The sequence below is a fragment of the Streptomyces sp. NPDC001668 genome (assembly GCF_042893155.1).
Classification (GTDB): Bacteria; Actinomycetota; Actinomycetes; order Streptomycetales; family Streptomycetaceae; genus Streptomyces.
The window spans coordinates 283,794-399,136 of the sequence record NZ_JBIAUQ010000002.1 but is presented as its reverse complement, the minus strand read 5'-3'; the positions used below and the strand labels follow the sequence as shown (position 1 = coordinate 399,136).

Here is a 115,343-nt window from a genome sequence, read left to right as displayed (position 1 = left end):
GCCAGGAGCGTGGCGGCCCTCACGAGGCGGCGCGGACCTTTGACGGTCATCCCGACCTCCTTGTCTGACATGACCATGTGGATGGGTTCCGTGAACGTTCACAGTAGAAGTCGATGTCGTGGCTGTAAATACATGCGGCGAACGCATTTCGTGGAGGTTGAAGAGGTGTGAACCAGGGGCAGTTGCTGTGTACGTACACAGTTCGAGGGCGGAGATACCCCGAGGGCAGAATGACCACCATGGTCAACGACCCGCGTACCCTCCACGACCGTCTCGTCGCACAACCCCGTCCGGCCGACCTGGTCCTCGCGCCCGACGGCACACGCCTGATCCTTTCGGTGGGGGCCCTCGACGATGAGGGGACCCGGTACGTGTCGGAGCTGTGGGAGGTGGATCCGACGGGCGAACGCGACCCCCGACCCGTGACCGGGTCCGTCCAGGGCGACTCCGCCCCCGTGTTCGCCGCCGACGGCACTTTGACGGTCCTGTCCACCCGTAGTACCGACGACCCGCCGGGAGCGGGGGTGTGGACGCTGTCCGCGAACGGCGAGGCCGAGAGGATCGCCCACCACCCGGGCGGGACAACCGCGTTCACCATCGCCGCTCGTTCGCGCACCCTCGCCTACACGGCCGGTCTGCTGCCAGGTGCCGCAGACGCTCGGACGCACGGCGACCTGCTCCAGCAGCGTCAGCGGTCCGGCGTCACCGCGATCCTCTACGAGGCGACTCCCACCCGCGCCGGCGGCGTGGACCTCGGCCCCGCCGAACCGCACACCTTCGTCCTTCGTGGCGACGCCCCGCCGGTCGACGCCGGTGGCCAAGGCCTCGCAGGCACCGGCGACATGGCCCTCTCACCGGACGGGACAGCGGTCGCCTACACACGGGCACCGACGAGCACCGCCCCGGACACGAACGTCGTGGTGATGGCCGACGCGGCGACCGGCGTGGAGCGCCGCACGTTCTCCCGCCCAGGTCACCAGTACTACCGCCCGGTCTTCACCGCCGACGGCACGCTTCTGATCTGCCAACGCCAACGGGAGGAGACGTATGACAGCGAGTGGCGGGTGACCCTCGTCGCCTTCGACGTCGAATCGGGCGAAGAGACGGACCTCCTGCCGGACTTCGACAACTGGCCCTGGCCGGGCCGGGCGATCCCCTCGCCGGTCGCCGGGGACGCCACGCTGTGGTTCACCGGCGACGAGCGGGGGCACTGCCCCGTCTTCCGCCGTGACCCGGACGGCACAGTCACCCGCCTCACCGCCTCCGGTGCCTACGCCTCCCTCTGCGTGACGCCCGACGGGTCCACCCTCTACGCGCTGCGCAGCACGCTCGACAGCCCACCGCAGGCGGTCCGCCTGGACGCCGGCGAGCCCGACCAGGACCCCACCCTCCTCAAGACGCCGGGCGACCTCGGCCCTCTCCCCAGCACGCTGACCGAGGTGCACACGACCGCGGACGACGGCTTCGCGCTGCGGGCCTGGCTGATCCTGCCCGAGGATGCGGCACCCGACGACCCGTCACCCCTCCTCGTCGAGGCGCACGGCGGACCCCAGTCCTCCTGGACCGGCTGGCCATGGCAGTGGAACCCCTGGCCCTTCGTGGCCCGCGGATACGCGGTACTCCTGCCCGATCCGGCCCTGTCCACCGGATACGGGCAACAGATGCAGGCACGCGGCCGCGGCCGGTACGGCGGCCGGCCTTACGGCGACGTCATCGCCCTGACCGACGCCGCACTGGCCCGAGCCGACCTCGACGCGAGCCGAACGGCCCTCGCCGGCTGGTCCTTCGGCGGCTACCTCGCGGGACGCACCGCGACCCTCACCGACCGCTTCAGAGCACTCGTCTCACACGCCGGGATGTGGAACCTGGAGTCCTTCCAGGGCGACACCGACATGCACACGTACTTCCGGAAGATCTACGGCGACCCGCGCACCCGGCGCGAACGGTACGAGGCGGACTCGCCGCACTTCGACGCGGCGAACCTGACGACACCGATGCTGATCGTGCACGGCGGGAAGGACTACCGGGTGCCGGTGGGCCAGTCGCTGGCACTCCACAACGACCTCCAACGGCAGGGGGTACCCGCCAAGTTCCTGTATTTCCCGGACGAGAACCACGGCATCGGAGCCCCCCACCACCTGTGCCTCGTGTACGAGACGGCGCTGAACTTCCTCGACCACCATGTCCTCGGCGAGGAGTGGAGGCGGCCGGGGCTCCTGTGACGTCAACCGGTCGGGACGACTGTGCCCCGGCTACCGCGCGTCGAGGGCCTTGTCGAGGGTGAGGGTCGCGTCGATGAGGGCCAGATGCGTGAACGCCTGCGGGAAGTTCCCCAGTTGGCGGCCCGTCAGATCGATCTCCTCCGAGTACAGGCCCAGGTGGTTGGCGTACCCCAGCATCTTCTCGAACACCAGCCGTGCCTGGTCCGTCCGCCCCGCACGGACGAGGGCGTCGACGTACATGAACGTGCACAGCGAGAAGGTGCCCTCCGTGCCGTGCAGGCCGTCGGGCGAGGCCTCCGGGTTGTAGCGGTAGACGAGGCTGTCGCTGACCAGTTCCCGCTCCATGGCGTCCAGGGTCGTTCCCCAGATCGGATCCTCGGCGTTGAGAAACCCGACCGTCCCCATCCGCAGCAGCGAGGAGTCCAGCACGTCACTGCCGTACTGCTGGACGAAGGCCTGCCGTTGCTCGTTCCACCCCTTCGCCATGACCTGTTCGTACACGGCGTCCCGCTCGGTCTCCCACCGTCCGGCCGCCGACGGCCAGCCCTTAGCCGCGGCCAGGCGCAGAGCCCGGTCGAACGCCACCCACGACATGACCCGGCCGTAGGTGAAGTTCTGCTTACCTCCGCGGGTCTCCCAGATGCCCTCCTCCGCCTGGTCCCAGTTGTCGGCCAGCCAGTCCAGGTTCGCCCGCATCGAGGTCCATCCCTCGTACCCGACCTGGAGTCCGTGCTGGTGCGCGAAGTAGATGCTGTCCAGCGCCTCGCCGTAGATGTCCAGTTGGAGTTGCGTCGCGGCGCCGTTGCCGATCCGTACGGGCCCGGAGCCCGCATAGCCCTCCCAGTGGCCGAGGGTCTGCTCTTCCAGGTCGGACGAGCCGTCGACCTTGTACATGATGTTGAGCGGGCCCGTGGTCCCGCCGCTGCCGGCCTGCTCCTTGACCCGGTCGCTCAGCCAGGCGGTGAACGCCCGGGCCTCCTCCGTGAAGCCCAGCCCCAAGAGGGCGTACACGGAGAAGGAGGCGTCACGGATCCAGGTGAAGCGGTAGTCCCAGTTGCGCACGCCGCCCAGTTCCTCCGGGAGGGCCGCCGTCGGGGCGGCCACGAGGGCGCCGGTGGGTGCGTACGTCATGAGCTTGAGGGTGATCGCGGAGCGCTCCACCATCTCGCGCCAGCGCCCGCGGTAGCGCGACTGTGCCAGCCAGGATCGCCAGAACGCCACCGTCTCGTCGAAGAGCCGCTCGTATGCGTCCTGGCGGACCTCGGCGGGTGGCCCGTCGGCGCCCATCTCCAGAACCAGCCCGCGCTGCTGACCGGCCTGCAGCGTCAGCGGCAGGTGCAGATCGCCATCCTGATCTTTGAGAACGTCGGCGAGCCGCTCGTCGTCCGGGTCACGGATGAGGTGCACGGTGAGGTTCGTGCCGTCCTCCGGGGCGAAGACTGCGCCGTGCTGGGTGAGGTGCAACTCGTGCTTCCTGCGCCCGTAGTCGAACCGCGGGGCGATCTCGATCTGGAACGTCATGCTGCCGCGCACGCAGCGGACCAGACGCACCAGCCGGTCGCGGTGGGTGAACCTCGTACCGGTCACTGGCATGAAGTCGACCACCTCGCCGGCGCCTGCCTCGGTCATGAACCGGGTCACCAGCACGGCCGTGCCGGGCAGGTACAACTGCTTGGTCGAGTGAGTTCCGTGCGTCGGCTGGATTGTGCAGTACCCGCCCTTCTCTTTGTCCAGCAGCGCTCCGAAGACACTCGGCGAGTCGAACCGCGGTGAGCAGAACCAGTCGACCGTGCCTTCGGTGGTGACCAGCGCCGCGGTCTGCAGATCGCCGATGAGACCGTGGTTCTCGATCAGTGGGTAGCCGTCCATCGGGGCGCCCCTTTCGTGTGCGCGCTGTGCGCTGGTCAGGTCTAATTCGTCTTCCACTTCGCATTGTCGGGGATCGTCTTTTCCGGCACTCGAACCTGGATGATGGAGGGGCCGCTCGAGTTGTCCAGCGCACCCGCCACGGCTTCCTTCAGTTCTCCGTACGTGCCGACTTCCCATCCACGGCAGCCGAAGACCTCGGCCAGTCTGCTGTAATTCCACCGGTGCAGCTCGCACGGCTTGTAGTACGGCTTGTCGGAATGGAATACCGAGGCGTCGGCGAGCCATTGCTCCACGGCGTAGACGCCGTTGTCGATGACGAAAATGACCGGATCGAGGCTGAACCGCGTCTGAGTCGACAGGCATTGGGCGGTCATCTGGAAGCCGCCGTCTCCCGAGAACACCACGACCTTCTGGTCGGGCCCCTTAGCCAGGCAGATACCCGTCGCGGCCGGCGCGCTGTAGCCGATCGACGAGTACGAGGACTGGACGATGAATCCGCCCGGCCGTGGCACGTCGAGCAGGAGACTCCCGAAGTAGTTCATGCTCGCGTCGGCCCCGACGATGGTGTCCGTGTCGATGTACTGCTGGACGTAGTTGTAGAACCCCTGGTAGGTGATGACATCGGCCTCGCCCACGGTCGGCGCGCTGCGCGCCGGCTTCTCCGGTGGTTTCCCCGCCCTGGGGGTGACGTTCTCCGCCAGGATGCCGTCCATCAGGTGCTCCAACGCCACCTGTCCGCCGAAGAAGGTTCCGAACTTGACCGCGTCGAACGACGCGAATGCGGTCTTGTCGTAGTCCGGGTCCCAGCCCAGCGAGTTGATGTCCGTCAGCCACACACCGAGGGCCAGGACGAAGTCGGACGTGCCGACGAGATCCGTCACGCCCGTCGACGAGGCCTGGCCGTCGAGCACGCCGGCGAACAGTGCGTCGTCTTCGGAGAGGACGGCCTTGCTGAGGAGTTCCGTGACGAACGGGACGTTCAGTTGCTGGATCAGGCGCATGGCCTTGTCCTGAAGGCCGAGCCGGTCGATCTCCACGCCGAGCCAGATGAGCGGATTCTCGGCGCTTTCGAGCCGCGCGCAGATCTGTGCGACCGACTGTTCCAGGCTCGTCTCGTCCGACAGGATCCTGGCCGGCTTCAGCAGACCCCTCGGCGGCTCGCACTCCAGATCGACCATGTCCTGGAGCAGCTCGATGTACACCGGTCGCCGATCACTGATGCACCTGGTCAGCGCGTAATCAATCAGCGTCGGCGCGAGGTCCGGATTTTCGATCCGTATGGCCGCGACCGTCAGGTGCTCGAACGACTGGAAGTCCGTTTCGCGCCCACTGATGAAGTGGTGGGCACTGAAGCCGGTCTGCTCGAAGGTGATGGTCCTCTTGATGCTCGGTGTGCCGTTGATCAGCACGAGCGGCACCTTCTCGACGTAGGCACCGGCGACAGCGTTCACGGCGCACAGCGCGCCTGCGGAGTAGGTGACGCAGAGGGCGCCGATGCCCTTCATTCTCGCGTATCCGTCCGCCGCGTAACCGGCGTTCACCTCGTTGACTTCTTCGACGATTTCAATTCCGCCCGGCGTAACATACCGATTCAACCACTCGATCGAGTAGTCGCCCGCGATGGCGAACAGGTGCGCCAACCCGAGTTGGCGGAGCCGGTCCACCAGGTACTGTCCTACAGTGCATCCCTCGTTCATGGCGGGAACACCTCCGTGCTCAGTAGTCGCTCGCGCCGCCGAACAGCCGGGGCATGTAGATGTCGAAGATTCCCGGGCACTTGCGTTCCGGGTACCGCTGCAGCATGAAATTCTTGAAGGCGTCACCCGTCAGCCCGTTGCCGATGGCCTGCCGAGCGGCGGAGAGGTATTCGATGTTGCGAGCGACTTCGTTCTTGTCGGCCGGCAGGCCGTGGCCCGGCATGAACAGCTCGTAGTCCGACACCAGCATGTCCTGCAGCACCCGGGTCCAGTGATCCATGTGTTTCGTCAGATACAGATGGGTGCCGCTGTAGACCAGGTCCTGAGTGAAATACACCCCTGTCTCAGGAAGCCTGATGGTGAGGTGGTAGTCGATCTCGGTGTCTGTCACCCGGTCAAAGACGTACCTCACCCCGTCGATTGTCTCCTCACCGGGACTGACGACCTGTTTGGGAACGACTGTGCGCTCCGGTGCGAGGTCACCGAGTTTCCAGTGGTCACTTAGCGAGTCTTCCCCGTGCTCCTGGACGAAGGTCAGGGTCTCCGACAACGCGTGGACGGTGACGTCGGTGAACGCGGTCCCCAGACCGAACCAGTGGTCAGGGTGCCGGTGTGAGACGTACAGCCTTTCGATCGGCTTGCCGAGGCTGTCCGCGTAGTCCCTGAAGGCCGTCGCATAGGGGGCGAGGAACTGTCCGTCGACGAGAACCAGTTGGTTCCTCGTTTCGATGATGTGCGTGGCGTTCGCGATATTGCTGTACGCGAAGGACGCGACGAAGGTGTGAATACGGACATCATCTGTCTGCTTCACGACCATGATGATGGGGTCTGACACCTGAGCCAGCATTCGAAGCCTCACCTATGTGATGTGGTCTGCTCTTGCAGTTCCTCCAACGCGGCCCTCGCGACGTCGTAGGCGCTGTCCGTGCCGGGCACCGGGTCGTCCTCACCTGGACGCCAGAAACGCCGGCGTGCCATGCGCATGGAGCTGTCGAACGGCGGGATCGCGTTGAACACTTCGATCAGGTAGGGCCCGGGATACACCGGCTCGATCTCGTTCGAGAGGATGTGCCACGGGATCCAGCTGTCCTTCACCGCGCCCCGGTCGGGTGCGGATATATGGACGTAGTAGAGCCGGTCCTGCGCCACCGCCCGCGCGACATTCTCCTTGAAGACCGACGGGCCCTGGCTCTCCATCACGACCTGCGCCGTGTCTATCGTCACGCCACCCTGCGCGTGCTCCAGGCCCTCGAGGAAGTCCAGCACCTCCGAGACCATGTTGGGTGGCGGCGTCTCCCAGCTCTTCACGGGCTCGACGGCAAGTCTCACCTCTCGCGCCGAGGCGTACTCCAACAGCTCTTCGAAGACGGAACGCGCCGCGTCGTAGCGCGGTTTCATCCAGTCCTGCAGGGCGTCGCTCCAGATCGGCTCGTCGGTGTCCGTGACAGGAAAAACCCCGTAGGGGTAGATGAACGGCCCGGACATGATGGAGTCGCCGCCCAGCACCCGGGTGATGTCGACGCGTGACTTCAGGTAGGACAGGGCCTGCCTGCGCTGGTCCTCGTACGGCGATGTCGGGTCGAAGGTCCGCGTGGTGCCGACGTTGGTGGTGAACTTCACCTCCCCCAGCCCTGCCTGCTCGAACGCCTTCTTGAGGCCGACATAGCAGTCGACTTCGAGCTTGTGGTCGACGGTCGTGGGCTGGGCGGCGACATGCACGTCGAACCCGTCGTAGCCCATGTCGGTCAGGGCCTTCAGATGATCGACGAGGATCCGTGTGTACCGTGCGTCCTGTGGCCGTAGATCGGCCGTGAACATGAAGAAGCTGAAGAACACGTCGCGTCCGACTGTCGCGTTCATCGTCACCACCCCAGGACATCGGCGAGATAGGCGCGGGCCTTCTTGGCGTACTCGAGCGGGACGGCCTTGTTCGGATCCTGCTCGGCCTCCACGACCAGCCACCCCTGGAAATGCGCGTCGGCCAGCGCTTCGAGAATGGGCCGGAAGTCGATCGCACCGTCTCCGGGCACGGTGAAGACGCCGAGCTGGATGCCCTCCTGGAACGACAGGCCTTCTTCACGGACCCGCCTCACGACCTCGGGCCGGACGCTCTTCATATGGACGTGGCCGATGCGGTCGGCGTGGGCCCGGGCCAGCTCCAGCGGATCGTCGCCGGCAAAGGCGATATGGCCGGTGTCGAGCAGCAGGTGGACCAGGTCCGGATCGGTCGACGCCATCAGCCGGTCGATGTCGGCCCCGGTCATGACGCCCGTGCCCATGTGGTGGTGGTAGCTGAGCTTCATCCCGGCGGAGGCGGCGATCCTGCCGAGCTCGTCCAGGCCCGATGTCAGGGCGTCCCACTGGGCGTCGGTGAAGTGCGGGCGGTTGGCGAACACGTCCACGGGAAGCAGGTGCGACGAAGCGCCGAACTCGGCCACGACCAGCTCGGTCCCGCCCAGCGCCCTGACATGGGTCAGCGTCTCCTCGAAGGCGGCGATCGTCTTCTGCCGCATCCCGCCGACCGTGAAGTACGTGCTCGTCCAGGGCTCCGACACCCGCAGGCCCCGCAGTTCGAGGGCGGTCTTGAGCTCGGCGGCGTCCGCAGGGTACTTGTGCCCGATGCTGCACCCCTGGAAGCCGGCGAGCGCCATCTCACTCACGGCCTGGCCGAACGGGATTCCGGCGTCGATGGTGGGGAAGTCGTCGTTCCACCACAGCGTGCAGCAGACGCCGAGCTGCACCTTGTCCGGGCTGAGGCGGTCAGCCAGTTCTGTCATCGTGTCGCCCCTTTCAGGTAGCGCTCCGCGATACGGGGTGGCTGAGCCCAGGAGCCGTATCCGGGTGCCTTGGCACCTGGAGGATTGGCTCCGATGGCCCGCCACAGCAGCCCCTCCTGGTAGGAGGCGGCGGTCACCGTGGACGTTCCCACCGCCGCATGAGCCCCGTAGCGATCGATCCACTCCGGCGGAAGCGCGTACCACATCCCGGCGTACCAGAGCTTGATCAGATTGCGGGCCACGGGGCCGAGCCGGTCGTCGCTGAAGATCCGGTGGCGCAGGGCCCGGTCGAACAGATCCCGGTCGAGCGGGCTTCGGGCATTGCTTGCGCGATCAACGGCTGCGTCGGCCCGGGCGGCCCGGTGGGCGTCCAGCAGGGCGTTGACGACCTCGTCGCCGCAGGCGGCCCGTACCTTGGCGAGATACTTGTGGCCCATGCCGGTGCCGAGCAGATCGGTCTCCTCGAAGGCGGTGAGGTCGACCGAGAGGAAGAGGAACCTCTCGAAGGACGGGGTGGTCATCGCGTCACCGCCCGGGCCGTCTCACCGGCACCCGGTGAGGTCTGCGATCCGGCGGTGGCCGGAATCTCGAAGGTGGGAGCGGCGTGCAGGCCACCGCTGCCCGGCAGGGGGTTGCACACCAGCCGGTTGAACCCGTCGCGCAGCCGGAACATGTCGCAGACGGCCTCCTGCAAGAGGCCAGGCTGCCCGTTGAACGCTCTGGTGAGCAGGGCGAGGAAGGCTCCGTAGTCGGCGTTGAAGTCCCGGGCGACCCGCGCCAGTTCCGATCCCGCCGGGTAATCGGCCAGCCGGGGACTCACCTTCACCGGGTACACATCGTCCCAGGAGATGCTCAGCGCGGGCCCCGACGGTGCGTCAGGGCGGTCGCCCACCTCGTAGTAGCGCCCGAGCTGCAGCTGCCGGAACCGGTAGTAGTGGGCCAGCTCCCCTTCCTCGTCGTACATGCCTGAGTCGAGGCCCTCGCCCTGGGCGGCGATGAAGCGCAGCGCCCGCTGGGCCGAGTCCAGGTCGGTGACGACGATCACCTCACCGCCTCCGGAGTAGAAGAACTCCCGCCCCACCTGCAGGGCCGGATCCCCGCAGAAGAGCGAGGGGTCGCCGGCCGACACCTCTTCGAGGCCTTCGATGATCTCGTCGTAGAACTCGCCGATGCTGTAGAAGCGCATCCCCTCGGCCGTGGGGCTGGACACCAGGAGCGGAGTCTGGCCCTCCGGAGTCTTCACCAGCCGCGCGTCGGCGCTCGGGGCACTGCCCGGCCGCTCGATCTTGCAGAACGTCTCCACCGCTTCTGGCGAGAAGGGCCGCAGATCGACGGTGAAGTCGTCCTCCCCGTCGGGCAGATAGGCCGGATAGGACGGCACGAAGCCGGGACGGGTCAGGTCGGGCTTTCCGCCGATGGCGTTCAGGACGTTGGCGACGAGTGTCAGGTGCAGCATCTCCTCCACCGCGGCCACCCGGATGATGTGAGCGGCGTCGGAGTTGGTGGTGGAGCGTATCGAGTAATACGCGGTCAGGTACGTGGGAATGGTCGCGTGTTCGAGCGCCAGAGCCGCGTCCAGGTAACTGATCAGGTCGTCACGCTTCTCGATGGTCGACGGGGTCACCGGGCCACCTCCCCTGAAGTCGACGCTGTGTCGCGCCGGTCCGAAGCAACGTTGATCGGTGCGGTCTCGGAGTCCAGCCGGGCCAGCATGTCCCGGACGCTGCGCAGGCACAGGGCGGCGACGGTGAGCGTCACGTTCGACGTGCCCACGGTGGGCATGCTCCCGCCGCCGACCATGTAGAGGTTCTCGTAGTCCCAGCACCTTTGGTCCACGTCGACCACCGAGGTCGCCGGGTCGCCGCCCATCACATGGGTGCCGGCGAGATGGTTGCCCCCGCGGAGCTCGTACCCCTCGCCGTCGTGAACGGCATAGCCCCAGAAATTCGGGTTGTACGCGGTGTGGTCCTCGGCCCCCAGGCGGGCGAAGATGCGCCTCGACAGCTGCCGGGCGTACGCCACTCCTCGCATCGTGTACTCGGGGACGTCGTAGGTGAGGACGGGCCTCATGTTCCCCAGCCTGTCGGTGAAGTCCGGACTCACGGTGACCCGGTTGCTCGGGTTGGCGGGGACCTCGACCATGAACGCCAGCTGCAGCTGGCGGGACACCCGGTCCACCAGGCCCTGGCGGAGGGACTCGCCGTAGCGGCCGGCCGAGTCCACCAGCTCCATCAGGTCGGTCATCGGCGCGCCCCGCGCCCAGCCCCAGCCGTCGTTGTGGATGTCGACGGTGAAGGCAGCCTGGCGACGGCGGAACCGGCCCCCGCGCAGGTCGGCAATGCCGCCCGTGCAGATCGTGCCCCGGAAGGTACCGGCCACCTCCGGCAGCAGACCCCACGCCAGCAAGTAGGCGTGGTCCATGAAGTTCCGCCCCATGAGTCCGCTCGAACCGCGCAGGCCGGAGGCCAGCATCAGCCGGGGGTTCTCCACCGCGTTGGCGGCCAGGACGAACAGCCGTCCGCGGGCCTTCGCGGTGGTGAAGCCGGGGCTGTCGGGCCGGTCGTAACGGCGGTACTCGATCTCGGTCACCCGGTGCGTGCGCTCGTCGATGTGCACCTTGTGGGCCACCGCCTGGGCCACCAGGTCGACCCGGCCGCTCCGCAGGGCCACGGCGAGGGTCTTGCCCGCGTTGTACTTGGCCTGCACCGGGCAGATGGGCACGCAGTTGTTGTTGCCCTGGCACCGCTCGCCGACCTCGACCTGGTAGGTGCTCACCGCCCCCTGGGGCACATAACCCTTCCCGCCGTCGTACGCCGGGTTCGGTATCCCGTTGCGCCCCTGCGGGAACGGCCGGACCCGCAACTCCCGCTGCTCACCGTCGAGTTCGACGGGCATCCCGTCGACGTCCCTGGCCACCATCCGGTCCAGGTAGGACAGGGGCAGTCCCTTCATGGGAAACACGTAGCCCTCGTCGAAGGTCATCCCGAGGTAGGCCTGGTCCTCCACGTCCGCCGAGACGCCGATCTCGCGTTCGGCCTCGTTGTAGAACGGGGCGAGATCCTCGTAGGTGAGCGGCCAGTCGGCCCCCTCGCCGTAAAGCGTGCGCATCCGGAAGTCCTCGGGCAGCATCCGCAGCGTCTTTCCCTCCCAGTGCATGGTGGTGCCGCCGAGGACCCGCGTGTACGTGGTGTCGGTGGCGAAGGGCCCGTTCTGGACGATGTACGCCGAGGCGTCCGGCGCACCCGGAGTGATGCGCCGGGCGTCGGTGCCGCGGGGCATCGGGGCGTTGGCGACGGCCGGGTAGGGGGCCTGGTTGTCCTTGCTGATGGCCGAGTAGAACCGGTTGAGGTAGCGCTCGTAGCCCCTCAGGCTGAGATTTTCGGCCGGTCCCGCCTCGAGTATCAGCACTCTCCTGCCGGCGGCGCTCAGCCGCGCGGCGATCAGGGCGCCGGATATCCCGCCACCGACGATGACGGCGTCGTAGAGGACCTCGGCCGCCGCCGCGGTGTCGGTGCGCTGCGGCGCTCCTTCGGGGAACTTCTCGTACATCGGGCAGTCACTCCTCTACTGCCAGGCTCTTTGAGCGGTCCTGCCGGTTCCGGCCGGAGGCCGGCTTCCTGGTCACGCGGATGGAAAGCTGTGGACCGGGTGCGTCCATGGGCTGTCGCCACGGGCACGTGGGATTCCGGCTCGAGCAAACCGGATCGATGGCGCAAGAGAGCGCAGAATGTTCATGGCGACTTCAAGCTGCGAGTCTGTACCGCCGGCGGTGAACGCCTGGCGCGCAGAGAACTGCCGCTTCACCCACCATACGCGGTAACCACCAGGACCGCCTGGCGGGCCGCCGGAGCGTGCCTGACATCGCGACCTGAAGGAGCATCAGAACGACCGGCAGCCGTGTTGCGGACTTCGTCACGAGTGTTTTCATGGAAACGAAGCAATGCTTCAAGCGGATATGCGCGAGCCAGGTGCCCTGGACGAGTGAGGCAGACGCCCTCGACGAGGAGCCGCGATATCCCCATCGATGTGCAGCGCGGAGGGAACGGACCTCATGCCGACCAAGGTCATCCGCCATCCCGAAGGCAAGGAACGGCCGCACAGCGCCCCCTGGTACACGTTGTATCCGAGACGGTGGTGGTCCCGGATCTCTGGTTCAACGGGCAGAAGATGGCGTTCGTTCAGGACTGAGAGGGAGGCGCGCAGGAGCATCGTTCCGAATCGCAGTTGGCGCCCCGGGAGGCTTTCCCTCGGCCCTCTGCTGCGCGCGTACGCCTTCCTCGGGACGGTTCTGCTGTTCACCTGGATCGGGCTGGCCGTTTATGACTTCTCGGAGAACAAGGAGTCAATGTTCCATGAGGTGCTCGACTCCCTGTGGTTCGACGCCGTCAACCACATCGTGGGCCCTGTCCTGACGGGCTCTCTGCTCCTGGCGTTCTTCCTTCTGTACTGGTACCACAAGACCAAGAAGCCGCTCGTCGACAAGGCGCGCACGAATCCACATGCTCTGGTACCCACGGCCGGAACCCTGGTGAACCGGATCGTCGGACGCCGCGAACTGTCCCAGGTGATGGCCCAGACGCTCCGCAACCGGAAAACCCGCAAGCCCTATCTGCTCGTGGGCGGCGTGGGCGTCGGCAAGACAGCCGTTCTGGTGGAACTCACTCGGATGCTGGCACAGCAGTCCGCCGTTCCCGTGCCCATAAATCTGCGGGACACGAAGGGCGACGGTGAGCTCGACTTCGAGGAAATGGCGCGGCGCCGCTTCGTGGACGAGGCGGACCAGGGAGTGCTCGCCGGCAGCAACATCGACAAGACGTGGCGGCAGCTGAGACTCGACGACAAGGCCGTGGTCATCGCGGACGGTCTGGAAGAGGCCCTCCTCGACGAGAAGTACCAGGAGGACCGCGACAACATCATCCGGCGGGCGATAGAGCGAGCGGATCGTCAAAAGCTCCCCCTGGTCATCGCCTCGCGCCCGCACGCACCGCTGGAGGGCACCCGGGCCGCTATCGCCGACATGGAGCCGTTGAGCGAGGAAGCGGCCCTGGAATACCTCCGGGAAACCGGCGACCTGGACGAGCGCCGTCTCGACTGGGTGGTGGAGACCGCCGAGGTCGTGGATTCGCCGATGTACCTGCGGATCGCCCGTCTGCTCCAGCAGCGCGGACTGCTGGAGTACCTGACCCTCCGGGACGACAGCGACCGCCTCGACACCCGGAGCAACGACTGTTCCACTCTCAGACTGGGCCTCCTGAACACCTACCGTCGGGCCATTGAAGAAGGCCGCATGTTCGACAAGCTGGCGATGGACCGCGGGGAACGGCGGGAGACCATGTGGGTCGTCTCGGCGCTGGCCTGCCTGGGACTGCTGCAGGACAGTATCGAGGTGACGTTCGACGACTTCGTCGGCGCACACATGGACGACCTTCTCAACCCCAAGCCGTCAGTGGGCGATCACGAAAAAACGCCGAGCGGTGCCCAACGGTACGGGTCGCGCCTCACCGTTTCCTCGACGCAGCGCAACGCGATATGGGGCGTACTCAGTCGAAAGGCCGGCAAGTCGGCGCCGTGGCTCAACACCCTGAAATACCCCAACGAGTGCAGAGTCGAGTTGGCGAGATACATAGCCAATGGACAGCTGCTGGGACTGGTGTACGGCTGCGAGAACAGGGTTCGGTTCCCGCACAGCATTCTCCAAGCGTATCTGGGATATCGCCTGTTGGCGGAGATGGGTGACGAAGAGATCATCTCGGTGGTCGAACCGGCGCTGCGCAGCCCGGGTCCGTCCCGGGAACTGCTCATCGCGCTGGTGATGCTCTCACGTCACCGGGCAGGCCCCACCGCTCAGTCGGCCACGGTGCCGCGCACCACTCCTCGTGCCCGGAGCAGGAACGGCACGCCGCCGAGACTGTCCGAGCTGCTCAGCAGAGCCGCGGAGAGTCGGCACGACGCAAAGTACTTCGACCTGTACGCCGCGGCCCTGGAGATGGACTGTGTCGATCCGCTGCCGATACAGGACAAGCTGGTCCAAGAGCTCGAAGAACAATGGCCCGAGCTCGACATCAGGGGAGATCAGCGGACCATCGAGGACGCGAAGCTGGGGTTGGTGCGGCGCTTCGGAGCCGCTCTGCGTGAACGGGACCGCCGCAGCAGGGTGAACCGTCCCGTCTCGGGAAAAGAGCCCGCGCGGCCCTGTCTGCCCTACAGGCGTCTCTTCGGGATCGGTACGCATGAGCCCTCCTATCCCGTCCGGATCGCGATCGCACATCAGATAGCCGCCGGTGGCGATGCGGCTTTCCAGGACCTGCGCCAGGAATTCGCCCTCGAGAACGACCCGACCGAACCTGCCGATCCCGTATCCCAGTACCTGAAGAAGATGCAGGACCGGACCGTCAAGGACTCCGAGCAGCTCCGCGCCCGATGGTGGCGCCACTTCGCCCTTCGGGCCTGGCTCGTTCCCATGCTCGTCGGGTCGGTGTCCGAAGAGTACCGGGATGAGGCCAAGGAGCATCTGAGCCTCTGGCTGAAGCACCTGACCACCACCACCAGCCCTCAGGACTCCGCCATGCCGCTCTCGTTGGAGAACGCTTTGGCCCAGGGCTTCAAGAACGCGGCCAACCGCAGGAAACGGCACCCGGACGCCTACAAGGAGACCCGGGCCTACCTGGTGAAGCAGGCAGAGAAGATGCTCACCTGCAGTCGCTACTGGTACGCGCAGCTGAGTCTGCTCCACGCACTGTGCCTGTGGGAGCTTCCCGACACCATCGGAGGCACCACCGAGTCCGGCGCGCGCAAACGGCGCCGTCCCCCGACACCGGCCGCCGACTTCACGGCGGACGGCGACGCGGCAACGAGCGGACCCATGGAGCCCATGAGGTCGGTCACCCGGTGGCTCGCCCTGGCGGGCAGCGCGCACGAGGCCCCCGCCCTCGGCGTCCCGTACGAACGCCAGGCCAAGAAGCTCCTCCACCCGTTCGTCGCCGAAGCCGGCGACCTGGTCACCCTTGCCCTGGAGACAGGACACCCCGAACGGTTCATCTGGATCGACGAGAACGGAGCCAGCGACAACGTCGGTTCCACCCCGGCTGATCCGGATCGCTACCGCAAGCACAACCTGTGGATCGCTCCGTCCGTCGGCTGGAGCATCCTGCACCCACGAGCGCAACGCCTCCTCGCCGACGTACTGGTCATGCTCCATCTCACCGAGGGCGACGGGAGCCCGGACGACATCGAGGAACGTCTGAAACTCGCGAACAAGGACAACCTCCCGCACTGTCTCACCCACGACCGCAGCCGGCTCCAACCGGAACGCAGCGTCGGCCGGGCCGACAGGGACGAGTCCCGTACCAACTGCGTGTCTCCATGCGAGTTCCGTCTGTGCCCCTATCCCCCCAGGGCAGGAACGACACAGGCGGAGATGGCGGAGCTGTTCTGCCGACAGCAACAGGCGCTCCTGCACAGTCGCTTCCGCTGGCGCCTGCCAGTCGTCAGCCGGCACACCGCGCCATGGGTGAGCATCCCCGTCCGGAGGTTGCATGCCTTCTGGGACGAGATGGCCAACCGGAACCGCAAGTCCACCGGCGACGACGAACACCTCCTCTGAGGGCCTTGGCGTGTCAGTCGTCCGACGCGGGCCGCAACCGCAGCGTGAGGATCTGGAACGGCCGTAGCGTCAACCGGACACCGTCCCGCAGCTGTTGGTGGCTGGACGAGTCGTCCGAGGGGCGCTCCAGCAGGTCGGTCACCACCGCGGAGGCCAGCGGGAACCCGGTGCTGAGGGTGGCCGCCGCGCGCGTCCCGCGGGACTCGTAGAGCCGTACGACGACGTCCCCGCTGCGGTCGTCGGCGAGCTTGACCGCCTCCACGATCACGCCCTCGTGGTCCACCGACACCAGCGGGGCGACCGTCGCGCTGCCCGGCACCACCCGTTCGGGCAGGTTGAAGCGGTACCCCTCGCGCCTCGCGTCGGTGACATCGGCGCCGATCACCAGCGCGTAGCCGAGCCGGTGGCTGCCCTGGTCCTGGTCGGGGTCGGGGAAGCGGGCGGCGCGCAGCAGGGAGAGGCGGACCGTGGTGGTCGTACCGCCGTCGGGGCGGACGTCCCGGGTGACGTCATGGCCGTAGGAGGAGTCGTTGACCAGGCCCGCTCCCCAGTCCGGCTCGCCGACGTGCAGGAAGCGGTGGGCGCACGTCTCGAACTTGGCCGCGTCCCAGCTGGTGTTGGTGTGCGTGGGCCGCTCCACGTGTCCGAAGGGGATCTCGGCCGTCGAGTGGGCGGCCCGCACGTCCAGCGGGAACGCCGCCTTGAGGAACTTCTCCCGTTCGTGCCAGTCGACGACCGTGTCGATCACCAGCCCGCGCGATCCGGCCGGCAGTCTCAGGGTCTGTTCGATCCGCGACTCGCCGAAGGCCCGGACCACGTGGACGCCGTCCTCGGTCGCCGTGACGGACTCGGCGTCGGTGAGGTCGCGCACGGTGTTGCGGTAGAAGACGTCGACGTCCCAGGCGTCCCACTGGTTGGGGAAGTCCTGGTGCAACTGGAGCAGGTTGCCGAGCGCCCCGGGAGCCAGCGCCTCCCGTCCCGCGGTGTGGTCGTAGGCGGAGGTGATCAGCCCTCGGGCGTCCACCACGACCCGGACAAGACCGTTGTCGAGGACGAACCCGTCCCCGTCCGGTACGGGTGTCACCGGCGCGTCGACGGCCTCGGTCCGGGGCGCCGCGCCGAGCGCCGGGACACCGCCCCGGGTGTGCGGCGCGGAGTTGAAGACGACCGTGCCCTCGGGCTCCCCGGCCAGCGCCCCCTGGGCCGCGCCGATCAGCTGCCCCAGCTCCCGGGCGACAGCCGCGTACGTCTCCTCCGCCTCCCGGTGCACCCAGGCGATCGACGTCCCGGGCAGGATGTCGTGGAACTGGTGCAGCAGCACGGTCTTCCACAGCCGGTCCAGGGCGTCGTACGGGTACGGGTGACGCTCCCGTACGGCCGCCGTCGCCGCCCACAACTCCGCCTCGCGCAGCAGGTGTTCGCTGCGACGGTTGCCCTGCTTGGTGGGGAGCTGGCTGGTCAGCGTGCCGCGGTGGAACTCCAGGTACAGCTCCCCGGCCCACACCGGCGCGCCGCCGTTCGCCTCGTACTCGTCGTGCGCCCGCCGGAAGAAGTCCGCGGGCCCCTCCAGCTCGACGCGCGCCGAACCCTCCAGGTCGCGCAGGCGGTCGGCCCGTGCCAGCATCTCGCGGGTGGGGCCGCCTCCGCCGTCGCCGTAGCCGAAGGGGATCAGGGAGTGGTTGGAGCCCGCCTTGTCCTGGAAGTTCCTCACACTGTGGGCGACTTCGGCGCCGGACAGTTCGCCGTTGTAGCTGTCGACCGGCGGGAAGTGGCTGAAGATCCGGGTGCCGTCGATGCCCTCCCACCAGAACGTGTGGTGCGGGAACTTGTTGGTGGTGTTCCAGGAGATCTTCTGGGTCAGGAACCACTTCACCCCGGCCAGCTTCATCAGCTGCGGCAGGGCAGCGTTGTAGCCGAAGGTGTCCGGCAGCCACATCTCCTCGGTCTCGACGCCGAACTCCTCCAGGAAGAACCGCTTTCCGTGGACGAACTGGCGTACCAGGGCCTCGCCGCCGCTGATGTTGGTGTCCGGTTCCACCCACAGGCTGCCCGCCAGAAGGAACTGCCCGGTCTTCGCCTTCTCCTGCGCCCGTGCGTACACCTCGGGCCGGTGCTCCTTCAGCCAGGCAAGCTGCTGTGCCTGGGACATCACGAACCTGAACTCCGGGTGGTCGTCCATGAGCTGGGTGACGTTGGATACCGTCCGGGCCACCTTGCGCACGGTCTCCCGCAGCGGCCACAGCCAGGCGGTGTCGATGTGCGCGTGTCCGACCGCCGAGACGCGGTGGGCGCTCGCGTGCGCGGGTGACGCCAGGACGGGGGCGAGGGCGGCCCGCGCGGCGGCCGCGCTGCCGCTGATGTTCTGCAGGTCGACCGCGTCCAGGGCGAGTTCGACCGCCCGGAGGATCTGCCAGCGGCGCGGGGAGTCCTGGGACAGTTCGGGCATCAGCTGCTGCAACACCTCCAGGTCCTGGACGAGTTCGTGGACCTCCCGGTCGAACACGGCGAGGTCCAGACGCCGCAGCCGGTAGAGGGTTTCGCCGGGATCCGCGGCCGGGTCGCCCAGCCAGGGGGCCCGGCCGCCCACCGACGTGGGCCCGAAGGCGAGCTCGCCGGGGGCGGTATGCATGACGACGGGGTTGGCGGCGGCCTCGATGTGGACGGTGAACTCCTCGCCGCCGACGGCCTGCTCGGTCACCGGCAGCCAGGTGTTGCGCGGGTTGAGGGCCTTCACCGCGGTGCCGTCCGGGCGGTAGACCAGTCCCTCGGCCGAGAAGCCCGCGGAGTGCGTGGCGAACCCGAGGTCCAGCACGGCCTCGACGGTCTGACCGGCCCAGTCCGCGGGGATGGTGCCGCTCACCTTGAACCAGCTCGTCGACCAGGCGGGCCCCCACCACGCGCCGACCCGGGTCGGCGTGTAGGCGGCGGCCAGGCCCTCGCGGACCGGTACCGGCTCGCCGGGGACGCTCCAGATCTCCACGTCGAGAGGGACGGCCCGGGCGTGTACGGCGGGCCGTATGCGCTCGTCGAGTACCCGGGCGAGCCGCTGTTCGGTGAGGTCGCGGTCGTTGTGCATCGAGTCTCCGTACAGGTGGGGGGTGTCAGCCCTTGAGGGCCCCGCCGAGCGCGAAGCCGCCGCCGAGCTTGCGGGCCAGCAGCAGGTAGAGCATCACGACGGGCAGCGAGTAGAGGAGCGAGAACGCCGACAACTGCCCGTACTGGGTCTGGTCGTGGGCGGACAGGAAGGTGAACACGCTGACGGACGCGGGGAGTTTCTCCGGGGACAGCAGCAGGATGAAGGGGACGAAGAAGTTCCCCCACATGCCGATGAACGTGAAGATGGTGACCACGACGACACCGGGTCGCATCAGCGGCAGCACCACCCGCCACAGCACCTGCATGGTGTTCGCGCCGTCGATGCGGGCGGCCTCCTCCAGGACGACCGGGACGCCGTCCATGAAGTTCTTCATCAGCCAGATCCCGAACGGCAGCGCCGACGCGGCCAGGAACAGGGTCGTGCCCGGCATCGAGTCGATCAGGTTCACCTGCACGAACATGCTGTACACGGGGATCATCACGGCGGTGATGGGAAGCCCGGTGGAGAACAGGATCGTGTACAGGAACGGCCGCCGCGCCCGGGACCGGTAGCGCGACAGCGGATAGGCGGCGAGGACCGACGCCACCACGGTGACCGCCGTGCCGAAGCCGCACAGCAGCAGGCTGTTGAGCATCGGACGGTAGGTGGTGTCCACGTTCAGGACCGCGTCGAAGTTGTCGAGCGTCAGCGACGAAGGCCACTTCAGGCGGAAGGAGTTGGTGTCGCTCACCGAGGCGAGCACCATCCACAGCAGCGGCAGGACGTACAGCACCGACACGGCGAGCAGGACGAGGTTGACCGTGACGAGCCCCGGACGGATCCGGCGCCCGCGCGGACGGCCGGCCACCACGGGGATCTTGCTGACGGTCTCGGGGGGAGTCGTGGCGACGGCGGCCATCAGTCGTCCTCCAGTTTCAGCAGCCGGATGTACACGACGGAGAACAGGGCGCCGACCACCAGCAGGACGAGCGCGATGGCGGTGCCGTAGCCGATCAGGCTGTTCTGGAAGGCCTGTTGGTACATGAAGATCGGCAGGGTCTCGCTCTTGTTGCCCGGTCCGCCGCGGGTCATGGTGTAGATCAGCCCGAAGACGGAGAGCGTCTGGAGCGTGATCAGCATCAGGTTCGTCAGGATCGACGGCCTGATCACCGGCAGGACGACCCGCCACAGCCGCTGCCAGGGGCCGGCCCCGTCCATCTCGGCGGCCTCCACCAGTTCTTGGGGCACGTCGTTGATGGCCGCGGTGAACACCATCAGGGAGAAGGCGGTCCCGCGCCACACGTTGGCCAGGCACACGGCGAGGATCGGCATCGTGTACAGCCAGTTCTGGTCCGGCAGATGCAGCGCGTCCAGAAGGGAGTTGAGCGATCCCTGGTTGTAGAAGAAGGCGTACATCAGATAGCCGGCGACCACCTCGGGCAGCACCCACGCGGCGATGACGACTCCGTTGACCAGCGTCCGTACCGGCTTGGTGGCCTTCTGCATCAGGACGGCCAGGGCGAGCCCGAGGGTGTTCTGGCCGACCACGGCCGAGCCGACCACGAAGACCAGGGTCAGCCACATCGCGTTGAGGAAGTCGGTGTCCTTCAGCGCCCTGGTGAAGTTGTCGACGCCGACGAAGTCCGTGCCGGAGGCGCCGGTGAGCTGCATGTCGGTGAACGCGTAGTACACGCAGTACGCGATCGGGCCGGCCAGGAACACCGCCAGCAGGACCACGGCCGGGACCGTCGGCAGACCGCGCAGCAGCGTGCGGACGGCGGGGGCGGTCCCGCGGGACCGGCGGGGGTGACCGCCGGTCCCGTGAGGCGCCGGAGCGAGGGCGGTCACGAAGTGCCCTCCACGGTCTTGTCGTCGCCCACCGCCGCCTTGACATCGTTATCGAAGGTCGAGGCGGCCTTGTCGACGGAGGCCTGGCCGGTCGTCACGGACTCCATCGCCTTCTGGATCGCGGTCGAGACCTGGTTGTACTCGGGCAGCCCGGGCCGGTAGTGGGTGTCGGCGACCAGCTCGGTGAAGAACTTGTTGGTCGGCACCGAGTTCAGGTACGCCGGGTCCGACGCGACGTCCGTGCGCACCGCGATGTTCGCGTTGGTCACGTTCCACTGCGCGGCGTTGGTCTTCGTCTGGAGCGTCGTCGACAGGAACTTCCAGGCCAGGTCGGGGTTCTTGGCCTTCGCCGGGACCGACCAGGCCCAGCCGCCCGACATGCTCGTACGGCCCGGTGCCTGGCCGTTCTGCGTCGGCATGGCCGCGGTGCCCATCACCGACTGCCACTCCTTCCACGGCTTGGCCGCCGCCGAACTCCAGTTGTTGGGCATCCAGGAGCCGTCGATGTCGATCGCCAGCTTGCCCTCGGGGATGAGCTCGGTGCCCACGGTGGTGCCGAAGTTGGCGCCCAGCGCCTGCTCCTTGGCCGGGCCGAGTCCCTGGCTGTAGACGGTGTGGACGAAGTCGAGGGCGTCCTTGAAGCCCTTGCTGCCCACGACCCACTTCTTCTGGGAGGCGTCGTACAGCGACTTGTCGCCGGCCGGGGTGCCGTACAGCAGCATCTCGAAGCCCTGCATCGAGGACGCCTCGCCGCCCGCCTGGCCGGTGTACAGGTTCAGCGGGGCGACGTCGGGCAGCTTCGCCTTGATCTTCCTGGCGGCCGCGATCACCTCGGCCCAGCTCTTCGGCTGCCAGGGCACGGGGATCCCGGCCTTCTGGAGGAGCTGCTTGTTGTACCAGATCCCGCGGGTGTCGGTGTCGTCCGGCACGGCGTAGACCTTGCCGTCGGAGGCACCGGTCACCGCGCCCTTGGCGGCCTTGGCGTACTGCGACCAGTCGGCCCACTTGGCGGTGTAGCTGTCCAGCGGCTTGAGATAGCCGCCCGCGATGTCGGAGTTGATCAGCGCGGTGTCCTCGTAGACCAGGTCGGGCGCGGTCGCGGGGGAGCGCATCATGAGCTGGAGCTTGGTGTAGTAGTCGTTCTCGGAGGCGACGACCGGGACGAGGGTCACCTTGGTGCCCGGGTTGGCCTTGGTGAACTCCTTCACCATCGAGGCGAGGAAGGTGGCCTGGAGCTTGTTGCTGCTGTCCAGGTTCTGCCAGTAGACGACCTTGATGGACTTGGCCGAGCTGCCTGACGAGCCCGAACCGCAGCCGGTGGCGGCCAGGGCGGTGGCGGCGGTGAAGGCCGCGGCGGTGACGATTCTCGAGCGCACAGTGGTTCCTCCGGAACGCGAAACCTGAGGGAAAGCCGCGAGTTCTCGGCCTGGAGGCCAGCCCGGACGACGCCCCTGTCTCTGCGCCACCCTGCGCTGATCGGCCCCAATGGCCGGATTTGATGGGCGTCAGCTAATTCCATTTGATGGATGAAGTCAATGCTTCCTGTATGTAAACTTTCGCCCTGTGACGATGCTCAGCGGGACGAACCTGCCGCGGGTCGGCGGCTACAACCAGGCCGTCGTCCTGGACGCCATCCGCACCACGGGCCAGGTGAGCCGCATCGAACTCGCCGCCCTCACCGGCCTGACCAACCAGACCGTCTCCAACGTCGTCCGCAAGCTCCTGGACGCCGGCCTCGTGGCGGAGTCCGGCCAGGCCCCTTCCAGCGGCGGCAAGCGGCGCACCCTGCTGACCATCCGGGCCGAGGGGGCCTGCGCGGTCGGCGTCCACCTCGACCCCGACGCCGCGGTCATCGTGGTCGTCGACCTGGCCGGCGAGGTGATCGGCAGCCGTCGGCTCAGGCTCACCGACCCGGGCGACCCGGCCGACGTCGTGGACCGCGTCGCCCGCACCACCGGGCGCCTCCTCGACCGCAGCGCAGTGGACCGCACCCGCCTGCTCGGCCTCGGCATCGCCGCGCCCGGCCCCCTCGACGGCACCACCGGCGCGGTGGTCTCCCCGCCCAACTTCCCCGGCTGGGGCCGCGTCCCCCTCGCGGACATGTTCGCCGAGGCCATCGGCCTGCCCGTCGCCCTCGACAACGACGCCACCGCCGCCGCCATCGGCGAACGCTGGATCGGCGGTGCCGACCGGGCGGGCAGCTTCCTTTTCCTCTACCTCGGCACCGGCGTCGGCGCCGGCATCGTCCTCAACAACACGGTCCTGCACGGCGATTCGGGCAACGCCGGGGAGTTCGGCCACATGGCCGTGGAGCCGGGCGACCGCGTCTGCCACTGCGGCGCCATGGACTGCCTCGGCCCGTACGTCAGTCCGGCCGCGATCATCGACGACCTGCTGCGCCTGCACGGCTCGGGCGCCGCCGACCGCATCGGCCTCACCGGTACGCCCGACTCCGTGCACCACGACTGGAAGGCCCTGCGCCGAGCCGCCCGCGCGGGCGACGCCGACGCCTGCGATGCCGTACGACGAGCCGCGCGCCGTATCGGCGAGGCCGCGCGCGGCGCCGCCAGCCTCCTCGATGTCAGCCGGGTCGTCCTCGGCGGCGAGGCACTGCGCGGCATCGAGCCGATCATCCGCGAGGAGGTCGAGGCCGCCGTCAACCGCACATCGGTCGCCCGTACGATCCGCCCGGTCTCCGTGGAGCAGAGCGTGATCGGGGAGACGGTGGGCGCGGTGGGGGCGGCGTCGCTGGTGCTGCACGGGAACTACGCGCCGGGCTGGCGGATGCTGACGGATGTGGCGGGCTGAAGCGGGGGCGGTGCGCGCCGAGTCGAGATGATCCGGGACCGCGACCTGGAGGGGGGGTGGCAGCGGTGGCGGCGTTCCCGCTGGTGGCGGGCGTACTGGGGCGCTCGGTGCAGAACCGTCGGGCCTACCTTGCCGCCATGGAGGAACGGGCCCTGCGGGCCGAGCAGAGCCGGGACAGCGAGGCGCGCCGGAGGGTGGCCGAGGAGCGGCTGCGCATCGCCCGGGAACTGCACGACCTGGTGGCCCATCAGATCACCCTGGCCAACGCGCAGGCCGTGGTCGCCGCCCACCTCTTCGACACCCGTCCCGAGCAGACCCGCAAGAGCCTCGACGAGCTGGTGGAGACCACCGCCTGGCGCAGACCACATGAGCCGGGGGGAGCTTCTCAGGTCAGGTTCAGGCCGCCGTCGAGGACGATGACCTCACCGGTCAGGTAGCCGCTGGCGATCACCGACGCCACCAGGTCGGCCACGTCGGCGGGTCGGGCCGGGCGGTGCATCGGCGCGCGGTCCCGCCACAGCTCGTGCGCCTGCGCCCAGTCCTTGGTCATCGGCGTGTCCACGAGACCCGGTGCCACCGCGTTCACCCGCACGTCGGGCCCGAGCGCTGCCGCGAGCAACCGGGTCACGTGGTTGAGCGCGGCCTTGCTCGCCGCGTACGGCACCGAGGACCCCTTGGGCCGTACGCCGGCGTGGCTGGTGATGTTGACGATGCTGCCGCCGCCGGGGGAGTGCCGGAGCGCCGGGAGGGCCGCGGTGCACAGCACCCAGGGCGCGATGAGGTTGACCTCCAGCAGTTGGCGCCAGTCCGCCGGGGTGGCCGCCGCGAGGTCGGCGTGCGGGATCGGCCGGCTGATGCCCGCGTTGTTCACCAGCACGTCCAGCCGCCCGAAGTGCTCCAGCGCCTTCCCGACCAGCCCCCGGGCCTCCTCCTCGACGCCGAGGTCCGCCTGGACGTAGGCGCCGCCCAGCTCTTCGGCCAGCGCCCGCCCGGCCTCCGCGCTGTGCCGCGAGTGCACGACGACCCGCGTCCCGTCCGCCGCGAGCCGCCGTACGACCGCTTCGCCGATGCCCGACGTGGACCCGGTGACCAGCGCGACGGGCCGGTCTCCCGCTTCGATGCTCATGACAGTGGATCTTGTCACGGGGCGGCTGTGACAGGTCCTGGGGGAGCCGTCAGGCCGACCGTCCGCGTCCCCAGGCGGCCAGCGGCTGGAGCGCGACATTGAGACGCTCGCCGTCCTCGGTCAGGGAGTACGAGACGCGGCGCACCACGCCGTCCGCCTCCATCTCCCGCAGGTGCGAGGCGAGCACCTTCTCGGTGACCCCCGGCAGCAGCCGGCGCCACTCCCCGAAGCGACGGCAGGGGTGCTCGTGGAGAGCCCACAGGATCAGCACCTTCCACTTGCCGCCGATCATCTCCCTCGCGGTGTCGATCCCGCAGATGTGTCCGTCCGGCGTGCCCGGCCGGTTCAGCCCCCGCCCGTGCCATGCCGTTTGCCGGCGAGGGAGCGAAGATCGCGGACATGGCCGGCCGGGACCTGGTCGACCTGACCACCACTACCCCCGCCCAGGCCCGGGAGCGCGCCGCATGGGCCCGCGAGCGCGGTGCCCGCTACCTGGACGGCGGGATCATGGCCGTCCCGCCGGTGATCGGTGTCGAGGAGGCCGGCGGCCATGTCCTCTGCAGCGGCTCGCGGGAGCTGTTCGAGCGGCACCGCCGGACGCCGGCCGTCCCCGCCGGCACCGTCTACGTCGGGCAGGACGCGGGCTTCGCGGCACTGCACGACGTGGCCCTGCTCAGCGCCATGTACGGGATGTTCGCCGGAGCCCCGCACGCCTTCGCCCTGATCCGGAGCGGCGACTACACCCAGGGTGTCGGATCCGGCCTGGCCACGCAGGTGGCCGGCACGCCGACCTTCCTGAGCACCGCCGAACAGCAGGGCGTCCGCCCCGAACTGCTCAGCCCGTACTTCGCGTTGATGCGCCGCCGACTGGACGGGGGCGGCGCGGAGAAGGACCTGACGGGCGTGATCGACCTCCTGGCGCGCTGACGACGGTGCGCCGCCCCCGCCGTGTCACGGCTTGATGCCCACCCCGGCCCACGCGCTGACCTCGGCGTCGGTGAGCTCCGGGTCCGGGCCCTGCGGGTCGTCCGGGCGCCAGCGGTGGGTCAGCGAGATACCCGGGTCGAGCAGGTCGAGGCCCTCGAAGAAGCGAGCGACCTCCGCCTGGCTGCGGACCTGGGCCCGGGTCCCGGCGGCGGCGTAGATGCCGACGAGCTTCTCCCACAGCTCCGGGGCGAAGTCGCCCGTGCAGTGGCTCACGGCCAGCGCGCTGCCGGACGGCAGGGCGTCCAGGAGGCGGGAGACGATGCCGTACGGGTCCCAGTCGTCCGGCACGAAGTGCAGGATGGCGTTGAGGGACAGGGCCACCGGCCGGTTCAGGTCGAGGGTCCTGGCCAGCTCCGGGGAGCTGAGGATGGCCTCGGGGTCGGTGAAGTCGCCCTGGACGTACGCCGTGCGGCCCTCGGGGGTGTTGCGCATCAGGCGCTCGGCGTACTTGAGGACCAGCGGGTCGTTGTCGGCGTAGACCACGCGCGCCTCGGGGGCCACGGACTGCGCGACCTGGTGCAGGTTGGGCTCGGTGGGGATGCCGGTGCCGATGTCCAGCCACTGGCGGACGCCGTACTCCTGGGCGAGGACACGGGTGGCCCGGTGCATGAAGGCGCGTATCTCACGGGCGCACGTGAAGATGCCGGGGTAGGTGGCCGCGACGGTCTCGGCCGCCTGCTTGTCGACGTCGAAGTGGTCCTTGCCGCCGAGGTAGTAGTCGTACATCCGGGCGGAGTGGGGCCGGCTGGTGTCGATCTCCCGCGCGGCGGGGGAGTTGGTCATCCTGTCCCTTTCAGGTGGTGTGCGTGGGGGTGTCGGGCAGGTCGCTGCCGGGGCAGGCCCGGCTCGGGTCGTGGGTCAGCCGGCCGTCAGATGGTCGGCGAGGCCCCGCTTGACGCCCGCGACGAACGCGGCGATCTCCTGCGGGGTGTAGATCAGCGCGGGGCCGGCCGGATCGGTCGACTGGCGCAGCGCCACCCGGCCGTCGGCCAGGAGCTTCGTCTGCACGCACTGGCCCCCGTTGGGTCCGCTCCACGGGGACTCCCAGCCCTGCTCGCCGAGGTCGGTGGCCGGCATCCCGTTGTAGACGTGGCAGTCGGTGCTGGTCATGAGTACTCCTTGCGCATGCGGTTCAGGAGCGCCCTGCTGTCCGCGTCCGAGGTCAGCAGGGACATGCGGTTGTGCGCCTCCAGATGCGCCGACACGTCGGAGCGCTGATCGAGGTACATCGCGCCGGAGAGGACCTCGGTGTAGACGATGTCCGGCAACTCCCGTTCCTCGAAGCGGAAGTAGGTGAACGGGGCGCACGCGCCCACGTGGGCACCGGCGGTGAACGGCACCACGTCGACGCTGACGTGCTCCAGCTCCGCGACCTCAAGCAGCCGTTCGATCTGCTCCCGCATGACCTCGGGGCCGCCGACCACCCGGTGCAGTACGGCCTCCTCCATCACCACCCACAGCGTGGGCGCGTCGGGTCTCTCCAGCAGGCTCTGGCGGCGCAACCGCAGGTCCACGCGGCGCGAGAGGTCCTCGTCGGCCTCGTTCGGGAAGCCGCCGCGCAGGACTCCGCGCGCGTACGCGTGGGTCTGGAGGAGCCCCGTGACGTAGTGGGGCTCGTAGGTGCGCAGCGTCCTGGCCCCGGCCTCCAGGCTGACGTAGGCGCTGAACCAGCCCGGCAGGACGTCCCGGTAGGTGTGCCACCAGCCGGGTTCGTTGGCCCGCTCGGCGAGGGCGACGAACTCGTCGATCTCCTGCCGGTCGGCGCCGTAGGTCTCCAGCAGCTTCTCCACATAGAGCGGCTTGAGGGCGACCTCGGCCTTCTCCAGGCGGCGGATGGTCAGGGACGTCACCCTGAGCGCCCTGGCCGCGTCCTCCAGCGAGGCCCCCGCGCCCTGCCGCCGCTCCTGCAGACGCCGGCCCAGGATCATGCGCAGCACGGTGGGAGCACTGGTGCCACCGGCGCCCGTACGGCCTTCGCTCACGTCCTGACCTCCTGAGGGGCTGTCATCGGCCCGAGTCTGACAGCGACTTGCTGATGCCACCAGGCGGATACCGGCTTGCTGAAATTATCAGGGAGCTGGTTGCAGGTTGAACTTGGGTGCGAGCATAGTTACTTCTGTGAACCGTGCCGCCGAACGCGCGCACGGCGACGTCAACCGCCCCTACCCTCCGGCGGGTTGGCATTCCCCCTGACCCCCGATGCGTCTCGCCCGGCCGCGCCGCCGCCCCCACGGAAGGCCAACACCGTGTCCCCCCACACGACCTCGTTCCCCCAGCTGTTAGACGCGGTGGACCAGGAACGAACCCACTGGATCGAACTTCCCGCGCACCGCTCCAGCGTCGGGGTCGCCCGTCGTTCCGTCGGCACCCGGCTCAAGGCCTGGAGCCTGCCGGGCGAGCTGTGCTCGGACGCGGTACTGCTGCTGTCCGAACTCGCCACCAACGCCGTGTGCCACACCTACAGCGCGCGCATCCTGTGCGGCATCGGGCTGGTCACCGACCGGGTCCTGCGGCTGGAGGTGCACGACCACGATCACTCCGGCCCCACCCTGCGCCGCTGCCGCGCGGGCCTGGACGACGAGGGCGGGCGCGGACTGTTCCTGGTGGAGGAACTCGCGGACACCTGGGGGGTGGACCGCTCCAGACTCACCGGCGGCAACGCCGTGTGGGCGAACCTGACGGCCTGAAACAGCCCTATCCGGGAGTCAGTTCGGCGAGCAGCAGCGTCCGGTCGTCCGTGCCGGCCGGGTCGGAGGGGGCGTGCAGCAGCCGTCGGCACAGGGCGGGCAGCGGGTCGTGGTCGACGGCCGCCGCGTCGAGGGTACGGGCGAGGCGGGTGATCTGGTGGTCTATGTCGGCGTCCCGGGACTCGACCAGGCCGTCGCTGTAGAGGACGAGCAGCGACGGGTCGTCGATGTGCAGCACCGTCGGCTCGTAGCTGCCCGCGCCGAGGCCCAGCGGCAGGCCCGCGCCGACCAGCGTGACCGGGGCGGTCCGGCCGTCCGGGCCGCGCAGCAACGGGGGAGGGTGACCGGCGCCCACGAGGGTGCAGGTGCGGCGCCGGGCGTCCCACTCGGCGTAGATGCAGGTCGCGAAGGAGGCGCCCGGGGTGTCGCTGGCGAGCGCGTCGAGCCGTCGTACGAGATCGGCCGGGGGGATGTCGAGACCGGCCAGCGTGCGGACGGCGGTGCGCAGTTGGATCATCGCGACGGCGGACTCCGGACCGTGCCCCATGGCGTCCCCGACGATCAGACTGACCCGGTCGTCCGGCCGTCTGAGCACGTCGAACCAGTCACCGCCGATGATCGAGCCCTGTCCGGCGGGCAGGGAGCCGTGGGCGATGCGGCAGCCCTCGACCTCCTGGATGGCGCCGGGCAGCAGGCTGTTGCGGATGGCCAGGGCGGTGCGGCGCTCGTGCTCGTAGCGCCGCGCGTTGTCCAGGGCGACCGCCGCCCGTGCGGCCAGTGACTCCACGGCGGCGACGTCCGCGGTCAGGAACGGGCCGCGGTCCGGTCCGCGCGAGCAGGCGACGAAACCGATCGCCCCGCCCCGCAGCCGCAGCGGCGCCACCAGGAAGGAACGTGTTTTTAGGAGCTCTCCGATCCGCGCGTCGTCACCGGCGGACGCGGCGAGCCGCTCGGCGGTGTGGTCGTCGACCGAGTCGAGCAACTGCGCGTGTCCGTCGACCAGGGCGCGGGCGTACGGGGTGTCGCGGGGAAAGACGAGCACCTCGCCGACCGGCAGGGTGCGCTCCCAGGACTCGGGCGCGTCCGTGCCCACGCGCAGCGCCAGCCTGCGGGCCTCGATCTGGGCGGGATCGGCGCCGGCGTACGTGGTCTCCTCGCGCCGCCACCGCTCCAGCAGATACAGGGACGCCGCGTCGCAGAAGCCGGGCGTCAGCGCGTGCACGACATGGCTCCCGGTCAGCCCCAGGTCGAGTTCCGAGCCGATGACGTCGGCCGCGGGGGAGAAGACCGAACGGCGGGGCGGGGGCTTGGCGGTCGGGGTGTCGTCGGAGCGGCGGTGCGGTTCGTTCCGCAGGGTCGTGGGGCCTTTCCGGGTGGGGGTCCGGGCGCCCGGCAGGGACAACTGATCGCCAGGCGTCGACGGCAACTATATGATGAGGCGTCAAGTACCTTGGTGGGAAAGGACGTTCTGGTGACCGACACGGATGCTCTGCCGCCAGGGACCGATCCGGACAGGGCGAGCGTAGCCCGGATGTACGACGCGATGCTCGGGGGAGAGCACAACTTCGCCATCGACCGGGAGGCGGTCGCGGCGGTCACGGCCATCGACCCCCAGGTGCGCACGCTGGCCCGGGCCAACCGCGCCTTCCTCGGCCGTGCCGTGCGCTTCCTGGCCGAGAGCGGTGTCCGGCAGTTCATCGACCTCGGCTCGGGGATCCCGACGCAGGGCAACGTCCACGAGGTGGCCCAGGCGGCGGACCCCGAGGCCCGGGTGGTCTACGTCGACAAGGACCCGGTCGCCGTCGCCCACAGCGCGACCCTGCTGCGCGACAACCCGCGCGCCGCCATCGTCGACGCCGACATCCGGCGGCCGGCCGACGTCCTGTCCTCGCCGCAGGTGCGCGAGCTGATCGACTTCGACCGGCCGGTCGCCGTGCTCATGGTCGCGATCCTGCACTTCGTCACGTCCGAGGAGGACCCGGCGGGCATCGTCGCCGCCTTCCGGGACGCCCTGCCCGAGGGCAGCTGGCTGGCCCTGTCCCACGCCACCAACCAGGACCGCCCGGACACGGCCGCCGCGGTGACCCGGCTGTACCGCTCCCGGGCCACCTCACCGGTCACCGTCCGCTCCCAGGACGAGATCCAGGGCCTCTTCGCCGGGTTCGACCTGACGGAACCCGGCCTGGTCCACGTCCCGCTGTGGCGCCCGGACAAGGGTGAGGACATCCCGGAGAATCCGTCCGAGTACTGGGTGTACGCGGGAGTCGGGCGCAAGCGCGGCTGACACCCGGCGCAGGCCTCGGCGTTCGGCGTTGAGCGCGTCCGCAGCCCCATCCGCGTCGCCGATCGTCGCGTAGTCGACCGCGATGAAGTTGACCGGACGGCCTACGTACTGACGGGCGTTGACCTTGCCCGCGTCCAGTCGGCTGCCACCGTTGTTGGTGATGAAGTGGTTGAGCAGGAACAGCCGTTTGCCGGTCCCGCCCCGGTGCGGCACACAGCTCATCCGGTCGGGACTGCGGAAGGCGAACGGCGTCTCCATGCCGTACCGGTAGAAGTTCCGGTACCACGCGGCGGGTCCGTCCGCCTGCTCGGCGAAGACGACGAGCCGACGGCCACTGTCGATCATGTCGCCCAGCGTCGGCCAGGCCTTGTCGGGATCCGGGTCCGGCGTGTGGACCAGGTCGGTCAGGCCGGCCTGCCGGAACGCCTCGGCGGTGTCCTCGGCGCGGCAGACGGCGTGACAGAGCCACAGTCCGTCGCGTGGCGGGTTGACCTTGTTGACGGCCGCGGCGATCAGGGTCCGCTGCTGGGGCGTGAAGTCGGAGCCGGACAGGCGGTCGGTGATCTGGCCGGGACTTTCCCAGCGGTAGGTGTCGATCTGGAGGCCGCGCGCACCGTCGCCATGTACCGGCGCACCGGCGACCGGGACTTCCTGACCACCGCCCGCAGGCTCGCCGACTTCGCGCTGCGGGCGCTCGGCCCGGACCACGTCCCGGTCTGGGACCACCGGGCGCCGCAGCAGCCGTACGACATCAAGGACGCGTCGGCCGGCGCGATCATGGCCTGCGGTCTGCTCGACCTGGCCGCGGCCACCGGCAGGACCTCCTACCGGGACGTGGCGCTGCGGCTGCTCACCGCGCTGGCCGAGACCTGTCTGACGAGGAACTCGGCGAGCGCGGAGGCGGTCGTGGCCCGCTGCACCCGCAACCGGCCCGCCGAGGACGGCATCGAGATCTCGCTGCCGTACGCGGACTGCTACCTGCTCGAAGGCAACCTGCGGGTGCTGCGACCGCACGACGTCGACCGGGCGATCGACCTGTCCACGACACCCTGACAACGGCCGTCACCCCGCGATGGAGTCCAGCTGTTCCGCCGCCGGACGCAGCGCCCACAGGCCGCCGCCCGGCGGCGCCTCAAGCCTCGGAACCGCCTCCCGCGCCCGCACGTCACCGGCGTCCGCGGCCGCGTGCACGACGTCGGTCGCCGCGTACCGGAGGAACTCCAGCTCCGGGTGGGGCCAGACGGCGGCCCCGGTGGCGGCGGGCAGCAGATAGTCCACCGCCTTGAACAGGCTCTGACCGTCCGGGCCCCGGTACGCCCACAGATCCACCCCGACGTGCCGGCCGATGGCCGCGAGCCGGGTGTAGGCGACCAGGTCGAAGGTCGAGTAGTGCCAGCTGCGGGTGCGGGTCAGCTCCTGGGGCTGGCTGCCGTCGGCCGCGATCTGCGGCGCGACACGCCTGCTCCGGGCGTCCAGGACCGTCCGGCGGGCCAGGTCCTTGTCCCCGGTCGCGTGGGCGAGACCGGCGAGCAGCAGGTCGTAGAAGGTGCCGTGGTTGTTGGCGGCGGCGCCTTCCTGCTTGCCGAAGTCGCTGTCCTTGAGCCAGCGGAGGAAGTCGGTGTTCCAACGGGCCATCCCCGTACGGTCCTTGCCGCTCCAGCCCGGTGCGCCGGTCTCCAGGAGGGCGAGCGCGTCGAGCACGCTGGTGTAGGACTGCGAGAAGTCGATGATGCCGATGGCCCGGCCGTCGTACTTGCAGGGGATGAACTGCGCGTGGTCCAGGTCGGGGTTCATCCGTGTGGCCGGGTCGAGGAACCAGGTGCGCAGCACCTGCCCTGCCTTGCGCGCGTACCGTTTCTCGCCGGTGTAGTACCAGGCGAGGGAGAGGTCGTACGCGGAGTCGAAGGTCTTCTCGACGTCCTGGCGGTCGGTGCCCGAGTCGACCTCGGGATTGCGCTCGCCGTCGCGCTGGACGTACGGGCAGCCCCAGGGGTTGTCGGCGGTGGGGGCCTGGGAGGGCCACCAGTACGGGGCCTGGCTGAGGTAGTCGTGGGCGTCGCCGCCGGGAGCGGGCCTGGGCTTGTCGACGACGGTCCAGGGGCCCTGGTCCAGCCACTTGTCGGCCCGGGCTGTCAACGCCCGCACCACGCGCCGCAGTTGCGGATCACCGTGATCGAGCCGGACCTTCGTCCGGTGCAGCCGGGCGCCGTCCAGGACCGTGGTGTGCGGGTCCGCGTTCTGTGCGGCCACCGGTGCGCAGAGCCCTGTGGCGAGGGCGGCAAGGGCCGTCAGGAGGACGAGGTACAGGCGGGACCGCGCGCTCATCGGACCACCCCGTTCAGCCGGCGCTGGGCCTCGTACAGGTTCCGCGGCCGCACCGCGTCCGAACGGCCGTACAGCTCAAGGCGCGTGTGGAGATCACCTGTGAAGTCGGGGACGTCGATCTGGTCGAACTCCCTGACCTCGTCGATGCCGACGGTCGCGGAGTACGGCGCCAGACCGTCGATCTTCACCAGTCCCGCGCGGCCGTTGGTGACGCGCACGTTCCAGTGCGTGAACCGGGCGCCGAAGAGGGGGCCCGCGCTCGCGTCACCGCCGTGACGGCCGTTGTTGTTCAGGGTGATGTCGGTGCGGACGTCGGCGAAGGGCAGGCCGCGATGGCTGTCGAAGGTGCCCATCCGCATGTCGCCGCGCGACCAGACGTTGTACGACGACAGCCCCTCGACATTGATGCCGTGCAGCTGGGTGCCCGCGGGCGCGGGGCTGGTGCGCTCCTCGATCGTGAAGTCCTCGACGAGGTTGTCGTGCGAGCCCTCGCGGCAGAAGTAGGGGTGATGGGAGCCGCGGCCCGCCACCCGCGTCCGGCGCAGGGTGCAGGCGGAGGCGGCCACCAGGCCGAACCCGTTGTCGACATGACGGACCGTCACGTCGTCCACCCAGCAGTCGTACGCGCACTGCAGCACCACGCCGTTGTGCCCCTTGTCCAGCAGATGGGGCTGCTGCGGGGTCTCGATCGCCTCCAGGGTCAGACCCTCGACCCCCGATCCGCTCAACTCCGGTACATGGGTGGTCAGTTGCGGGGACCACTCCGGGCGAAGATCGAGCGGGAGCGGGCGTTCGAGGGTGACCTTCCGGCCGTGGACGCGGGTGACGCGGACGGGCCACTCGTAGGGCACGTACGACGTCAGCTTCGTCTTGTCGTCCCAGAAGTAGGCCTCGGGACCGGGCCCGCCGCCGCACATGTGCTCCAGGAGGGTGTGGTCCGCGTCGTCCGCGAGCCGGAGGAGGACCAGTGCGCCGGGACGCAGCGCCGACGTGTCGGTCACCGTGATCGTCCAGGCGCCCTGCCGGGCCGGGGCGAGGGTGGTGAGCGTCCGCCATTCGTCGCGGCGGTTGCCGGTCCAGCCCTCGAAGGGCCATGCCTTGGCCCTGATCGCGGCGACGAGCGATTCCCAACGGGCCCGGGGGGCGAGCCAGATCAGGCCGCCCGCCCAGGACCAGGACGACTTGTCCCCTCCGTAGCGGGAGCCGTACGTCCCGATGAGCTCGGTGAGGTTCTTCGTCGCGTACAAGGTCGTACGGCCGCTGTCGGCGCCCTTGAGGACCACGTTCGAGCGGTCCACGCGGATCACGTCGTCGATGCGGAAGGTGCCCGGCGGGATGGTGACCGTGCCGCCGCCGGCCCGTCCGGCGGCGGCGATGGCACGGTTGATCGCGGGGGCGCAGTCGGTCGTCCCGCCCGCCCGGGCGCCGAAGTCGCGTACGTCGGCGACGACTCGGCGGCGCGGAAGGCGGGGCGCACCGCCGTGGCAGCCGGCGCGGCCGATGTACGGGATCTGCGGGTGGGTGAAGGGGGTGCGGCTGAACTCCCGCCACAGCGGCGCTGCTTCAGCCGCCGAGGCGGCCCCGGCGCCCAGGGCGACGGTGAGGGCGCTGCCCAGCAGCGATCGTCTGGTCATGCCCATGACATTGCGATGGCTCATGATGGATCGTCCTTTCCATGTCTTCATGGATGTGAACGACGTTCATAAGTGCGTTGACGGGTGAGGATGCCATGACGTCGTGCCGCGCGAAAGAGGTTGCGCACGGATTAATTGGTCATGTCCCTGAACCAGCGCACACACTGAGCCCCGTCGACAGGGTGGTTGTCGACGGGGCTCAGCGGGGGTGGAACTACCGTCGGCCGCTGCCGATGGCGATGAGGCCGGTGACCTTCGGTCCGGCCAGGTTGTCGTAGACGACCTCACCGCCGGACTTGTTCCAGATCCGGAGGCGGAAGGTGTCCGGGGCATCCGTGGCGGTGACGCGGAAGCCGTATCCGCTCTTGCCGTTGAGTGTGCCGGATCCCTGGTACACGGCTTGCGAGCCGGTGACCACGAGCCAGTCGGAGCCGGTGGAACGGAACTTCAGCCCGGCCCGGCCGAAGTCGAACGTGACCTCACCGACGGGTGCGGCGACTCCCGGCAGGTAGGCCGCGGCGAAGGAGAACGCGGCCTTGCCCGTCAGGCCCGGCTCGGCCGGGTAGGCCCCGGCCGGGGAGGTGAGGCCACCGGCGCCGAGCGCGGGACCGGCGGAGCGGTCGTACACGATCAACTCCGGAAGCGTCCTGCTGTCCGAGCCGCCGTCGTCGTCGGTGACGGTGATCACCGGGCGGCGGATGCCGGCCTTGGCGTACGTGTGCTCGGCCCGGCAGCCCGCCGCGGTCACCGTGCCGGACTGCGCCGCGCTCCCGTCCTTCCAGTCGATCACGCAGGTGTGGGTGTCACTCGTGCCCGGGTCGGTGAACTGGGCCGTGACGGCCGTGCGCCCGCCGACCTGCACCGGGGACTGCGGGCCCGAGGCCGAGACGACCACGGGTGCCGCGTTGGCGACCACGACCGTCGCCGTGTCCTTGCCGCGGCCGCCGGTCAGGGTGACCGTGTAGGTGCCGTCGTCGGTGCAGGTGACCGTCGTCGCGGCCGAGCCGGGGTCGGCGAAGGAGCAGGGCGCTCCCGCCTCGGCGGTCCACTTCGGGCTGCCCGCACCGGAGATCGTGCCGTGCAGTGCGATCGGGTCTCCTTCCGTCCCGCTGCCGTCCGCACCGGCGTGCACGACGGTCACCGGGTCGACGCCGGTCAGGGTGGGCACGACCTTCTTGATCAGGCCGTCGGCGTCGAACTCCAGCTTGTCGATGGTCGTTTCACGGTGCGTGCCGTCACCGCCGGGCATGGCGAACCGGTGATAGGCGATGTACCAGTCGTCGGTGTTCGGCACGTGGACGACCGAGTGGTGGCCGGGACCCTTGATGCCGAGCGAGAGGTCCTTCTCCAGGATCACGCCCCGCTTGGTCCACGGTCCGGTGGGGGAGGGGCCGGTGGCGTAGGCGACGCGGTAGTTCTCGTCGCGGGTGTCGTTCTCCGACCACATGAGGTAGTAGGTGCCGTTGCGCTTGATGACGAACGAGCCCTCGTTGTAGCCGCTGGGCGTGATGTCCTTCATCTTCGTGAGGTCGAGGGACGTCATGTCGGCGTTCAGCGGGGCCACGTAGGCGTGCCCGTTGCCCCAGTAGAGGTACGACTGTCCGTCGTCGTCGGTGAACACGGCCGGGTCGATCATCTGGCCGCTGAACTGGCCCGCCTTGAGCAGCGGTTGACCCAGCGCGTCCTTGAAGGGACCGGTCGGCGAGTCGGACACCGCGACGCCGATGTTGGCGTCGGCGCAGAAGTAGAAGTAGTACTTCCCGTCCTTCTCGGCGATCGTCGGCGCCCAGGCCCTGCTGTCCGCCCACGAGATGTCCGGACCGAGGTCGAGGATGACGCCGTGGTCCTTCCAGTGGACCAGGTCGGTGGAGGAGTACGCCTTGAACTGCGTGCCGCTCCAGCCCTCGAAGCCGTCGGTGGTCGGGTAGAGGTAGAAGGTGTCGCCGAAGCGCACGATGTTCGGGTCGGCGTTCAGGCCGGGCAGTACCGGGCTCTTCATGATGAGCGCCGAGACCGTCCAGGTGCGCTTCTTGCCGTCCGAGCCGGTCACTTCGTACGTCACCGGCTTGCTGAAGTCCTGCACGCTGCCGGAGGCGGGGCTGATCGCCGCGCCGTGCGCGAGGGTGAACTCCGGTGCCAGGGCGGTGAGGTCGGTGCCCTCCTTCATCGGCAGCGTCACCCTGCTGTCCGCGTTGTCGACGATGGCGTCGACCTTCAGCGCCGGGTGCGTCGCCTTGGCGATGCCCGCCGTGTTGCCGCTGAGCTCCATGACCTCCGCGGCGGACAGGGCCCGGTCGTAGACGCGGAAGTCGTCGACCTCGCCGCCGAAGGACGGATCGCCCGCGTACAGGGACCTGCCGATGTAGCCGCTGTAGTCCTTGTGCGCGTCGTACAGCTCGGACGGCTTGATGGTGGTGGTCGTACGGGCCGCCTCGACGCCGTCGACATAGAGGACCATCGTGCCGGTCGCCCCGTCGAGGGTGACCGTGACGTGCCGCCACTCGCCCGGCGTGAGCTGCGAGCCGGCGGTGAGCTTCGACTCCGCCGACCAACTCGCCTTCGTGATGGCCGAGTACAGGCTGTTGCCGCCGTTCGAGGGGGTGGCGAACAGGTACTTGTCGCTGTCCGGACCCAGCCCGAACAGCCACTGGAAGCTGCTGCCGCCCTTCCACTTGGCGTAGGTCGACACGGTCACGCTGCCGGCGTTCTTCAGCACACCGTTCGGGATCTTGACGTACGGCGACCCCGTCGCGTCTCCCGACATCCTGAAGGAGCCGTCCTGCACGCCGGTGCCGAAGGCCGGCGTACCGACGTAGGTGCCGTGATAGCCGTGGCCGCTGGAGTCGAGCGCGATGTTGCCGCCCGACTCGTCGAAGCCGTAGTGCAGCAGCAGGTCGGCCGGGACGTCGGGGCCCTCCTGCGAGACGGTGACCTCGGCCTGGACCGGGATCGCGGCCCCGTCGGGCAGGCTGCCGGTGACCGTGAAGGTGCCGGCCTGGGCGTACTTCGAGGCCGGGACGTCCTCCCAGGTGACGGCGACGGGACGCTTCACACCGTCGGCGTACGAGGCGACCACGGTGGCCGGCAGGACCGGGGCCTCACCGATCCGCGTCTTCACCTTGACGCCCTCGACACTCTCGACGAGCTGGTCCGGCTGGTAGGAGCGCAGCAGCCGGTCGTACTCGGCCTGGGTGACCGGCAGGACCGTGCCGTGGCGCGGCCTGGCCGGCAGGTCGTAGTCGGCGACCGGGGTCCAGTTGCCGGAGTCGAGGTCGGTCGTCTCGAAGGGCAGGTATCCGCGTCCGCCGAACTCGTCGAGGAAGGCGTACCACTTCTCCTCGGTGTTCGACTTGAAGACCAGCGGCCCTTCGGCCGCGCTCATCGCGCCCTTGCCGATGCCCTCGGCGACCGCGGTCCAGTTCGGGTTGAGGATCGAGTCGCTCTTCTCCTCGAAGATGAACTTGCTGTTGGGGGTCGAGGAGGTGTTGTTCCGCTCGTCCTTCGACAGCCGGTAGTAGGTCCCGTTGTCCTGGATCATCGTGGAGTCGATGACCGAGTACCCGCGGTCGATCCAGACCTTGGGCTCGCTGAAGGTGTAGAAGTCGCGGGTCGTCGCGTACATCATGCGGTTGTACGTGTCGCCGGAGTGCCCCGCGTTGTCGTACAGCTTCGACGCCCAGAAGACCACGTACTCGCCGAGCTTCGCGTCGTAGAACGCCTCCGGCGCCCAGGTGTTGCCCGCGCTGTCGGGGGAGACCTTGACCAGCCGCTGGTTCGTCCAGTGCACCAGGTCGGTGGACTCCCAGACCATGATGGACTTGCTGCCGGTGCGCTGGGAGGCGTCCCAGTCGCCGTTGCCGTAGATCCTCAGGTCGGTGGCGATCTGGTAGAACTTGTCGCCCTCGGGGGAGCGGATGATGAACGGGTCGCGCAGGCCCTTCTCGCCGAGCGTGGAGGTCAGGACCGGCTTGCCGTCGTTCAGCTCCCGCCACTTCATGGGGTCGTCGCCCTTGCTGAGCGCGGCGTACAGCTGCTCGCCGTCCGAGGTGCCCTCGCCGGTGAAGTAGCTGAACATGTAGCCCTTGAGGGCTTGTTTCGCGGGGAGTTCGGGGACCTTCGCGGTGTAGGTGCGGGTGGCCTTCGCCGCGCCCTTGGTGAGGGTGGCGGTCAGCACGGCGGTGGCGTCGCCTTCGCCGTGCGCGGGGCGGTGGACCACGCCGTCGTCCTCGACGACCTCCTGGTCGGCGGAGGACCACGAGACGGTGGTGCCGTAGTCGCCCGCTGCCGGGAGGGTGAGGTTGCCGCGCACGTCGTCGATGTTGTGCACGGTGAGGCTTTCGGCCGCGTGGTCCACGGCCGTCCGGTCGTCGAAGTCCGGCAGGACCGTGACGTCGAAGCTCTTGGTCGCGGTCACGGAAGCCTTCTTCAGGGTCGCCGTGAGCGTGGCGTGGCCGTCCGGTTCGCCCGCGGCGGGCCGGGTCACCTTGCCCGTGTCCGAGACGACGGCCGTGTTGTCACTGGCCCAGGTGATGGCGGACCCGCCGGCCGTGCCGTTCTTCGGCAGGTCCAGGTCGGCCGTGACGGCGCTGGTGTCGCCGAGGCTGAGCGCGGCCTTGTCGGCGGCGACGCCCTGGGTGGCGACGGGGAGGGAGAGCTGCTCAACCTCGGAGGCGGCGAGGGCACGGTCGTAGACCCGGAAGTCACGGATCCGGCCCTTGAAGAGCCGGTCGCCGGAGTAGACCGACTTGCCTATGTAGTTGGCGGTGGTGGTGCCGGAGCCGATGGCGCCGGGCGTGATGGTGACCGCCGTGTTGCGGCCGACCTCGACCCCGTCCTCGTACAGGACACCGGTGGTGCCGGTCTGGGTGTAGGTGAGCTGCTTCCACACCGCGCGGGTCAGGTTGTGCGAGTCGGTGGGCCTGGTGGTCTGCTCGGTCGACCAGTTGCCGGTCGCGATCGAGGTGCGCAGGGAGTTGCCGGTGGTGAACAGGTACCCGTCGCCGTTGCTGCCGCTGGAGTTGCCGAAGCCGTAGATGAAGTACGGCGTGCTCTGGGCGGAGTCGATCAGCACGTCGGTGGAGACGGTGATCGAGTCCATGCCCTTCATGACGTCGTCCGGCACCTTGACGAAGGTGTCGGAGCCGTTGAAGGCGAGTCCCTGCGCGGGGTCCGACCAGTCGGCGGTCCCGTTGACCGTGCCGTCGCGGCCGTGGCCGGAGGCGTCGGTGACGGTCTTGCCCGAGGCGCCGTCCAGCTTGTACCAGAGCGCCAGTCCATCGGTGACGTCCGCGGTGTCCGCCGCCTGGGCGGGGACCATGGGCGCGGCGAGGCCCAGGAGCAGTGACGCGGCGGTCAGACCGGCGAGGCGGTCCGCCCAGCGTCTCGCGCGGGTGCGCGGACGTGCGAGGTACGTCATGTGGGGTTCCCTGCTGAGGCGTGGCGGGGCCTCGGCCGTGGGCACCCTGCCGTTTCGGCTGTGTGACGTCGTGTTGCGAGAGTGTCAATCGGGTTGTACGGCAGCGTCAAGAGGTTTCGAACGATGTCCGACAGGCCGAACGCGCTGCCCCCACTCCTCAACAGTCGGCATGTTCCGACAAGTTGGGGGAAATCGAGTGGCACGGGGAGTCAATGACCTAGTCATCCGAAGGGATGGACACCCATGCTGGCCATCATCTCCGCGGTCCTGTTCTTCATCTCCTTTCTGATCAACGCTGCGGACATCTCGACGAACGACACGTTCTCCTCGACGAACATCATGCTGCTCGGCCTCATGGTGCTCGCGCTCCACGTGGCCGGCATCGGCAGCGGCTGGAACGTGCGCGGCCGCAGGTGATGAGTCCCGTCAGGTACGGGGCAGCCCCCAGCGCGGGGCGGCCTCGTTCGGGCGGACGGGCGCGACGGTGAGGTCTGGGCGGTCACCCCTGGCGGTGATGAGTGCCGACTTACCCTCGCGCACAGCGATACGGACAGTGCCGTCTCCGGCGTCCTCGTGACGCAGGGGGCGGCCTCGTCCGTCCCGCACCTCGATCGGCCCCGCGATCCCATGGCGTACGACACAGGGGGCACCCGCCTCGCTGACCAGCCGTACCCATCGGGTGGCGCCGCCCTCACGGACCGCGCTGAGCAGGAAGGCGCCCTGGGTGCGGAAGCCGTGCACCGCGAGGTCCTTCCAGGCTGCGGGCAGCGCCGGGAACACCCTGATGACACCGCCCCACGACTGGCACACCATGTCGTGCAGCGACTGCGCGGCCGACAGCGGTGTCTCGATGACCGGCCCGGACTCCTGGTACATGGTGTTGGGCCGGATGAACCGGGCCATCAGCTCGCCGAGATACCCGAGCGCGTCCTCGCCCTTGCCGAGCAGCGCCGACATGGAGGCCGCGCCGGTGAAGGTGTAGCCCTGCAACGCCCCCTCGAAGCCCACCCAGTGCGCCAACGACCGCTCGATCAGGGCGCGTTCCTCGGGCGTCCGGCCGGTGACCTCGTACAGCGGGTAGACCGCGAGCAGATGCGAGTAGTGGCGGTGCGACTTCGCGAAGGGGATGTCCGCGCCGATCATGAATCCGTTCGCGTCCGTCGGATACGGCACCCTCTTCGCCAGTACCTCGCGCCAGCGGGGCGCCAACGGGTCCTTGACACCGAGGAGTTCGGCGGAATCGAGAAGGGTCCGGCAGCCCCAGGTCAGAAGCATCAGGTCGTAGTTGCAGTCGCGCGAGTCGCCGCCGTACTCCGGGGAGAAGGTGGCGGGCAGATGCAGCCTGCCGTCCGGGCCGGGTTCGAGGAAGTGCAGGTAGTAGTTGACCGCCTTGCGCAGGAGGGGGAACAGGACCTCCCGGAGGACCGACGTGTCCATCGTGTGCCGGTAGCTGAGCCAGACGTTGTGCAACGCCCAGGTCAGATTGCCGACTTCGGGGGTGGGTGGGTCCTGGCCGGGGATGCCGACGCCGTACCCCATGAGGGTGCTGGCCGCGCCGTTGACCAGCTGGGGGTCGGTGGTGCGGGGGATGCCCAGGGAGTCGGTGCGGTACGGCGCCGGCGTCTCCTGCGTGAGGTTGTCCCGGAACTCGCTCAACGCCCGTGTGACGGCGTCGAGTTCGAGATGGTTGGAGCCGTGGACGAGCCAGTACTCCAGTTGGACGTTGAGGTTCCACCAGGTGTTGGGCCAGGGCGTGGGCTCCAGCCAGGGGCCGCTCGTCGCCATCACGGGGGCGTCGCGGCGGGCGGCGGAGGCGGCCTTGTACAGCTGGATCCAGTAGAAGCGCTGGATACGGGCGTCGGGCAGCGACAGGAAACTCTCGGGTAATAGGTGTGCCACCAGGCGCGGTGATCCACCGCCAGGGCGGAGTAGGGGAGTTGTTCCGCCCGGCGGACCTCCTTGAGGGCCCGGGCGAGCGCCGTGGTCCCGGGGTGCGAGTGGGCGACGTGCGCGTACAGCGTCCGTGTGCGGCCCCTGGTCCGCTCCCGCCACGCGGTGACATGCTGCCCGCCCGCAAGCAGCGGCTGCACGGCCGCGGTGATGCCGTCATGGTCCGCGAGCTGGGCGGGCGGATTGCCCCGGTAGCCGTCCGGCAGCGGCTTGAAGGCGGCCCGTGGGCTGATCGCGTCCGCCGGATGGAACACCCAGCGGAAACCGCGCTCGCCCTCGTCGGCGGTCACCTCCACGGCGAGCACCGAGCGGTCGTTGTGGACCAGGGCGCGCAGGCTCAGGGTGCCCTGGTCGGTGGTGAGTGTCCCGGTCAACTCGGCGTGGCGCAGGGACAGCCGCCAGTCGAGGCCGGTGATGGCGCCCACGGGCTCCAGTGTGAAGTATCCGATCGGCAACCGGGCGAGACCGAAGAGTGACCCGAACTCGGGGCGGTGGTCCTGTACTTCGGAGTGCTGGACGTTGAAACGCACCGCCGTCGAGGCGGCCCCGGGTTCGGCGTAGATCCCGGAGCCGAGGAAGCCGTTCCCGAGGAAGGGGCCTTCGTGCCAGGCCGTCGGCATCCGCTGCCAGACGAGGTCGGCGTCGTCGAGCACGGTGCGCCAGGGGTCGCCGGCCGGCGCTGCCTCGGGGTGGTCGGCCGCTGCCTCGGTGTGCTCCGCCGCTGCCGCGTGTGAGGTCGGGCCGGAGGCCAGCAGGGCGCCGCTGAGGGCGGTACCGGTGGCGAGGACGGTACGCCTGGACGGTTCGGGCGCGGCGGGAGAGGACACGGGGCCTCCAGACAGGCTCAGCTCTGCGGCAGCAGTCATCGGATCTATCCCGCGATGCAACTTAGAGTTGGGGTTGCTGCCCGTCAATGGAGCGGGATAGATCCGATGTCCCTCACCGCTGCTCCAGCCAAGCCCGGGTGCCGAAGGAGGCACACGCCCGTGAGGCCACGACGGCCGCCGCGCCCAGGGCCTCGCCGAAGCCGTCCGGGGTCAAGTGCCCCTGCGTGGCGAGGCGATGGGTGAGTGCCCCATGGAGGACGTCCCCCGCGCCCAGCGTGTCCACGACCCGGACAGCCGGCACGTCCACCGTGCCACCACCCTCGGGGCCGGCCCACTCGACGGGCCGCCCTCCGCGGCTCACCGCCGACCAGGCCACTCCGTGTTCCCGCAGGAACCGCAGCACGTCCGCCGGGGTGTTCGTGCCGGGCGGTCGGAAGTCGTCCGAGCACACGGCCACGTCGATCGACGGCAGCAACTCCTCCGTACCGGCCTTCCAGCTGCCCCCGTCGAAGACGGTCCGTCGCCCGGCGGCACGCGCGGCGCGGGCGGTCGCCGTCGCCAGCTCCATGTGGTGCCCGTCGAACTCGACGATGTCGCAGGCGGCCACCAGCACGTCGAGCCCGACCGGTGGCGCGAGCCGGTACCCGGCCGCGTTGGTCGACGCGACGGCACGGTCCCCGCTCGACGCGGTGACCAGGATGGACGACACGGCGGGCGGCGTCGCCGAATCGGCCGCAAGGTCGGACACATCGACCCCCAGCGTGCGCAGATCCGCCGCGACCGCGACTCCCAGCGGATGGGAGCCGATCCCCGTCAGCAGCCTGGCCGTGCCACCCAGGTGACTGAAGGCCACGGCCGCGTTCGCCGCCGGACCGCCCGCGGCCACCACCTGCTCACGGGCCGTCAGTTTCTCGTCGGATCCCGGGACATGATCCACGAGCTGGATGACGTCGAGCGTGCACAGGCCGACGAACAACCCCTCAGGACGTCGGCTGTCCGTCGGCTCCACCTTCCGGCACCCCTTCCTGCTCGCAGCCCCTCGGGTCTCAGCCCGCCGCCCTCTTCACGAGCTCGCCGATCCGCGCCTCGTCGGCGGCGGTCAGCCGCGTGAGCGCGAAGGCGGTCGGCCACATCGTGCCCTCGTCGAGGTCGGCCTTGTCGTTGAACCCGAAGGTGGCGTACCGCGCGTTGAACTTCTGCGCGCTCTGGAAGAAGCAGACGACCTTGCCGTCCTTGGCGTACGCGGGCATCCCGTACCAGAGCTTCGGTGCCAGGCCGGGCGCGCTCGCCTTGACGACGGCGTGGATCCGTTCGGCCATGACCCGGTCCGACTCCTGCATCTCGGCGATCTTCGCGACCACGGCGGCCTCCTCCTCCACCGCCTTGTCGGCGCGTGCGCCGCGCCGCGCCGACGCCTTCACCTCCTGGGCGCGCTCCTTCATCGCGGCGCGCTCCTCCTCGGTGAACGTCTCGGTCCTCTTGGCCGTCTTCCGTGTGCTCGTCATGACGTTTCCTCCTGGTTCAGGGGCGGTCGGGGACATCTTCGCGCCGAACCGGCGCCGGACCGCTCAGCCCCACGCGCCGGCGATCTGCCGGGTCGTGGCGTTGAGCCGGTTGAACAGGTTCGTCACGCCGATCATCAGGACGAGCGCGGCGAGCTGCTTCTCGTCGAAGTAGGTGGCGGCCGTGTCCCAGACCTCGTCGCTCACCGCGTCGGGGCGGTCCGCGAGTCGCGTCGCCGCCTCGGCCAGCGCGAGCGCCGCCCGCTCCTCCTCGGTGAAGTAGGGGGCCTCCCGCCAGGCGGCGACCGTGGCCAGCCGCTCGTCGCTCACTCCTGCCTTGCGGGCCGTCCTGGCACCGCCGTCGACGCACGCGCTGCATCCGTTGATCTGACTCACCCGCAGATGCACCAGCTCCAGGGTCTGGCCGTCGACGCCGCCGGAGTGCACGGCCTTGAGGAGGTGCTGGATGGGCTGCATGGCGTCGGACAGCACGGCGGCGGGGTTCTGCATCCGGGACTGCATCGGGATCGCTCCTCCGTTGGTTCGGGATCTGCCCCGCTGCGGCGGGGTGTGGTTCCATCTCAGCGAAGAGGGCTTGCCGGGACGACGGTCGTGGGACACCGTGGGACAGCCGGAACGGCCTTGAACAGGGCCGATCCGGGCCGGACGAGTTCTTCCGGGGCGGGACAGGGGGCGGGGAACAGTGGTGGACCACGGCGGCGCAGGGGGCGGCGATCCGCAGGAGGAGCTGGCCGCTCGGCTACGGCTGCTCCAGGAGCTGTCCAAGCGGGGCGTACGGGCCCTCGCCCGGGACGCCGGCCTCAGCTCGTCGTCCCTCTCCCGGTACCTCAGCGGCCGGACGGTCCCGCCCTGGCCCGCGGTGATCGCCCTGTGCCGGCTCGTCCAGCGCGATCCCCGCCCGTTGCGTCCGCTGTGGGAGCGGGCGTCCAGCCCGCTGCCCGCACCGCCGAGGACGAGCCGTCAGGTTCCTCCGCCGTCGCCGCCCGCCGGTGCCCCGCGCCCGCCCCGCAACGACCTCCCGCGTGACGTGCCCGACTTCACCGGCCGCGAGGCCCAGCTCACCGCCCTGCTCGACGGGGTGGCCGGCAGCCGGGTGATCGCCGTCGACGGCATGGCGGGCGTCGGCAAGACCTGCCTGGCCGTGCACGCGGCACACCGGCTCGCCGCCGACCACCCCGACGCCCAGCTCTACCTCGACCTGCACGGCTTCACCGAGGGCCGCAGACCGCTCGACCCCGACCGCGCCCTGCGGACGCTGCTCGCCGCCCTCGACGTGCCCTCCGAGAAGGTCCCCCAGGACGGCGGTGTCGAGGAGCTCGCCGCCTGCTGGCGCGCCGAACTGGCCCACCGGCGAGCCGTCGTGGTCCTCGACAACGCGGCCGACGCCGACCAGGTCCGCCCGCTGCTGCCCGGCGCCGGCCTCTCCGTCGCCCTCATCACCAGCCGCAACCGGCTGCTCGGCCTGGACGAGGTCCCCCCGGTCTCGCTGGACGTCCTGAGCGCCGAGGAGAGCGCCGAGCTGCTGGCCCGCGCCAGCGGCGAGACCGACGGCCGCGAGGGGCGCCTGGCCCGTGACCCCGAGTCCACGGCCGAGGTGCTGCGGCTGTGCGGCCGGCTGCCGCTGGCCCTGCGGCTGGCCGCGGCCCGGCTGCGGCACCGCCCGGGCTGGACGGTGGGCATCCTCGTCGAGCGGATGGCTGAGGGGGCCAGCGAGTTCGACACCGCGTTCGCCATGTCCGTACGGCAGTTGGACCGCCCCAAGGCCCGGCTGTTCCGGTTGCTGGGCCTGCTGCCGGGGTCGTCGTTCGACGCGCACGTGGCGGCGGCACTGGCCGACGTGCCGCTGCGCAGCGCCCGCGCGATGTTGGAGGACCTGCTGGACGCACACCTGGTCCAGCAGCCGGCGGCGGGCCGCTACCGCCTGCACGACCTGGTCCACCAGCACGCCCGCCGCGCCACCATGGAGCAGGACTCCCCGGCGGAACGCGACCGGGCCCTGACCCGGGTGCTCGACTACTACGTGCACGCGGCGGCCGCGGCCGACGCGGCGATGCCGTTCCTGTCGCTGAGCCGCGAGGCATCCGTGGACCGCCCGCCGGCCGAACTGCCGCACTTCCCCGACAAGATCGCGGCCCTCGTCTGGTTCGGCACGGAGTACCTGAACCTGCTGGCGGCCTTCGAGGCGGCCGAGGACGCGGGCGCCGACCGGCACCTGTGCGAACTGCCGCGCTTCATGCGGGCGTACTTCGCCCGCCGCTGCGGCACCACCATGCTCAACGGCCTCTTCGAACGGTCCCTGGCCGCCGCGCAGCGCCTCGGCGATCCCCTGCAACTGGCCGAGGCGCACAGCGACGTGGGCTTCGCCCGCTACAACGCGGGCCGTACGGCGGAGGCGGGCGCCGCGTACGAGGCGGCGGCAGCGCTGGTGCACCAGGCGGGGGACACCCGCGCGGAGGCCGAACTGACCATGCGGCGCGGCTACCTGAGGTGGGACGAGGGATACGTCGAGGAGCCGCTCGGCCTGTTCCGGCTGGCGGGCAAGCTGTACGCGGACGCCGGCTGCCCGATGGGCACGGCCCACGCCACCGCGTACGAGGCCTGGGCGCTGCTGCAACTGGGGCACCGCGACGAAGCGGCCCAACTCGCCCGTACGGCGCTGGAGATCCCGCACGCCGACGGAGCGTGGCCGCCCACGCTGACGGCCCTGATCACGCTCGGCGTGGCCACCGCCCACGAGGACCCCGAGGAGGCCACCGGGTACCTGCACCGGGCACTCGCGCTGGCCCGCGAGGACGGCCACAAGCACAACGAGGCCTGGTGCCTGAACTGCCTCGGCGTCGCCCTGCGGCAGATGGGCCGCCACGAGGAGGCCCTGGCGAGCCACGAGCAGGCGTTCGCGCTGCTGGACGAGCTGTTCGAGGACCACTGGAAGATCCACTTCCTGAGCGCCTACGGCGAGACCTGCCGCCGGGCGGGCCTGCCCGACCAGGCCCTGCGCCTGCACCACGAGGCCCTGCAACTGGCCCCGAAACTCGGCCACCGCCACGCGGAGGCCCTGGCCCACGAGGGCATCGCGGCGGTCCTCGACACGACGGACCCGACAGGGGCGGCGGAACACCGGGCGGCGGGGCGGGCGGTTCTGCCGGAGGCCGCACCAGGGGTCTGAGCCGGCTTTTCCGACCGGTTGCCGAGCGGCCGCCGCGTGCGTGCGGCACCGGGGGCCGAGGTGTCCGTGACCGTCGACGGTGAGGCCGGTCCGCCGGCCGCCGTGGCACGGACCGCGGAGTCGGCAGGGGAGGGCAACGACGCGTGCCGTCCGGTCAGTTGGCGTACCGCGGCCGAGGCGCGCGGCACGTCGTCGAGGCCGCGGCCTTCAGGGGTGCCGAGCGGGGCCGGCCAGTGGGCGGCGTCCACTCTTGCAAAAACGGAACCATGTTCCGTATCGTATGTGGAACCAGGTTCCGTTTCTCCGTGACGGCGGAACGGAACCCGGCACCCCAGCCATGCCCTGAGGGCACGGCACCCCCGCCCACGGAGGGAAACTCCCATGCAGTACCGCACATTGGGCCGCACCGGCGTCCAGGTCAGCTCTCTCGCGCTCGGCGCGATGAACTTCGGCCGGATCGGCCGCACCACCCAGGACGAGGCCACCGCGATCGTCGACGCCGCTCTGGAGGCCGGGATCAATGTGATCGACACCGCCGACATGTACGGCGACGGCGAGTCGGAGGAGATGGTCGGCAAGGCCATCGCCGGCCGCCGTGACGACATCGTGCTGGCCACCAAGGCCGGCATGCCCATCGGCGACGAACGCAACCACCGGGGCAGTTCACGCCGCTGGCTGGTCACCGAACTGGAAGCCAGCCTGCGCCGCCTCGGCGTCGACCACGTCGACCTGTACCAGATCCACCGCTGGGACCCGAACACCTCCGACGAGGAGACCCTGTCGGCCCTGACCGACCTGCAACGCGCCGGAAAGATCCGCTACTTCGGCTCCTCCACCTTCCCCGCCCACCGCATCGTGCAGGCCCAGTGGGCCGCCCGCGAGCACCACCTGAGCCGCTACGTCACCGAACAGCCCAGCTACTCCGTCCTCCAGCGCGGCATCGAGGCCCACGTCCTGCCCGTGACGCAGGAGTACGGCCTCGGCGTACTGGTGTGGAGCCCGCTGGCCTCGGGCTGGCTGTCGGGCGCGATCCGCGAGGGCCGCGACATCACCACCCACCGCTCGGCGTTCCTGCCCGAGCGCTTCGACACCACGATCCCCGCCAACCGCGCCAGGCTCGACGCGGTGGAGCGGCTCAGCACGGTCGCCGAAGAGGCGGGGCTCACGCTCATCCAGCTCGCACTCGGCTTCGCGACCGCCCATCCCGGCGTGACCAGTGCCCTCATCGGCCCCCGCACGGTCGACCACCTGCGCGCCCAACTCGCCGCCGCTGACACCGTCCTGACCTCCGACGTGCTGGACGCGATCGACGAGATCGTCGCGCCCGGCACCGATCTGGCCGCTCACGAGAAGTTCGACACCCCGCCCGCCCTCCTCGACCCGTCACTGCGCCGCCGCTGACCACCGGGGCAGACCCGCACTCGAAAGGGACCCACAGTCCATGCCGCACCAACCCCCGCCCAGCTTCGGCATCATGACCGCACCCATGCAGGTCGGCTACGACGACATCCTGCGCGTCTGGCGCGAGGCGGACACCATCCCCGCCATCGAGCACGCCTGGCTCTTCGACCACCTCATGCCGATCGGCGGCGATCCCGACGGACCGGCCCACGAGGGCTGGACCCTCCTCGCCGCGCTGGCCGCCCAGACCCGGCGCCTGCGGCTCGGCGTGATGGTGACCAGCAACCGCTTCCGGCCGCCCGCGATGCTGGCCAAGATCGCCACGACCGTCGACATCGTCTCCGGCGGCCGCCTCGACTTCGGCATCGGCGTCGGCTCCCGCCCCGACCATCCCCTCGCCCGACGCGAGTACGAAGCCCACGGCCTGCCCTTCCACGACTCCACGCGGGCCGTGGGCAGCCTCGCCGAGGCCTGCACCGTGATCAAGCGCCTGTGGACCGAGGAGAAACCCTTCGACCACCACGGCACCCACCACCACCTCACCGGCGCCTTCGGCAACCCCAGGCCGGTCCAGCGCCCCCACCCGCCGATCCTCATCGGCGGCCGCTCGTCGGCGACCCTGCGCATCGCCGCCGAGCACGCCGACCTGTGGAACATCCCCGGCGGCGACATCGCCGACGTCACCCGCCGCAGCGCTCTGCTGGACCGCTACAGCGCGGAGATCGGCCGCGACCCGGCCGAGATCACCCGCTCCATCCACCTGCCGGTCTCCTACGACCGTCCGGGTCACGTCCGCGAGGCGATCACCGAAGCGATCGAGGCCGGCTTCACCCACATCGTCCTCGGCCTGCCGTCGCCCTACCCCGCCCACGTCGCCCAGTGGGTCGCCGACGAACTCGTCGCCCCCTCGGCCGGACCGGTCACTTCCAGCCGTACGCGTACGCCGCCACCCAGGTGATGTCCAGCTGGGCACTGCTTCCCGGTGCCGCCCCCGGGCCCTCCAGGGCGCTCTCGTTCTGGAGCACCCAGGACAGGGGAAGGTCCGGCACGGCACGGGTGTCATGCCCCGTCAGACGGCCGTCGACGAAGAACCGGACATGGCCCGGAGTCCACTCGGTGGACACCGTGTGCCACCGCGTCCAGTCGTCGCTTCCCGGGAAATAACCCTGCTCACCGCCACCGCAGGGGTGGTGGAAGGAGCTGAGGGAGCCGGTCCACTCGCCTTCCGGGTGGTCCATCTCGCAGCCCCCGCCGTAGTGCAGCCACGCGGACTTGTAGCCGGGCGCCGGCTTCGTGACCTTGATGCGCGCGCTGTACTTGCCGTACTTCATCTGCATCACCGCACGCGGCACGACCGCCGCGGCATGTACGGGGCCGCCGTCGGCGGGCCGCCACATCCGGATCGACATCCGCCCGTCACCGTTGGCCGCGGGACCGACGCTCACGGTGTCCTCCGGGTGGTAGACGCCCACCACGTCCCGTCCCCGGTCGGCGGCCGTGTCGGGCCAACCCGTCGGGTACGCCCACCAGTTGTCGCGGTACTTCCCCTTCAGGCCCCCGCAGTGGGCGGCGGAGGTGTCGACGTCGTGCTCGCAGTCGCTGAACGAACCGAGCGGCACCCGGTCGCCGTTGAAGTCCTCGGCGAGGACCTGCCAGAAGGGCCCGCAGTCACCCCGGGGCAGGCGCGTGGCGGCGGTGTGGCAGGCGTCGGCCGGAGCGGGCGCCCCGTCGGCCCGGGGGAGGCCCAGGAGGCCGCCTCCCACGAGCAGGAGGCTCGCGGCCGTCACGAAGAGGCGCTTGTGGTGGTGCGGCGCTGCGTGTGAACCCATCCCGAGGCTCCTTCAGGCGGCCGACGCCGTCCGCCCCGGCCACGCGGAGGTCGTCGACCGCGGTGGGCGGACCGGGCTTTCGCGAAGGAACATCCTCGCCCGGCCCGCGCCAAGACGCCATCCCCCATGCAGGCCGCGAAACGGACGGCCCGCTCCGCCGCCCGCCTCAGAACTCGCTGTCGATACCGGTCACGACCGCCGGGCCCAACGGGGCGTCCTCCTCGGCCAGGCCACTGTCACGCAGAGCCCGGGAGACCAGCCGTACCGCCTCGGCCTCGGCCTCCGCGCGCCCCGCGGCCTCGACCTCGACCCGCGCGGCGAACATGCCGTCCTCCTCCACGCTCAGCAGACTCAGCTCCTCGCTCTCCCCGAGATCCGTGTTCCTGGGGTCCTGGGGCTGCAGCCGTCGCCCGATGTCCGAGCAGACGCTGTCGGGGACCCCTCGCAGGAACGTGCCGGGGACGGTGATGACGTAGGTGGTCACAGGGACTCCTTTCTGACGTCCTACCCGGTTCCCCCCGAGACCGATCGGAACCGAAAGCGCAGGGAAGGGCTCCGCATGTGGAGACGGGGTGCCTCCCGGGGTGATTTTCTGGAACGGTCCCGCGCATGCTCACGCCGATCGCGGGTAACCGCGCCCAGAACACCGGAATCTCGGGATGGGCGGACGATGACGACGTCGGTGACGACTGACACAGGTACGGCAGAGCCGGAGCCGGGGTACCCCGCACGGCGCGGCGGCGAGCCCAGGCATGCTCTCCGTGACGCCGACGGCCGCCTGCTCATCCGCCTCGGGGCGATGTGCCGTCCGTGACCATGGGCGGCTGGTGAAGATCGGATCGTCGTTCTGACTGTGTTCCAATCGTTGTCCTGGGCAGGGCCCGGCGGTAGACGACATGTATGGAGTGGGGAGGCCGGGGCGAGAGTGATCTCCGGGACTGGGGCTGCCGAGTTCGTGTCCACGACGGCAGCCGGTGCCGAGACGGCGTGGGAGCACTGGGAGCCGTCGGTTCTCCTCGTGGAGGACGACCCCGGCGACGCGATGCTCGTGGAGGAACTGGTCGTCGACGGCGCCGTGAAGATGCGGCTGCGGTGGGTGCGGTCGATGACCGAGGCCGCCGAGGTGCTCGCCACCGAGACACCCGACTGCGTCCTGCTCGACCTGCACCTGCCGGACGCCCACGGTCTCGAGGCGGTCTCCCTCATCCAGGGGCTGGCCGAACAGGTCGCCATCGTGGTCCTCACCGGACTCGCCGAGGAGCAGACCGGCCTCGCCGCGGTCGCGGCCGGCGCACAGGACTACCTGGTCAAGGGCCGGGTGGAGCCCGAACTGTTCGGGCGTGCGGTGCGCTACGCGATCCAGCGCAAGCAGACCGAGCAGGCGGCGGTGGCCCTCCAGGCCGGCGCGCTCCAGGCGCAGGAGAACGCCCGCCTGGAGCGCGGGCTCCTGCCCCGCCCGCTGCTGCGCGCCGAGGGCGTCCAGGTCGTCGCCCGCTACCGGCCCGGACGCGCGCAGACACTGCTGGGCGGCGACTTCTACGACATCGTCCAGAGCGCCGACGGCACCCTCCACGCGCTCATCGGGGACGTCTCCGGGCACGGCCCGGACGAAGCGGCCCTGGGAGTCGCCCTGCGGATCGCCTGGCGCACCCTTGTCCTGAGCGGCATCACGGGCGCGCAGCAGATGGCCCGCCTGGAGGAACTGCTGATGGCCGAACGGGCCCGCGACGAGGTCTTCGCGACCCTGGTGACGCTGGCCGCCGTCCCGGGGGAGCAGCACGCCCACATCGTACGAGCCGGTCATCACGGCTTGCTCCAGCGCACCGGGACGGACGTGGAGTGGGTGGAGGTGCCCGGCGGCCCGGCCCTGGGCATGGTCCCCGGCGGCGCGAGGTGGCCGACCGCCGAACTGCCGGTCCCGGCGGGCACGTCGGTGGTGCTCTTCACCGACGGCCTCTTCGAGGGGCATGTGAGCCGTGGCACGGAGCGCCTCGGCGAGGAGGGACTGCTGGCCCTCGCCCGGGAGGAAGCCGCACTGGAGCCCGAGGCCTTCGTGGACCGGCTCATCGAGAAGGCCGAAAGCCTCGCCGAGGCGCGGGGCGGACTGGCCGACGATGTGGCCGTCGTCCACCTGAACTGGAACTGAGTGAGTGGGAACGTGGAGTCGGAGCACACGGTGAGGCGATGGACGGGCGCGGCGTGGGACGGACGCCGGCTGACGGTGCAGGGCTGGTTCTCCCTGCTGCTGGCCGTCATGACGCTGCTGGTGGTGGTCGGCAGCGTGGTCGGCGCCGCACTGCTCGGCCGGACGGCGGAGGTCAGCGACCAGCTGCTGCGCCGCGTCCAGCCCGCCCAGACCGAGGCGTACCGGCTGCAGGCGGCGCTGGTCAACCAGGAGACGGGCATCCGCGGTTACGCGATCGCCGCCGACCGCCAGTTCCTCGACCCGTACACCCGGGGAAAGCAGGACGAGGCGGACTCGGCCGCCCGGCTGCACGAGTTCATAGGCGACCGGCCCGAACTCCTGGCCGACCTGAAGGCGATCGAGAGCCAGGCGGCCGACTGGCGCCGCAGCTACGCCGAGCCCCTCGCGGCCTCGGTCACGCCCGGACGCCCCAAGCCGCTGGACCAGCAGAAGGCCGACCAGGGCAAGAAGGAGTTCGACCGGCTGCGCACCCTGTGGGACCGGCAGAACACCGACCTGACGAAGGCGGTGGAGCAGGGCCGTTCCCATCTCGCCCATGAGCGTGCGGTGCGCAACTGGGTCCTGGCCGGCATGGTCCTGCTCTTCCTGCTGGCCTTCGCCGCCAGCGCCGTCCTGGTCCGCACCCTGGTGACACGGCCCCTGGAGGCGCTGGGCACGGCGTCGAAGCGGGTGTCGGGAGGCGACTTCGCCTACGTCATCACCGGCGGCGGTCCGGCCGACCTGACCGCGGTGGCCAACGCCGTCGAGGGCATGCGCTGGCACATCGTGGCCGAACTCGAGGCCTCCCGCGAACAACAGCGGGAACTGACCCGGCAGGCCGCCGACCTGGACGAGCAGGCCGTGGAACTGCGCCGCTCCAACGCCGAACTGGAGCAGTTCGCCTACGTCGCCTCCCACGATCTCCAGGAGCCGCTGCGCAAGATCGCGTCCTTCTGCCAGCTGCTGGAGAAGCGCTACGGCGACAAGCTCGACGACCGCGGCCGGCAGTACATCGACTTCGCCGTCGACGGGGCCCGGCGCATGCAGGTCCTCATCAACGACCTGCTGACCTTCTCCCGGGTGGGCCGCGTCAACGACGCCCGGGTGCCGGTCGGTCTCGACCAGGCGCTGGACAAGGCGCTGGCCAACCTCGGTACGGCCGTCGAGGAGTCCGACGCCCGCGTCGACCGCCCGGAGCACCTGCCCGAGGTCGTCGGGGACCCCACCCTGCTGGCCATGCTCTGGCAGAACCTGGTCGGCAACGCCCTGAAGTTCCGCCATCCCGACCGGACTCCGCGCGTGACCATCACCTGCGGAACGGACCCCGACGAGCCCGACAGCCTTCTGATGTCCGTCACGGACAACGGGATCGGCATCCCCGAGCAGTTCACGGACAAGGTGTTCATCATCTTCCAGCGGCTGCACGGCCGGGACGCCTACGGTGGTACAGGTATCGGTCTGGCACTGTGCAAGAAGATCGTGGAGCAGCATGGTGGCAGGATCTGGATCGACACCGCACACACGGACGGCACGCGCTTCTGCTTCACCCTTCCGTCCATCGCCGAGAGCCCGGAGGCGTCCGGTACCGGCACCGAGGAGAAGGTTCTTACATGACCACCCCAGCCGCCAGCCCGATCGACGTACTCCTCGTTGAGGACGACCCCGGCGACGAGCTGATGACCCGTGAGGCCTTCGAGGACAACAAGATAGGCAACACCCTCCATGTGGTCCGGGACGGCGAGGAGGCTCTGGACTTCCTCTACCGGCGCGGCGACCACACGGACGCACCGGAGCCCGATCTCATCCTGCTCGACCTCAACCTCCCCAAGTACGACGGCCGTCAGGTCCTGGAGAAGATCAAGTCCGACCCGGAGCTGTCCCACATCCCGGTCGTCGTCCTGACCACCTCGGCGGCCGAGGAGGACATCCTGCGCAGCTACAAGCTCCACGCCAACGCGTATGTCACCAAGCCGGTCGACCTGGACCAGTTCATCGCCGCGGTCCGCCAGATCGACGACTTCTTCGTCCAGGTCGTCCGTCTGCCCCGGCACTTCTGACGTCGCTCGGGACGTGAGGGGATCCGCCGGTCCCCGGTCTGCCGGTGGATCCCCCGCCGCGGCTTGCGCGGGTACGCCTCCACCTCCGCGGCCCCGGGCGGAGAGCCGGGCGTCCCAGTCGCTCAGCGCGCCCTCCAGAGGCTCCAGTCCGCCGGCCTGCCGTACCCGGCCGCCCCGCCTGAGCTGATGGGTCAGAGGGCGCGCCTCGAACTCATGTCTCCCTGAATGCCATTCGTTCGAACCTACGAAGTTCCCCCGCAGTGGGTTACCGATCGCGCCTCGCACTGGTAGGAAACGTTCCTAACAATCAGGTCTGGACCAAGTCTCCACCCCCCACCTCCACTTGGAGTCCCCGTGGAACCTGAAACAGTGCCCCCGGCCGCCCACGCCTCCCGCCGCACCCTCCTCGCTCTGATGGGAGCGGCGGCCTGCGTCGGCGTGATCGGTGCCCCGCGCGCCGCGGCACTCGCGGCCGCATCCGGCCTCGACGACCCCGCGAAGAAGGAGATCGCCATGAAGCTGGTGTCGAGCGCGGAGAACTCCTCGCTCGACTGGAAGGCGCAGTACAAGTACATCGAGGACATAGGTGACGGGCGCGGCTACACGGCCGGCATCATCGGCTTCTGCTCCGGCACCGGAGACATGCTCGACCTCGTCGAGCTGTACGCCGACCGCAAGCCCGGCAACGTCCTCGCCAGGTATCTGCCGGCCCTGCGCCGCGTCGACGGCAGCGACTCCCACGACGGCCTGGACCCGGACTTCCCCGACGACTGGCGCAAGGCCGCCCGGGACACGGTGTTCCAGCAGGCGCAGAACGACGAACGCGACCGCGTCTACTTCAACCCCGCTGTGCGGCAGGGCAAGGCGGACGGGCTGCGCGCGCTCGGTCAGTTCGCCTACTACGACGCCATCGTCATGCACGGCGACGGCGGCGACGCGACCAGCTTCAGCAGCATCCGCCGCCGTGCCCTGCGCCAGGCCAAGCCCCCGGCGCAGGGCGGCAGCGAGACGACGTACCTGAACGCCTTCCTCGACGCGCGCGTGTGGGCGATGAAACAGGAGGAGGCGCACAGCGACACCAGCCGGGTCGACACCGCCCAGCGCGTCTTCCTGCGCCAGGGCAACCTCGACCTGAACCCGCCGCTGGACTGGAAGGTCTACGGCGACAGCTACCACATCGGCTAACAGGCGGTCGGCGACGGCCCGGTGCGCCATCGCACCGGGCCGTGAAAACGCTCTCGGCAGAGCGTGTTTGCTGTCGAAGCGAGCGGTAACGCGATGTCCATGAGTGAATCGAACGAGCAGACGAACCGAGAATCCGGGACCGCCCAGGCCTCGGCGGCGAAGGCCCGGCGTACCACCGCCAAGGCCACGGCCCCGGCGACCAAGGCGGCGAACAAGGCCGCCGCCAAGACGGATGACGCCGCGTCAGCGAGCAAGCAGGTGACGGAGCGGACGGCCAAGGCGGCGAGCGGGGCCGCGCAGTCCGCGGCCAAGAGTGTCGAGGCCGGCCGGCAGACCGTCATCGCCGCCTCGGGGCAGGCCGCGGCCGTCGCCAAGACGGCCTGGACGGTGATCGCCCAGCGCAAGCTCATCGCCGCGGGCGTGGGTGCGGGCCTGACCGCGCTGACCGCGACGTCGTACGCGGCCGGCCGACGCGCCGGACGTCACACGCACGGCCCGATCACCCGCCTGACCGGCGGGCGGATCTGACGGGACCGGGGCGGGCCCGAAGGCATGCCTTCGCGGCGGGCGCGTACCGACCGCTTGTCACCGTTCCTGTGAGAGCAGGTCGCTCAGACGTGCGCCCGCCGCCCACCGCCGCAGAGCGGAACCGTCCAGCAGGCGGATCGTCCGCTCCCGGCGCGCCCACCGGACGTCGCGGTCGGTGAAGACCCCGCGGTGCACGACCAGACGCAGAGGTGACCCCCGGTCCCCGCCGTGCGGGTGGGGATGCGGCAGGTCCTCGTCGGGCAGGGGTTCCGCCACCGGCCGGAAGGCCACGTCGATCCGACGGCCGGCCGCGTCCCGTGCGCACAGGCGCGGCCGGTCGGGGGCGGGCATCAGCCGCACCCGCCAGCCGTCCCGGCGCAGCATCCGCGCCACCGCCAACGCCAGTTGCTGGGTGTCGAGTTCGTGCAGTTCGTCCGCGGTGTAGTAGCCCAGCCGGCGGCGAGCGCCGGGCCGCCCGTGCCGTACCGCGGCCGCGACGGCCAGGGCGAGCAGGGCGACACCGGCGACGGGGACGACGGCCCCGGCGACGCGGTACCCGGCGGAGAGCACGGCCGCCAGCGCGCACACGGCCGCCACGACCCCGGTGAAGGCGGGCAGCACATCACGGAGCCTCGGCCCGTAGCGCCCCTGGTCCCGCAGGGCGCGCACGACATGCCGCTTCCGTGATCGGCGCGACGGCAAGAGGCCGGACGTCCACGACAGCCGTGCCACAGCCCCAGCCCTCCCCATGCCGCCGGTCCGCACCCGTCACCTGACCGATACCCAGCCCGCGGCCAAGTGCCCTGAAAGCAGGGGGAATTCGGCCATGTGCGCCCCGCGCGCGGAAGCGTCAGGGGGCGCGCCGCAGGGCGCCCTCGCACCCGTCGGCGCACCCCTGCCGTGGCAGGGACGTGTCACCGCTCGCGTGCGGGATCCTTACGCTGACGCAGGCCGCTCCCCGCCGACCCGGTTGCGAGGACCCGCTCACAGGCGAGGCTGGATACATGCGTGCCGGGGCACACGGGAAGGACAGGGCGGCCGGGTGAAACGCGCCACCGACCGGTTCGGAGCGGCGGCCGACCAGCGAGGAGAGGACGACATGGCAGGGGTGGAGGACACGGGGGCCCTCGGGGGAGGCCCCCCGGCAGCACCCGCTGCGGGGCTCACCAGGGCGCTGGAGGCCATCGGCACCGCGGCGTACGTCGTGGACGAGGAGGGCCATGTCATCGCCGTGAACACCCACGCCGTGGAGCTGCTGGTCCGCCCCGCCGAGGCCTTCCTCGGGCGCGACGCGCACGACCTGCTGCACCGGGACGCCCACGGCGACCCCCTGCCGCGGAGCCGCTGCAGCATGCGGCAGGCCTTCCACGCCGGACGCACCACCCAGGCCGCGGGGGACCACTTCGAGTGCGGCGACGGCACCCTGCTGCCCGTCTCGTGGCTGATCACGCCGTACGACGTGGCCGGCCAGGGGGCCGGCACGCTCGTGCTCGTCCACGCCCACCATCCGCAGGGGACCGACGACCGCCCCGGGACGGGGGCCGAGTCGATGCCGGAACTGGAGCGGCTCGCCCTGCTGGCCGAGACCACCACCCGCCTGACGTCCACGCTCGACGTGGAGGAGGCGCTGGACCGGCTGGTGACGCTGGTGGTGCCCCGGCTCGCGGACTGGGTGGTCGTCGACCTGATCACCGAGCGCGACGAGGTGTGGCGGGCCGCGGTCGTCCACTCCGAAGGCGACGCCCTGGTCCGCCACGAGGACCTTCAGGGACCCATGCCGCCGGTCCCGGAGGAATCGCCGATGCCCCTGTCCAGGGCGCTGCGCGGGGTCGCCTCCACCCTGGCCGGCCCGCAGACCTACCGGCAGGAACCTGACTCGGGCATCGCGGTGGAACAGCGCCGCCTGTTCGAGGTCACCGGGATCCGCTCCGCCGCCATCGCCCCCATACGCAGCACCCGCGCCGTCCTGGGCGCCCTGACCCTGGGACGGGCCAAGGATCCGGTGGACTTCACCACCGTCGATCTCCCGCTGATCGAGGACATCGCCCGCCGGGCCGGCCTGGCCCTGGACAACGCGCGTCTCTACCAGCGTCAGCGCAAGGTCGCCGAGACCATGCAGAACCACCTGCTGCCGCAGATGCCACGGGTGCCCGGACTGCAGATGACCGCTCGCTACCTGCCCGCTCCCGACGCCTCACAGGTCGGCGGTGACTGGTACGACGCCTTCACCCTCGCCGACGGTGCCACCGCGCTTGCGGTCGGGGACGTCGTGGGCCACGATCTGGAGGCCGCGGCCGGCATGGCACAGCTGCGCAACATGCTGCGCGCCTACGCCTGGTCCCACCGGGAACCGCCGAGCCGCATCGTCGCCCGGCTCGACGAGGCGGTCATGCACATCACCGACGTCACCATGGCCACCATGATCTTCGCGCGGATCGAGGAACGGGACGACGGTCACTGGGAGGTGACCTGGACCAACGCGGGCCACCCGCCACCCCTCCTGATCAGCCACGACGGCCTGGCCGACTACCTCACCGAAGGGCACGGCATCCTCCTGGGCACCGGAGTGCGCACACCGCGCACCGACGCGAGCGCCCTGCTGCCGCCCGGCTCCACCCTGCTGCTGTACACCGACGGCCTGATCGAGGCGGTCGGCCGTTCCCTCGACGAGGGTCTGCAGCACCTGCGCCGGCACGCCGCCGCCCTCGCCCACCGTCCGCTGGCCTCCTTCACCGACCAGGTGCTGCGCCGGGTGAGACACGTCCGCAACGACGACGACGTCGCCCTGCTCGCCGTACGGGCACCCGCCAGAAAGTGATCCGGACGGCCGGCCCCGGCATCCGCACGGGACGCCCCGGGCGGCACCCCGCGCCACCCCGGCGACACACGACCGTGATAGACAACGCGCGTGAGCCCACGGGCCGTTTGCGCCCGCCACCCCGGCGACCGCCCGACAACAGGACTTGGTGCCAGTGATTCTGAAGACCTTTCGGTGGGCGTTCGCGGTCACCGCGCTCGGCCTGGCCGCAGGAGTGCTCTACGACGGCTGGGCCGCGTTCGGCATCGTGGCGATCCTGGCCGTGCTGGAGATCTCGCTGTCGTTCGACAACGCGGTGGTCAACGCCGGAATCCTGAAGAAGATGAACACCTTCTGGCAGAAGATCTTCCTCACCGTCGGCGTCCTGATCGCCGTGTTCGGCATGCGGCTGGTCTTCCCCGTCGTCATCGTCGCGATCACCGCGAAGCTCAATCCGTACGACGCCGTCCAGCTGGCCGTGACCGACAAGGACCGCTACGAGCAGCTGGTGACCGACGCGCATCCGGCGATCGCCGCGTTCGGTGGCATGTTCCTGCTGATGATCTTCCTGGACTTCATCTTCGAGGACCGCGACATCAAGTGGCTGGCCTGGCTGGAGCGGCCGCTGGCCAAGCTCGGCAAGGTCGACATGCTGTCGGTCTGCATCGCCCTGGTCGTCCTGCTGATCACCGCGTTCACCTTCGCCACCCACGCCCACCAGCACGGCGGCGCGCACGCCGACAAGGCGCAGACCGTCCTGATCTCCGGCATCGCGGGCCTGATCACCTACATGGTCGTCGGCGGCCTGTCGGGCTACTTCGAGAACAAACTCGAAGAGGAGGAGGAACGCGAGGAAGAAGCCGAACGCACCGGGAAGGCCGGCTCCCCGGTCAAACTGGCCGGCCAGGCCGCCTTCTTCATGTTCCTCTACCTCGAAGTCCTCGACGCCTCCTTCTCCTTCGACGGTGTGATCGGCGCCTTCGCCATCACCAACGACATCGTCCTGATGGCGCTGGGCCTCGGCATCGGCGCCATGTACGTCCGGTCGCTGACCGTGTACCTGGTCCGCCAGGGCACCCTGGACGACTACGTCTACCTGGAGCACGGCGCCCACTACGCGATCGGCGCCCTGGCCGTCATCCTCATGGTCACCATCCAGTACCAGATCAACGAGATCATCACCGGCCTCGTCGGCGTCGTCCTGATCGGCTGGTCCTTCTGGTCCTCCGTCCGCCGCAACAAGGCGATCGCGGCCGAGGAGGAGGCGACGGAGGCGGACTCGGTGGCGGTGCCGTAGGCCGGAACCGTCCTCCCCCGCCGCCGGGCGCCGCTGCCATGGCCACGGCGAACCGGGGCATCCGACGGGGTATGAAGGCCATGCCGAACCGGCGCCTCGCGCGCCTGATGGTGGTTCTGTCCCTGCTGCCCCTCGCCGGGGCGTGCGGCGGCGATCACGACGGGGCGTCCGACGGCCCGCAGACCCTGGGAGCACTGCGCACGGCGGGCTCCGGTGACCACGTGGTGATCGCCACCGACAACGGCCTGCGGCTGCGCCCGGCCGACGGCCGCGGCGTGAGCGTCGACGACCGCGTCGACGAGCACTGGTCCCATCACGGCGAGGTGTGGACCCTCGACCTGTCGTGCACCGACCGGGACCGGGGCGACGGGGACTGTCCCCGGATGCCGTACGTGGAGATCCCCGACGGCGTGAGCGTCACGGTCACCGCCCGCAACGCCGGCGTGGACGTCGCGGGCGTCACCTCGGCCCTGGACATCACCACCGTCAACGGGGACGTGACGGCGACCCGTTCCGGACGCGACGACGCCGACGTACGCCTGTCCACCCGCAACGGCTCGGTGCGCGCGACGAGCGTGGCGGCGCGGCGGGTGCACGCGGCGACCACCAACGGCGATGTCGTCATCGGATGTGCCGCCGTACCGTCGGGCGTCAGCGCCACGACCGTCAACGGCTCGGTCGACGTCACCGTGCCCCACGACAGCCCGTCCTACCGGGTCACCGCGTCCACGGACAACGGCCGCGCCCTGGTGGGCGTCCCGGAGCGCGACGCCGACAAGGACCACGCCATGACGCTGACCACGGTCAACGGCGACGTCGACGTCCGCCGGGACTGACGCGGCGCGACGGTGACGGAACGCCTCACGGAGGATCCGCAGCCGGCATCGTGCCTGGAGAACAGGTGAACGGAAGGCAGGTTTGCGCCCGCGCGGTCAGGGCAGACGGGCGGCAGGTGCTTGGGATCACAGGCCCACCGCGGAAGCGGCCGAATGCGGCTCTCCTTGGTGCGTGCCGCCGAGGCCTCTCCCGCGACAGTCCGAGTGACGCGGCGGACAGCACCGCCGGCACTCCCACTGCGCAGACGGAGGAGCGAATCATGCTCATGGCCCACCCCGCCCTTCTCACCGACCTGCTGGAGCGCTACGAGGCGCTGCACCTCCTGCACGCGGAGGAAGGCAGCGACGCGGCGCGCCAGCGCCTCGAGGACGTGTCCTACACCCTGTGCATCGCCACGGGCACCCGCGACATCGACTCCGCGCTGACCGCGGCCCGCCGTCAGCTGTCCGGCGCTCGCCCCGAGGACGACGCTCTGGTGGCCGGCGCATGACGTGAGTGGCGCGAGCCGATCGGGTACTCGGGCGGTCCGCCGAACACCGGCAGGCGGCCGCCCGCTGTGCCATGAGCCGCCGCCTGCCGAGACCCCCGAGAACCTGAGGAGCCCCTGATCATGACGGACGTGTCCGGTACCGGTCCCGCTCCGGCGGACGACCGCAAGGTGCTCACCAACCGCCAGGGCCACCCCGTCCACGACAACCAGAACCAGCGCACCGTCGGCGCCCGCGGGCCCGCCACGCTGGAGAACTACCAGTTCCTGGAGAAGATCAGCCATTTCGACCGGGAACGCATCCCCGAGCGCGTCGTCCACGCGCGCGGCGTGACCGCCTACGGCTACTTCGAGTCCTACGGCGCCTGGGGCGACGAGCCGATCAGCCGGTACACCCGGGCCAAGCTGTTCCAGGAGCGCGGCAAGCGCACCGACCTGGCCGTCCGCTTCTCCACCGTCATCGGCGGCCGCGACTCCTCCGAGGCCGCCCGTGACCCCCGCGGCTTCGCCGTGAAGTTCTACACCGAGGACGGCAACTGGGACCTGGTCGGCAACAACCTGGGCGTCTTCTTCATCCGGGACGCCATCAAGTTCCCGGACGTCATCCACGCCCTCAAGCCCGACCCGGTCACCTTCGAGCAGCAGCCGCGCCGCATCTTCGACTTCATGTCGCAGACCCCCGAGTCGATGCACATGCTGGTCAACCTGTTCAGCCCGCGGGGCATCCCCGCGGACTACCGCCACATGCAGGGCTTCGGCGTGAACACCTACAAGTGGGTCAACGCCGACGGAGAGACCAAGCTGGTCAAGTACCACTGGATGCCCAAGGCGGGCGTCCGCTCGATGACCGAGGAGGACGCCGCCAACGTGCAGGCCGACTCGCTCGGCCACGCCACCAAGGACCTGTACGAGGCGGTCGCCCGCGGTGAGTACCCCGAGTGGGAGCTGCTGGTCCAGATGATGGACGACCACGACCACCCCGAGCTGGACTTCGACCCGCTGGACGACACCAAGACCTGGCCCGAGCAGGAGTTCCCGCCGAAGCCGGTGGGCCGGATGGTGCTGGACCGGATGCCGGAGAACTTCTTCGCCGAGAACGAGCAGATCTCCTTCGGCACCGGCGTCCTCGTCGACGGACTGGACTTCTCCGACGACAAGATGCTGGTCGGCCGGACCTTCTCGTACAGCGACACCCAGCGCCACCGGGTCGGCCCGAACTACCTCCAGCTGCCGGTCAACCAGGCCAAGAACGCCGAGGTGCGCACCAACCAGCGCGACGGCCAGATGACGTACCACGTGGACGGCGGGGGAGAGAACCCGATCGTCAACTACGAGCCGTCCATCACCGGCGGCCTGCGCGAGGCGCAGTACCCGACCCACGACGAACAGGGCCCGGAGATCCATGGCCGGCTCACCCGCAAGCGCATCCCGCGCACCAACGACTACCTGCAGGCGGGCCAGCGGTACCTGCTCCTGGAGGAGTGGGAGCGCGACGACCTGGTCAAGAACCTCACCGGCCAGCTCGCCCAGTGCGACCGTCCCGTACAGGAACGCATGGTGTGGCACTTCCTGCTGGTCGAGAACGACCTCGGCCTGAGGGTCGGCGACGGGCTCGGCATCAGCCCGGAGGACGTCGCCGGTCTCGAGCCGCTGGCCGGTCAGGACCTCACCGACGAGGACCGCAAGCGGCTGTCGAACCTCGGCAAGAACCCGCCGCGTGACGTCGAGGGCCTGACCATGACCCACTGCGTGCCGGACGAGCGGCATGTCGTGACCCGCTGAACAACAGCAAACCAGGGCGGCACCGACAGCGAGGGCATGAGATCGTTGGGCCACCGATCCGTGAGAGGCGACCCGGACGATGAACGAGGTGGAGCCGGACGGCTCCGGCACCGCGGTGCGGACGCTGGCCCGGCTGGCGCTGCTCTGCCTGGCAGGAGTGGTCGCGGCGGTCGTGGCCGCGGGCCAGTGGCTGCTCCCGCTGCTCGGCCTGGTGGGACTCGGCCTGGCGGCCGCGGGCATCTGGTGGGCCCTCGCCCACCGGGGCCTGGCCCGGCTGTGCGGCGCCCTCCTGGCCGTGGCCGCGCCCGTCGCCGTCCTGGTCCTGTACGCCGTGTCGGGGATGTGGCCGTACGCGGCGGCCGCCATGGGCCTGTGGGTGGCGGCACTGGCCTGCGCCAGAAGCGCGCTGCGCCGGCTGCGCGCACCCCGTGGCGTGCACTCGCGCCCGGTCCGGCCGCCCCGCAGACCGGTGCTGATCATGAACCCGCGGTCGGGCGGCGGCAAGGTCGGTGAGCACGGCCTGGTGGAGCGCGCCGAGGCGCTGGGCGCCCGGGTCGTCCTGCTCGACGTGGACACCAGACCCGACCCCGCGGCGCTGGCCCGTCAGGCCGTCGCCGAGGGCGCGGATCTGCTCGGGGTGGCAGGCGGAGACGGCACCCAGGCCCTGGTGGCGGGCGTGGCCGCCGAACACGATGTGCCGTTCGTGGTCCTCGCCGCCGGGACCCGCAACCACTTCGCGATGGACCTGGGCCTGGACCGCGACGATCCGGCGGCCGGTCTCGACGCCCTCACGCACGGCGTGGAGATCCGTGTCGACCTGGGCGACGTGGCGGGCCGGCCCTTCGTGAACACGGTCTCCTTCGGGACGTACGCGGAGATCGTGCAGAGCCCGGACTACCGCGACGCGAAGACGTCCACCACCCTCGACCTGCTGCCGGACCTGCTGGTCGGCGGGGCCGGCGCACAGCTGACCGCCACGGCGGACGGACAGCAGCTCGAGGCCCCGCACGCACTGCTGGTGAGCAACAACCCCTACGCGCAGGTCGGCCCGCTGGGGGTCGGACGACGAGCACGCCTCGACGAGGGCCGACTCGGTGTGATCAGTCTGCGGATCGAGGGCGCGGCACAGGCAGCCGAGATCGCGCTGCTGGGCGAGCGCGCCAGCGGGATCACCTCGTCGACCTCGCGCCGGGTGACCGTCGAGGCCGACGCGGAGACGATCCCGGTGGCGGTGGACGGCGAAGCGCTGCTCCTGCCCCAGCCGGTCGTGTGCACCATACGACCCAGAGCCCTGCGGGTGCGGGTGCCGAGAAACCGTCCCGGCGCGCCGTACACTGCCCCGTCCGTCGACTGGCGTCGTGTCGTGCGGCTCGCCTTCGCGCGGACTCCCCTTCCGGCCGTCAAGAACCAGGAGCAGAGCGATGCTTGACCGACCGCAGCGCGAACAGCGGACCTCCCGAGAGCTGTTGCGGGATCTCGCGGCCCTCGACCAGGCGCTGTACGAGGCCGTCACGGTCACGAAGACACCGGCTCTCGACCACGCCCTGCGGCGGCTGTCGGCCGCGGCGGACCACTCCAAGATCTCGTTCACCATCGCCGGACTGCTCGCCCTCTCCCCGGGCCGCCCCCGGCGCGCGGCCGCCCTCGGAGTCGCGGCCATCGGGGTCGCCTCGGCGAGCGCGAACATGCTCGGCAAGCGCCTGGTGCGGCGGCCGCGCCCGCACCGGGCCGTGGACTCGCCGTTCCCGGGGCGCCACGTGCCGATGCCGGAGTCCGCGTCCTTCCCCTCGGGGCACACGGCGTCCGCGGTCGCCTTCGCGGCGGCCGTCGGACCCGCGCTGCCCGTCGCCACGGTGCCGCTGGGCCTGCTGGCCTGCGCGGTGGGCTACTCGCGGATCCACACCGGCGTGCACTACCCCGGCGACGTGGTCGCCGGCGCCGTCCTCGGCACCGGAGCGGCGGCCGCGGTCCTCGCGGCCGCCGGCCGGCAGGCACGGAACGGCGGTTTCCGTCTGCCACGGTCGGCGAGGCCCGTCGGCTGAACGAGCCTCGGCGCGGCGCCCGTCAGTCCTCCCGCGCGGAGCTGTCCTCGCGGGGCGCTGCCGGTTCGCCCGCGTCGGGTGTCGTGTAGAAGACCGAGGAACCCTGCTTGGTGCGCTGGGCCTGGTTCCTGGCCACGAGGCCCTCGAGTGTGGTGCGTACGACGGTGGTCTTGATCGTGCGCTCGGGGTGCTGACCGCCGAGCGCGGTGGAGATCTCGGCCGCCGAGCGGGGTTCGCGCTGTTGGGCCAGATGCTCCCGGACGAGCTCGACGAGGGTGGGCCCCGGCTGCGCGGTGGAGGTCTTGGCGGCCGCCTTCTTGCCCGTCTGCTTTCCGGCCGGTGCGGTCGATTTCCGGCTGCCCGCCCGCTTGTCGGCGGCAGGAGACTTCTTGCGGGGAGCGGGCACCGCCGCGTCGGACGCGGGAGCGGGCGAAGCGGCGGTGGGTGCGGCGCCCAGCACTTGCCGGATGTTCAGCAGGACGCTGTGGTCGTGCTGCAGGGCGGCCAACTGGGCTTGCAGCGCCTCGATTTCACCGGTGAGGCGCTCTTGTTCCTTCAGGTTGCGTTCCAGATCGCCGGCCACCTGGGTGCTGTACTGCGAGGTCAACTCGGTGGTGCCGGGAGCGGTTTCGGACATGGGCTCGCACCTCTTCCTGGGGCCGTGGCCCGCAGTGGGCGTGCCCGCGGCCTCTGCGAATTCCAATGGGCGTGCTGTCTCGCCTGCGATACTACGCAGGACACGTGTCTTGTTCTGTGCTTGTGCCGTACTGGACGGCTGCTGCAAGGCGGCACGAACTCACGCCCGTTGGACCGCCATGATCGGGGTACACGGGTCGGCATGACACACACTGACGACCCCACGGTGACGCGCGCCGCGAGGCAACTGCGCCGCATACGGGCCTTCTACGCGGCCGGCGCCGCCCTGTGGACGGCCTCGTCGGCCTGGACGCTGTGGGATTCCCCCGGCAGCCGGCCCATGTGGACCTCCCTGCTGCTCCTGGCCGTCTTCACGGGCCTGCTGGTCATGGCCTCCCGGTGGCTGCGCCATCTCGAACCCACCGGTTCTGCCCGGCCCGCCCGCCACATGGCGTTCTCCGGACGGACCGGCCGGCACGCGCTGTCCAAGTCCTGATCGCGGGTCGGGCCGGCCCTCTCCAGCGCGCTGTTCGTGTGTGCAAGGGCGGCACCGTGTTCGTCCTGTTCGCGGGCGCCGTCGACGCACTCCGTCTCACTGGACGAGGCGCCGCGGGCGTACGACATGGTCAAGCAGAAGTCGGACGGCTGCGTGCGCGCGGTCATCCCTCCGGGCGGCTGAGCCCTCGACCTCGTTTGCCGCACGTGCAGCGGGAGACCCGGCTGCCCATGAGCGCGCGACGACGTCATCCACGTACACGAGAGAACCCGGTCCTGCGGCTGCTCGACCGCCTGGAGCGGGATCCGCGGCCGGACCCGGTGATCGACGCCCTCGGAGCGGGGATACGGTCCCTGCCGCTGGGGCGCGGCCGGGACGTGCTGCACGGCACGTGGCTGGGGCATCCCGTCCACCCGCTGCTGGTGCAGGTGCCGATCGGCAGCTGGCTGTCCGCCGCCGTCCTGGACCTGCGGGGGGACCGCTCCCGAGAGGCGGGCCTGCTGGTGGGCGTCGGCGTGGCCGCGGCCGTCCCCGCGGCCCTGACGGGTGCCGTGGACTGGGCGGAACTGCAGCGCCCGCAGATGCGCGTCGGACTGGTGCACGCGCTGTCCAATACGGCGGCCCTCGGCCTGTACACCGCCTCCCTCGCCTGCCGCGCCACCGGCCGCACGCGCGCGGGCCGGACCCTGGGCTTCCTGGGGCTCATGGCCGCGGGAGCGGGCGGCATGCTGGGCGGCCACCTGGCCTACCGGCAGGCCGCCGGCGCCAACCACGCCGAGGCCGTGCCCCACCTCGTCACCCCGGGCTGGCACCGGATCGGCGCGCTGGACGACTTCCCGCCCGGGCTGCCGGTGCGGCGCAGTGTGGACGACGTGCCGGTGATGGTGCTGCGCCGGACCGACGGGGCGATCCACGCGCTGGCCGACCGGTGCAGCCACCTGGCGGGACCGCTGTCGGAGGGGACGGTGTCCGACGGATGCGTGCGATGTCCCTGGCACGGCAGCGTCTTCCGGCTCTCGGACGGACTGAACGTCAGCGGCCCGGCCATCGCGCCCCAGCCGGCGTTCGAGGTGCGGGTCACCGACGAGCAGGTCGAGGTGCGCCTGCGCGGCCAGGAAGGAACGGGTGCGGACGCCGGGGAGCGGGAGCCGGACCTGAACCTGAGCGAGGCAGGCCATGAGCACAGCCGCTGACATCCGCCTCGGCCACCGGGCGCAGGCGTTCCTGCGGCGCACCGGCCGCACCTACGCGGGCTCGCACGAGCGGCCCCTGCGCGGCTATCTCGCGGCCATGGCCGCGTTCGGCACCTACACGGCGGGCTGGGCCACGGCGGTACGGCTGCGCGGGCGCCCCCTGCCGGACCGGCCGCAGTCCTGGGACGTGCTGCTGACCTCGGTGGCCACGTTCCGGCTCAGCCGGCTGATCAGCAAGGCGGCCGTGACCAGCCCGATGACCTGCCCGTTCTGCATGAGTGTGTGGGTGGCGTCGACCCTGACCGCCGGCCGGCTGCCGTGGCCGCGCGCGACGCGCACCGCGATGGGCGCGCCGGCCGCGCTGGCGGGGGCGGACGCGCTGCAGCTGGCCTACGGTGCACTGGTCGACAAAACCACTGAAAAGTTATGAGCTGCGCGATAATACCCGCTCATCTGATGGCTGTCTTCTTCAAACGGGCGTGTGGCCGCGCTTATTTGTCGATCTCCTGGGCACTTGGGGGGCACCCCTGACACAGCCGGGACCTCGGCAGCACCTCAAGGAGCGAATGTGGCCATGCGCATTGGTGTAGAGGAGGAGTTCCACATCCTGGAAGTGGAAAGCGGTCTGCTCGTGCCGCGTGCCGACGCGGTCCTGCGGCGGCTTCCCCGGCGCACCTTCACCACGGAACTGCACCAGTCCACCGTGGAGTCGAACAGCGGGGTGCACGCGTCCCTGGCAGGCCTGTACTCCGACCTCTCCAGAACCAGACGGCGGCTCGACGCGGCCGCCTCCTCGCTGGGGCTCGCGGTGGTGGCCGCGGGCACGGCACCACTGGCCCCGGCCGCCTCCGGACACCCCACCGGTGGCGCACGCTACCGCCGCATGGTCGAGGAGTACCGCCAGGTGGCCGATGAGCAGCTCATCTGCGGCGCCCAGGTCCACGTGGACATACCCGACCGGGACACAGCCGTGGGGGTGATGTGCGCGATCTCGCCCTGGCTGCCCGCGCTGCTGGCGCTGTCCGCCAGTTCCCCCTTCTGGCAGGGGGCCGACACCGGCTATGCCAGCTGGCGCACTCTGCTCTGGCAGCGCTGGCCGACCGCGGGTCCCGTCGGCTGCTTCCGGAACGCGGCCGACTACGACGCCGCGGTGCAAGACCTCGTCCGGGCCGGGGTCATCAGCGACCCCGGAATGATCTACTACGACGTCCGCCCCTCCGCGCATCTTCGGACACTGGAACTGCGCATCTGCGACGCCTGCCCGCGGGTGGAGACCGTCGTGCTCGTCGCCGGCCTGTTCCGTGCCCTGGTGACCGAGGCCCTCGAGCTCCACGCGGCCGGGGCGACGGTGTGCGACGGCCGCCACGAATGGCTCCGCGGCGCCTCCTGGCGGGCCGCCCGGTCGGGCCTGGAGGGCGCCCTCGTCGATCCCCGGACCCACCGGGAGGCGCCCGCCGCCGACGTCGTACGCGCCCTGCTGGCCCGGTTGCGTCCCGCGCTCGAGGCCCACGGCGACTGGCAGACCGTCAGGGACCTGACCGAGGGCGCCCTGGCGCAGGGCAGCGCCGCCGCGCGCATCCGCCGCAAGGCCCGCGAAGAGGACCTGCTGGCCTGCACCGACCTGCTGATCGCCGAGACCCGCGGCGAGCGCCGACACCGCAGGCACCCCTTCGCCGCCCGCAGGAAGGGTCCGCGCTTCGCCGCGGGCCGGGCAGGGTCCGGGGCCCCGGAGGTCCTGGGCAGCTGACCCGCGCGCGGCGCGCCCGGCTGCCCCGGCCGCCCGCCCTTCACCCGACAACCCCGAGGAGAGGTTTCGTCCATGTCCAGCAATTCCGCCCTGGCCGCGACCGGCAGGCGCGACCCGGGGTCCCCGTCCCGGCTCGTGACCGACGGCTCCTGGGAAGGGGGCGGCGCCTCATGTGCGGCCTGAGCGGCGAGATCCGCTTCGACGGCAGGCGGCCCGACCTGGCGGCCGTGGAGCGCATGAGCGACCGGCTCGCCGCCCGCGGACCCGACGGCCACGGCATCTGGACACAGGGCGCGGTGGCGCTGGGACACCGGCGGCTGAAGATCATCGACCTGTCCGACCTCGGCGCCCAGCCGATGACCGACGCCGACGGCGAGATCACCGGCGTCTTCAACGGCTGCGTCTACAACTACCAGGAACTGCGCGAGGAGCTGGGCCGCCTCGGGCACCGCTTCACATCCACGTCCGACACGGAGGTCGTGCTCCACGCCTACCGGCAGTGGGGAACCGCCTGTGTGGAGCGCTTCTACGGCATGTTCGCCTTCGCGCTCGTCGAGCACCGCACCGGCCGGGTCGTGCTGGGCCGCGACCGGCTGGGGATCAAACCGCTGTATCTGGCACCCGCACCGGGCCGCCTGCGGTTCGCCTCCTCGCTGCCCGCCCTCCTCGCCGCCGGGGACGTCGACACCTCCGTCGATCCGGTGGCCGTCCACCAGTACCTGAGCTGGCACGCCACGGTCGCCCCGCCGCACACCGTCCTGAACGGCGTTCGCAAGCTGCCGCCCGCCACCGTACGGGTCGTCGAACCCGACGGCGGCCACCACGACCACCGCTACTGGCAGCCGTCCTACACGCGGCGCGCCGAACTCGCTCAGATGGGGCCCGACGAGTGGCGTGACGCGGTGCTGGAGGCCTTGCGCACGGCCGTACGCCGCCGGATGGTCTCCGACGTCCCGGTCGGCGTGCTGCTCTCCGGCGGCCTGGACTCCAGCCTGATCGTCGCGCTGCTCGCCGACGAGGGCCAGCGCGACCTGAAGACGTTCAGCGTGGGCTTCGAGTCCGAGGGCGGTGAGGAGGGCGACGAGTTCCGCTGGTCCGACCTGGTCGCCCGGGAGTTCGGCACCGACCACCGACGGATGATGGTGCCCTCGGACCGGGTCTCGACCGCCCTGGACGACGCCGTCGCCGCGATGAGCGAGCCGATGATCAGCCACGACGTGGTCGCCTTCCACCTGCTGTCCGAGCAGGTCTCCAAGGAGGTGAAGGTCGTCCAGAGCGGTCAGGGCGCCGACGAGGTGTTCGCCGGCTACCACTGGTATCCGGAGCTGGCCGCGGTCGCGCGCGAGGAGGAGCCGCAGCGGTACGCCGAGACCTACTTCGACCGCCCCCACGCCGACCTCGCGCGGATCCTCCAGCCGCACATGCTTCCCGAGGACGACGTCTCGGGCCGCTTCGTCAGGGAGCACATGGCGCGTCCCGGCGCGCAGACCGCCCTGGACGCGGCACTGCGACTGGACACGCACGTCATGCTCGTCGACGACCCGGTCAAGCGGGTCGACAACATGACCATGGCCTGGGGACTTGAGGCCCGCGTGCCCTTCCTCGACCACGAACTGGTCGAGCTGGCCGCGGCCTGTCCGCCCGAGCTCAAACTCGCCGACGGCGGCAAGGGCGTACTGAAGGAGGCGGGCCGCAAGCTGCTGCCGCTGGAGGTCGTCGACCGGCCCAAGGGCTACTTCCCGGTCCCGGCCATCCGGCACATGGCCGGCCCCGTCCTGGAGCGGGTGCGCGAGACGCTCGCGGCACCCGAGGCGAAGAAGCGGGGCATCTTCCAGGAGTCGTACGTGGACGAACTCCTGGCGGCACCCGACGATCACCGGACCAAGCGCGGGGCCAACGCCCTGTGGCAGGTGGCGCTGCTGGAGATATGGCTGCAGACGCACGGAATTTCGTGACCGGCGAGCACGGCACCCGGACCGGGCCCGCACCGGTACCCGTACCGGTGCGGGAACCTGCCCGCGCCACGGCCCCCGCCCCGGTGCCGCTGCCCGAGGCGGAAGGCCCGCGGGACGCGGTGACCCGGCTGCACGCGCACGCCTGCTGGTACCCCTCCGCCGATCCCGACGGCACCCGGGCGGCGTTCATCTGCGACCGGGGCGGCGTCCCCCAGCTGTGGGCCGGTCCCGTGGACGGGGACGGGATCCGGCTGCTCGACGCCTCCCCGGATCCGGTGAAGGAGGTGTCCTGGTCACCCGACGGCCGCTGGATCGCCTACACCACCGCCCCGGGCGGCGGCGAGCACTCACGCGTGCTGTGCGTGCGCCCCGACGGCACCGGCCGACGCCTGCTGGCCGGTGCCGACCCGGCCACGTCCGCCTACCTCGGCTGCTGGGCCCACGACGGCTCGGCCGTCGCCGTCACCCTCGCCGCGCCGGCCGGCAGCCGCGCCGAGGGGGACGGCCTGTGGCAGCCGTCGGACGCCGTCCCGGCCCACTGGACGGCCCGCGACGGCCGGGCGACCCTCCTCGGCACCACCGCCTACGCCGTCGGCCCGGACGGGACACCGGCGACCAGGGCGGGCGGGGGCCTGTCCGCCTACCTGATCGATCCCGAGGGTCTGGCGTCCCCCGTGCTGCTCGCCACGGAACCGGACGCCCCCACGCTCCGCGTGTGCGACCTCAGCCACGACGGCCGGCTCGCACTGCTGCGCCGGGGCCCGCGAGGCAGGCGGGAGGCGTTCGTACGGCGGGTCTCCGACGGGGCGACGACCTTCACGATGCCGGTCGCGGACGGTGACCAGTGGATCGGCCGGTTCTCCCTCGACGGACGGACCCTGTGGCTGCGCAGCGACGCCGACCGGGAGTACGCGGCACTGTTCGCCGTCGCTCTCGGCCCCGACGGCACCCCGCACGGCAGGACCGTCGTCGCCGAACGCGAGGACTGCGACCTCGAACTGCTGGCGATGGCGCACGACGGCCGGACGGCGGTGCTCGCGTGGAACGTGCGGGGAGCCAGCGAACTCGACGTCGTCGAGACCTCCCCGGGGCACGGCCTCGCGGACACCACCGGACCCGCGCGGCCGGTGCCGCTGCCCCACGAGGTCGTCACGAGGGTCGCGGCGGCGGGGACCGGGCGGCTGCTGCTGGCGCTGTCCGGTTCGCAACGCCGTCCCGGCGTGTGGTGGGCCCGCGAAGGCGTGTCCCTGCTGCGCACCCCGTGGTCCTCCCGCGACGAGGACGCCGTCCCGCCGGGCCGCCCGCCCGTACGCCCGGTCCTCTCCCGCCTCACCGCCCGGGACGGCCTGCCCCTCAGCGGCTGGTACTACCGCGCTCCGGGACGTGCCCCGGGCGAGCCGGCGCCCTGCGTGATCCACCTGCACGGCGGGCCCGAGGACCAGGAACGCCCGGTGTTCGACCCGCTGTACCACGAGCTGCTCGGGCGCGGTCTTGACGTCTTCGCCCCCGATGTCCGCGGCTCGGGTGGACACGGCCGCACCTTCGTCGACGCCGACCTGGGCCCCGGCCGCTTCGCCGCACTCGACGACGTCGCCGACTGCGCGGCACACGCGGTCACGGCGGGCCCCGCGGACCCCACCCGGCTGGCGGTGATGGGCCGCTCGTACGGCGGTTACCTGACCTTCGCCTCCCTCGTGTGGCACCCGGACCTGTTCCGCACCGGTGTCGCCGTGTGCGGCATGTCCGACCTGCTGACGTTCTTCGCGGGCACCGAGCCCTGGATCGCGGAATCGGCGGCGCACAAGTACGGGCACCCGGAGCGGGACCGCGAACTGCTGCGCGCCCTGTCACCGATGAGCCGTATCGACGCGTTGCGGGCCCCGCTGCTCGCCGTCCACGGCGAGCACGACACCAACGTGCCGCCGGGGGAGTCGGAACAGTTCGTGCGGGCCGCACGGGAGCGCGGCGTACCCGCCGAGCTGCTCGTGCTGCGCGACGAGGGACACGACTTCCTGCGCGCGGACAACCGGCGGTTGTTCCGCCGCACGGCGGCGGACTGGATGGAGCGCCACCTGCACCCCTCCTGAGCTTCCCCGGCGACCGTACCGGGCGTTTCAGGAAGGCGTCCGCGGTCAACTCGGTGTCCGGACCGAGCGGACCGTTCGCTTCGACACCTGGACGGGGCGGGACGGACGTGGGAGGAACCATGGATCACTCGCGCGTGCCCGTGCTGGAGGCGCTGGAGGAGTTCCGCCGCCGCGGGGACATGGTCTTCGGCCCGCCCGGCCACAAGCAGGGCCGCGGCGTGGACCCGCGGGTCGCGGAGATCGTCGGGCTCGACGTGTTCCGCTCGGACGTGCTCTCCCTCAACGGCCTGGACGATCGCCGGCAGTCCCAGGGCGTGCTCGGCCAGGCACAGGAATTGATGGCCGACGCCGTCGGCGCCGAGCAGGCGTTCTTCTCCACCTGCGGCAGCTCCCTGTCCATCAAGACCGCGATGCTCGCCGTGGCCGGTCCCGGCGAGAAGCTGCTGGTGTCGCGCAACGCGCACAAGTCAGTGATCTCCGGCGTCGTCGTCAATGGTGTCGAACCCATCTGGGTCCACCCCAAGTTCGATCGCGAACGGCACATCGCCCACCCGCCGGAGCCCGACGACGTACGCCGCCGCCTCCAGGAGCACCCGGACGCCAAGGGCATGCTGCTGATCACCCCCACCGACTGGGGAACCTGCGCCGACGTCCGGGGCGTGGCCCGGGTGTGCCACGAGTTCGACGTCCCCCTCATCCTCGACGAGGCCTGGGGCGCCCACCTGCCGTTCCACCCCGGACTGCCCGCCTGGGGCATGGACGCCGAGGCGGACCTGGTGGTCACCAGCGTCCACAAGATGGGCGGGGCGATCGAGCAGAGCTCCGTCTTCCACCTCCAGTACGACCGGGTCTCGCCGGAGGCACTCAAGCAGCGGGAGGACCTGCTCGGCACCACCAGCGCCTCGTCCCTGGTGTACTTGGCCCTGGACGGCTGGCGGCGCCAGATGGTCGAACACGGCCACGACCTCCTGGAGACCGCGCTGCGCCGCGCGGAACGGATCCGGCTCGCGGCCGGGGACATGCCAGGCCTGCGGCCCATGGGGCAGGAGATCGTGGACGAGGGGCTCGCCGCCGAGTTCGACCCCCTGAAGATCGTGATCGACGTGCGCGAGCTCGGGATCAGCGGCATGCAGGCCGCCGAGTGGCTGCGCGCCGAGCTGCACGTGGACGTGGGCGGCTCCGACACCTGCCGGATCAGCGCGTCGATCACGCACGCCGACGACGACGAGACGGAGAAGACGCTGCTGGACGCCCTGCGGGCCCTCACGGAGGGCGCCGAGTCCATCGAACCCAGGCCGCCGGTACGCCTGCCCGAGCCCTCGGCCCTGGAACTGGAGCAGGCCATGCTGCCGCGCGAGGCGTTCTTCGCCGAGGTCGATCACGTCCCCGCCGAGCGTGCGGCGGGCCGTGTCTCCGCGGAGATGATCAGCCCGTACCCGCCGGGTGTGCCGGTGATCGCCCCCGGTGAGGTCATCACCGACGAGGTCCTCGACTACCTGCGCAGCGGCGTCGAGCACGGCGTCCTGATCCCGGACGCCGCCGACCCCTCCGTCAAGACCTTGCGGGTGGTGGCGCGGCGCTGAGGAGGTCCTTGCCGGCGATCGCGGTCAGCGACAGCGTCCGGTACCCCATGGACTCGAACAGCACGGTGACGCGGTCGCCCTCCTCGCTCATCACCGTGCCCTCGCCCCACTCCGTGTGCCGCACGCGCGTGCCTGCCGCGTAGGGGGCGGCCGCCGGTGACGAGGGCTCCTCGCTCGTGCCGCCCACCCCGTCGACGACACTGCCCTCGGACTCGGACTCGGACTCGTGGGTGGCGCACATGTCGCAGGTCCCGCACGGGGCGTCGTACGGCTCACCGAAGTAGCCGAGCAGGAAGCGGCGTCGGCAGCCGGTGGTCTCGGCGTATCCCAGCATCATGGCCAGCCTCGACTGCTCCAGCCGTCTGCGTGACTCCGCCTCCTCGGCCGCACGCGCGGCGGCTTTCTCGGCCGTCGTCCCGGCGACGGCGCGCACCCGCCCGTCGTCGTCGGTGTGCACGGTCCCCGCCTGTTCCAGGAGGTTGACGGCCGCCGTCACGCGTCGCCGCGTGAGCCCCGTGTCCTTCGCGATGTCGTCCGGCGCGGCGGCGTCGCGCTCGTGAATGCGCTCCGCAACCGCGCTGAGGGTGTCCTCGTCCGGGGCGCGGGTGGCGAACAGGCGCTGGAGGCCGCTGTCCTCCGTCCGGTAGTGGAGGACGGCGACCGCGGGCCCGCCGTCCCGGCCCGCCCGTCCGATCTCCTGGTAGTAGGCGTCGAGCGAGCCGGGCACGGACGCGTGCAGTACGAACCGTACGTCCTCCTTGTCGATGCCCATGCCGAAGGCGGAGGTCGCGACCACGACGTCGGTCTCGCCGGCCAGGAAGGCGTCGTGCACCCGGGAGCGCTCACCGGCCGTCAGCCCGGCGTGGTAGGCCGCCGCCGACAGGCCCAGCGCGGCGAGATCGTCCGCGTACGCCTCGGCGTCCCGGCGGGTGGCGGTGTAGACGAGGCCCGGCTTGGGCTCCCCGGCGGCCCGCTCCACGACCACCCGGCGCTTGTCCGTGTCGTCCAGGAAGCGGTGCACCTCCAGCGCGATGTTCGGGCGGTCGAAGCCGGCCACGACCAGCGCCGGGTCCGCCATGCAGAGCCGCTCCACGATCTCCTCGCGCACCGGTGGGGCGGCCGTGGCGGTCAGGGCGAGCACCGGGGGCCTGCCCACCCGCTGCACCGCCTGGGCCAGCCGCAGGTAGTCGGGCCGGAAGTCGTGGCCCCAGGCGGTGACGCACTGCGCCTCGTCGACGACGAACAGCGAGGGCGCGACCTCGGCCAGGCGCTCGACCACCTCGTCCTTGGCGAGCTGCTCGGGGGAGAGGAACAGGAACTCGGCGGCACCGTGCCGCACCGCCTCCCAGGCGGCCTCCACCTCACCGGCCGCCTGCGCGGAGTTGACCGCGACGGCCTCCGGGGCACCGTCATGGCTGAGCAGGCCGGCGATCTGGTCCCGCTGGAGCGCGATGAGCGGGGAGACCACGACCGTGGGCCCCGAAAGCAGCAGTCCCGGCACCTGGTACACGGCCGACTTCCCGGCACCCGTGGGCATGACGGCCAGCGTGTCCCGGCCCCGCATGACCGCTTCCATCGCGGCAAGCTGCCCCGGCCGCAGTTCGCTCCAGCCGAACACCTCGGCGGCGGTCCGCACCAGCCGCTGCGAGCCGCCGGAACTCTTCCTGTCGGCCATGCGGCCACCCTTCACGGTCGGGGATCGGTGCGGTGCCGTTTCGGGCGGGCGTCGCCCCCACAGGCGACGTGCGGGAACCTTGACGCGTGGCATGACGTCTCCCCGCCGGTTCGGAGCAACCGCGTTCCCCGTATGCGCGGACACAAGCCCCGGCGCCGGCCGTGCCTCAGGCCACGCGGATGCCCACGATGCAGGTGTCGTCGTCCGTGTCGGACCTGCTGTGGGTGAGCAGCCGGTCCAACTGCTGGTCCAGCGTGGGCGGAACCGCGCGCGCGACCGTCAGGAACTGCGCCAGGGACTCCTCCACGGACCGGTCCCGGCGTTCGATCAGACCGTCCGTGTACATCAGCAGGGTGTCGTCGACGGCGAGCTGGACCTCGTGCTCCTGGTACGTGGCCTCCGGTACGGCGCCCAGCAGCAGCCCCGTGACCAGCGGCAGCGGTGCCGCCTCCGAGCCGCGCACCAGGACCGGCGGCAGATGCCCGGCCCGCGCCCAGCGCAGGGTGTGGGTCTCGGGGTCGTACAGGCCGCAGACCGCCGTCGCGGTGACGGCGCCGGTCAGATGGTGGGCCACCATGTTGAGCCAGGACAGCAGCTGGCCCGGCCCGGCGCCGGTCACGGCGAGCCCGCGCAGCGCGTTGCGCAGGACGACCATGCTGGTGGCCGCCTCGATGCCGTGCCCGGCGACATCGCCCACGCACAGCAGCACCAGCCGGGACGGCAGCACGACCGCGTCGTACCAGTCACCGCCGACCAGGTGCTGGGTCTCCGCGGGCCGGTAGCGCACCGCCACGTCCAGTCCCGGAACCTCCAGCGGCGCCTGCGTCGGCGGCATGATGGCGTGCTGCAACTGCAGGGTCAGCCGGTCGCGTTCGCTGGCCTGCTGCTCGGAGTGGGCGAGCTGGTCCCGGGTGGCGGCGAGGGCGACCTCGGTCCAGTGGTGGGCGGAGATGTCCTGATAGGCGCCGCGCAGCATGTAGAGCTGACCGGAAGAGTCCAGGACCGGCTCCGCCACGACCCGGATGTGGCGGGTGACCCCGTCCGGGCGTTGCAGCCGGAACGCGGTGGACGCGGGACGGCGCTGGTGGAGCACGGTGCGCAGGAACCGTCCGATGGCCACGGAGTCGTCCGGGTGGGCGTGCGCGGGCAGCTCCTCCAGCGGCACGGGGGAGTCGGAGACCGGCTTGCCGTAGAGGTGGAAGAGCTGGCCGTTCCAGGTGATCTCGCCGGTCAGCAGGTTCTCCTCGAAACCGCCGATGCGGCCCAGGCGCTGGGCGTGCTGGAGCAGGCTCGCCAGACGGGCCGTCTCGTCCTCGATGCGCCAGATCAGCAGGACGCTGCCGCCGTGCCGGCTGATGTTGATGTCGGCGACCGCCGCGAGCTGCACGTCGTCCACCAGGGCGGTGAGCCGCATGCGGGGGGCGCGGTAGGGCTCACCGGTGGCATAGACGCTTTCTATCCGTTCGAACAGCTCGCTCTGGCCCGCGGCCATCGGGTACGCCTCCAGCAGCATCGCCCCGTTCACCGCGCCCCGGGGCCGGCCGGCGGGGTCGAGGAAGCGGCTGTTGACGTGGTGGATGCGGAAGTCGACCAGACGTCCGTCGGAGCCCAGGTGCGGCACCAGCACCAGCGCCGGATCGTGGAGCCCGTCGGCCAGGTCCATCAGCTCGGAGACGTCCGGCAGCACGCGCGGGCCCGAGGCGCCCTCGGGGTGCTGGAGCGTGTACGTCTGCAGGGTGTGCGCGCACAGCTCGGCCAGCGCCTCGACCTGGCGGACGATCGCGGGGGGAGGGGACTCCAGCGGCGTGGGCCAGGCGATCTCCAGTACCCCGTGGATGCGTCCGCCCGCCTCGGCCGGTACGGCGACCCGGCCGCCGTCGGGGTGGGCGTGCTGGCCGATGGAGGGCAGGCCGGTCTCGGACAGGCTGCGGATCCATTCCCCCGACCGCTCGGTGAGCCCGCGGCGCGCCACGGTCGTCACCCCCGGCGGCACGTGGCGCCAGCGGCCGGCCTCGGCCGAGGAGAACCCGGCGCTGCCCGCCAACGTGAGGGATCCGTCGGCCCCCAGGGCCCAGATGGCCACCGCCTCCGCGCCCAGCGGTGTGAGCGCGTGCTCCAGCAGCGAGTCGGCGACGGCCTGGGTGTCGTCGGCGGCCAGCGCACCGCTCTCGGCGGTGCGCAGCCGTACGGCGGAGGAGTGCCCTTCGGGCGGATCGGCGCTGGCGGTGGCCGCGAGGAAGGCGCTGGTCACCTCCGACAGCCGGTCGCGCGAGGCCTGGTTGATCACCTCGACGGCGAACTCCAGAGGAGTCACGCCCGCCTGCGCGGTGAGCTCGGCGAGCTGCCGCGAGGCCTGCGCGGGACCGCAGCCCAGCCTTTCGACCAGGATGCCCTTGGCCAGTTCGATCAGGGCCCGCCCGTCCGCCTCGGCCTGCGCCGCCCGCACCTCCTGGCGCAGCCGCTCCACGGTCGCCGCCAGCCTTCCGACCGGAGACGACTGTCCGTCACCCTCGTCGCCGTTCACGGCACGCTGTTCGGGGACGGGGGCACTGTGTTGCTCGGACGGCTGGCGGAGATCACTCACGGTGGGCCTGTTCCTCGGCTGGGACGTCACACGGTCGGCTGGCGGGCTCGGCGTGCGCTCACCCCGGCAGCCACTGCCGGACCCGGGCGATCAGGTCGCCGGTGTCGACGGGCTTGGTGACGTAGTCGTTGGCCCCCGACGCGAGGCTCTTCTCCTGGTCGCCCGGCATGGCCTTCGCGGTGACCGCGATGATGGGCAGCTCCGCGTACTGCGGCATCGAACGGATCTCCGCGGTGGCGGCGTACCCGTCCATCTCCGGCATCATCACGTCCATCAGGACCAGCGAGATGTCCGGGTGGGCGAGCAGCATCTCGATGCCCTTGCGGCCGTTGTCGGCGTGCAGGACCTGGAAGCCGTGCAGCTCCAGCACTCCGCTGAGCGCGAAGAGGTTGCGCGCGTCGTCGTCGACCACGAGGACCGTACGGCCGAGGAAGGAGTCGTCCACCATCTGGGCGGCGGGGCGCTGCGGTTCCTCGGGGCGTACCAGCGACAGCACGTCTCCGGGCTGCTCGGCGGACAGGTGCAGGGTGATCCGCTCGCGCAGGTCGTCCAGGCTGGACAGGAAGTCCAGCGGCCGGTCGCCCGCCAGGGCCCGCAGGCCCTGCTCCTGGGCGAGGTCCACCCGGTGCCCGGTGTGGATCAGGACCGGAACGCTCGCCAGTGCCGAGTCGCCGCCCATGGCCGCCAGGAAGTCGGCGCCCTCGTCGTGCGGCATGCCCAGTTCGAGGACGACGCAGTGGCAGGGGTCGGCGGCCAGCGTGCTCGCCGCCTCCTGCGCGCCCACGGCCGTGATGATGTCGATCGCCCCGTGCGGATCGCCGGAGTCGTGCGCGAGGTCCGCGACGGCCCGCTCGGCGACCAGCGTGAGCAGACCGCGCGGGCGCTCCTCGATGACCAGCAGCCGGCGCCTGCGCTGCTCGGGGGCGGGCGGGGAGGCGATGAGCTGCCGGGGCTCGGCCGACGCCTCGGAGACGGAGTTGTCGTACGACGGTTCCGCCGGACGTCCGCCGCCCTCCATCAGTTCCTCGAAGTCGGCGCGCGCCACGGGCAGGTACAGCGTGAACGTGCTGCCCTGGCCGGGCACGCTGTCGACCGTGACCGCGCCGCCCAGCAGGTGGGCGATCTCCCGGGTGATGGACAGACCGAGCCCGGTGCCGCCGTACTTGCGGCTGGTCGTGCCGTCGGCCTGCTGGAACGCCCCGAAGATCGTCTCCAGTTGCTGCTGCGGGATGCCGATACCGGTGTCCTTGACGCGGAACGCCACCACGGGACCGCCCCGGTGCACGCCCGGCGGCACCTCCTGGTCGGCGGCCGGTTCGATCCGCAGCTCCACACCGCCCTGCTCGGTGAACTTCACCGCGTTCGACAGCAGGTTGCGCAGGATCTGCCGCAGCCGGGAGTCGTCGGTGAGCAGGTCCGCCGGGGTGCCGGCGGCCGTGGCCACGGTGAACTCCAGGCTCTTCTGGGTCGTCATCGGCCGGAACGTCGCCTCGACGTACTCCAGGAGCTGGCGCAGCGGGACCCGCTCGGGGGCCACGTCCATCTTGCCCGCCTCGACCTTGGACAGGTCGAGGATGTCGTTGATCAGCTGGAGCAGGTCCGAGCCCGCCGAGTGGATGATGCCCGCGTACTCGACCTGCTTCGGCGTGAGGTTGCGCGAGGGGTTCTGCGCCAGCAACTGGGCCAGGATCAGCAGGCTGTTGAGCGGGGTGCGCAGCTCGTGGCTCATGTTGGCCAGGAACTCCGACTTGTACTTGGAGGCCAGCGACAACTGCTGCGCGCGGGTCTCCAGTTCCTGCCGGGCCTGCTCGATCTGGAGGTTCTTGGCCTCGATGTCGCGGTTCTGCGAGGCGAGCAGGGAGGCCTTCTCCTCCAGCTCGGCGTTGGAGCGCTGGAGTTCGTCCTGCTGGACCTGCAACTCCTCGGAGCGGGCCTGGAGTTCGGCGGTCAGGCGCTGGGACTCGTCAAGGAGCTCGTCGGTGCGGACGTTGGCGACGATGGTGTTGAGGTTGACGCCGATGGTCGGCATCAGCTGGGCCAGGAAGTCCTGGTGGATCTGGGTGAAGCGGCTGACGGAGGCCAGCTCGATCACCCCGAGGACCTGCTCCTCGACCACGATCGGCAGCACCACCAGAGCGGCGGGCACGGCATGCCCGAGGCCCGAGGAGATGGTGACGTAGCCCTCCGGCAGCTCCTCCACGGTGACCATACGGCGGTTGCGCGCGGCCTGCCCGACCAGCGAGCGTCCGACCGGGATCCGGGTGGGCCGCTCGTCGTCGTCCGGGTAGCCGTACGAGCCCACCAGCCGCAGCTCGTGCCCGCGCTCGGTGTCCTCGGCCAGGTAGAAGGCGCCGAACTGCGCGGAGACCAGGGGGGTGAGCTCGTCCATGATGAGCTCGGCGACCACCGGCAGGTCACGGTGGCCCTGCATCAGGCTGGAGATGCGGGCCAGGTTGGTCTTGAGCCAGTCCTGCTCCTGGTTGGCCCGGGTGGTCTCGCGCAGGGACTCCACCATGGAGTTGATGTTGTCCTTGAGCTCGGCGACCTCACCGGAGGCCTCCACCCTGATCGACCGTGTCAGGTCGCCCTCGGCGACGGCGCTGGCGACCTCGGCGATCGCGCGGACCTGCCGGGTGAGGTTGCCGGCCAGTTCGTTGACGTTCTCCGTGAGCCGCTTCCAGGTGCCCTCGACGCCCTCCACCTCGGCCTGTCCGCCGAGCCGTCCCTCGCTGCCGACCTCGCGGGCGACCCGGGTGACCTCGGCGGCGAACGACGACAGCTGGTCGACCATCGTGTTGATCGTGGTCTTCAGCTCCAGGATCTCGCCCCGGGCGTCGACGTCGATCTTCTTCGACAGGTCACCGTTGGCCACCGCGGTCGTCACCAGGGCGATGTTGCGCACCTGCCCGGTGAGGTTGTTGGCCATCGAGTTGACGTTGTCGGTGAGGTCCTTCCAGGTGCCGGCCACGTTCGGCACCTGCGCCTGTCCGCCGAGGCGGCCCTCGGTGCCGACCTCGCGGGCCACGCGGGTGACCTCGTTGGCGAACGCGGACAGCGTGTCGACCATCGTGTTGATGACGTCCGCCAGGGCGGCGACCTCGCCCTTGGCCTCGACGGTGATCTTCTGCGAGAGGTCACCTCGGGCGACGGCGGTGGCGACCTGGGCGATCGAGCGGACCTGCCCGGTCAGGTTCGACGCCATCACGTTGACGTTGTCGGTCAGGTCCTTCCAGGTCCCGGACACGCCCCGCACGATCGCCTGGCCGCCGAGGTTGCCCTCGGTGCCGACTTCCCGGGCGACGCGGGTGACCTCGTCGGCGAAGGCGGAGAGCTGGTCGACCATCGTGTTGATGGTGTTCTTGAGTTCGAGGATCTCGCCGCGGGCGTCGACGGTGATCTTCTGGGAGAGGTCGCCCTGCGCCACCGCCGTCGCCACCTGGGCGATGTTGCGGACCTGTGCGGTGAGGTTGCCGCCCATGAAGTTCACGGAGTCGGTGAGGTCGCGCCAGGTGCCCTTGACACCCTTGACGTCGGCCTGACCGCCCAGCCGGCCCTCGGTGCCGACTTCTCGGGCGACGCGGGTGACCTCGTCGGCGAAGGCGGAGAGCTGGTCGACCATCGTGTTGATGGTGTTCTTGAGTTCGAGGATCTCGCCGCGGGCGTCGACGGTGATCTTCTGGGAGAGGTCGCCCTGCGCCACCGCCGTCGTCACCTGGGCGATGTTGCGGACCTGGGACGTGAGGTTTCCGGCCATGAAGTTGACCGAATCGGTGAGGTCGCGCCAGACGCCGCCCACGCCGGGCACCTGCGCCTGCCCGCCGAGACGGCCCTCGCTGCCGACCTCGCGGGCGACGCGGGTGACTTCGTCGGCGAAGGCGGACAGCTGGTCGACCATCGTGTTGACGGTCTCCTTCAGCTGAAGGATCTCCCCGCGCGCGGGCACGTCGATCTTCTGGGACAGGTCGCCCTTGGCCACCGCCGTCGCCACCTGGGCGATGTCACGGACCTGGGTGGTCAGGTTGCCCGCCATGGCGTTGACCGAGTCGGTCAGGTCCGCCCAGGTGCCGGAGACCCCCGGGACCTCCGCCTGGCCGCCCAGCGTGCCCTCGGTACCCACCTCGCGGGCCACCCGGGTGACCTCCGACGTGAACACGGACAGCTGGTCGACCATGCCGTTGAAGACCGTGGCGATGTCGCCCAGCAGCCCCTCGCCGTCGGACGGCAGCCGCGTGCCGAAGTCGCCGTCGCGCACGGCGGTCAGCCCGGCCAGCAACTGCCGTAGCTCCTGCTCGCCCGGAGCCTTCTCCGGGGCCTCCGTCGACGTGCTGGTCATGCGCACCCTCGTTCCGCTCCCCAAGAGTCCCCGCACCGAGGACTCGGAACCGTGCCGGGCTCGTCAAGGGCCCGCTCACCAGCGGCAATCCCGCACCCCACGGAGCTGCCCGATGAGAAATCCGTCGAAGATTAACCCAGGTGCGGAGCAGCGACAAAAGGCTGGTGGGAGCTTTGTGACAGGCCGAACAAAGAGCCAGGAAAGGTGGCATGAGGGGGGCGGCCCCGGGTACTCGTCTCGATTTTCACGCGTTCGGCCGCGTCGGCGCGAGGGCCTCCTCCAGGGTCGAGTGGAAGGGGACGACGGTGTCGAGGCCCACGAGCTGCAAGGTGCGCAGCACCGCGCCCCGCACCACCACCAGCCGCACCCATCCCCCCGCGGCCTCGGCGGCCTGGAAGGCTGCGATCAGGGCGTTGACACCGCTGGAGTCCATGAACGTGACCCGGCTCAGATCGATGACCACCCGGTGACCCGCGGAGGCGTCCACCGCGGCGAGGGCCCGCGTCAGACCGCCCACGCTCTGGTGGTCGATCTCTCCGTCGAGGCCGAGGACGGTGATGCCGTCGGCGTCGGTCCGGACCACGTCCAATCTGCCGTGACCCGCTGCTTCCCGGTTGTCTGTCACTTGCGTCCTCTGCGCACTCGATGGGGGACTTCACGTTCTTGGTGCCACCGTTGCCCAGGAAGGCCGGGTGCGATGCATGAGACCGCCCTCGAGTTCGTCGGCAGCACAAGAACAGCGCGGCACAGGAGTAAGGGACGGAACACGGGGTAGCCGCGCGCTCATGAACGGGGTACTGGAGATGGTCGGCAGGGTGCGGGTCCTGCCTGAGGAGTGTTCGCGGATGCCGGAAGCCGCACCTGCCGAGGTGACCGTGGCCCTGGACGGAGCGGACGGCTGTATCGCCGACGCGCGGGCCCAGACGTCGAAGTTCCTGGCGCGGGTGCAGGGGGAGTACGGGCTGCCGGTGTCGGCCCGTGCCATGGACCTGGGGCAGCTGGTGGTGAGCGAACTGGTCACCAACGCGCTGAAATACGCGCCCGGCCCGGTGCTGCTGCAGCTGCGCATCGCCGACGCCATGCTGGAGATCGACGTGTGGGACACCGATCCCACCCTTCCGCTGGCACGCGCCGCCGACGCGGGGCGGGTGGGCCAGCACGGTCTGGAGATCGTGATGGCGGTCGTCCAGGGCATCGAGGTGCGCCGGGAGCCCGTCGGCAAGCGCGTCACGGCCCGCCTCACGTTGTTCGACGATCCGATGTAGGGCCTTCCCGCAGCGGGTGGGCGAGCGGCCGTTCTCCCGGTCTACGGCGCGGCCGCCTGACGCCTGTCTCAGAGGGCCTTGTCGGGCCAGTCGAGCAGCCGGGCGCCGATCACCGCGGTCTGGAGCATGTAACGGTGGTTCGTGTCGGCCGGGTCCGCGCCGGTGAGCTGGTGGATGCGTTCGAGGCGGTAGGTGAACGCCCGCACGCTCAGCGAGAGCCGGCGGGCCGCTTCGGCGGCGACGCAGCCGGAGTCGAAATAGGCGACGAGGGTCTCCATCAGCACCCGGGGGCCGCCGCGCGCCGCGGTGAGCGGGCCGAGGGCGCTCGTCACCAGGTCGGCCATGGCCTGCCGGTCACGGGTGAGGACCGGGTAGACGAGCAGGTCGGCCGCGTACAGGACCGGCGCCTCCAGTTCCAGGCGGTCGGCGAGGCCGAGGGTGTTCAGGGCCTCCTCGTACGACTGCACCACCCCGCCCGGTCCGGGCTGGGGGCGGCCGATGGCGACCCGGCCGCCGTCCGTGGCCGCGTACGCCTGCTTGGCGAAGTAGGCCAGCACCTCGTCCTGGTCGCCCGGTGCGACGCACAGCAGACGGCCGTCCTTCGTGGTGAGCAGGATGCTGCGGTCGCCGAAGCGGGCGATCAGGGCCTGTTCGACCTGGCGGGGGACCGGGTCGGCCTCGTCGTAGGCGGCCGGGCCCTGGGCGACGGCGACCGCGTGCGCGTGCGAGAGACGCAGCCCGAAGCGTTCGGCGCGTTCGGCGAGGCGGCCCAGATCGCTGCGGCCGTGGAGGAGGTCGTCGATGAACTCCCGGCGCCTGGCCTCCTCCTGGCGGACGGCGAGCCGCTGGGCGCGCTCGTAGCCCTCGGCGAAGGCGTCGACGACCTGCTGCACGGCGGCGAGCACGCGGTCGGCCGAGGCGGGGGCGGCGGGCCAGGCGGCGCGGGTGGCGGCGAGGTGGGCGCCCACCAGGGAGCGCAGGCCGAATCCGGCGTCGGCGGCCCGTTCTCCGAGCACGCGGCGTGATTCGAGTTCGTCGCGGGTCAGCCGGCGGCCGGTGACGGAGACGTCGGCCAGGATCCGGGCGTACCCGTCGAGATAGTCCCCGGGTATCGCGTGCTCCGCCATGTCATCCCCCGTGTCCTGACGCCCTGCTGACGCCTTCTTGGCGGCAGTCTGGCATGGAGAACCCGGTGAAGACTGCCGGGATCCGGCAATGCGGAGCCGGAACGTGCGGGGGCAGGATGTCCGCGGGGGAGCACACAGGATGATCCCGGTGCCGGATCCCGGCAGTTTTCCGGCACCGGGACCCGGCCCCCGCCGTGGCCGCCGCGGACGGCGGACGGAGCCGGTGACGAGACGGACGGGGAGGGGTGAGGGCGTGCGGACCTTTTTCGAGGTCGCCTCGGGATTTCCGACCATCCTGTTCACGGCCGCCCTGGTCGTGGTCGTGTGCTTCTGGCTGCTCGTCGCCGTCGGCGCGGCGGACCACCACGGCTTCGACACGGACGCCCACGTCGACGCCTGGGGGATGGGCGGCGTACCCGTCACGGTCGTCTTCTCGCTGTTGACGGCGTTCGGCTGGTTCACCAGCCTCTCCGCCACCGTCCTGCTGGATCCGCTCACCGCCCCGGGCCTGCCCCGCGCCCTGGTCCGGCTCGCCGTCCTGGTCGTGGCGCTGCTGGTCGCATGGGGCGTCACCCGGGTGCTCGTACGGCCGCTGCACCGCCTCCTGCGCGACGAACCCGGCCCGTCCCGGCAGGACTTCGTCGGACTGACCTGCACGATCCGCACCGGCCGGGTGGACGCGCGCTTCGGCCAGGCCGAGGTCACCGCGCCGGACGGCTCCACGGCCGTGGTCCAGGTCCGTCAGAGCGGCGGCGAAGACCTCACGAGCGGCAGCACGGGGCTGCTCTACGCCTACGACGAGGCCGGCGAGTTCTTCTGGGTCGCCTGCTACGACAGCGCGCTCGACCCGGGTGGCCACGCCGGCTGACCGCAGCACCACACCTTGCCGCACCTCACCTTCCGTATGTCTCAAGGACGTATCCCATGGATGCCATTTCCCTGGGCATCGGCGTGCTCGTCGCCGTTGTCCTCCTCATCGCGGTCACCCTGCTCCTGGTGGTCAGCCGGCTGTTCCGCAAGGTCGAGCAGGGCCGGGCCCTGATCATCTCCAAGACGAAGAAGGTGGACGTCACCTTCACCGGCGCGGTCGTGCTGCCCGTCCTGCACAAGGCCGAGTACATGGACATCTCGGTGAAGACCATCGAGATCCGGCGCACCGGCCGCGAGGGCCTGATCTGCCAGGACAACATCCGCGCCGACATCCACATCAGCTTCTTCGTCCGGGTCAACAAGACCGTCGAGGACGTCATCAAGGTCGCCCAGGCGATCGGCACCCAGACCGCCAGCGACCCCGCGGCCATCCAGAACTTCTTCGCCGCGAAGTTCTCCGAGGCCCTCAAGACGGTCGGCAAGCAGCTCGACTTCGTCGACCTGTACACCAAGCGGGAGGAGTTCCGCGACCGGATCATCCAGGTCATCGGCACCGACCTGAACGGCTACCACCTCGACGACGCGGCGATCGACTTCCTCGAGCAGACGCCGATGACCCAGCTCGACAGCCAGAACATCCTGGACGCCCAGGGCATCCGGAAGATCACCGAGCTGACGACGGTCGAGCACGTGCGCACCAACGAGTTCCAGCGCACCGAGGAGAAGGAGATCACCCGCCAGGACGTCGACGCCCGGGAGACCATCCTGGAACTGCAGCGCCGGCAGGCCGAGGCGGAGATCAGGCAGCGGCGCGAGGTCGAGACACTGCGCGCCAAGGAGGAGGCCGCGACCGCCAAGGTGCAGGAGGAGGAACGGCTCGGCGCGCAGGGCGCGTTCATCCGCACCGAGGAGCAGCTCGGCGTCCAGCGCGAGAACCAGGCCCGCGAGATCGCCGTCGCCCAGAAGAACCGCGAGCGGGTCATCGCCGTGGAGAACGAGCGGATCGAGAAGGACCGGCAACTGGAGGTCATCGGGCGGGAGCGGGAGACCCAGCTGACCCGGATCGCGGCCGAGAAGGAGGTCGAGGCCGAGAAGCGGGAGATCGCCGAGGTCGTCCGGGAGCGGGTGGCGGTGGACCGTACGGTCGCCGAGCAGGAGGAGTCCATCAAGAAGCTGCGGGCCGTGGAGGAGGCGGAACGGGAGCGGCAGGCCGTCGTCATCGCCGCCGAGGCCCAGGCGCAGGAGAAGCTGGTCAAGGACATCAAGGCCGCGGAGGCCGCCGAACAGGCCGCCACCCACCGCGCGGCCGAGGAACTCACCCTGGCGGACGCCCGGTTGAAGTGCGCCGACCTCGACGCGCGGGCCAAACTGCGCCTCGCCGAAGGCGTCCAGGCAGAGGTGGCCGCAGAGGGCCTCGCCGCCGTTCAGGTCCGCGGCAAGGAGGCCGAGGTCACCGAGAAGGCCGGCCGCGCCGAGGCCGCCGCCACCGAGGCCCGGATGCGCGCGGAGGCGGAGGGCGCACGCGAGAAGGCCCTCGCCGAGGCCACCGGCATCGGCGAGAAGCTCAAGGCGGAGGCGGCGGGCCTGACCGAGAAGGCCGCGGCGATGGCGGCCCTCGACGACGCCTCCCGCGGACACGAGGAGTACCGGCTGCGGCTGCAGGCGGAGAAGGAGATCCGGCTGGCCGGGCTCGACGTCCAGCGGCAGGTCGCCGAGGCGCAGGCGACCGTACTGGCGACCGGCCTGGAGAACGCCGACATCGACATCGTCGGCGGGGACTCCGTCTTCTTCGACCGGCTCGTCTCCTCCATCGCGCTCGGCAAGGGCGTGGACGGCTTCATCGAGCACTCCCGGACCGCGCAGGCGCTGTCCCGGCCCTGGCTGGACGGCACATCGAGCTTCACGGACGACCTCAGCCGCGTCCTCGGCTCGGTGTCGACGGCCGACGTGCAGAACGTGACCGTCTCCGCGCTGCTGATGAAGCTGATGAACGCCGGCGGAACCAACTCCGGGCAGTACCGGCAACTGCTCGACAAGGCAGACGAGTTGGGCCTTGCGGACGCATCGCTTGCCGCTCTCGACGGCAGCGCCGCCAGGGCCTGACCCGTCCACCCGTCCGGAGCCGCCGCACAGGGGACGGCGGCTCCGGACGCGTCTCCGACTTCCTGGAAGGGATGCCATGACCACCGGCCCGGACACCGGTAAGCACGACCGCCACGAGGGTGTCGACGCCGGTGCCTACGAGGTGCTGCGCGACCGGCTCGCCGCGCAGGCCGCGGAGCTCGGCCGCCGAGCCGAGGCGCTCAACGCCCGCCGCGGCGAGGAGTTCGGCTCGACACGTCTGGAGCTGACCGGCACCGAACGCCTGCGCACCGAGCACAGTGCGGTACCCCGGGACATCGTCGCCCTCGGTGACGTCCTCCTCTTCGGCCACAACGCCCCCCTCGGCTCCACACGGGAGGCGACGGCCGGCGACGTGTTCGCCCTGTACGACCGCGACCTCGCCCGGCTGCCCGAGGACGCGGTCCCGGGACTGCTCGACGACCCCGCTTTCGTACGGGAGTTCACGGCCCTGTACCGCTACTACCGCCAGGCCCGTCTGCTGCGCCTCCGGCACGTCGGCGGCAGACTGCTGGCCGTCTTCCGGACCGGCGAGACCACGGACGACATCCGCGTCCTGCGCTGGACGGTCTCCGACGACGGACGCCAGGCCGCCTTCCTCGACGCCCGGGGTGAGCGCGACCACGTCCTGCCGCCCTCCCACGACTTCGAGTGGACCGCGGCGACCCGTGAGGACCAGGTCCTCGGCCGCCACCCGCACGTGTCGATCACCGGCGAGGTCTTCGTCGCCACGGTCGGCGGCTTCCTCACGGTCAAGGCCGAGGACGACACCGAGACCGGGGAGGGGCTCTACGCCGAGCCGGTCGACGAGCCGCTCCAGTCGCTGGCCGACGCGGACATCGCCCATGCGCGCGTGGGCGCCCTGATCCTGCTGCGGATCCTCCCCTACAAGGAGGACACCCACCGTCACCTGGTCTTCAACACCCTCACCAAGACCGTCGTACGCCTGGACGGCATCGGACAGGCGTGCCGCCGGCTGCCCGACGGCCAGGGCATCGTCTTCCCCGGCGGCTACTGCCTGGCGACCGGCGCGCACAAGACCTTCGACGGCATCGGCACCAGCGACCTGGAGTACGAGCAGGTCACCCGCTCGCCCAACGGGGAGGACGTCCTCTTCGCGTTCCGCGCGCAGACGGAAGGCCGCAGCCTGCTCCTGCCGTACAACATGATCCGTAAGGAGATCGCCACCCCGCTGTCCTGCCGGGGCTGGGCGCTCTTCGAGGACGGCACGCTCATGGCGCTGCGCGGGACCCCCGGGGGAAGCTCCGCCGAGCCGGCCCGCGTCCACCCGCTTCAGGTGTGGCGCTCGCCGTACGTCTCGGACACCCGCGCCGCCGCCCGCGGAACCGGCACCGGCCCGCTCGCCCGCGTCGGCAACGCCGACCTCGTGCGCGGCATCTCCGACTGTCTGTCGATCACGGCCGCCGTGGCCGAGACGACGACCCCGACGACCAAGGTGTACGAGGCGCTGGCCGCCGCCTGTGTCCGGGCGACGGACGCGTACCACTGGCTGGCCGACCCCGAACTCGGAGACCTGAACGGGCCGTTGGAGCAGGTGCGGGGCACGGCCGAGCAGGTGCTGACCGAATTCGGGACCGTCCAGACCCTCACCCGCCAGGCCGCCGACGCGCTGGACGCGGCCGCCGTGCGGATCGCGGCCGTCGTACGCCGGCTGCGCGGCGAGGCCCCGCGCGAGGCCGCCGCCTGGGTCGCCGGGCTGAGCGAACTCCGCCGCGCCCAGGGCCATCTGCTGACGCTCAAGGAGATGCGGTACGCGGACACCGCCCGTATCGACGAGCTGGCGGCGCGGACCGCTCAGGACCTGACCTCGTTCGGCCGGCGTGCGGTCACCTTCCTGGCCCGTGAGGACGCCTTCGCGGCCCAGCACCGACAGGTCGAACAACTCGTCGCGGATGCCGGGGAGGTCGCCACGGTCGCCGAGTGCGCCCCCGTGGCGGCCCGCGTCGACGAGCTGGCGGACGGACTGCGCACGGTCACCGAGGTCGTCGCCGCACTCGACGTCGGGGACGCCACGGTGCGTACCTCGGTCCTGGAGCGCATCGCCGAGGTACTGGGCGCGACCAACCGCGTCCGCGCCACGCTCGACGGCCGTCGCCGCACACTTCTCGACCGGGAGGGGCGGGCGGAGTTCGCCGCCGAGGTGGCGCTGCTGGGCCAGGCGGTCACGGGCGCGCTGGCGGTGACGGACACCCCGGTGGCCTGCGACGACCAACTGGCGCTGCTCCTGGTGCGGTTGGAGAACCTGGAATCCCGCTTCACGGACTTCGACGACTTCCTGGACCAGCTTGCGGACAAGCGCACCGAGGTCCAGGAGGCGTTCGCCGCCCGCAAGCAGAACCTCGCCGACGCCCGCGCCCGCCGCGCGGAACGGCTCGCCGCCTCCGCGGGGCGGGTCCTGGAGACCGTCGCCCGCCGTTCGGCCCAGGCCGCCGACACCGAGGCGGTCGCCACGTACTTCGCGTCGGACCCGATGGTGTCCAGACTCCGCAGCATCGTCGGCGACCTGCGCGAACTCGGTGACCAGGCAAGGGCGGAGGAGCTGGAGGGCAGACTGAAGGCCGCTCGACAGGAGGCGTCCCGCGCCCTGCGCGACCGCACCGACCTGTACGGCGACAACGGCCGCACCCTCCGCCTGGGCCGCCACCGATTCGCGGTGCACACCCAGCCCCCCGACCTCACTCTGGTCCCGCACGGCGACACCCTCGCCTTCGCACTCACCGGCACCGACTACCGCGCACCGGTCACCGACCCCGCCTTCGCGGCCACCCGCCCGTACTGGGACCGCACGCTGCCGTCCGAGTCACCGGAGGTCTACCGGGCCGAACACCTGGCCGCCCGCCTGCTGGAGGAACACGGCCCGGCAGTTCTCGCCGAGTCGGACCTGCCCGAACTCGTGCGCCGGGCGGCCGAGGAGGCGTACGACGAGGGTTACGAGCGTGGCGTGCACGACCACGACACCACCGCGATCCTCACGGCGCTGCTGCGCCTTGAGCAGGGCGCAGGTCCGCTGCGGCACGAGCCCTCCGCCCGCGCCGCAGCCCAGCTCTTCTGGGCCCACGAGCTGTCCCCCGAGGCCCGCGCGGTCCTCGCCCGCCGCGCGGTGTCACTCGCCCGCGCCCGCGACACCTTCGGCCTCACCCCCGCGATCGCCGACTTCCGGACCGAGCTCGCGGCACACGTGGGTGAGGCGGCCGCCCGGTACCTCTTCGAGGAACTGACCACAGGCCCCGACGGCTTCGTCGTCACCGCGGCCACCCGCACGCTCCTCGACAAGTTCCGCCGCACGGTCGGCACGCCGGCCTACGACGACGATCTCGCCGCCGTCCAGGACCTGGACGCGCGCCGCCAGCTGGCCGAGGCGTGGCTGTCCTCGTACGCCGCCTCCACCGGCACCCCCGGTGACCTGGACGAAGCGGTCGCCGTGGAGCTCTGCCCCGGCCTGCCGCGCTACGACAGTGACGCGCCGCTGACCGGGACGGTCGAGGGCCTGCTGGGCACGCACCCGCGCATCACCGACGGGCGCCTGACGCTGCGGATCGATGAATTCCTGTCCCGTACACGGAGGTTCGGGCAGCAGGACGCCCCCGCCTTCCGCGCCTACCAGCGCCGGCGCAGCACGCTCGCCGCCGCCGAACGCTCCCGACTGCGCCTGGACGAGCACCGCCCGCGGGTGATGTCCGCGTTCGTCCGCAACCGCCTCATCGACGAGGTGTACCTGCCGCTGATCGGCGACAACCTCGCCAAGCAGCTCGGCACGACCGGTGCGGACAAGCGCACCGACACCGGCGGCCTGCTCCTGCTCATCTCCCCGCCCGGCTACGGCAAGACGACCCTCGTGGAGTACGTCGCCGACCGGCTCGGCCTCCTCCTGGTCAAGGTCAGCGGCCCCGCGCTCGGTTCCGCGGTCACCTCGCTGGATCCTGCCGAGGCCCCGAACGCCACTGCCCGCCAGGAGGTCGAGAAGATCAACTTCGCGCTGGCAGCGGGCAACAACGCTCTCCTGTACCTGGACGACATCCAGCACACCTCACCGGAACTGCTGCAGAGGTTCATCCCGCTGTGCGACGCCACGCGCCGCGTCGAGGGCGTGTGGGACGGCGAGCCGCGCACCTACGACCTGCGCGGCAAGCGCTTCGCCGTCTGCATGGCGGGCAACCCCTACACCGAGTCCGGCGGCCGGTTCCGCCTGCCCGACATGCTGGCCAACCGCGCCGACGTCTGGAACCTCGGCGACGTCCTGACCGGCAAGGAGGACGCCTTCGCCCTCAGCTTCGTCGAGAACGCGCTCACGGCGAACCCGGTCCTGGCCCCGCTGGCCGGCCGCGAACGCACCGACCTGGACCTGCTGCTCCGGCTCGCCGCGGGTGACCCGGCGGCCCACGCCGACCGGCTCACCCACCCCTACCCGTCCGCCGAGCTGGAGCGGATCCTCGCTGTCCTGCGCCACCTGGTCACGGCCCGCGACACAGTGCTCGCCGTGAACGCGGCGTACCTCGCCTCCGCGGCCCAGGCGGACGCCACCCGCACCGAGCCGCCCTTCCGGCTCCAGGGCTCCTACCGCAACCTGAACAAGATCGCCCAACGGATCCAGCCCGTCATGAACGACGCCGAGCTCGCCGCCGTCATCGACGACCACTACACGGCCGAGGCCCAGACCCTGACGTCGGGCGCGGAGGCGTGCCTGCTCAAGCTCGCCGAACTGCGCGGCACCCTCACGCCCGAACAGGGCACCCGCTGGGCCGAGTTGAAAGCCGCTCACGTCCGCGCCCAGACCCTCGGCGGCCCGGACGCCGACCCCCTCGTACGGGCCGTCGCCGCGCTCGGCCTCCTCGCCGAGCGAGTCGCCGCGGTGGAGTCCGCGATCATGCGCGCCGCCGATCCGGGACACGCCTCCGCCCGACCCACGGAACGGAGTGAGGTGCGACCGGTCGAACGGTGACCACCACGCACGACCGCGCAGGGCGCTCCGGTCCATGTCCGATAGCGTCCGTTCCATGATCGACCTCGACACGCTCGTCCGTCTCTGCCCGCCGCCCGCCACTCCGCCACCCGCGGTGGACTGGGCGCGGGCCGAGCGCGCCCTCGGGGCGGCTCTGCCCGCCGACTACAAGCAGCTCGTCGAGACGTACGGCGGTGGCCTCTTCGACGAGACGATCTGGCTGCTCGCCCCCGACTCCGCCCACCCCGACTGCGATCTGCACGCGCAGGCGAGGGAGCGGGACGAGATCCTGGCCGACCTGTGGGAGTTCGAGGAGAAGCCCGCCGCCCTGCTGGAACCGGGGGCGAGGGTCCTGCCGTGGGCCTACGAGGAAGGATCGGGCGCTTTCCTGTACTGGCTGGCGCGGCCCGGTCAGCACCCCGACGAGTGGACCGTGCTCTACAACGAGGGGCGCGGCCCCCTGTGGGAGCGGCACGACATGGGCTGCGTCGCCTTCCTGCTGGCGGTGCTCACCGGAACAGCGGAAACGGCGTACTTCGGTCACCTCTACGAGGTGCTCAAGCCGACGGAGCACGGGTTCACGGCGGCCGACCGGATCCTTGGAGAGGCCGGGCCGTGACCACGCGATGCGGGTGGCCCTCGTATTCTCATGGCCGGCCCCGGGAAGCGTCAGCCGGCCGCGATCGCCTTCTCGGCGGCCGTCTTGATCCGGGTGCCGAAGTCGGGGGCGTCCTTGCGGGCGGCGGCCAGCGCCAGGCCGACCAGGAGCTTGCCCAGGCCGTGACCTTCCAGGACGTTGAAGATCTGGACCCGGGTCCGGCCGTCGGCCAGGGCCTCCAGGTCGTAGCCGCCTTCACGTACCGTCACGCTGTTCTTGGACACCTCGGTCCAGCGGATCCTCACCGGTGCTTCGAGCTCGGTGATGCGGAACTCCCGCGCGGTCTTCATACCGGCGTCCTTGACGGTGCTCCGGAAGACCGTGCCGACAGCGGTCGGGGTCTCCGGAATCCTCTCGATCCTGAGGACCCGCGGGCTGAACTGAGGGTCGTTGCGCCCGTCGGCGAGGTAGGCGAACACCTCCCGCACCGGACGGTCGACCTCCACCACGGCTTTGAACTCTCCGGACATGGGCACTCCTCATCGGTCGGGCCGTAACGGGGACGCGCCTTTCCTCGCCGGACGGGTGACGGACCCCGCGGTGGCTCGCACACGTCCGCGGCCTGGCCGGCGTACGGCCCGGGCCGTGGGGCCCCTCTGCCATGGAGCCACCGTGACCCTACGGGAGGACCGGACAGCACGCGAGACGAACGGTGACCGCGGCGGCGTCCCGACCGGGAGGGCCGGGCCGGAACGTGCATCCGGCCAGGGGAACACGGCGGAAGTTCTTCGGCCGGGGGATCACGGCGGAAGTTCTTCGTACACACAGTCCTGGAGGTATCCGTGGCCCGTCGCCATCGTCTGATCCGAGTCAGTCCGAGTGCCGTGTGGGATGTCCTCGCCGACGGGCACCGCTACGCGGAGTGGGTCGTGGGCACCTCGCACTCCGAGCCGGTCCGCGGCCAGTGGCCGCACAAGGACGCGGCGATCCGTTTCCAGGTCCGGCTCGGCCCGCTGCACCTGTCCAACGAGACGGTCGTACGCCACTGCGAGGAAGGCGTCGGCCTGGAGCTGGAGGCCCACGCCGGGGTGCTGGGCACGGCCCGTATCGCCATCGAGCTGCGGCCGTGGGGCGAGCACTGCCTGGTCATCGTGGACGAACACCCGCTCCAGGGGGCCGGGGGCCGACTCCACAACGTCGGCTTCGACGCACTGATCCAGCTGCGTCACCGCACCATGCTCGCCCGCCTGGCCAAGCTGTGCGAGAGCCCGGCCCGGGACGTCCGCGACACCCCGCACCCGGCCCCGGCCCCGGTCGGCTCGGCGGCACCGGGCGTCGAGCGAGCCGGCCATGCCTGACGCCGTGGTGATCGGCGCGGGCCCCAACGGCCTGGTCGCCGCGAACCTCCTGGCGGACGCCGGATGGAGCGTCGAGGTACTGGAGGAACAGCCCGAGCCCGGCGGCGCGGTGCGCCACGACCGGGGCGTCGATCCCGCCTTCGTCAATGATCTCTTCAGCGCCTTCTACCCCCTCGCGGCCGCCTCCCCGATCCTGGCCGCACTGCGCCTGGAGGACCACGGACTGCGATGGGGCCACGCTCCGAGCGTGCTCGCCCACCCCCTCACCGACGGCAGCTGCGCCCTCCTGGACCGCGACCTCGACACCACGGCCGCGTCCCTCGACGCCTTCGCGCCGGGCGACGGCGACGCCTGGCGGCGGCTGCACGGCGTCTGGGAGTCCCTGCGCCCCGACCTCGTGGACGCCCTGTTCACCCCCTTCCCACCGGTCCGCGCGGCGGCCCGGCTGGTGCGGCGGCTGCGGGTCGCGGGCGGACTGCGCCTGGCCCGGACCCTGGTCCTTCCGGTACGGCGGCTGGGGGAGGAGGAGTTCGGCGGACAGGGCGGCCGTCTCCTGCTGGCCGGCAACGCCCTGCACGCCGACCTCGCCCCCGAGTCCGCGGGCAGCGGCGGCTTCGGCTGGCTGATGGCCATGCTGGGGCAGTCGTACGGCTTCCCCGTCCCCGTCGGCGGCTCCGGCGCCCTGACCCAGGCCCTGGCCCGCCGGCTCGAGAGCCGGGGCGGGCGCATCCGCTGCGGGCAGCGCGTCGAGGAGGTCGTGGTCCGCGGCGGCCGGGCCGTCGGCGTGCGGACGGCGGCGGGCGACGCCGTACCGGCCCGCCGGGCGGTGCTGGCGAACGTGTCGGTGCCCGCGCTGTACGGCCGTCTCCTGGACCCCGAGCACCTGCCCGCGCAGCTCCTGGAGGACCTGCGCCGGTTCCAGTGGGACTTCGCCACCTTCAAGGTTGACTGGGCGCTCGACGGCCCGGTGCCCTGGCGGGCCGAGCAGGCGTCCCGGGCGGGCACCGTCCATCTGGCCGACGGCGTCGACGAGCTCACGCGCTTCGCGGCGCAGCTCGCCATGCGGCAGGTCCCGGACCGGCCCTTCCTGCTGTTCGGGCAGATGACCACCGCCGACGCCACCCGCTCCCCGCAGGGCACGGAGTCGGCCTGGGCCTACACCCACGTCCCCCACCAGATCGGCGCGGACGCCGCCGACGAGGGCATCACCGGCCAGTGGGACACCAAGGACCAGGAACTCATGGCCGACCGGGTCGAACGCCAGGTGGAGCGGTTCGCGCCCGGCTTCCGGGCCCTGATCCGCGCCCGCCGCATCCTGGCGCCCCCGACCCTCCAGGCCATGGACGCCAACCTGAGCGGCGGTGCCATCAACGGCGGCACGACCGCCCTCCACCAGCAGCTCGTCTTCCGCCCCGTGCCCGGCACCGGACGCCCCGAGACCCCGGTCCCCGGGCTCTTCCTGGCCTCCTCCGGCGCCCACCCGGGCGGCGGCGTGCACGGCGCACCGGGCGCCAACGCGGCACGCGCCGCCCTGCACCGCCACCGGCCCCCCGGTCTCGCCCGCGCCCAACGACTCCTGACGCGCCGCGACCGCACCGGAAGCAGGCGCTGAACCGTGGCGCCGCCCGCCGGGGCGGCCGTACCCGTCGACTTCGCCCCAGGTCCGTGTGTGACCGGTTCCTGGGGCGAAACTGCCGGATGCCTCACCGCACGGCGGTGCCGGCTGTGGTGTCGGTCAGGAGCGCCGGGTGCGGCGGGCGGCGAAGAGGGCGCCGGCCCCGAGGGCGATCACCAAGGCCGCGCCGCCCGCTATGGGGCCGACTGGCGCGCTGGAACCGGTCTCGGCCAGCGGCGGGGTGCTGTCGCTCGGCGAGGGAGCGGGAGCGGTCGGAGGCGTCGACTCCAGCGGAGGGACGTCCGGGGTGGTGGGCGGAGTGCTGGAGGCCGGCGGCGGGGTCGTGGACGTGGCCGGCGGAGTCGACTCGTCCGCGGGCGGCGGGCTGCTCGGGCTGCTCGGGCTGTCCGGAGTGGACGGGGAGGGCGGGGGAGTGGGGGAGTTCGGCTGCTCGGGGGTGCACGGCTTGTCGCCGCCGTTCCACGCGGCGATCAGGTGGTAGGGCGTGACGACGTTGTCGGGCTGGTAGGGCGCGGGCCCGTGGCCGTCTCCCGATCCGCCGTCGTAGATGACGTCGTCGCCGTACAGGTCGATCTGCCCGTAGCAGTCCGGCGTCTTCACCGTGAGCTTCTGCCAGGTCCGCTGGGCGTCGTCGCCGTCGGGGAGGTCCGCGGCGCCGAGGTAGACCGTGGCGTGGTCCACGAGGGTCTGGAGGCCGGAGGTGTACCAGTTCGGTCCCTCGGTCGTGTACTCGGCCAGCGAGACCGGGTACGTGCAGCCCTCACCGACCTTCTGACCCGGAGCCAGCCGCACCTCGACGGTGCCGGGGGCGGCGGACAACTGGTGGAAGCCGCCCTGTGAGGTCCAGTCGGCATCCGGCTTTCCGGCGGCGTCGACTAGGCGGTACTGGACCGTGGCCGCCTGGCAGCCGCCCGCGGGCGTCGCGCCGGCGGTGGTGGCCCCGAACAGGGGAGTCGCGATGGCGAGGAAGGCGGTCGCGGCGACGGCGGCCGACGTTCTGGAGCGTGAAAGGCGCGTCAAGATATGCCCTAGCGGAAGAGAGTGTGTGGGAGGTGGCAGGACGCGAGCGGCCGCGGTGGGCGGAATGTGGAAATGCGAGCCGTGGCGGAGCCACTCACGTCACTTCGCTCGCTTCGCTTACAGCGAGCGAGCCGCATTCTTGTCTCTCTTCACAACTCCCGTCAATCCTTCACGAGTTCAGCACGCGAAGGCGTCCTGGCTTGCGTGTTCTGCCCCGTTTTCGCAGGTCCGGCGGAGGACGGCGACCCGTCAGGCCGTTTCCGGCGGGGGTGGCGGCGGCCAGCCGATGTCGCCCTCGATCATGCGTCGGGCGAAGTCCTGGGCCTCTGCGATGAACTCGGCGTGGCGGGTGGCGCGTTCGGTGCGGAAATCGCGATCGGCGCGTTCTTTGTCCAATTCGGCGGCGCTGTCGGAATCGGTGTCGGAGCCGCCCCGGTCGTCGTCGAGTTCCTCCGTGTCGATGTGGGTGAGGAATGCGGCCAATGCGGGCGGAGTCGTACGGGCGGACGCGAGTTCCTGCCGGACGTCGGCGGGGAGTCCGCTGGTGTACCGCGCGCCGTGGTACTCGTCGACGATGCCGAGGTGGACGGCGTCGAGACTGGGGAACGACTCCTGGTCCAGCAATCGCGCCGGCAGGGGTGTCGCGTGTCCGCGTGCGCGGGCGTTCCAGCAGTCCTGTTCCAGGTCGAGTTCGAGCAGGCGCGGGACCGCCCCGGACGAGGCCAGTGCGTCCAGTCCTTCGTCGGTCAGGAGGTTGTCATGCAGGTCCAGTTCCCACAGCTGCGGCAGCACGGGCCAGGAGGCGAGCGCTCTCGCGCCGCGTGAGCCGACGCTGTTGTAGGCCAGGGACACGCTGTGGAGACAGGGGGCCGAGACGGTGGCCGCGAGGGCTTCGACGTCCTCGTCGCCGAGTCCGCAGTCGGCGGCGTCGACCGTGCGCAGGGTGCGCCAGAGCGGGGCGTCGCGCAGGTGCGCGGGCCAGCCGCCGACCGGATTGCAGGCCAGGCCGAGGCTGTCCAGCCGGTGCAGCGCCTCGGACGTCAGCAACGCGGTGAGCCCGTCCACGCTCAGTCCGGTGGCCGCCATGTTCAGGTGGGCCAGCGTGCCGGCAGTGGGCGACGAGGCCCAGGCCGCGGCGCCCGCGTCGCCGACCGGTTGGACATCGGGCCGCCCGTAATACGGCGACCCGCTTTTCCGGCCGCTCAGATCGAGGTGTTCCAGGACGGGCATCCGGACGTCGGCGGCCAGCTGCTGGGCCCCCTTCGCGCCGAGGCGGTTACGGCTCAGATCGAGGTGACGCAGGCGCGGGAAGGCGCCGACACCGGCGAAGGCCGCAGCCGTGATGTCCGTGGCGACGAGATCGGCGAGCTTCAGCTTCTCCACGCGGTCGGGATCGAGGCTTTCGAGGACGCCCGCGATGACCGCGTCGCCGACCGGCAGCAGTTCGAGGGTCAGCTCGGTCAGCTGCCGAAGCACACCGCTGCCGATCACGGCGTCGATACCGCGGGCACCGAGTCCCTCCCGGCCGAGTCCCATTGCCGTGCCCCGCACGGTCAGACCGCGCAGGCTCGCCAGGTCGGCGCGCGCGAAGAACGCCTCGCACGCCTCGTCGTCCTGATCGATGACGTTGCCGAAGTACGGCTTCCACAGCGGCTGGCGTCCGTTCTTGCCACAGCGGAAGCCGATCGCCAGCCGTTCGAGCCCGGCGAGTTCCGCACAGCCCGCGAGGTCCTTCGCCTCGTCGAGATCGCACACGAGGACGTCCGCGGACCGCAGGTGTGGCACAAGCCCGGAGCGCATCAGATGGACCAGGTCGGGCGCCCGCAGCCCCGCGTGCCGCAAGCGCCACGGCTGCTGCTCGCCGTGCGGGCGGAACGGCGGCTTCTCGAAATGCCACATGTCCTCGCGGACGTCGACCAGGTCCAGCGACTCGAACCGCGCGAGAGAGCCATGGCCGGCGAGTCTCGTCAGCAACTCGCCGTCCCTGTCGGTGAGACCGGCGACCTGGATCGACCTCAGCGCCTCCCAGTGCTCCATCGTCTCGACCAGAGCGGCGAGTTGGTCCCTCGCGAACCAGCCGAGTCCGAGGTGGGTGACACCGCCCACTTCGGACCGGGACCGCGGATCGGGGAGAACGGGATCGACGATGCCGATGCGCGGCGACCGCAACGCCAGGGACCGTACGAGCTCCCAAGTCGGCTTGGTGTGACCGGCCTCCAGTGCGGCGAGCCAGGACGACGGCGCCTCCCGCACCCGATCCGGCCACGAGGCCAGCCGCTCGTCGCACAGGGAGACGAGCCGCTCGGGGCAGCCCGCACGGACGAGTGCGGCACACAGAGCGCGAAACGCGAGCTTGCCCGGCGGTCCGTCGAGGATGCGTTGGATCTCGGAGTCGTAGTCGATCACCGGCATAACGTACGACAACTCGGCGCGGCGTCCGTGCCGTCCCCTCCGTTCGTCAGCGTCGAGCAGGGGGTTCTCGGTGATGTGGCGGACCAGGGCGGCGAACTCGGCCGGTCGCCGAGGCGTGCGGGGTGCGGGACCGGCTCAGCGAGGGAGTCGCGGGTCAGCGGATGGCGGACCGGCAGGCTGGGCGAGTTCCCGGGCGGCGGGGAGGGCGAGGGCGGCCACCCCGCCCTTGGACGCGGGGTAGGCGGCCTGGCCGATCCGGCCGTAGTAGGCGGCGACCGAAGAGGTGGCGACGAGGACCCCGCGCTCGCCGTCCACGGGCCAGGACTCGGCGATGCGCCGGGCGGCGAGCCGGAGGACGGTGAAGGTGCCGACGAGGTTGACCTGGACCACGCGGGCGAAGGCGTCCAGGTTCAGGGGACCGCTGCGGGAGAGCATGCGGCCGGGTGTCCCCACGCCCGCGCAGCTGACCGCGACGCGCAGGGGGCCCAGCTCGCTCGCCGCGTCCACCGCGGCCTGCGCGGTGTCGGGGTCGGTGACGTCGCAGGGAACGAAGCGGACGCGGGGGCCGGTGCCCGAGAGCTCCCTGGCGACGACGGCTCCCGGTGAGGAGGACAGGTCGGCGATGACCGCATGGGCGCCCGCGTCCCGCAGCGTGGTGGCGGTGGCGCGGCCGAGCCCGCCGGCACCGCCGGTGACCAGGGCGGCGGATCCGGTGAGTTTCATGCCTGGGGATCCTCGATCGCGGTACGCAGGACGTGGTGGGAGGGTTGGGCGCGGCCGCGGACCAGGTCGCGGCTGATGACGAGGCGCTGGATCTGGTTGGTGCCCTCGAAGATCTGCATGACCTTGGCCTCACGCATGTAGCGCTCGACGGGGAAGTCCCGGGTGTAGCCCGCGCCGCCGAAGACCTGGACGGCGTCGGTGGTGACCCGCATCGCCGCCTCGGTGGCGACGAGTTTGGCGATGCTGGCCTGTCGGCCGTACGGCAGTCCGGCGTCCTTGCGCCGGGCCGCCGCCAGCATGGTGGCCCGGGCGGAGTCCACGGCGGCCTCCATGTCGGCGAGCAGGAACGCGACTCCCTGGTGACCGGCGATCGGCTGCCCGAAGGTCTCCCGCTGTTTCGCGTACGCGAGCGCGTCGCTGAGGGCGCCCTGGGCCAGGCCGACGGCGACGGCCGCGATGCCGAGCCGCCCCGCGTCCAGCCCGGCGAGGGCGATCGGCAGGCCCTGCCCCTCGTCACCGAGACGCCGGTCCTCGGGGACCCGCACGTCGTCGAACCGCACGGTCGCCGTGGCCGATCCGGTCAGCCCCATCTTGCGCTCGGACGGGTCGGCGGACAGACCGGGCGAGGCGCCGGGGACGAGGAAACAGGAGACACCACGGCTGCGGTCGTCGGAGGTGCGGGCCATCACCTGGTAGAAGTCCGCGTGGCCGCCGTGGGTCGTCCACGCCTTCTCGCCCCGCAGGACGTAGGCGTCGCCGTCCCGCCGGGCACGGGTGCGCATCGCGGCCGGGTCGGAGCCGGCGTGCGACTCCGACAGGCAGTAGGCGCCGAGCAGTTCACCGCCGAGCAGGTCGGGCAGCCACTTCTCGCGCTGCTCCTCGGTGCCGTACTCGGCCAAGGCGAAACAGGACAGCGTGTGCACGCTCAGCCCGACGCCCACGCTCGCCCAGCGGGCCGAGATCTCCTCGACGACCTGGAGGTAGACCTCGTACGGCTGGGCGCTGCCCCCGTACTGCTCGGGAAAGGGGAGGCTGAGCAGCCCGGCCCGGCCGAGGGTGCGGAAGACGTCCCGCGGGAAGCGTTCGGCCCGCTCGTCGGCGGAGGCCCGGGGCGCGAGGGCGCCGTCGGCGATCTCCCGGGTCAGGTCGAGGAGTTCGGCCGCCTCCTGGGTGGGCAGCAGGCGGGACACTTGCGCGGTCATGAGCTCGTCTCTCGGGTCGGGGCGTCCGGCGTCCGGCCGGTGGTCTGCGCGCGCTGCCGGCGCAGCAGGAAGCGCTGTGTCTTCCCGCTGGGCGTCTTGGGCAGCTGGTCGGTGAAGTGCACCGCCCGCGGGTAGGCGTGCGCGGCGAACCTCCGCTTGACGAGTTGCTGAAGCTCCGTCACCAGGTCGTCGCCGGCCGGTGTCCCGGGGCGCAGCACGACGAACGCCTCCAGCACCTCGCCGCGCAGGGCGTCGGGGACGCCGATGACGGCCGCCTCCAGCACGCTGTCGTGTTGGACGAGCACGCTCTCGACGTCGAAGGGGCCTATGCGGTACCCGGCCATGATGATCACGTCGTCGTCGCGGGAGGAGAAGAAGAAGCAGCCGTTCTCGTCCCTGAGCCCGGCGTCCCCGGTGAGGTACCAGCGGCCGTCGGCGGTGAACCGCTCGGCGGTCTTCTCCGGCGCTCCCGCGTAGCCGGTGAACCACAGCAGCGGGCTGTCCGGCACGCTGAGGGCCACCCGGCCGAGGGTGCCGGGCGGGGCGGGTTCGTCCCGCTCCTCGTACAGCACCTCGGCGGACCAGCCGGGCAGCGGCCGGCCCATGGAGCCTGGCGGCACCGGTGTCCGGACGGCGTCGGCCCAGCCGGCGGCGACGACCATGCCGTGCTCGGTCTGCCCGTAGTGGTCGCGTACGGCCACGCCGAGGGCCTGCTCCGACCAGGCCACGACCTCCGGGGTGAGCGGCTCTCCGGCGGAGGAGGCCCGCCGCAGCCGCAGCCCGTCGGGGACCGGGTCGGACGCGGCCCGCAGGCTGCGGTAGACGGTCGGCGCGGCCGTGAAGTTGGTGACCCCGAAAGCGGCCATGACCTGCCAGGTCAGCGCGGGACTGAAACCGGCGTGCAGCAGCAGGCTGCGGCGTCCGGCCGCGAGCGGTCCGAGGATCGCGTAGTAGAGGCCGTACGCCCATCCGGGGTCGGCGGCGTTCCAGAACACGTCGTCCTCGCGCACGTCGAGGCCGAACTCCAGGTACGCCTGGAACGACGCCAGCGCCCGGACCGGCACCGGGACGCCCTTGGGGGCGCCGGTGGTGCCCGAGGTGAACAGCAGGACCAGTGGAGCGTCCGGGCCCGTGGCGACCGGGCGGCCCTGCGGCTCGTCACCGGAGTATCGGGAGAGCACGTCGCCGAAGGACAGTTCCGCGGCCTCGGGGGCACCCCCGGCGATTACGGTCACCCAGGACCGCTCGGCGGGCATGTCCTCGCCGGGCGCCAGCTTGCCCCGCTGGTCCGCGTCGACCACGACGGCCTTCGCCCCGCTCGCGCCGAGCCGCAGGGCCACGGCGGACGGCGCGAAGGCGGTGAACAGCGGTACGTGCACGGCTCCGCGGCGCCAGATGCCAAGCAGGGCCACCACCAGGTCGGCGGACTTGGCCATCAGGGTGGCGACCGCGTCGCCGGGCCCGATCCCCAGGTCGGCGAGGGCGGCGGCGAAACGGGCCGAGTCGCGTCGCAGGTCCCCGTACGTGAGATGCGTGGCCGTCAGGTCCTTCTCGACCACCGTGAAGGCCACCGCGTCCGCGGGATGCCGGTCGCAGAGCAGCTGAGCGGCACAGGCGTCGGGGGCACCGAACAGGCCGAGCAACTCCCGCACCCGGTCTTCCGACGGCCCGCCGACGGTCGCGGTCACCACCGAAGCCGATGGATCGTTCATGGTCACGGCATCCCCTCTTCGATTCCGCCGCTGCTCTATGGCGGGAGTGTTACGGCGGTTTATGCTCCGCATCACGATGACGGCGGACTACCCCCGGAAAGGGGTACGGGTGATGCACTCCCCTCCCGACGCCCTTCTGCGGCCCGATGACGGCGACGCGCTCCGGCAGGTGCTCCGCCAGGCCCACGACCGCTTCGGCATTCCCGTCCTGTTCGGCGGGCAGGTGGAGAACGCACAGCTCAACCTGTCGCAGTACGTCGGCGTGCGGACGGCGGGCCTGCGCGGTCTCAGGGTGCGTGCCGAGGCCGGTCTCGGCGGCCGGGTCCTCACCACCGGGCGGCCGGCCGGGGTGACCGACTACAGGTCGGCCCGCTCGATCACGCACGACTACGACCGCCCCGTGCTGACGGAGGGCATCCGCTCCGTCGTCGCCGTGCCCGTCGTGGTGGCGGGTACGGTGCGCGCGGTGCTCTACGGCGCCAGCCGCGGCCCCGCCCCGCTCGGGGACCGGGCGGCCGACGCGGTCGCCGACGCCTCCCGGCGACTGGCCGCCGAGCTGGCCATCCGCGACGAGGTCGACAACCGCCTGCGCCTGCTGGACGCCGCGCAGAGCCGCGCCGACGGCGGGCGGGCGGGAGTGCCGTTGGAGGAAGTCCGCGAGGTGCACGCCGAGTTGCGGCGGCTTGCCCAGCAGGTGCCCGACGGTGACCTGCGCGGCCGGCTGCTCGACGTGGCCGGCCGGCTCGCCCAGCCGTCCGCGGCCCCCGCGGAGCCGGGCCCGGGCCTGGCGCCCCGGGAGCTCGACGTGCTGGCGCAGGTGGCGCTGGGGTGCAGCAACGCCGAAGCCGGTCGCAGGTTGTCGCTGCTGCCCGAAACGGTCAAGGCGTATCTGCGCAGCGCGATGCGCAAGCTGGGAGCGAGCACCCGCTTCGAGGCGGTGGTCGCCGCACGGCGACAGGGTCTGCTGCCCTAGGTTCCGCCCCCATCCCCGGGCAACCGACCGCCACGGCGTCGGGCGGTCTCGCACGCCTGCCCACTTGCCGCCTGGAAACCGATCGGTATACGGTGGTGAAAACCGATCGGTTTCCATCTTGGAGTCGGACCATGACCACGCACACCACCTCGTCCATCTTCGTCATCGGCGGCACAGGGGCCCAGGGAATGCCCGTCGTCCGCGCTCTTGTCGAGGACAAGAAGTACTCCGTCAAAGTCCTCACCCGGGACGCGACTTCACCCCGGGCGCAGGAACTCCTCGCGCTCGGCAACGTCACCCTTCTCGAAGGATCCTTCGCCGACGAGGACGTACTGCGTGAGGGATTCCGCGACTGCGACGGGGCCTTCGTCAATATCGACGGGTTCAACACGGGTGAGAAGACGGAGACCTACTGGGCCATCCGCACCTATGAGCTGGCGATCGAAGCGGGGATCAAGTTCTTCGTCTACGGAAACCTCGACTACGCCCTCAAGAAGGCGGGCTACGACTCCCGTTTCCGTACCGGCCATTACGACGGCAAGGGCCGCATGGCTGAATGGGTGCTGTTCCAGAACGAGAAGAACAGCGACCGGATGGGAGCGGCGGTCTTCACCTCGGGCCCCTACATCGAGATGGTGATCTCACCGCTCACACCCATGACGCCCGCCATCGAGGACGGTGTCGTCACCTGGCGCGTCCCGCTCGGCGAGGGAGCCGTCCCGCACGTGGCCCTCGAAGACTGCGGATTCTATGTGCGCTGGCTCTTCGACCACCCGGAACGGGCCAACGGCATGGACCTCGAAGTCGCCATCGAGCACATGACCTACGCCGACATGGCCGCGGCCTTCGAGAAGGTCACCGGGCATCCGGCGCGGTACATCGACACCGATCCGGACGTGTACTGGAGCCATCCGGACCTGGCGGGGATCGCCGATCACCCCGCCGGATACAACGCCGACCCCGACGACAAGAGCACCATGAGCTTCCGTGACAACTTCACCGGCTTCTGGAACGTGTGGAAGCACGGGATCATCACCAGGGACTACGCCCTGCTCGACGAGATTCACCCCCACCGGATCCGAAGCGCCGAGGAGTGGTTCCGCCGGGAGGACCAGTTGGGCAGGGAACTCGGAAAGGGAAGCCTCTGGGAAAGGGTCCAGCCGGAGAACTGGACCGTGGACTCCGCGGTGCTCAAGAGCAGCGCGGACTTCAGGACGGGCAAGTTGTAGGAACCCATGCCTGCGAGCACCACGGCACCGGATCCCCTTCCAGCAGGAGCTTCCCGACGGCTGGGTGGTCCCCACTGGCGGTTCGCCGCCGGCGGCAGGATCACCGAGATCTACCACGTCGAAGAGCTGCTCAAGCTCACCCGGCAGATCAGCGGTGACGCGAAGTCGGAGTGACGACCGAGTTCACCTCTGCCGCGCGGCCCGCGAGGCGAGGCCGCCCGTCTCGTCGTCGTACTCAAGGAGTTCATGACGGTCCGGGAACGCGGCCGGGTGCGGCACCGGCTACGTCGTCTCGCGCTCGATGATCGTCAGAATGTCACCCGCGTCGGGCCCGCTCGGCGCCGCCGGGGCCGGAGCGCCGACCGCCGCGAGGATGCCGGTGGTGAGATTGGCGGCCGCGGCGGTGAGGTCCATCCCGATGGTGGTCAGGGCCGGTACGGCGAGCGAGCTCACCGGGAGGTCGTCGACGCCGATGAGCGCCAGGTCGTCCGGGATGCCGATGTGCTGCGTGCGGCAGCTCGCCAGCACGGCGAGAGCGGCCAGATCGTTGAATGCGGCGACGGCCGTGACCGGGGTGGCGCCCTGCGTCCACTCCACGACGGCGGCCCGGGCGCTGTCCCGCGAGTAGCGCATGCCGACCACCCGCGGCGCCGGCAGCCCCAGATCACGGCAGGCCCGGGTGGCTCCCTCCACGCGGGGCAGACAGAAGGGCCGCTCCCGGGGGTCGTCCAGCGCGGCGTAACCGATGTGCCGGTGGCCTCGGGCCGCGAGGTGCTCGATCTGCAGCCGGCCGATGTCCTCCTGGTCCAGCCCGGTCAGACCACTGCCGTCCGGGGTGAACACGCCGTCGAGCAGCGGGATCTCCGCCTGGTGCAGTGACCGCGCGTCGGCGGCCGGGAGGCTGCCGAACGCGACGACCACCGCCGGCTGGACGTGCTGCCACAGCTCGGCCAGGGGAGTGGCCGTGCCGGCGTGATGCAGGTAGACGCAGGTGTAACCGGCCTCGCCCAGCGACCGGCCGAGGGCCAGTTTGAACTGCTCCATGGCCTCGGCGACGGGGAAGTCCGGAACCACGCAGAGTACGACGTTGCTCCGGCCCTTGCGCAGTGCGCGCCCGGCCCCCGACGGCACGTAGCCGAGGCGCTTCGCCGTCTCCAGCACCCGTTGCCGGGTCTCGGCGGAGAGTCCGTGCTCGTCCCTGCCGTTGAGCACGAAGCTCACGGTGGTCTGCGAGACCCCGGCCTCCCGCGCCACGTCCTTGCTGGTGACCCTCGGCAATGCCCCTCCCCGACCTCTTGTTTCCCGACCTCTTGCCACGCCTTCCCGCACAGGCTACGGTACGGCGATCAGCGACCTAATACGTATTAGATGATCGGTTGGGTCGCCGCATCGGTTGCCGCAATGGCCCGCCGGGGGACGCCCCGCACCCGTTTTGCCTGAGCCGCCCACCCCGGCCCGTCACCGTCCTCCGGCGTGCCCCACGGGGTGGATCCACACGAAGAGAGATCTGTCATGGACGACACGATCCCCGTCACGACCGACACGACCTCCGGCCGCGTTCTCGCCGCCGCCGATCCGGTCCGCCTGGGCCGCCTGCTCGCCTACCTCTTCCCGGCGACCACCGCGTTGTACGCCCTGTTCAACGGGATCGGGGTGATCCTGCTCCCCGCACAGGTGGCCCAGCTCGCCCCGGGTTCCAAGGTCGGCGTCCTGGCGCTGCTGACGACCCTGGGCGCGGTGGCCTCGATGCTCGCCCTTCCCGCCGGGGGAGCCCTCTCGGACCGTACGCGGTCCCGATTCGGGCGGCGCACGCCCTGGCTGGTGGTCATGGCCGGCGTGTCCGCGCTTCTGACGATCGCCATGGGTCTGAGCACCGGGCTGGTCGCCCTCGCGATCCTGGTCCCGATCCTGTGGTTCACCTCGAACTTCTACGGCGGAGCGATGTCGGCGATCCTGCCCGACCGGGTGCCCGTGGCCAGACGTGGCATCGCCTCCGCGGTCATCGGCCTCGGCACGCCCGTGGGCATCCTCTTCGGCGTCAACCTGGCGAGCCGGGCCAGCCAGGTCTGGGCGTACACGGCGCTCGCGCTGGTGCTGTTCGTCACGACGCTCGCACTCGTGGCCGGTGCCCGCGAACCGTCCTCGCTCGACCTGGCGACGAAGAAGCCGAAGGAACGCGGCAGCGTGCTTGCGGCCGCCCGGGCGTTCTTCCGCGCCTTCGGCCACCGTGACTTCGCCCTGGCCTTCGCCAGCCGATTCGGCCTGTTCCTGGCGTACTTCACGGTCTCCGGCTATCTCTTCTTCGCGGTGCAGGACTATGTCGGTGCCAAGAACGTCCCCGGCGGCGATGTCGCCGTCGCGGTGAGCACCCTCTCGACCGTCTCGTTCGGCACGTGGATCGCCGTCGCGACGCTCTGCGGCTGGCTCGCCGACAAGCTCGACCGGCGCAAGCTGTTCATCGCGATCAGCGCCCTGGGCCTCGGCCTGTCCCAGGTCATACCGATCGTCAGCCACAGCTGGGGCGCGATGCTCGCGTACTCCGCGGTCTCGGGCGCCTCGCTGGGCACCTATTTCGCGGTCGACCTCGCCGTCATGTCGCTGGTCCTGCCGGACAAGGAGAGCGAGGGACGGGACTTCGCGATCCTCAACGTCGCCACCGGCCTGCCCCAGCTCGCGGCGCCGGCCATCGCCGGCTCCCTCATCGGACTCGGCGGGTACGGCTCACTGTTCCTCGTCAGCGGCGCGTCCGCCCTGGTCGCCGGTGCGCTGGCCATGGCCATCCGCTCGATCCGATAACCGTACGGAGCCTTCCATGCCCCTGGTCACCACCCCCATCGGGGTGTCGCTCACCTACGACACCTTCGGCGATCCCGGTCACCCACCGCTGCTGCTCATCCAGGGCCTCGGGGCCCACATGCTCGGCTGGCGCGCCGACTTCTGCCGGCAACTCGCCGAGACGGGCTTCCACGTCCTGCGCTTCGACAACCGGGACGTCGGCCTGTCGCAGAAGTTCCCGCAGGGCGGCTACACCCTGGCCGACATGGCGGACGACACCGCGGGCCTCCTCACCGCCCTCGGCATCCCCGCGGCGCACATCGTCGGACAGTCGATGGGCGGCATGGTCGCCCAGCAGCTCGCCCTCGACCACCCCACGCGGGTCCTGACCCTCGCCCTGATCTACACCGCGCCGAGCACGGACTTCATCGCCGGACGCGACCTGGTCGACGAGCGGACACAGCGCCCCCGGGCCCGCAACCGCGACGAGGCGATCGCCCTGTACCTGGAGAACGAAGCGGTGTGCGCCTCACCCGGCTACGTCCAGGACATCGCCTGGCTGCGCGAGCTCGGCGGCCAGATGTACGACCGCGACCACGACCCCGACGGCATCGAGCGGCAGCTGGCATCGCTCGACAAGTCCCCCGACCGCACGCCGCACCTGCACCACATCACCGCACCCACCACCATCCTGCACGGCGACGGCGACCGCTTGATCGGCCCCGAGGGATCCAAGGTCATGCACGAGCTGATCGCGGACTCGAAGCTCACGATCCACCCCGGCATGGGTCATGAGCTTCCCCAGCCGCTCTGGCCACAGATCATCACCGAGATCCGGGACAACGCGGCACGAAGGAGTGCGTGAGATGACAGCAGCACTGGTGCAAGGCCACGTCTCCAGCGGCTTCGAACCGGTCGCCGACGCCTTCGCCGACAACTTCCGGCTCCGCGGCGACACAGCGGCCTCCTGCGTGGTGTACGCCCAGGGAGCCCCGGTCGTGGACATCTGGGCCGGCCGGACCGCGCGTGGCGCCTGGACGCCCGACACCCGCACCGTCGTGTTCTCGGTCAGCAAGGGGGTCACCACCGTCTGCCTGCTGATGGCCGCCGAGCGCGGCCTGATCGACCTCGACGCCCCGGTGGCGAAGTACTGGCCGGAGTTCGCCGAGCACGGCAAGGAGACGACGACGGTACGGCACCTTCTCGCGCACCGGGCCGGCCTGCCGGCGCCCGAGGCGGATCTGACGCTGGAGGATCTGCGTGCCTGGGACCCGGTGGCGGAAGCGCTCGCCCGGCAGGCACCGGCGTGGACCCCCGGGACGGCGTACGCCTATCACGCGCTCACCTTCGGCTGGCTGGCCGGCGAGGTGCTGCGCCGGGCCACGGGACTGCGTCCAGGCCAGTGGCTGAGCCAGTATGTGGCTGATCCACTGAGCCTGACGATGACGTTCGGCGCCGACCCCGAGGCCGCCGGCTTCCACCCTCTGGCGGACCCGCTGCCCAGCACCGACCCCGAGGCCGTCGCCATGATGGCCGAGGCCCTTGCCACCCCCCTGGTCGAACGCTCCATCAGCCTCGGCGGTCTCTACGACGCCACCCGCATCGCCCAGGTCGCCAACACGCAGGCGTGGCTGTCGGCCGAGATACCGGCGGGCAATCTCGTGACCGACGCCCGCAGCCTGGCGCGGCTGTACGCGGCCACGGTCGGCGAGGTCGACGGAGTCAGGCTGCTGGGCCCGGACATCGTCGGCGACGCCCTTGTGGTGCGCTCCGCGGGACGCCCCTTCGTGGGCCCCGACGTGAACAGCGGCTGGGGCACCGGGTTCATGACCAGTTCCGCCCACCGGCCGATGATCGGTCCCGGCAGCTTCGGCCACGACGGCCTGGGCGGCTGTCTCGGCTTCGCGCACCTCGAGTCCGAGGTGGCCTTCGCCTACCAGACAGCACAGCCCGGCGGCCTCCCCGACGACAGAGCCGACGCCCTCAGCCAGGCGCTGCGCGACTGTCTGTGAAGCCCGGCCCTGGCACGTCACGTCCCGAACCCGTCCACCGAGGAACCAGAGATCAGGCCATGACCACGACACTTCCACGTCCCACCGCTCTGACGTCCCCCAAAGCGGCCACCCGCGCGGCGAACCGGCTCCTGACGCGCCTGATGCGGCTGCCGGGCACCCGGCACGGCTACCGGGTCGAGCGGAACATCCCGGCCCCGGCGCGCGACGGCGCCGTCCTGATGACGGACCACTACGCACCCGTCACCGACCGGCCGAAGGGCACGGTCCTCGTGCGTACACCGTACGGGCGTGGCTTCCCGCACGACCTGGAGGCGCGGGTCTACGCGGACCGTGGGTATCACGTCGTGCTGCAGAGCTGCCGTGGCACGTTCGGCTCCACGGGGGACTTCTACCCGATGGCGAACGAGGCCGACGACGCCCAGGACGCGGTGGCCTGGCTGCGTACCCAGCCGTGGTTCGACGGGCGGCTCGCGACCTCCGGCGGGTCGTATGTGGGCTGGACCCAGTGGGCGCTGCTGATGGATCCGCCACCTGAGCTGCGTACCTGCCTGATCGCCGTGGCCCCGCACGACATGCACACCGCGACCTACGGCGGCGGAGCGTTCCACCTGGGTGACTTCCTGGCCTGGTCGGAGATGGTCGTCCATCAGGAGAGGTCCACCGCGCTGCGGGCTGTGGCCCGGACGCTGACCCTTGACCGGCGGCTGGCCCCGGCCTTCGGCGCCCTCCCGTTGGCCGACGCGGCGGACGAGGTGACCGGGCACCGCGCGCCGTGGTTCCGTGCATGGCTGACCACTCCGGAGAGCGGCGATGCCGTGTGGGACCGGCTCAAACTCGGCGACGCCCTGGAGCGGGCGAACGTCCCGGTGCGACTCACCGCCGGCTGGCAGGACCTCTTCCTCGACCAGACCCTGCACCAGTACCAGTCGCTGCGCACGCGCGGGGTCGCCGTCTCGCTCACCGTCGGCCCGTGGACCCACCAGGAACTGGCCCAAAGGGGAATGGGGGCTCTGCTCCGCGGCAATCTCGAATGGCTGGAGACTCACCTCGCCGACGAAGCGCCGGCACACCCACGGCCCGAACCTCCCGTCGAGGTGTACGTCACCGGGCAGGGCTCCTGGCGACACCTGGCCGAATGGCCACCGCAGGGCGGTGAAACCGTGCGCCACCTGCAGCCCGGCGGCAGGCTCACGGCCGACGAACCGAGCGGCGGCGCGCCGTCCACGTTCCGCTACGACCCGGCAAACCCCACGCCCACCCTCGGCGGCCCACTGGTCACCCCCGACGGCGGAAGCAAGGACAACGCCAAACTCGAGAGCCGCCCCGACGTGCTCACCTTCACCACCGCCCCGCTGACCGCCCCGCTGGAGATCATGGGAGCACCCGTCGTCGAACTGGCGCACACCAGGAGCAACCCGCACGCCGATGTCTTCGTACGGCTCTGCGACGTCGACCTCGAAGGCGTGTCCCGCAACTTCGCCGAAGGACTCCTCCGCCTGGACCCCACCTCGCCCCTGGACCAGGTGCAGACGGTGCGCGTGCGGCTGGACTCCTGCGCGCACCAGGTGAAGGCCGGACACCAGCTACGCCTGGTGATCGCCGGGGGCTCCCACCCACGGTACGCACGCAACGAGGGCACCGGTGAACTGCCGGGCACCGGAACCGAGTTGCGGCCCTGCACGCACTCCGTCCACCACGGCAGCGGCGCGGTGTCCCGCGTGATCCTGCCGACACCGTCCGGGTGAGCATCGGGGGCCCGCTCCGAGTCGACCGGCAGGGGCGTCCCTCACCCGGGTGCGCCCTGCCCCGAACTCAGCCCGTCCAGCAGGAGGTCTCCGAGCTCGGAGAAGGCGTCGCCGGCGGTCAGGCCGGTGCTCTCCAGCAGGGCCCCCGACTGGACGGCGTCGATGGTCACGGCCACGACCTGGGCGGCGAAGTGCCCGTTGAGAGCGCGGAAGACGCCGGCCTCCACGCCTTCCTCGATCATCTGGTGGACCCGGTGCGCCGCGGCGGCGGAGTTCTTGCGGTAGATCTGCGCCGTCGGCTCGTAGCCGACCATGTCGTCGTAGAAGGCGCGCTGCCTGGGGTCGGGCTCGGCCTGGACCGCCTGCTCGATCTCGGCGGTCGCCTCGCGGAAGAAGGTTGCGGGTGACCGCCAGTACCAGCTGTTCCTTGGTGGAGGCCAGGCTGTACAGCGTCGCCTTGGAGCACCCCAGCCGCTGGGCGAGCTCGTCCATGGTGACCGAGGTGAAGCCCTCGGCCAGGATGATCGCCTCGGCCTGGCGCAGCAGTCTCCGAGGCCGATCCTGACGAAGGGGTACCAAGGTACCGCCTGACGTACCTGGACGGACGACGTCACCGACCTCTTCAGCTGCGTCTCGAGGGCATCGATGTCCCTGTCGGAGATCGATGTCGGCCCAGCCACTGGCCCACGGGCGGGGTGTCACGCCGAGGAGCTTCTGGGCGGAGCGCTCGGCCGTGATCGAGTGGTCCGGCTGCGTGCCGAGGGCCCGGTACATGTCCGCGACGTCGGCGGCGGCCTGCTCGCCCAGCATGGGCGCGAGCGGCGCGAAGAAGGCGTGAGGGGCGGTCGACTCATAGGTCACGGGGTGGCGGCATCGGCGATGTCCCGCGAGGTGCCGCCGACGCCCGCCACCGTCACCGAGGCGGAGTTCCACGCACTCCACCCCGTGACGCTGCCGATGCCCGTGCCGCCGCTGCCGGGCGAGGAGAGCTGCGGATCCGCCGTGATCTTCCCCGGGACGGACGGCTCACTGGCCGCCTGGTAGCCGCACCGGACCCGGAT

At 71.0% G+C, this 115,343-nt stretch carries 87 protein-coding genes and 4 pseudogenes (1 of these 91 only partly in view); 47 read left to right on the top strand and 44 right to left on the bottom strand.

Annotated features, from left to right (window positions below):
* A protein-coding gene (locus tag ACFYZ8_RS07255) for an arabinogalactan endo-beta-1,4-galactanase (protein ID WP_388531580.1) crosses the window boundary here: on the bottom strand, positions 1-50 show its 5' end (the start). The gene continues 1,072 nt to the left of window position 1, outside the view; the window shows 50 of its 1,122 coding nt (coding positions 1-50); it begins with the start codon at positions 48-50; the stop codon falls past the left edge of the window.
* A gap of 189 nt (positions 51-239) precedes the next feature.
* On the opposite strand from ACFYZ8_RS07255, the gene ACFYZ8_RS07250 reads away from it, so the two are divergent.
* Entirely contained in the window at positions 240-2,222 is a 1,983-nt protein-coding gene (locus ACFYZ8_RS07250; protein ID WP_388531582.1) for a prolyl oligopeptidase family serine peptidase, read from the top strand.
* A gap of 30 nt (positions 2,223-2,252) precedes the next feature.
* Here the strand turns inward: ACFYZ8_RS07250 and ACFYZ8_RS07245 are convergent, their stop codons facing one another.
* Genes ACFYZ8_RS07245 through ACFYZ8_RS07210 form a run of 8 tightly spaced genes read right to left on the bottom strand, consistent with a single transcriptional unit; the run spans position 2,253 to position 12,114 of the window.
* Positions 2,253-4,091: a glycoside hydrolase family 15 protein gene (locus ACFYZ8_RS07245; RefSeq protein WP_388531583.1), complete on the bottom strand. Its 1,839-nt coding sequence runs from the start codon at positions 4,089-4,091 to the stop codon at positions 2,253-2,255.
* Positions 4,092-4,132: 41 nt separating this feature from the next.
* Entirely contained in the window at positions 4,133-5,788 is a 1,656-nt protein-coding gene (locus tag ACFYZ8_RS07240) for an alpha-keto acid decarboxylase family protein (RefSeq protein ID WP_388531584.1), read from the bottom strand.
* A gap of 19 nt (positions 5,789-5,807) precedes the next feature.
* Entirely contained in the window at positions 5,808-6,599 is a 792-nt protein-coding gene (locus ACFYZ8_RS07235; RefSeq protein WP_388531586.1) for an MBL fold metallo-hydrolase, read from the bottom strand.
* A 44-nt stretch (positions 6,600-6,643) separates the two neighbouring features.
* Positions 6,644-7,648 carry a TIM barrel protein gene (locus tag ACFYZ8_RS07230; protein ID WP_388531587.1) on the bottom strand — a complete coding sequence of 335 codons (1,005 nt, stop codon included), beginning with the start codon at positions 7,646-7,648 and terminating at the stop codon, positions 6,644-6,646.
* Between the two features lie 2 nt (positions 7,649-7,650).
* Positions 7,651-8,565 carry a myo-inosose-2 dehydratase gene (gene iolE / locus ACFYZ8_RS07225; RefSeq protein WP_359034608.1) on the bottom strand — a complete coding sequence of 305 codons (915 nt, stop codon included), beginning with the start codon at positions 8,563-8,565 and terminating at the stop codon, positions 7,651-7,653.
* Positions 8,562-9,086: a hypothetical protein gene (locus ACFYZ8_RS07220; protein WP_388531589.1), complete on the bottom strand. Its 525-nt coding sequence runs from the start codon at positions 9,084-9,086 to the stop codon at positions 8,562-8,564. Before ACFYZ8_RS07220 ends, iolE begins: the two co-directional genes overlap by 4 nt.
* The gene (locus tag ACFYZ8_RS07215; RefSeq protein WP_388531591.1) at positions 9,083-10,189 is read right to left on the bottom strand and encodes a ferritin-like protein; all 1,107 of its coding nucleotides are present in this window, start codon (positions 10,187-10,189) and stop codon (positions 9,083-9,085) included. Before ACFYZ8_RS07215 ends, ACFYZ8_RS07220 begins: the two co-directional genes overlap by 4 nt.
* Positions 10,186-12,114: a GMC family oxidoreductase gene (locus ACFYZ8_RS07210; RefSeq protein ID WP_359034614.1), complete on the bottom strand. Its 1,929-nt coding sequence runs from the start codon at positions 12,112-12,114 to the stop codon at positions 10,186-10,188. Before ACFYZ8_RS07210 ends, ACFYZ8_RS07215 begins: the two co-directional genes overlap by 4 nt.
* A 502-nt stretch (positions 12,115-12,616) precedes the next feature.
* On the opposite strand from ACFYZ8_RS07210, the gene ACFYZ8_RS07205 reads away from it, so the two are divergent.
* A complete protein-coding gene (locus ACFYZ8_RS07205) occupies positions 12,617-16,168 on the top strand; it encodes an ATP-binding protein (protein WP_388531593.1) in 3,552 nt (1,183 codons plus the stop codon).
* Positions 16,169-16,181: 13 nt separating this feature from the next.
* On the opposite strand, the gene ACFYZ8_RS07200 is transcribed toward ACFYZ8_RS07205, so the two are convergent.
* From ACFYZ8_RS07200 to ACFYZ8_RS07185, 4 genes are read right to left on the bottom strand one after another with little or no spacing between them, the layout of a single operon-like run.
* Complete coding sequence (locus tag ACFYZ8_RS07200; protein WP_388531595.1) at positions 16,182-19,244, bottom strand: alpha-mannosidase; 3,063 nt, start codon at positions 19,242-19,244, stop codon at positions 16,182-16,184.
* Between the two features lie 25 nt (positions 19,245-19,269).
* Entirely contained in the window at positions 19,270-20,163 is an 894-nt protein-coding gene (locus ACFYZ8_RS07195) for a carbohydrate ABC transporter permease (protein WP_359034620.1), read from the bottom strand.
* Positions 20,163-21,092, bottom strand: coding sequence for a carbohydrate ABC transporter permease (locus ACFYZ8_RS07190; protein WP_388531597.1), 930 nt, complete (start codon positions 21,090-21,092; stop codon positions 20,163-20,165). The genes ACFYZ8_RS07195 and ACFYZ8_RS07190 overlap by 1 nt, the downstream gene beginning before the upstream one ends.
* Entirely contained in the window at positions 21,089-22,468 is a 1,380-nt protein-coding gene (locus ACFYZ8_RS07185) for an extracellular solute-binding protein (protein WP_388531599.1), read from the bottom strand. Before ACFYZ8_RS07185 ends, ACFYZ8_RS07190 begins: the two co-directional genes overlap by 4 nt.
* Before the next feature lie 193 nt (positions 22,469-22,661).
* Here ACFYZ8_RS07185 and ACFYZ8_RS07180 point away from each other — a divergent pair, with 193 nt between their 5' ends.
* Positions 22,662-23,900, top strand: coding sequence for an ROK family protein (locus tag ACFYZ8_RS07180; RefSeq protein ID WP_388532126.1), 1,239 nt, complete (start codon positions 22,662-22,664; stop codon positions 23,898-23,900).
* A gap of 59 nt (positions 23,901-23,959) precedes the next feature.
* Positions 23,960-24,253, top strand: a pseudogene (locus tag ACFYZ8_RS07175) (histidine kinase); the annotation flags it as partial.
* A 32-nt stretch (positions 24,254-24,285) separates the two neighbouring features.
* Here the strand turns inward: ACFYZ8_RS07175 and ACFYZ8_RS07170 are convergent.
* Together ACFYZ8_RS07170 and ACFYZ8_RS07165 are read right to left on the bottom strand one after the other, a co-directional pair.
* Positions 24,286-25,026: an SDR family NAD(P)-dependent oxidoreductase gene (locus ACFYZ8_RS07170; protein ID WP_388531600.1), complete on the bottom strand. Its 741-nt coding sequence runs from the start codon at positions 25,024-25,026 to the stop codon at positions 24,286-24,288.
* Between the two features lie 49 nt (positions 25,027-25,075).
* Positions 25,076-25,318 carry a winged helix-turn-helix transcriptional regulator gene (locus ACFYZ8_RS07165; protein WP_388531601.1) on the bottom strand — a complete coding sequence of 81 codons (243 nt, stop codon included), beginning with the start codon at positions 25,316-25,318 and terminating at the stop codon, positions 25,076-25,078.
* A 101-nt stretch (positions 25,319-25,419) separates the two neighbouring features.
* Here ACFYZ8_RS07165 and ACFYZ8_RS07160 point away from each other — a divergent pair.
* Positions 25,420-25,953 (top strand): annotated as a pseudogene (locus ACFYZ8_RS07160) (NAD(P)-dependent oxidoreductase); the annotation flags it as partial.
* Between the two features lie 24 nt (positions 25,954-25,977).
* On the opposite strand, the gene ACFYZ8_RS07155 reads toward ACFYZ8_RS07160, so the two are convergent.
* The 3 genes from ACFYZ8_RS07155 to ACFYZ8_RS07145 form a co-directional block, all read right to left on the bottom strand.
* Positions 25,978-26,796, bottom strand: a complete 819-nt coding sequence (locus tag ACFYZ8_RS07155; protein ID WP_388531603.1) for an SAM-dependent methyltransferase — start codon at positions 26,794-26,796, stop codon at positions 25,978-25,980.
* 75 nt (positions 26,797-26,871) lie between these two features.
* Positions 26,872-27,123, bottom strand: coding sequence for a DUF397 domain-containing protein (locus ACFYZ8_RS07150; protein WP_007379642.1), 252 nt, complete (start codon positions 27,121-27,123; stop codon positions 26,872-26,874).
* Entirely contained in the window at positions 27,120-27,995 is an 876-nt protein-coding gene (locus ACFYZ8_RS07145) for a helix-turn-helix transcriptional regulator (protein ID WP_359034627.1), read from the bottom strand. The genes ACFYZ8_RS07150 and ACFYZ8_RS07145 overlap by 4 nt, the downstream gene beginning before the upstream one ends.
* A 306-nt stretch (positions 27,996-28,301) precedes the next feature.
* On the opposite strand from ACFYZ8_RS07145, the gene ACFYZ8_RS07140 reads away from it, so the two are divergent.
* Positions 28,302-28,700 (top strand): ATP-binding protein, encoded by a 399-nt coding sequence (locus tag ACFYZ8_RS07140; protein WP_388531605.1) that lies wholly within the window; start codon positions 28,302-28,304, stop codon positions 28,698-28,700.
* A 7-nt stretch (positions 28,701-28,707) separates the two neighbouring features.
* Here the strand turns inward: ACFYZ8_RS07140 and ACFYZ8_RS07135 are convergent, their stop codons facing one another.
* Positions 28,708-30,126 carry a PP2C family protein-serine/threonine phosphatase gene (locus tag ACFYZ8_RS07135; protein ID WP_388531606.1) on the bottom strand — a complete coding sequence of 473 codons (1,419 nt, stop codon included), beginning with the start codon at positions 30,124-30,126 and terminating at the stop codon, positions 28,708-28,710.
* 45 nt (positions 30,127-30,171) lie between these two features.
* Here ACFYZ8_RS07135 and ACFYZ8_RS07130 point away from each other — a divergent pair, with 45 nt between their 5' ends.
* A complete protein-coding gene (locus tag ACFYZ8_RS07130; RefSeq protein ID WP_388531608.1) occupies positions 30,172-30,984 on the top strand; it encodes an SAM-dependent methyltransferase in 813 nt (270 codons plus the stop codon).
* An 18-nt stretch (positions 30,985-31,002) separates the two neighbouring features.
* Here the strand turns inward: ACFYZ8_RS07130 and ACFYZ8_RS07125 are convergent.
* Positions 31,003-31,599 (bottom strand): annotated as a pseudogene (locus tag ACFYZ8_RS07125) (hypothetical protein); the annotation flags it as partial.
* Between the two features lie 6 nt (positions 31,600-31,605).
* Here ACFYZ8_RS07125 and ACFYZ8_RS07120 point away from each other — a divergent pair.
* A complete protein-coding gene (locus ACFYZ8_RS07120; RefSeq protein ID WP_388531609.1) occupies positions 31,606-32,037 on the top strand; it encodes a hypothetical protein in 432 nt (143 codons plus the stop codon).
* Positions 32,038-32,046: 9 nt separating this feature from the next.
* Here the strand turns inward: ACFYZ8_RS07120 and ACFYZ8_RS07115 are convergent, their stop codons facing one another.
* The 3 genes from ACFYZ8_RS07115 to ACFYZ8_RS07105 all read right to left on the bottom strand — a co-directional run bounded on the left by ACFYZ8_RS07115 (position 32,047) and on the right by ACFYZ8_RS07105 (position 40,359).
* Entirely contained in the window at positions 32,047-33,309 is a 1,263-nt protein-coding gene (locus tag ACFYZ8_RS07115; protein ID WP_388531611.1) for an alginate lyase family protein, read from the bottom strand.
* Positions 33,306-34,967: a glycosyl hydrolase family 28-related protein gene (locus tag ACFYZ8_RS07110; RefSeq protein WP_388531613.1), complete on the bottom strand. Its 1,662-nt coding sequence runs from the start codon at positions 34,965-34,967 to the stop codon at positions 33,306-33,308. Before ACFYZ8_RS07110 ends, ACFYZ8_RS07115 begins: the two co-directional genes overlap by 4 nt.
* A 190-nt stretch (positions 34,968-35,157) precedes the next feature.
* A complete protein-coding gene (locus tag ACFYZ8_RS07105; RefSeq protein ID WP_388531614.1) occupies positions 35,158-40,359 on the bottom strand; it encodes a family 43 glycosylhydrolase in 5,202 nt (1,733 codons plus the stop codon).
* Positions 40,360-40,602: 243 nt separating this feature from the next.
* Here ACFYZ8_RS07105 and ACFYZ8_RS07100 point away from each other — a divergent pair, with 243 nt between their 5' ends.
* Positions 40,603-40,776 (top strand): hypothetical protein, encoded by a 174-nt coding sequence (locus tag ACFYZ8_RS07100; protein ID WP_359034643.1) that lies wholly within the window; start codon positions 40,603-40,605, stop codon positions 40,774-40,776.
* Between the two features lie 9 nt (positions 40,777-40,785).
* Here the strand turns inward: ACFYZ8_RS07100 and ACFYZ8_RS07095 are convergent.
* The 4 genes and pseudogenes from ACFYZ8_RS07095 to ACFYZ8_RS07080 form a co-directional block, all read right to left on the bottom strand.
* Positions 40,786-43,175 (bottom strand): annotated as a pseudogene (locus tag ACFYZ8_RS07095) (glycoside hydrolase family 95-like protein).
* Positions 43,176-43,248: 73 nt separating this feature from the next.
* Positions 43,249-44,145, bottom strand: a complete 897-nt coding sequence (locus ACFYZ8_RS07090; RefSeq protein ID WP_388531616.1) for a PfkB family carbohydrate kinase — start codon at positions 44,143-44,145, stop codon at positions 43,249-43,251.
* 37 nt (positions 44,146-44,182) lie between these two features.
* A complete protein-coding gene (locus ACFYZ8_RS07085) occupies positions 44,183-44,641 on the bottom strand; it encodes an iron chaperone (protein WP_388531617.1) in 459 nt (152 codons plus the stop codon).
* Between the two features lie 63 nt (positions 44,642-44,704).
* Entirely contained in the window at positions 44,705-45,160 is a 456-nt protein-coding gene (locus ACFYZ8_RS07080; RefSeq protein WP_388531619.1) for a carboxymuconolactone decarboxylase family protein, read from the bottom strand.
* A 184-nt stretch (positions 45,161-45,344) separates the two neighbouring features.
* Between ACFYZ8_RS07080 and ACFYZ8_RS07075 the strand changes: the two genes are divergently transcribed.
* The 3 genes from ACFYZ8_RS07075 to ACFYZ8_RS07065 all read left to right on the top strand — a co-directional run bounded on the left by ACFYZ8_RS07075 (position 45,345) and on the right by ACFYZ8_RS07065 (position 50,184).
* Positions 45,345-47,825: a tetratricopeptide repeat protein gene (locus ACFYZ8_RS07075; RefSeq protein ID WP_388531621.1), complete on the top strand. Its 2,481-nt coding sequence runs from the start codon at positions 45,345-45,347 to the stop codon at positions 47,823-47,825.
* 381 nt (positions 47,826-48,206) lie between these two features.
* Positions 48,207-49,226: an aldo/keto reductase gene (locus ACFYZ8_RS07070; protein WP_359034655.1), complete on the top strand. Its 1,020-nt coding sequence runs from the start codon at positions 48,207-48,209 to the stop codon at positions 49,224-49,226.
* 40 nt (positions 49,227-49,266) lie between these two features.
* Positions 49,267-50,184 carry an LLM class flavin-dependent oxidoreductase gene (locus ACFYZ8_RS07065; protein ID WP_388531623.1) on the top strand — a complete coding sequence of 306 codons (918 nt, stop codon included), beginning with the start codon at positions 49,267-49,269 and terminating at the stop codon, positions 50,182-50,184.
* Here ACFYZ8_RS07065 and ACFYZ8_RS07060 read toward each other — a convergent pair.
* Together ACFYZ8_RS07060 and ACFYZ8_RS07055 are read right to left on the bottom strand one after the other, a co-directional pair.
* Positions 50,147-51,055, bottom strand: coding sequence for a glycoside hydrolase family 16 protein (locus ACFYZ8_RS07060; RefSeq protein WP_359034659.1), 909 nt, complete (start codon positions 51,053-51,055; stop codon positions 50,147-50,149). The two genes, ACFYZ8_RS07065 and ACFYZ8_RS07060, sit on opposite strands and share 38 nt — an antisense overlap.
* Positions 51,056-51,221: 166 nt before the next feature.
* On the bottom strand, positions 51,222-51,539 hold the full coding sequence (locus ACFYZ8_RS07055; protein ID WP_359034661.1) for a hypothetical protein: 318 nt from the start codon (positions 51,537-51,539) through the stop codon (positions 51,222-51,224).
* Between the two features lie 471 nt (positions 51,540-52,010).
* Here ACFYZ8_RS07055 and ACFYZ8_RS07050 point away from each other — a divergent pair, with 471 nt between their 5' ends.
* The 5 genes from ACFYZ8_RS07050 (at position 52,011) to ACFYZ8_RS07030 (ending at position 57,010) form a co-directional block, all read left to right on the top strand.
* Positions 52,011-53,201 (top strand): fused response regulator/phosphatase, encoded by a 1,191-nt coding sequence (locus ACFYZ8_RS07050; RefSeq protein ID WP_359034663.1) that lies wholly within the window; start codon positions 52,011-52,013, stop codon positions 53,199-53,201.
* Between the two features lie 108 nt (positions 53,202-53,309).
* On the top strand, positions 53,310-54,854 hold the full coding sequence (locus ACFYZ8_RS07045) for a CHASE3 domain-containing protein (protein WP_359034812.1): 1,545 nt from the start codon (positions 53,310-53,312) through the stop codon (positions 54,852-54,854).
* Positions 54,851-55,297, top strand: a complete 447-nt coding sequence (locus tag ACFYZ8_RS07040) for a response regulator (protein WP_123986888.1) — start codon at positions 54,851-54,853, stop codon at positions 55,295-55,297. The genes ACFYZ8_RS07045 and ACFYZ8_RS07040 overlap by 4 nt, the downstream gene beginning before the upstream one ends.
* A 414-nt stretch (positions 55,298-55,711) precedes the next feature.
* Entirely contained in the window at positions 55,712-56,482 is a 771-nt protein-coding gene (locus ACFYZ8_RS07035; RefSeq protein ID WP_359034814.1) for a chitosanase, read from the top strand.
* Between the two features lie 93 nt (positions 56,483-56,575).
* Complete coding sequence (locus ACFYZ8_RS07030) at positions 56,576-57,010, top strand: hypothetical protein (RefSeq protein WP_359034667.1); 435 nt, start codon at positions 56,576-56,578, stop codon at positions 57,008-57,010.
* A gap of 57 nt (positions 57,011-57,067) precedes the next feature.
* On the opposite strand, the gene ACFYZ8_RS07025 is transcribed toward ACFYZ8_RS07030, so the two are convergent.
* The gene (locus ACFYZ8_RS07025) at positions 57,068-57,679 is read right to left on the bottom strand and encodes a hypothetical protein (protein WP_388531625.1); all 612 of its coding nucleotides are present in this window, start codon (positions 57,677-57,679) and stop codon (positions 57,068-57,070) included.
* A 430-nt stretch (positions 57,680-58,109) separates the two neighbouring features.
* On the opposite strand from ACFYZ8_RS07025, the gene ACFYZ8_RS07020 reads away from it, so the two are divergent.
* The 7 genes from ACFYZ8_RS07020 (at position 58,110) to ACFYZ8_RS06990 (ending at position 66,252) form a co-directional block, all read left to right on the top strand.
* Complete coding sequence (locus ACFYZ8_RS07020; RefSeq protein WP_388532128.1) at positions 58,110-59,828, top strand: SpoIIE family protein phosphatase; 1,719 nt, start codon at positions 58,110-58,112, stop codon at positions 59,826-59,828.
* A 154-nt stretch (positions 59,829-59,982) separates the two neighbouring features.
* Positions 59,983-61,104, top strand: a complete 1,122-nt coding sequence (locus ACFYZ8_RS07015; RefSeq protein WP_388531627.1) for a DUF475 domain-containing protein — start codon at positions 59,983-59,985, stop codon at positions 61,102-61,104.
* Positions 61,105-61,175: 71 nt separating this feature from the next.
* The gene (locus ACFYZ8_RS07010; RefSeq protein WP_388531628.1) at positions 61,176-61,940 is read left to right on the top strand and encodes a DUF4097 family beta strand repeat-containing protein; all 765 of its coding nucleotides are present in this window, start codon (positions 61,176-61,178) and stop codon (positions 61,938-61,940) included.
* Between the two features lie 260 nt (positions 61,941-62,200).
* Positions 62,201-62,431, top strand: a complete 231-nt coding sequence (locus ACFYZ8_RS07005) for a DUF5133 domain-containing protein (protein WP_359034675.1) — start codon at positions 62,201-62,203, stop codon at positions 62,429-62,431.
* 120 nt (positions 62,432-62,551) lie between these two features.
* Positions 62,552-64,210: a catalase gene (locus tag ACFYZ8_RS07000; protein ID WP_388531630.1), complete on the top strand. Its 1,659-nt coding sequence runs from the start codon at positions 62,552-62,554 to the stop codon at positions 64,208-64,210.
* Positions 64,211-64,289: 79 nt separating this feature from the next.
* A complete protein-coding gene (locus ACFYZ8_RS06995; protein ID WP_388531632.1) occupies positions 64,290-65,639 on the top strand; it encodes a diacylglycerol/lipid kinase family protein in 1,350 nt (449 codons plus the stop codon).
* The gene (locus ACFYZ8_RS06990; RefSeq protein ID WP_359034681.1) at positions 65,632-66,252 is read left to right on the top strand and encodes a phosphatase PAP2 family protein; all 621 of its coding nucleotides are present in this window, start codon (positions 65,632-65,634) and stop codon (positions 66,250-66,252) included. Before ACFYZ8_RS06995 ends, ACFYZ8_RS06990 begins: the two co-directional genes overlap by 8 nt.
* A gap of 22 nt (positions 66,253-66,274) precedes the next feature.
* Here ACFYZ8_RS06990 and ACFYZ8_RS06985 read toward each other — a convergent pair whose 3' ends face one another.
* A complete protein-coding gene (locus ACFYZ8_RS06985; protein ID WP_388531634.1) occupies positions 66,275-66,889 on the bottom strand; it encodes a hypothetical protein in 615 nt (204 codons plus the stop codon).
* A gap of 201 nt (positions 66,890-67,090) precedes the next feature.
* Between ACFYZ8_RS06985 and ACFYZ8_RS06980 the strand changes: the two genes are divergently transcribed.
* The 7 genes from ACFYZ8_RS06980 to ACFYZ8_RS06950 all read left to right on the top strand — a co-directional run bounded on the left by ACFYZ8_RS06980 (position 67,091) and on the right by ACFYZ8_RS06950 (position 75,949).
* Positions 67,091-67,384, top strand: coding sequence for a hypothetical protein (locus tag ACFYZ8_RS06980; RefSeq protein WP_359034685.1), 294 nt, complete (start codon positions 67,091-67,093; stop codon positions 67,382-67,384).
* Between the two features lie 230 nt (positions 67,385-67,614).
* Positions 67,615-68,577: a Rieske 2Fe-2S domain-containing protein gene (locus ACFYZ8_RS06975; protein ID WP_388531636.1), complete on the top strand. Its 963-nt coding sequence runs from the start codon at positions 67,615-67,617 to the stop codon at positions 68,575-68,577.
* Positions 68,561-69,007 carry a DUF1360 domain-containing protein gene (locus ACFYZ8_RS06970; RefSeq protein WP_388531638.1) on the top strand — a complete coding sequence of 149 codons (447 nt, stop codon included), beginning with the start codon at positions 68,561-68,563 and terminating at the stop codon, positions 69,005-69,007. The genes ACFYZ8_RS06975 and ACFYZ8_RS06970 overlap by 17 nt, the downstream gene beginning before the upstream one ends.
* Positions 69,008-69,151: 144 nt before the next feature.
* Positions 69,152-70,324, top strand: coding sequence for a glutamate--cysteine ligase (locus ACFYZ8_RS06965; RefSeq protein ID WP_388531640.1), 1,173 nt, complete (start codon positions 69,152-69,154; stop codon positions 70,322-70,324).
* Between the two features lie 170 nt (positions 70,325-70,494).
* A complete protein-coding gene (locus ACFYZ8_RS06960; RefSeq protein WP_388531642.1) occupies positions 70,495-72,279 on the top strand; it encodes an N-acetylglutaminylglutamine amidotransferase in 1,785 nt (594 codons plus the stop codon).
* Positions 72,252-74,366 (top strand): S9 family peptidase, encoded by a 2,115-nt coding sequence (locus ACFYZ8_RS06955; RefSeq protein WP_388531644.1) that lies wholly within the window; start codon positions 72,252-72,254, stop codon positions 74,364-74,366. The genes ACFYZ8_RS06960 and ACFYZ8_RS06955 overlap by 28 nt, the downstream gene beginning before the upstream one ends.
* Before the next feature lie 119 nt (positions 74,367-74,485).
* On the top strand, positions 74,486-75,949 hold the full coding sequence (locus ACFYZ8_RS06950; protein WP_388531645.1) for an aminotransferase class I/II-fold pyridoxal phosphate-dependent enzyme: 1,464 nt from the start codon (positions 74,486-74,488) through the stop codon (positions 75,947-75,949).
* On the opposite strand, the gene ACFYZ8_RS06945 is transcribed toward ACFYZ8_RS06950, so the two are convergent.
* The 4 genes from ACFYZ8_RS06945 to ACFYZ8_RS06930 form a co-directional block, all read right to left on the bottom strand.
* Positions 75,918-77,624: a RecQ family ATP-dependent DNA helicase gene (locus tag ACFYZ8_RS06945; protein WP_388531647.1), complete on the bottom strand. Its 1,707-nt coding sequence runs from the start codon at positions 77,622-77,624 to the stop codon at positions 75,918-75,920. The genes ACFYZ8_RS06950 and ACFYZ8_RS06945 overlap by 32 nt on opposite strands.
* Positions 77,625-77,790: 166 nt before the next feature.
* On the bottom strand, positions 77,791-80,208 hold the full coding sequence (locus ACFYZ8_RS06940) for a SpoIIE family protein phosphatase (RefSeq protein ID WP_388531648.1): 2,418 nt from the start codon (positions 80,206-80,208) through the stop codon (positions 77,791-77,793).
* 58 nt (positions 80,209-80,266) lie between these two features.
* On the bottom strand, positions 80,267-84,541 hold the full coding sequence (locus ACFYZ8_RS06935; protein WP_389049759.1) for a HAMP domain-containing protein: 4,275 nt from the start codon (positions 84,539-84,541) through the stop codon (positions 80,267-80,269).
* Positions 84,542-84,785: 244 nt separating this feature from the next.
* Positions 84,786-85,166, bottom strand: coding sequence for an STAS domain-containing protein (locus ACFYZ8_RS06930; RefSeq protein ID WP_388531652.1), 381 nt, complete (start codon positions 85,164-85,166; stop codon positions 84,786-84,788).
* 160 nt (positions 85,167-85,326) lie between these two features.
* On the opposite strand from ACFYZ8_RS06930, the gene ACFYZ8_RS06925 reads away from it, so the two are divergent.
* Positions 85,327-85,806 carry an ATP-binding protein gene (locus tag ACFYZ8_RS06925; protein ID WP_359034705.1) on the top strand — a complete coding sequence of 160 codons (480 nt, stop codon included), beginning with the start codon at positions 85,327-85,329 and terminating at the stop codon, positions 85,804-85,806.
* A gap of 68 nt (positions 85,807-85,874) precedes the next feature.
* On the opposite strand, the gene ACFYZ8_RS06920 is transcribed toward ACFYZ8_RS06925, so the two are convergent.
* Positions 85,875-86,933 (bottom strand): PucR family transcriptional regulator, encoded by a 1,059-nt coding sequence (locus tag ACFYZ8_RS06920; RefSeq protein ID WP_388531656.1) that lies wholly within the window; start codon positions 86,931-86,933, stop codon positions 85,875-85,877.
* Between the two features lie 253 nt (positions 86,934-87,186).
* Here ACFYZ8_RS06920 and ACFYZ8_RS06915 point away from each other — a divergent pair, with 253 nt between their 5' ends.
* The 4 genes from ACFYZ8_RS06915 to ACFYZ8_RS06900 all read left to right on the top strand — a co-directional run bounded on the left by ACFYZ8_RS06915 (position 87,187) and on the right by ACFYZ8_RS06900 (position 95,503).
* A complete protein-coding gene (locus tag ACFYZ8_RS06915) occupies positions 87,187-87,801 on the top strand; it encodes a hypothetical protein (protein WP_388531657.1) in 615 nt (204 codons plus the stop codon).
* 56 nt (positions 87,802-87,857) lie between these two features.
* Positions 87,858-89,906 (top strand): flotillin family protein, encoded by a 2,049-nt coding sequence (locus ACFYZ8_RS06910; RefSeq protein WP_388531659.1) that lies wholly within the window; start codon positions 87,858-87,860, stop codon positions 89,904-89,906.
* 76 nt (positions 89,907-89,982) lie between these two features.
* A complete protein-coding gene (locus ACFYZ8_RS06905; RefSeq protein ID WP_388531661.1) occupies positions 89,983-94,884 on the top strand; it encodes a DNA repair ATPase in 4,902 nt (1,633 codons plus the stop codon).
* 55 nt (positions 94,885-94,939) lie between these two features.
* Positions 94,940-95,503 (top strand): SMI1/KNR4 family protein, encoded by a 564-nt coding sequence (locus ACFYZ8_RS06900; protein WP_388531663.1) that lies wholly within the window; start codon positions 94,940-94,942, stop codon positions 95,501-95,503.
* Positions 95,504-95,553: 50 nt separating this feature from the next.
* Here ACFYZ8_RS06900 and ACFYZ8_RS06895 read toward each other — a convergent pair whose 3' ends face one another.
* The gene (locus ACFYZ8_RS06895; RefSeq protein ID WP_388531664.1) at positions 95,554-96,012 is read right to left on the bottom strand and encodes an SRPBCC family protein; all 459 of its coding nucleotides are present in this window, start codon (positions 96,010-96,012) and stop codon (positions 95,554-95,556) included.
* Between the two features lie 312 nt (positions 96,013-96,324).
* Between ACFYZ8_RS06895 and ACFYZ8_RS06890 the strand changes: the two genes are divergently transcribed.
* Both ACFYZ8_RS06890 and ACFYZ8_RS06885 read left to right on the top strand, forming a co-directional pair.
* Entirely contained in the window at positions 96,325-96,840 is a 516-nt protein-coding gene (locus tag ACFYZ8_RS06890; protein ID WP_388531666.1) for an SRPBCC family protein, read from the top strand.
* Complete coding sequence (locus ACFYZ8_RS06885; RefSeq protein ID WP_388531668.1) at positions 96,833-98,452, top strand: phytoene desaturase family protein; 1,620 nt, start codon at positions 96,833-96,835, stop codon at positions 98,450-98,452. Before ACFYZ8_RS06890 ends, ACFYZ8_RS06885 begins: the two co-directional genes overlap by 8 nt.
* A gap of 123 nt (positions 98,453-98,575) precedes the next feature.
* Here ACFYZ8_RS06885 and ACFYZ8_RS06880 read toward each other — a convergent pair whose 3' ends face one another.
* The 5 genes from ACFYZ8_RS06880 to ACFYZ8_RS06860 all read right to left on the bottom strand — a co-directional run bounded on the left by ACFYZ8_RS06880 (position 98,576) and on the right by ACFYZ8_RS06860 (position 105,545).
* Entirely contained in the window at positions 98,576-99,496 is a 921-nt protein-coding gene (locus tag ACFYZ8_RS06880; RefSeq protein WP_388531670.1) for an LAETG motif-containing sortase-dependent surface protein, read from the bottom strand.
* 249 nt (positions 99,497-99,745) lie between these two features.
* Positions 99,746-101,902, bottom strand: a complete 2,157-nt coding sequence (locus ACFYZ8_RS06875; RefSeq protein ID WP_388531671.1) for a hypothetical protein — start codon at positions 101,900-101,902, stop codon at positions 99,746-99,748.
* A 141-nt stretch (positions 101,903-102,043) separates the two neighbouring features.
* Positions 102,044-102,631 (bottom strand): SDR family NAD(P)-dependent oxidoreductase, encoded by a 588-nt coding sequence (locus tag ACFYZ8_RS06870; RefSeq protein WP_388531673.1) that lies wholly within the window; start codon positions 102,629-102,631, stop codon positions 102,044-102,046.
* Complete coding sequence (locus tag ACFYZ8_RS06865) at positions 102,628-103,833, bottom strand: acyl-CoA dehydrogenase family protein (RefSeq protein WP_388531674.1); 1,206 nt, start codon at positions 103,831-103,833, stop codon at positions 102,628-102,630. The genes ACFYZ8_RS06870 and ACFYZ8_RS06865 overlap by 4 nt, the downstream gene beginning before the upstream one ends.
* The gene (locus ACFYZ8_RS06860) at positions 103,830-105,545 is read right to left on the bottom strand and encodes an AMP-binding protein (RefSeq protein ID WP_388531676.1); all 1,716 of its coding nucleotides are present in this window, start codon (positions 105,543-105,545) and stop codon (positions 103,830-103,832) included. The genes ACFYZ8_RS06865 and ACFYZ8_RS06860 overlap by 4 nt, the downstream gene beginning before the upstream one ends.
* Positions 105,546-105,657: 112 nt before the next feature.
* Here ACFYZ8_RS06860 and ACFYZ8_RS06855 point away from each other — a divergent pair, with 112 nt between their 5' ends.
* The 3 genes from ACFYZ8_RS06855 to ACFYZ8_RS06845 all read left to right on the top strand — a co-directional run bounded on the left by ACFYZ8_RS06855 (position 105,658) and on the right by ACFYZ8_RS06845 (position 107,921).
* Positions 105,658-106,518 carry a LuxR C-terminal-related transcriptional regulator gene (locus tag ACFYZ8_RS06855; RefSeq protein WP_359034735.1) on the top strand — a complete coding sequence of 287 codons (861 nt, stop codon included), beginning with the start codon at positions 105,658-105,660 and terminating at the stop codon, positions 106,516-106,518.
* A gap of 131 nt (positions 106,519-106,649) precedes the next feature.
* Entirely contained in the window at positions 106,650-107,747 is a 1,098-nt protein-coding gene (locus tag ACFYZ8_RS06850) for an NmrA family NAD(P)-binding protein (protein WP_388531678.1), read from the top strand.
* Between the two features lie 6 nt (positions 107,748-107,753).
* Entirely contained in the window at positions 107,754-107,921 is a 168-nt protein-coding gene (locus ACFYZ8_RS06845) for a hypothetical protein (RefSeq protein WP_359034739.1), read from the top strand.
* Positions 107,922-108,029: 108 nt separating this feature from the next.
* On the opposite strand, the gene ACFYZ8_RS06840 is transcribed toward ACFYZ8_RS06845, so the two are convergent.
* The gene (locus ACFYZ8_RS06840; RefSeq protein WP_388531680.1) at positions 108,030-109,025 is read right to left on the bottom strand and encodes a LacI family DNA-binding transcriptional regulator; all 996 of its coding nucleotides are present in this window, start codon (positions 109,023-109,025) and stop codon (positions 108,030-108,032) included.
* A 234-nt stretch (positions 109,026-109,259) separates the two neighbouring features.
* Between ACFYZ8_RS06840 and ACFYZ8_RS06835 the strand changes: the two genes are divergently transcribed.
* Genes ACFYZ8_RS06835 through ACFYZ8_RS06820 form a run of 4 tightly spaced genes read left to right on the top strand, consistent with a single transcriptional unit; the run spans position 109,260 to position 114,282 of the window.
* Positions 109,260-110,543: an MFS transporter gene (locus tag ACFYZ8_RS06835; RefSeq protein ID WP_388531682.1), complete on the top strand. Its 1,284-nt coding sequence runs from the start codon at positions 109,260-109,262 to the stop codon at positions 110,541-110,543.
* A gap of 16 nt (positions 110,544-110,559) precedes the next feature.
* Positions 110,560-111,387: an alpha/beta hydrolase gene (locus tag ACFYZ8_RS06830; RefSeq protein WP_359034746.1), complete on the top strand. Its 828-nt coding sequence runs from the start codon at positions 110,560-110,562 to the stop codon at positions 111,385-111,387.
* 1 nt (position 111,388) lies between these two features.
* Complete coding sequence (locus ACFYZ8_RS06825) at positions 111,389-112,534, top strand: serine hydrolase domain-containing protein (RefSeq protein WP_388531684.1); 1,146 nt, start codon at positions 111,389-111,391, stop codon at positions 112,532-112,534.
* Positions 112,535-112,593: 59 nt separating this feature from the next.
* A complete protein-coding gene (locus tag ACFYZ8_RS06820) occupies positions 112,594-114,282 on the top strand; it encodes a CocE/NonD family hydrolase (RefSeq protein WP_388531686.1) in 1,689 nt (562 codons plus the stop codon).
* A 41-nt stretch (positions 114,283-114,323) separates the two neighbouring features.
* On the opposite strand, the gene ACFYZ8_RS06815 is transcribed toward ACFYZ8_RS06820, so the two are convergent.
* The gene (locus ACFYZ8_RS06815) at positions 114,324-114,596 is read right to left on the bottom strand and encodes a hypothetical protein (protein WP_388531687.1); all 273 of its coding nucleotides are present in this window, start codon (positions 114,594-114,596) and stop codon (positions 114,324-114,326) included.
* Positions 114,597-114,946: 350 nt separating this feature from the next.
* Here ACFYZ8_RS06815 and ACFYZ8_RS06810 point away from each other — a divergent pair, with 350 nt between their 5' ends.
* Both ACFYZ8_RS06810 and ACFYZ8_RS06805 read left to right on the top strand, forming a co-directional pair.
* Positions 114,947-115,120 carry a hypothetical protein gene (locus ACFYZ8_RS06810; RefSeq protein ID WP_388531689.1) on the top strand — a complete coding sequence of 58 codons (174 nt, stop codon included), beginning with the start codon at positions 114,947-114,949 and terminating at the stop codon, positions 115,118-115,120.
* A gap of 41 nt (positions 115,121-115,161) precedes the next feature.
* A complete protein-coding gene (locus ACFYZ8_RS06805) occupies positions 115,162-115,326 on the top strand; it encodes a hypothetical protein (protein ID WP_388531690.1) in 165 nt (54 codons plus the stop codon).
* The last annotated feature ends 17 nt before the right edge of the window (positions 115,327-115,343 follow it).

Excerpts from the sequence above, each read along its gene's own strand:
- ACFYZ8_RS07195 (WP_359034620.1), bottom strand. The coding sequence starts at position 20,163 with ATGGCCGCCGTCGCCACGACTCCCCCCGAGACCGTCAGCAAGATCCCC.
- ACFYZ8_RS06870 (WP_388531673.1), bottom strand. The coding sequence starts at position 102,631 with ATGAAACTCACCGGATCCGCCGCCCTGGTCACCGGCGGTGCCGGCGGG.
- ACFYZ8_RS06910 (WP_388531659.1), top strand. The coding sequence starts at position 87,858 with ATGGATGCCATTTCCCTGGGCATCGGCGTGCTCGTCGCCGTTGTCCTC.
- ACFYZ8_RS06805 (WP_388531690.1), top strand. The coding sequence starts at position 115,162 with ATGTCCCGCGAGGTGCCGCCGACGCCCGCCACCGTCACCGAGGCGGAG.
- ACFYZ8_RS07045 (WP_359034812.1), top strand. The coding sequence starts at position 53,310 with ATGACGCTGCTGGTGGTGGTCGGCAGCGTGGTCGGCGCCGCACTGCTC.
- ACFYZ8_RS07150 (WP_007379642.1), bottom strand. The coding sequence starts at position 27,123 with ATGACCAGCACCGACTGCCACGTCTACAACGGGATGCCGGCCACCGAC.
- ACFYZ8_RS07170 (WP_388531600.1), bottom strand. The coding sequence starts at position 25,026 with ATGAGCATCGAAGCGGGAGACCGGCCCGTCGCGCTGGTCACCGGGTCC.
- ACFYZ8_RS06900 (WP_388531663.1), top strand. The coding sequence starts at position 94,940 with ATGATCGACCTCGACACGCTCGTCCGTCTCTGCCCGCCGCCCGCCACT.
- ACFYZ8_RS07250 (WP_388531582.1), top strand. The coding sequence starts at position 240 with ATGGTCAACGACCCGCGTACCCTCCACGACCGTCTCGTCGCACAACCC.
- ACFYZ8_RS07035 (WP_359034814.1), top strand. The coding sequence starts at position 55,712 with ATGGGAGCGGCGGCCTGCGTCGGCGTGATCGGTGCCCCGCGCGCCGCG.
- ACFYZ8_RS07205 (WP_388531593.1), top strand. The coding sequence starts at position 12,617 with ATGCCGACCAAGGTCATCCGCCATCCCGAAGGCAAGGAACGGCCGCAC.
- ACFYZ8_RS07165 (WP_388531601.1), bottom strand. The coding sequence starts at position 25,318 with ATGATCGGCGGCAAGTGGAAGGTGCTGATCCTGTGGGCTCTCCACGAG.
- ACFYZ8_RS06935 (WP_389049759.1), bottom strand. The coding sequence starts at position 84,541 with ATGACCAGCACGTCGACGGAGGCCCCGGAGAAGGCTCCGGGCGAGCAG.
- ACFYZ8_RS06985 (WP_388531634.1), bottom strand. The coding sequence starts at position 66,889 with ATGTCCGAAACCGCTCCCGGCACCACCGAGTTGACCTCGCAGTACAGC.
- ACFYZ8_RS06825 (WP_388531684.1), top strand. The coding sequence starts at position 111,389 with ATGACAGCAGCACTGGTGCAAGGCCACGTCTCCAGCGGCTTCGAACCG.
- ACFYZ8_RS07100 (WP_359034643.1), top strand. The coding sequence starts at position 40,603 with ATGCTGGCCATCATCTCCGCGGTCCTGTTCTTCATCTCCTTTCTGATC.
- ACFYZ8_RS07000 (WP_388531630.1), top strand. The coding sequence starts at position 62,552 with ATGACGGACGTGTCCGGTACCGGTCCCGCTCCGGCGGACGACCGCAAG.
- ACFYZ8_RS07155 (WP_388531603.1), bottom strand. The coding sequence starts at position 26,796 with ATGACCAACTCCCCCGCCGCGCGGGAGATCGACACCAGCCGGCCCCAC.
- ACFYZ8_RS06810 (WP_388531689.1), top strand. The coding sequence starts at position 114,947 with ATGTCGGCCCAGCCACTGGCCCACGGGCGGGGTGTCACGCCGAGGAGC.
- ACFYZ8_RS06835 (WP_388531682.1), top strand. The coding sequence starts at position 109,260 with ATGGACGACACGATCCCCGTCACGACCGACACGACCTCCGGCCGCGTT.
- ACFYZ8_RS07220 (WP_388531589.1), bottom strand. The coding sequence starts at position 9,086 with ATGACCACCCCGTCCTTCGAGAGGTTCCTCTTCCTCTCGGTCGACCTC.
- ACFYZ8_RS07005 (WP_359034675.1), top strand. The coding sequence starts at position 62,201 with ATGCTCATGGCCCACCCCGCCCTTCTCACCGACCTGCTGGAGCGCTAC.
- ACFYZ8_RS07040 (WP_123986888.1), top strand. The coding sequence starts at position 54,851 with ATGACCACCCCAGCCGCCAGCCCGATCGACGTACTCCTCGTTGAGGAC.
- ACFYZ8_RS06815 (WP_388531687.1), bottom strand. The coding sequence starts at position 114,596 with ATGGTCGGCTACGAGCCGACGGCGCAGATCTACCGCAAGAACTCCGCC.
- ACFYZ8_RS07245 (WP_388531583.1), bottom strand. The coding sequence starts at position 4,091 with ATGGACGGCTACCCACTGATCGAGAACCACGGTCTCATCGGCGATCTG.
- ACFYZ8_RS07010 (WP_388531628.1), top strand. The coding sequence starts at position 61,176 with ATGAAGGCCATGCCGAACCGGCGCCTCGCGCGCCTGATGGTGGTTCTG.
- ACFYZ8_RS06885 (WP_388531668.1), top strand. The coding sequence starts at position 96,833 with ATGCCTGACGCCGTGGTGATCGGCGCGGGCCCCAACGGCCTGGTCGCC.
- ACFYZ8_RS07060 (WP_359034659.1), bottom strand. The coding sequence starts at position 51,055 with ATGGGTTCACACGCAGCGCCGCACCACCACAAGCGCCTCTTCGTGACG.
- ACFYZ8_RS06860 (WP_388531676.1), bottom strand. The coding sequence starts at position 105,545 with ATGAACGATCCATCGGCTTCGGTGGTGACCGCGACCGTCGGCGGGCCG.
- ACFYZ8_RS06965 (WP_388531640.1), top strand. The coding sequence starts at position 69,152 with ATGCGCATTGGTGTAGAGGAGGAGTTCCACATCCTGGAAGTGGAAAGC.
- ACFYZ8_RS07200 (WP_388531595.1), bottom strand. The coding sequence starts at position 19,244 with ATGCACAACGACCGCGACCTCACCGAACAGCGGCTCGCCCGGGTACTC.
- iolE (WP_359034608.1), bottom strand. The coding sequence starts at position 8,565 with ATGACAGAACTGGCTGACCGCCTCAGCCCGGACAAGGTGCAGCTCGGC.
- ACFYZ8_RS07115 (WP_388531611.1), bottom strand. The coding sequence starts at position 33,309 with ATGAGCGCGCGGTCCCGCCTGTACCTCGTCCTCCTGACGGCCCTTGCC.
- ACFYZ8_RS07070 (WP_359034655.1), top strand. The coding sequence starts at position 48,207 with ATGCAGTACCGCACATTGGGCCGCACCGGCGTCCAGGTCAGCTCTCTC.
- ACFYZ8_RS07030 (WP_359034667.1), top strand. The coding sequence starts at position 56,576 with ATGTCCATGAGTGAATCGAACGAGCAGACGAACCGAGAATCCGGGACC.
- ACFYZ8_RS07080 (WP_388531619.1), bottom strand. The coding sequence starts at position 45,160 with ATGCAGTCCCGGATGCAGAACCCCGCCGCCGTGCTGTCCGACGCCATG.
- ACFYZ8_RS06905 (WP_388531661.1), top strand. The coding sequence starts at position 89,983 with ATGACCACCGGCCCGGACACCGGTAAGCACGACCGCCACGAGGGTGTC.
- ACFYZ8_RS06990 (WP_359034681.1), top strand. The coding sequence starts at position 65,632 with ATGCTTGACCGACCGCAGCGCGAACAGCGGACCTCCCGAGAGCTGTTG.
- ACFYZ8_RS07020 (WP_388532128.1), top strand. The coding sequence starts at position 58,110 with ATGGCAGGGGTGGAGGACACGGGGGCCCTCGGGGGAGGCCCCCCGGCA.
- ACFYZ8_RS06995 (WP_388531632.1), top strand. The coding sequence starts at position 64,290 with ATGAACGAGGTGGAGCCGGACGGCTCCGGCACCGCGGTGCGGACGCTG.
- ACFYZ8_RS07065 (WP_388531623.1), top strand. The coding sequence starts at position 49,267 with ATGCCGCACCAACCCCCGCCCAGCTTCGGCATCATGACCGCACCCATG.
- ACFYZ8_RS06845 (WP_359034739.1), top strand. The coding sequence starts at position 107,754 with ATGCCTGCGAGCACCACGGCACCGGATCCCCTTCCAGCAGGAGCTTCC.
- ACFYZ8_RS06920 (WP_388531656.1), bottom strand. The coding sequence starts at position 86,933 with ATGGCGGAGCACGCGATACCCGGGGACTATCTCGACGGGTACGCCCGG.
- ACFYZ8_RS06945 (WP_388531647.1), bottom strand. The coding sequence starts at position 77,624 with ATGGCCGACAGGAAGAGTTCCGGCGGCTCGCAGCGGCTGGTGCGGACC.
- ACFYZ8_RS06830 (WP_359034746.1), top strand. The coding sequence starts at position 110,560 with ATGCCCCTGGTCACCACCCCCATCGGGGTGTCGCTCACCTACGACACC.
- ACFYZ8_RS07240 (WP_388531584.1), bottom strand. The coding sequence starts at position 5,788 with ATGAACGAGGGATGCACTGTAGGACAGTACCTGGTGGACCGGCTCCGC.
- ACFYZ8_RS06865 (WP_388531674.1), bottom strand. The coding sequence starts at position 103,833 with ATGACCGCGCAAGTGTCCCGCCTGCTGCCCACCCAGGAGGCGGCCGAA.
- ACFYZ8_RS06975 (WP_388531636.1), top strand. The coding sequence starts at position 67,615 with ATGAGCGCGCGACGACGTCATCCACGTACACGAGAGAACCCGGTCCTG.
- ACFYZ8_RS06855 (WP_359034735.1), top strand. The coding sequence starts at position 105,658 with ATGCACTCCCCTCCCGACGCCCTTCTGCGGCCCGATGACGGCGACGCG.
- ACFYZ8_RS07210 (WP_359034614.1), bottom strand. The coding sequence starts at position 12,114 with ATGTACGAGAAGTTCCCCGAAGGAGCGCCGCAGCGCACCGACACCGCG.
- ACFYZ8_RS06970 (WP_388531638.1), top strand. The coding sequence starts at position 68,561 with ATGAGCACAGCCGCTGACATCCGCCTCGGCCACCGGGCGCAGGCGTTC.
- ACFYZ8_RS06980 (WP_359034685.1), top strand. The coding sequence starts at position 67,091 with ATGACACACACTGACGACCCCACGGTGACGCGCGCCGCGAGGCAACTG.
- ACFYZ8_RS06950 (WP_388531645.1), top strand. The coding sequence starts at position 74,486 with ATGGATCACTCGCGCGTGCCCGTGCTGGAGGCGCTGGAGGAGTTCCGC.
- ACFYZ8_RS06820 (WP_388531686.1), top strand. The coding sequence starts at position 112,594 with ATGACCACGACACTTCCACGTCCCACCGCTCTGACGTCCCCCAAAGCG.
- ACFYZ8_RS07120 (WP_388531609.1), top strand. The coding sequence starts at position 31,606 with ATGTACCGGCGCACCGGCGACCGGGACTTCCTGACCACCGCCCGCAGG.
- ACFYZ8_RS07180 (WP_388532126.1), top strand. The coding sequence starts at position 22,662 with ATGCTCAGCGGGACGAACCTGCCGCGGGTCGGCGGCTACAACCAGGCC.
- ACFYZ8_RS07085 (WP_388531617.1), bottom strand. The coding sequence starts at position 44,641 with ATGACGAGCACACGGAAGACGGCCAAGAGGACCGAGACGTTCACCGAG.
- ACFYZ8_RS07230 (WP_388531587.1), bottom strand. The coding sequence starts at position 7,648 with ATGAACGCGACAGTCGGACGCGACGTGTTCTTCAGCTTCTTCATGTTC.
- ACFYZ8_RS06895 (WP_388531664.1), bottom strand. The coding sequence starts at position 96,012 with ATGTCCGGAGAGTTCAAAGCCGTGGTGGAGGTCGACCGTCCGGTGCGG.
- ACFYZ8_RS06925 (WP_359034705.1), top strand. The coding sequence starts at position 85,327 with ATGAACGGGGTACTGGAGATGGTCGGCAGGGTGCGGGTCCTGCCTGAG.
- ACFYZ8_RS07105 (WP_388531614.1), bottom strand. The coding sequence starts at position 40,359 with ATGACGTACCTCGCACGTCCGCGCACCCGCGCGAGACGCTGGGCGGAC.
- ACFYZ8_RS06850 (WP_388531678.1), top strand. The coding sequence starts at position 106,650 with ATGACCACGCACACCACCTCGTCCATCTTCGTCATCGGCGGCACAGGG.
- ACFYZ8_RS06955 (WP_388531644.1), top strand. The coding sequence starts at position 72,252 with ATGGCTGCAGACGCACGGAATTTCGTGACCGGCGAGCACGGCACCCGG.
- ACFYZ8_RS06960 (WP_388531642.1), top strand. The coding sequence starts at position 70,495 with ATGTGCGGCCTGAGCGGCGAGATCCGCTTCGACGGCAGGCGGCCCGAC.
- ACFYZ8_RS07110 (WP_388531613.1), bottom strand. The coding sequence starts at position 34,967 with ATGAGCCATCGCAATGTCATGGGCATGACCAGACGATCGCTGCTGGGC.